The sequence below is a fragment of the Citrobacter youngae genome, from assembly GCF_003818115.1.
GTDB classification, from domain to species: Bacteria; Pseudomonadota; Gammaproteobacteria; order Enterobacterales; family Enterobacteriaceae; genus Citrobacter; species Citrobacter youngae.
In genome coordinates this window covers 1-115,343 of sequence record NZ_RPOI01000007.1, presented here as the reverse complement: position 1 = coordinate 115,343, position 115,343 = coordinate 1, and the positions used below count along the sequence as shown (strand labels likewise).

Sequence of the window (115,343 nt, the reverse complement as noted above, 5' to 3'; positions counted from 1 at the left end):
TTGGTCTATACGATATGACCAGTGACAGGAGTGAGAATTTCCGGTGATGTGAATGTTGATCGCCCGGTGGCGCTACGCTTACCGGGTATCCGGCAAGAACCGTCATGCGAACAAAATATAAACAAAAAATGTAGATCTCTGTCACATTTTTGCGTTATACAGGAACCTCGCCACTGAGTAAGAGGTGCTGTTATGACGTCGCTATCTCGTCCCCGCGTGGAGTTTATCTCCACCATCTTGCAGACCGTGCTGAATCTGGGGCTGCTGAGTCTGGGCCTGATCCTGGTCGTATTCCTCGGGAAAGAAACGCTGCATCTGGCAGATGTGCTGTTCGCGCCGGAACAAACCAGCAAATATGAGCTGGTGGAAGGACTGGTGGTTTACTTTCTGTATTTTGAATTTATCGCACTGATTGTGAAGTACTTTCAGTCAGGGTTTCACTTTCCGCTGCGCTATTTTATCTATATCGGGATCACCGCGATTGTGCGGTTGATCATTGTCGATCATAAAGCACCTATGGATGTGCTTACCTATTCCGCGGCGATCCTGCTGCTGGTGATCACCCTGTGGCTGTGCAACTCGAAGCGGTTGAAGCGAGAGTAAAAAAACAACACGCCGTTGGGGCGGCGTGTTGCATGTCAGGCTTATTGTGCAGAGACGGGCTTGGCTTTCTCTGCTGTGGGTTCCCACAGTTCTTCAAGTTCTTCCAGTGTTTTGCCTTTGGTTTCCGGCACGAACTTCCACATGAACAGCGCCGCCAGGATGCCCATACAACCGTAGATCCAGTAGGAGAAACCGTTGTGGAAATGGGAAACCAGCCACGAATTTTTGTCCATCATTGGGAAGGTCCAGGAGACGAAGTAGTTCGCCAGCCACTGGGCCGCAACTGCAATGGCGAGCGCTTTACCGCGAATCGCATTCGGGAAGATTTCTGCCAGCAACACCCAACAAACCGGTCCCCAGGACATGGCGAATGCCGCGACATAAAATAGCATCGACAGCAGCGCCACCAGGCCGGAAGCCTGCGTATAAAATGCAGTGCCGAGGCTGAACATCCCAATTGCCATGCCGAGTGCGCCAATGATCTGCAGCGGTTTGCGACCAAATTTGTCCACCGTCATGATAGCCAGCACGGTGAAGCTCAGGTTGATTACGCCGACAATAATGGTCTGCAATAACGCCACATCGGTGCTGGCTCCAAGCGTTTTGAAGACTTCCGGTGCGTAGTACAGCACGACGTTAATACCGACAAACTGCTGGAAGATGGATAGCATCACGCCGATAACGATCACGCCCGCACCAAACATCAACAGACGACCACCGGTTTTGCGTCCATGCTCGAGTGACTGATTAATCTCCTGCATGGCCTGAGTGGCGAGAGTGCTACCCATAATCTTGCGCAGAATACCTTCTGCCTGTTCATGTCTGCCGCGCGCCATCAGCCAACGTGGGCTTTCTGGTACGGTATACAGCAGCAGTAAAAACAGCAGGGCGGGGATACTTTCGGAGGCAAACATATATCGCCAGCCATCGGTATTCAGCCAGTTGGCGTCGCCTGAACGGGCAATAAAATAGTTAACGCAATACACCAGTAACTGGCCAAAAATAATCGCGAATTGGTTAAAGGAAACCAGTTTCCCACGAATATGTGCCGGAGCCAGCTCAGCAATATACATAGGTGAGAGCATTGAGGCTAAACCTACGCCAATACCACCGATGATGCGATAAATAACGAATTCGGGGACGTATCCTGCTAAATAAACAGGCACAGCATTATCGGGGTTAATGGTGGTAAAACCTAATTCTGGCCATGCGGATCCGATGCCGGAAATAAAAAATAACAGCGCAGCGATTTTCAGCGAATCCCGGCGACCAAAGCGGTTACTACAATACCCGCCCAGCGCACCGCCGATGATGCAGCCAATCAACGCACTGGCGACGCAAAAACCCAACAATGAGTTGGCGGCGGATTCACTTAAGTGTTGTGGAGCGACAAATACGGTATTTAAGGATTCTACCGTTCCGGATATGACCGCAGTGTCGTAACCGAATAATAGTCCTCCTAAAGTTGCGACTAATGTAATCGAAAAAATATAACTGGAATTATATTGAGTGTTCATTCAGACCTGCCTTAGAGGGTACAGCTCTTTTGATCAGTGCCGTGATGGTGAATTTAACAGGCAGGGAAGACAATTATCATTTTTTACATTGCAATTACGTTTTGTCTTTTCTGTGATCTTAATTCCGTTTAATTAGTTTATTTCCAGACGAAAAATAGAATTGCAGTGATGGAGAGCACGAAAGGAAATAATCATAACGGTAATGCAAAATAACATAAAAAAAGGGCGCTCCGTAGAGCGCCGAATAACAGTCACAGGTTGGGATAACATAAGTTGAGGGTTGCAGTGGCATTGCCCGTTGCCGGGCGGGGTAACACAACTACTTTGATGAAACTTAACCTTTCACACCACCCGCGGTCAGGCCGTTGACCAGCCAACGCTGCGCCAGCAGGAATACCAGCGTGATCGGAATGGCGGAAAGTACAGCTGCGGCGGCAAAGTCGCCCCACAAATAGTTCTGTGGATTGAGGTACTGCTGCATACCTACCGCGAGGGTATAGCTGTTCACATCACGCAGCAGCAGTGACGCGACCGGGACTTCGGTAATAGCGGCAATGAACGACAGAATAAATACCACCGCCAGAATCGGAACGGAAAGCGGTAGCAGCACCAGGCGGAATGCCTGCCACGGCGTTGCGCCATCCAGCGCGGCCGCTTCTTCCAGCGAACCGTCGATGGTTTCGAAATAACCCTTAATCGTCCATACATGCAGTGCAATACCGCCAAGATAGGCGAAGATCACGCCGCCGTGCGTGTTCAGGCCGATAAACGGAATGTACTGGCCCAGGCGGTCAAACAACGCGTACAGGGCGACCAGAGACAGTACTGCCGGGAACATCTGGAAAATCAGCATCCCTTTCAGCAGGGTTGCTTTACCCGGGAAACGCATACGGGCAAAGGCGTAAGCACAGGTGGTGGAAAGCGTCACGATACCAATCGCGGTAATGGTGGCCACCTTCACTGAGTTCCACAGCCACAGCAGTACCGGGAACGGCGGCGGCGTCACACGGCCATCTGCGTGCTCAACGCTAAAGCCCAGCGCCAGTTTCCAGTGTTCCCAGGAGATGTTTTCCGGGATCAGGCTACCGGTGGCGAAGTTACCTTCGCGCAGCGAAATAGCAATGACCATCAGCAGCGGGAACATGATCGCCGCGATGAAAATCAGTAGCAGAAGGTGCGTGGTCAATAAACGTAGCTTCTGAGATTTGGGTTGGACCATAGCCATATTCCGTGCCCTCCTTAGTCGAATTTCATTCGTGTGGCTTTCAGGTTAACAATCGCCAGCGCACCCACCAGCAGGAAGATCAGCGTGGCAATCGCCGCTGCCAGACCGAAGTCCTGTCCGCCGCCGCCTTCGAAGGCGATACGGTAGGTGTAGCTCACGAGCAGGTCGGTATAGCCGGCTGGCGTGGTGGTGCCAAGTCGGTCCGGGCCACCGTTGGTCAACAGCTGAATCAGCACGAAGTTGTTAAAGTTAAAGGCGAAGCTGGCGATCATCAGCGGCGTTAGCGGCTTAATCAGCAGCGGTAGCGTTATCTTAAAGAAGTTCTGGAACGGGCCTGCGCCATCCATCGCCGAGGCTTCATACAGATCGTCAGGAATTGCTTTCAGCAGACCCATGCACAGGATCATCATGTACGGATAACCGAGCCAGGTGTTGACGATAATAATCATCGAACGTGCGGTGGTTGGGTCGCTGAACCAGGCCGGTTTGATACCAAACAGTGCGCTCAGCATCATGTTGATTTCACCAAAGCTCTGGTTGAATAAGCCCTTGAAAATCAGAATCGAGATAAACGACGGTACGGCATACGGAAGAATCAGCAGGACACGGTAAATCGCTTTGCCTTTGAGAGACTCCCACTGTACGAGACAGGCCAGCACCATCCCCACAGCAACGGTGAGGATCACTGTCAGAACGGAGAAGACCACCGTCCAGACAAAGATGGCGAAAAACGGTTTCTGGATGCCTTCGTCGGTAAACACGCGAGTGAAGTTATCCCAGCCGATGGCAACGGTATAGCCTGGACTGAGTTTTTCGCTACCCCAGCTACCGTCAGCGTTAATCGCCTGGTAATAACCAATGTCGCTGTTCGACGGTATTTTACGCCGCTCTGGTTATTGGTGAGCGTGCCGTCGTCAGCGAGGGTATAGAGCGGTTGCGTGCCGGAAAACTGGCGCAGTGAACTCATGATCACTTTGCTTTCATCCGGCAGAATAGCGGTCAGTTGGTTCAGCGCCTGGCGATTCTGGGTGATGATGCGCAGCGTCCCACGTTCGCTTGCTGGTAAGGCATCCGTTTCTTTTAGTTGCAGTTTCTGTTCGCCGCCAAATTTGAAGGCATCGGAAACATAATTTTTGCCGGTTTCACCGTCGGTGAGCGCCAGTTGCCACTCCGTACCCGCCGGATACAGACCGAAGTTGTAGGTTTTACCAGCCTGATACGAACGATCCATCAGGACTTCCTGAGCACGTTCAAAGGTCAGCTGGTTGGTGCTGCTGTAGTTGGTAAAGGCAATTGCGATGGTGCAAACCAATGGAAACAGAACAAACAGCCCCATACCAGCGACGCCAGGATAAACATAACGCCAGGCATAGGTTTTACGGTTAGCGAAAATATACAGGCCAGCAGAGCTTAAAATCAGCGTCATGATGGCAAACAGGTACTCCCCCTGAGCGTACATCAAAACAACAAGGTAACCGACCAGCAGCCCAAGCAGACCTATCACTGACCATTTAAGCCGGTCGCTTTGCCACCAGTGTTTCTTTTTAATGACATCCATGGGGATCTTCCTCTTTACGCTTTATCCTTCGCACTACCTCTTTGTTGGCTGCGGAAGCGCACCCCAGTCACTTACTTATGTAAGCTCCTGGGGATTTGCCTCCTTGCCGCCTCGATGTAGCGCGAATGATTTCGCGTAACAACGTATTCAATAAACCTGATTCCCTAAGAAATAAGGGAAACCGTATTACTTGGTGATACGACCTTGTGCATCTTTCAGCGCGGCATCGACGGTCTGACGGCCGCTGGCTGCGTTGATCACTGCGGTACGAACGGCATACCAGAATGCGGACATCTGCGGGATGTTCGGCATGATTTCGCCTTTCTGGGCGTTATCCATGGTGGCGGCGATGCGTGGATCTTTTGCTAATTGATCCTGGAAGGATTTCAGCGCCACGGCGCCCAGCGGTTTGTCCTTGTTCACTTCATCCAGACCCTGGTCGGTCAGCAGGTAGTTTTCGAGGAACTCTTTCGCCAGTTCTTTGTTCGGGCTGGCGGCGTTAATACCGGCGCTCAGTACCCCAACAAACGGTTTAGACGCTTTGCCTTTGAAGGTTGGCAGCAGCGTGACGCCGTAGTTAATTTTGCTCTTGTCGATGTTCGACCACGCCCACGGACCGTTGATGGTCATCGCCGTTTCGCCCTTGTTGAAGGCCGCTTCTGCGATGGAGTAGTCGGTATCCGCGTTCATGTGTTTGTTCTTGATAAGGTCAACCAGGAAGGTCAGACCCGCTTTCGCGCCAGCGTTGTCCACGCCCACGTCTTTCACGTCATATTTGCCGTTTTCAAACTTGAACGCGTAACCGCCGTCGGCAGCAATCAGCGGCCAGGTGAAGTACGGTTCTTGCAGGTTGAACATCAGCGCAGATTTACCTTTCGCCTTCAGCTCTTTGTCCAGCGCAGGAATTTCTTCCCAGGTTTTCGGTGGATTTGGCACGAGGTCTTTGTTGTAAATCAGCGACAGCGCTTCAACCGCGATTGGGTAAGCAATCAGCTTGCCGTTATAGCGTACGGCATCCCAGGTGAACGGATAGAGTTTGTCCTGGAACGCTTTGTCAGGCGTGATTTCAGCCAGCAGGCCAGACTGCGCGTAGCCGCCAAAGCGGTCATGTGCCCAGAAGATGATGTCCGGGCCATCACCGGTCGCGGCAACCTGCGGGAATTTTTCTTCTAGTTTGTCCGGGTGCTCAATGGTGACTTTGATACCCGTGTCTTTCTCGAATTTTTTGCCTACTTCAGCGAGGCCGTTGTAGCCTTTATCGCCGTTAATCCAGATAACCAGCTTACCTTCTTCAATCTTGGCGAGAGCCGAGGCGGAGAACATCATCGTCGTCAATGCGGACAATGCGAGGATGCGTGCGCCAGTTTTGATTTTCATAGTTCCCATCCTGTTTGGTGATATTGCAGAGGTGGCTTAACGGTGACTAGTTTCTTTATACGACAACCTCTTTCCATCCTCCTTACCCCTACGCCCCACCCATTCTTTATGTGATCTGTGTTACATAAATGTGAGTAATGCGTACTGGCGCACATAAAAACCCACTGATTTTTGCAAGCGACATCACGAAATTCCTCCACGGCGTACAGCCAGGGTCTCAGACGCTGCTCTCTCATCCTCCCGCCTCCTCCCCCATAAAAAAGCTGGGGGGTGGAGGATTCACGCCGTTAAGGGATAACGCATATTCAATCCATCAATGAATGTTGCTGTCGATGACAGGTTGTAACGAAGGGAGAAGGGCATGGCGAGCGTACAGCTGCGAAATGTAACGAAAGCCTGGGGTGACGTGGTGGTATCGAAAGATATCAATCTCGACATTCACGAAGGGGAATTCGTGGTGTTTGTCGGACCGTCAGGCTGTGGTAAGTCGACCTTGCTGCGTATGATCGCCGGACTTGAAACCATCACCAGTGGTGATTTGTTTATCGGGGAGACCCGGATGAATGACATTCCACCCGCCGAACGTGGCGTGGGGATGGTCTTCCAGTCCTATGCGCTGTATCCCCATTTGTCCGTCGCCGAAAACATGTCGTTCGGCCTCAAGCTGGCAGGCGCCAAAAAAGAGGTGATGAACCAGCGTGTTAATCAGGTCGCAGAAGTACTGCAACTGGCCCATCTGCTGGAGCGCAAACCCAAAGCGCTCTCTGGTGGACAACGTCAGCGTGTGGCGATTGGCCGTACGTTGGTTGCAGAGCCGCGAGTCTTTCTGTTGGACGAACCGCTGTCAAACCTCGATGCCGCACTGCGCGTCCAGATGCGCATTGAAATCTCCCGCCTGCATAAGCGTCTTGGCCGCACGATGATTTACGTCACCCACGATCAGGTCGAAGCGATGACCCTGGCCGACAAAATTGTGGTGCTGGATGCCGGCCGCGTCGCGCAGGTAGGTAAACCCCTGGAGCTGTACCACTACCCGGCTGACCGCTTTGTTGCCGGGTTTATTGGTTCGCCAAAGATGAACTTCCTGCCGGTGAAAGTGACGGCAACGGCGATCGATCAGGTTCAGGTTGAGCTGCCTAACCGCCAGCAAATATGGCTACCAGTGGAAAGCCGCGCGGTGCAGGTCGGCGCCAATATGTCTTTAGGTATCCGCCCGGAACATCTGCTGCCCAGCGATATTGCTGATGTCACCCTCGAAGGTGAAGTACAGGTAGTCGAGCAGCTTGGTCACGAAACACAAATCCATATCCAGATCCCCGCCATCCGTCAGAACCTGGTTTACCGCCAGAACGACGTGGTGTTGGTAGAAGAGGGTGCCACATTCGCTATCGGCCTGCCGCCAGAGCGTTGCCATCTGTTCCGTGAGGATGGCACTGCATGTCGTCGGTTGCATCAAGAGCCGGGCGTTTAAGGTATCCCATTAAAAAAAAACGCAAAACCGTCAAGGTGAAGCGTTTAAAGAAAAGCAATGATCTCAGGAGATAGAACGATGATTACTCTGCGCAAACTTCCTCTGGCGGTTGCTGTGGCAGCAGGCATTATGTCTGTTCAGGCAATGGCTGTCGATTTCCATGGTTATGCTCGTTCCGGTATCGGCTGGACGGGTAGTGGCGGCGAACAACAATGTTTCCAGGCAACCGGTGCCCAAAGTAAATACCGTCTCGGTAACGAATGTGAAACCTATGCCGAAATTAAGCTGGGCCAGGAAGTGTGGAAAGAAGGCGATAAGAGCTTCTACTTCGACACTAACGTTGCCTACTCTGTTGCACAGCAGAATGACTGGGAAGCGACCGATCCTGCTTTCCGCGAAGCCAACGTGCAGGGTAAAAACCTGATTGAATGGCTGCCGGGTTCCACCATCTGGGCCGGTAAACGTTTCTATCAGCGTCATGACGTCCATATGATCGACTTCTACTACTGGGATATTTCAGGTCCTGGTGCCGGTATTGAAAACATCGATCTGGGCTTTGGTAAGCTGTCTCTGGCCGCAACCCGTTCTCAGGAAGCGGGTGGTTCTTACACCTTCAGTAGCCAGAATATCTACGACACATCCAAAGATACCGCGAACGACGTATTCGACATGCGTTTAGCGCAGATGGCCATTAACCCGGACGGCATGCTGGAGCTGGGTGTTGACTACGGTCGTGCGAATAAAACTGACGGTTATAGCTACGCGGATAGCGCTTCTAAAGATGGCTGGATGTTCACTGCAGAACATACTCAGAGCATGCTGAAGGGCTATAACAAGTTTGTGGTTCAGTATGCAACTGACGCGATGACCACGCAGGGTAAAGGTGGCTCGCAGGGTACTTACGGTTCAACCTTCGATACCCAGGCAACACCAAATGATCCCGTTATCCATCATGTAAACAACAACATCAATAACAACGGTAGCCTGGTACGCGTACTTGACCACGGTGCTATCTCTCTGGGCGACAAGTGGGACCTGATGTACGTCGGTATGTATCAGAATATCGACATGGATAACGACCTGGGTACTGAATGGTACACCGTGGGTATTCGTCCGATGTACAAATGGACGCCAATCATGAGCACCCTGATGGAAGTCGGCTACGACAACGTCAAATCTCAACAGACTGGCGATCGCAACAGCCAATACAAAATCACCCTGGCGCAACAGTGGCAGGCAGGCGACAGCATCTGGTCTCGTCCGGCAATCCGCGTCTTTGCAACCTATGCCAAATGGGATGAAGAATGGGGCTACGTGAAAAACGGAGATAAGGTCTCTAAATATGCTGCTGCAACCAACTCCGGTATCAGCACAACCAGCCGTGGCGATAGCGACGAGTGGTCCTTCGGTGCCCAGATGGAAATCTGGTGGTAATCCAGCATTAACCTGACGTAATGACCTAAAGAGGGGCGTAAGCCCCTCTTACTTACGGTTTAGCGCGCTATTGCCTGGCCACCGCTGAACCCATGCTATCTGAGGTGATAACAATGAAAATGAAGAAAAGTCTCGTTGCCCTTTGTTTATCGGCAGGGTTATTTGCCAGCGTTCCCGGAATCAGCCTGGCCGATGTGAATATCGTTCCGCAGGACACCGCAGCTGCACCGTCGATTCCGACGGCTGCGTTGCAACAACTGGCCTGGACGCCCGTCGACCAATCGAAAACCCAGTCAACCCCGTTGGCGACAGCGGGACAGCGTCTGGACATTGCCGGTATTAGCGGCCCGGTTGCCGCCTATAGCGTACCGGCCAATATTGGTGAACTGACCCTGACGCTGAGCAGTGAAGTTAACCAACAAACCAGCGTATTTGCGCCAAACGTTTTAATTCTTGATCAGAACATGACGCCATCTGCGTTCTTCCCCAGCAGCTACTTTACCTACCAGGCACCGGGTGTGATGAGTGCGGATCGCCTGGAAGGGGTGATGCGTCTGACGCCAGCGCTGGGACAGCAGAAGCTTTATGTTCTGGTCTTTACTACTGATAAAGATCTCCAACAGACCACCACGCTGCTTGACCCGGCGAAAGCGTATGCCAAGGGCGTGGGCAATGCTGTTCCGGATATTCCGGACCCGATTGCCCGCCATACTACCGATGGTCTGGTGAAACTGCAGGTGAAAACTAACAGCACCTCCAGCGTGCTGGTTGGGCCGCTGTTTGGCTCCTCTGGCCCGGGTCCGGTGACGGTGGGTAATACCGCTGCACCTGCGGTGGCCTATGCAGCCCCGGCTGCCGCGGTAGCCGCACCGGCACCGCAACCGGTGAAGAAAAGCGAGCCGATGCTGAATGACACTGAGAACTATTTTAACCAGGCGATTAAGGATGCCGTGGCGAAAGGTGATGTTGATAAAGCGCTGAAGCTGCTTGATGAAGCTGAACGTCTGGGATCCAAATCTGCCCGTTCCACCTTTATCAGCAGTGTAAAAGGCAAGGGGTAACCATCTCCCCACATTGTTGATTTTGCAACAACTGGTGCGTCTCCTGGCGCACCTTTTTTTATCCTTCGATGCTACTTGTTACACTTATGTTGCCCTACCGATCACTTAATCGTGTTTGCTCACCCCGCAAAGCCTTTTCTGCGATACAATGCCTTCAGGTTATGAATCGGAGAGTAAGGCATGCCACACCCCGCGTTAACGCAACTGCGTGCTCTGCGTTATTTTGATGCGATCCCGTCGCTTGACCCTCAATTGCTCGACTGGTTGTTACTGGAAGATTCGATGACCAAACGTTTTGAGCAGCAGGGAAAACAGGTCACCGTAACATTGATACGAGAAGGATTCGTTGGGCAAAATGAAGTCGCTGAAGAGTTGACGCTGCTGCCGGCAGAATCCCGCTATTGGTTGCGGGAAATCCTGTTATGCGCGGATGGTGAGCCATGGCTTGCCGGGCGGACCGTGGTGCCTGAATCCACCTTGTGCGGCCCCGAACTGGCTTTACAAAATCTGGGGAAAACCCCGCTCGGGCGCTATCTGTTTACATCATCGACATTGACCCGCGATTTTATTGAGATTGGCCGCGATGCAGCGCTGTGGGGGCGTCGTTCCCGACTGCGACTGAGCGGTAAGCCGCTGATGCTTACCGAGCTTTTTTTGCCTGCATCGCCGTTGTACTGAGAGGAAGATAAAGATGGAGTGGAGTCTGACGCAGAGTAAGCTGCTGGCGTTTCACCGCTTGATGCGTACGGATAAGCCAATTGGCGCCTTACTGCTGCTCTGGCCGACGCTGTGGGCGCTGTGGGTAGCGACCCCTGGTGTACCGCAATTATGGATACTGGCGGTGTTTGTCGCCGGTGTGTGGCTGATGCGCGCTGCCGGATGCGTGGTGAATGATTATGCCGACAGGAAATTTGACGGACACGTCAAACGGACCGCAAACCGGCCGCTGCCGAGCGGTGCAGTCACGGAGAAAGAGGCCCGAACACTGTTTGTTGTGCTGGTGTTGCTCGCCTTCCTGTTGGTTCTGACTCTTAACACGATGACGATTTTGTTGTCCGTTGCCGCGTTAGCACTGGCGTGGGTTTATCCCTTCATGAAACGCTATACGCACCTGCCGCAGGTGGTGCTGGGGGCGGCGTTTGGCTGGTCTATTCCCATGGCGTTCGCCGCCGTGAGCGAGTCCGTACCGCTGAGCTGCTGGCTGATGTTCCTCGCCAACATTCTCTGGGCGGTGGCGTATGACACGCAGTATGCGATGGTTGATCGTGATGACGATCTGAAGATTGGCATTAAATCGACCGCCATTCTGTTCGGCCAGAACGACAAGCTGATTATTGGCATTCTGCAGGTCGGTGTGCTGGCGCTGATGGCGATGGTGGGGTGGTTAAACGGGTTGGGGCTGGGCTATTACTGGTCACTGCTGGTGGCGGGCGCACTGTTTGTGTATCAGCAGAAACTGATTGTCGATCGTGAACGGGATGCCTGCTTTAAAGCGTTTATGAACAATAACTATGTGGGGCTGGTACTGTTCTTAGGGCTGGCGATGAGCTACTGGCACCTTTGAGTTTGGCTTAGCCTGCAAAATAAAAACCGGTCATTTCGACCGGTTTTTTTATGCTTACTCGCCCTGCGTTGCGCTTTCGATGGTCAGACGCACATCGGACGTGACCAGCTCGGCCAGCATCTGATAGATCTTCATCGTCTCTTCCGGTTCGGCATCACCGGTATCGCTGATGTAGCCCTCGTCACGCAGCGTCAGCACCAGGGAGCTGAACACGGCTTTATCGAAGAACTCAGGCGCGTTGATACCGTGCAGCACGGAAAGACGTTGTGCCACGGTGCGGCTCTCTTTCTCCAGGGTACTGCGGTTGATGGACGGGTTCGCACTCAGCAGCCAGAAGGTAATGGCATAGCGCTGTAGCGTTTCACGCGCGCCCGCAGCCAACAGCTGCAGCGTGCGAGAATGAACCGGGTTGATATGCAGCTCATCGTTCTGCAGGGTTATCAGACCCTGACGTTGCATTTCGTTGGCCAGCTCGTCAATTACCCCGGCAAGCTCATCACGCTCCCAACGCAGGAACAACTCGGCTTTCAGCATCGGGTACAGCGCTTCAATATGCTGCTGCAATGCGGCGCGTGAAATCCGGCGGTGCTGAGTCACAATCGCGGCCATCAACGAAGGCAGAACCAGCATGTGGGCAATATTGTTGCGGTAGTAGGTCATCAGTACCGCCTGCTCGCGCGGCAGAATGATGATGTCACCGATGGTGTCTTTCTCAACCTCAAACTTGTTCATCTGCAAGGCGTGGTCGATCAGTTCACTGGCGCTTTGCGCGGGAACGGTTGAGTCCGTCGCGTACGGCACGTTGCGCAGCAGGCTCAGGTAGCAGTCGAGCTGCTCGGTTAACTGTTCACGGGTCAAAGAGCGCTGGCGGGAAGCCAACAGCGCGGTACAACACAGGTTCATGGCGTTGGCCGCGCCTGCGTTGTTAATGCGCACCATCAGATCGGCAGCAATGTTATTCACCGTCGGCGTCAGCCAGGCCGGACGGATAGACTCGATAGGATCGATAGATTCACGCCACTCCGGCACATGCTGGTTGAGGTAAGTCATCAGCGGCATTGGTTCGCCAAAGTTAACGTAGCCCTGACCCAGATTACGCAGCTTGCTTAAGCCACGCAGCATTTGCGGCAGGCTCTCTTTTTCTTTCGTCGCGCCACGCAGCTCTTTGGCGTAGGTGCCCACTTCCATTACGTGCTCGTAGCCGATGTAGATCGGTACGAGGGTAATCGGACGCGTACCGCCGCGCAGCATCGCCTGAATGGTCATCGACAGCGTGCCGGTTTTCGGGTCGAGCAGACGGCCGGTACGCGACCGCCCACCTTCGACAAAGTACTCAACCGAATAGCCGCGGCTGAACAACTCGCCCAGGTATTCGCGGAATACGGTGGAATAGAGCTTATTGCCTTTAAACGTACGACGAATAAAGAATGCGCCCAGACGGCGGAAAATCGGACCTGCCGGCCAGAAATTCAGGTTGATACCGGCCGCGATATGCGGTGGAACCAGTCCCTGATGGTACAGAACGTACGACAGCAGCATGTAGTCCATATGGCTGCGGTGGCACGGCACATAGACGATTTCATGTCCGTCGTGCGCCAGTTGGCGTACGCGCTCCGCATTATGAACGTTAATCCCCTGATACAGACGGTTCCAGGTAAAGCCCAGAATACGGTCCGTCAGGCGGATCATTTCGTAGGAGAAGTTGGCGGCAATCTCTTCCATCAATGCGATAGCGTTTTGCTGCGCTTTTTCATGGGAGATTTTTTTGCTGCGTGCTTCATCTTCCACCGCGCGTGCGATGGCTTTTGAGGCCAGCAGTTTATTAAACAGATCCTGGCGGGCAGGAAGGCGAGGGCCAACCGCCGCTAAGCGCTGGCGGGCAAAGTGCATACGCGCCACGCGTGCCAGTTTCTGCGCGATGGTTTTATCTGTGCCGTGTTCGTCTGCCATGCGGCGCAGGGAGACGGAAGGTGAGAAGCGGACAAAGCTGTCGCGGCCCAGCCAGGACACAGCAAAGAATTTCTGTACGCCATTCAGCATGCGCAGTGGTGGATTGACTTCGCCTTTCTCGCGTCCAGGAGCACGGCCAAACATCACAGACACCGGCACCATCTGAACATCCAGATCGGGGTTGCTGCGATGTAAGTCGAGATAGTTATGGAACAACTTGATGGACTCTTCTTTTGGCGTGTAATAGGTGAATACACGCGGGCCGCCGTGTATAAACACGTAGCGCGGCAGCAAAGTCCCGTCTATCTCCAGCGGTTCCAGGGGATCAGGGAGGTCGTGCACCAGGCATTGGGCACGCAGCGTCAGCAAGTCAGCTTTTGAGTTGTACGGTAAGACGTACATAATGGGACGAGAGGTATCGAGTCCCAATTCCGGGGCGGGTTCCGCCGGGATAGACTTGCTTTTTACCAGGATGCTTAATGGTAAATTCAGTAATTTGTAGTAAATTCGTGGCCAGCCGGACATAAACGATGTAAAGCCTCTGGTTAATAATGCAAATGCGCTGCAAGGATATCAGAAAGTTTAGTGAATTTCTGTGGTATCCCGTCATACTTCGCGCAGCTTTGCTTATGCCCTGAAACAAACAGGGTAACGATGCAATAATACTCACGCTAATAATGTAAAAAGGTTCTTTTGATGGCCAATAATACCACTGGATTCACTCGGATTATCAAAGCAGCAGGCTATTCCTGGCAAGGTTTCCGCGCAGCATGGATCAATGAGGCGGCATTTCGTCAGGAAAGCGTTGCCGTACTGTTGGGGGTAGCAATTGCCTGCTGGCTGGACGTTGACGCGATTACCCGCGTACTGCTGATTGGTTCGGTGATGCTGGTGATGATCGTTGAAATTCTGAATAGCGCCATTGAGGCGGTTGTCGACCGAATTGGTTCTGAGTATCACGAGCTTTCTGGTCGGGCGAAAGATATGGGATCGGCTGCGGTATTGCTTTCTATTTTTGTCGCTGTGATCACCTGGGGCATCCTGTTGTGGTCGCATTTGCGATAAAGATTCCACAACTTCATAAATCTCCTGTTTTTTGTGCAGTTTGCGGTTCCAAATTCGCCTTTAGCTGTATATACTCACAGCATAACTGTATATACACCCAGGGGGCGGAATGAAAGCGTTAACGGCCAGGCAGCAAGAGGTGTTTGATCTCATTAGAGATCACATCAGCCAGACAGGTATGCCACCGACGCGTGCGGAGATCGCGCAGCGTTTGGGGTTCCGTTCCCCAAACGCGGCTGAAGAACACCTGAAAGCACTGGCGCGTAAAGGTGTGCTGGAAATCGTTTCTGGCGCATCGCGTGGTATTCGCCTGCTGCAGGAAGAAGAGGAAGGCTTACCGCTTATCGGTCGTGTGGCGGCCGGTGAGCCACTTCTGGCACAGCAGCACATCGAAGGCCATTACCAGGTTGACCCATCACTGTTCAAACCGAACGCCGACTTTCTGCTGCGCGTCAGCGGTATGTCGATGAAAGATATCGGGATTATGGATGGCGATTTACTGGCTGTGCATAAAACGCAGGACGTGCGTAACGGCCAGGTTGTTGTTGCCCGTATTGATGATGAAGTCACGGTTAAGCGCCTGAAAAAGCAGGGTAACAAGGTTGAACTTCTGCCGGAAAACAGTGAATTTAAACCTATCGTTGTCGATCTGCGCGAGCAAAACTTCACCATTGAAGGGTTGGCTGTCGGCGTAATTCGTAACGGTGAATGGCTGTAATGATCTGCTGATTTCCTGTCGGCCGGAAAGGGCGTTTACGCTGCTCTCCGGCAAATTGCCCGATGATGCTACGCTTATCGGGCCTACAAAAACGCGTTAATTTCTTTTCAGGCTCTTTTCCATGCCTTTCTTTACCTCCTCTGATAAAGCACTCTGGCACCTTGCCTTACCGATGATTTTCTCCAACATCACTGTTCCACTGCTGGGGCTGGTGGATACCGCAGTGATTGGTCATTTGGATAGCCCGGTCTACCTGGGTGGCGTTGCTGTCGGCGCAACAGCGACCAGTTTTCTCTTTATGCTGCTGCTGTTTTTACGCATGAGTACCACCGGCCTGACGGCCCAGGCGTTCGGTGCGAAAAATCCTCAGGCGCTGGCGCGCGCGCTGGTACAACCGCTGATACTGGCGCTGGGAGCGGGGCTGTTTATCGCGCTGTTTCGCACGCCGATTATCGATTTAGCGCTGCATATTGTCGGGGGTAGTGAAGCGGTACTGGAACAAGCCCGGCGTTTCCTGGAAATCCGCTGGCTAAGCGCGCCCGCCTCACTGGCCAATCTGGTGCTGCTCGGCTGGTTGCTTGGCGTACAATATGCGCGTGCGCCGGTTATCCTGCTGATTGTCGGCAATATTCTCAACATTGCGCTCGATTTATGGCTGGTGATGGGCCTGCATATGAACGTGCAGGGTGCAGCACTGGCGACGGTGATTGCCGAATATGCCACGCTGCTTATCGGTCTGATGATGGTACGCAAAGTCCTGCATTTGCGCGGAGTTTCGCTGGCAATGCTGAAGCAGGCGTGGCGTGGCAACTTCCGCCGTTTGCTGGCGCTCAACCGTGACATCATGCTGCGTTCGCTGCTGTTGCAACTCTGCTTTGGTGCTATCACGGTACTCGGGGCTCGCCTCGGTAGCGATGTCATTGCGGTCAATGCCGTTCTGATGACCCTGCTGACGTTCACTGCCTATGCGCTGGACGGGTTTGCCTATGCCGTGGAAGCGCACTCTGGCCAGGCCTATGGGGCACGCGATGGTAGCCAGTTGCTGGATGTCTGGCGGGCGGCCTGCCGGCAGTCGGGTATTGTGGCCGTCCTGTTTTCGATGGTTTATGCCCTGTTCGGCGAGCAGATTGTGGCGCTGCTGACCTCGCTGCCGCAAATCCAACACCTGGCCGATCGCTATCTTTTCTGGCAGGTGGTTTTGCCGCTGGTGGGTGTGTGGTGTTATCTGCTGGACGGCATGTTTATTGGCGCAACGCGTGCCGCTGAAATGCGCAACAGTATGGCCGTTGCCGCAGTGGGATTCGCCTTAACGCTCCTGACTTTACCGCTGCTGGGAAACCACGGCTTGTGGCTGGCGTTAACCGTTTTTCTCGCGCTGCGCGGGCTTTCACTGGCCTTCATCTGGCGACGTCACTGGCGTAATGGCACCTGGTTTGCCTGATGCCTATGGTTAAAAATTCCGAATAGTAAATAAAACCCAGAATCCCTGACTACACTTACTATCACGTCCAGCAAAAACAGCATGTATTCGGGCGCGGCACTCTCGCTATTCACAACCTAACGATGAGGACTTGATGATGAATAAAGACGAAGTCAGTGGTAACTGGAAACAGTTCAAAGGTAAAGTGAAAGAGCAATGGGGCAAACTGACCGATGATGATATGACGGTCATTGAAGGTAAACGCGACCAGCTGGTTGGTAAAGTCCAGGAACGATATGGGTACGCGAAAGATCAGGCGGAGAAAGAAGTTAAAGATTGGGAAAAACGCAACGATTACCGCTGGTAATTAACCCCTCCCTCCTGAGAGTACAAGGACGTACGCTCTTTTATTTACCGCCCGACTTTCTTTTTCACCTGAATGGTATGGTCATGCTGGCATTCGCCAGGATGGCGGCATGATTCAACTTCCACACATGCCGGACACAGGCCGTGGGCTTCAATCACATTATGGCGCAGAGCAAATCCCATTTTAGCTGCCAGCGTATGCATAATATCTTCCACGCCTTCCGCACACTCTTCTTTTACCACGCCACAGCGGTCGCAGATGAACATTGCGGAGCTGTGGGTTGGCTGATCGAACAGATGGCAAAGCACATAGCTGTTGGTTGACTCCACTTTGTGCACAAAACCTTGTTCAAGCAGAAAATCGAGCGCACGATAGACGGTAGGCGGCTTAGCCTGTGGTTCGGTTTCCCTTAACAGATCAAGCAGATCGTAAGCGCTGATTGCCCCTTCCTGCAGGCTCATCAGGCGCAGCACTTCGAGGCGTTGTGGCGTGAGCCGCACGTTACGTTGCGCACAGAGTTTTTCAGCTTGAGCCAATAACTCCTGCGTGGTGGTTTTGTCCATTTGGCGCCTCGATTTGCGTGGAAGGTTAATCCCTTACTTTATCATGTTCTGCTTAAAACGCCGAGATCCACCGCTGTGTGCTATACCTGACGCATCGCAACACTGGAAAATTAACATGAAAAGACCCGATTGTATTCGCCACTGGCGTGAAGTTGAGGGGCCTGATGACTCCACCTATCCAGGCAGCGATGAGCTTTTTTCTATTGGCGCGCCGCTGGCCCGCAGGTTGGGGTTAGGGCGATTAGGCATCCATCACGAACGTCTGCCGCCGGGTCGGCGTACTTCTTATCCACACGCTGAAAGTGATGAAGAAGAGTTCATCTACGTACTGGAAGGGTACCCGGAAGCCTGGATAAATGGTTACTTATGGAAGCTGGAACCCGGCGACAGCGTTGGTTTTCCGGCAGGAACCGGTGTGTGCCACACTTTTATCAACAACACCAGTGACGAGGTGCGGCTGCTGGTCGTCGGTGAGGCGAACAAGAAGCATAACCGCATCTACTATCCACTCAATCCGGTCTATGCAGTCACGCGTGAAGATCGCTGGGTTGATCATCCTCCACAGTTTTTTGGTCCACACGACGGAAAACCTGGGCGGAAATGACAATCCACGCGAACGAAGGGCGCTATCCACGATGATGTGGCTCACTATCGCAACGGTCTATGCTATAGTAGCGCCACTTTTTTAACCGGATGCTTGAATATTCGCCATGCTGCCTGAATCTCAGTCTACCGCTTTTCCCGCTCATCGTTTTTCTATCGCGCCGATGCTCGACTGGACGGACAGACACTGCCGCTACTTTTTGCGCCTGCTGTCCCGCCAGACGTTGCTCTATACGGAGATGGTAACCACCGGCGCGATCATTCATGGTAAAGGCGATTATCTGGCGTATAGCGAAGAAGAGCATCCGGTCGCATTGCAACTGGGCGGGAGCGATCCTGCGGCGCTGGCGCAGTGCGCAAAGCTCGCTGAACAGCGGGGTTATGACGAAATCAATCTCAACGTGGGTTGTCCTTCCGACCGCGTGCAGAATGGCATGTTTGGCGCTTGCCTGATGGGGAATGCGCAACTGGTCGCCGATTGCGTGAAGGCGATGCGCGACGCGGTGTCGATTCCGGTAACGGTGAAAACCCGTATCGGCATTGATGATCAGGACAGCTACGAATTCCTGTGTGACTTCATCAACACGGTCTCGGGTAACGGCGAATGTGAGATGTTTATCATCCACGCCCGCAAGGCCTGGCTGTCGGGGTTAAGCCCGAAAGAAAACCGCGAAATCCCACCGCTGGATTATGACCGTGTTTATCAGTTGAAGCGTGATTTCCCGCAGTTGACGATGTCGATTAACGGCGGAATTAAATCACTGGAAGAAGCAAAAACGCATCTGCAATATATGGACGGCGTAATGGTGGGCCGGGAAGCCTATCAAAACCCGGGGATTCTGGCGTCGGTCGACCGTGAAATTTTTGCTGCGACCACGCCGGATGCAGACCCTGTCGCCGTGGTGCGTGCCATGTATCCCTATATTGAGCGGGAGCTGAGTAAAGGTACGTATCTGGGGCATGTGACCCGCCACATGCTGGGGTTGTTCCAGGGAATTCCAGGCGCACGCCAATGGCGTCGTTATCTGAGTGAAAATGCGCATAAAGCCGGGGCCGATATTAACGTTTTGGAACACGCGCTGAAACTGGTGGCAGACAAGCGTTAAGTTTTCACCAAAAGTTAGTTAATTTCACCACGCCCTGCGCTTTGTCGCGGGGCGTTTTCTTTATAAATCAATACATTATTTTTGGCATGTTTCTTGTAAAGCAATGGAGAGAATTTCATTTCGGGAGAGAGCCATGCTGGAACTACTTTTTGTGATTGGGTTTTTTATCATGCTGATGGTCACCGGCGTATCTTTGCTGGGCGTTCTGGCCGCATTGGTCGTAGCCACCGCAGTGATGTTTCTGGGTGGACTATTTGCCTTGATGATTAAACTGTTGCCCTGGCTGCTACTGGCTGTTGCCGTGGTGTGGGTTATCAAGGCGATAAAAGCGCCAAAAGTCCCACAGTATCAGCGCAATAACCGTCGATTTTACTAAGGTATTGAGCGGTGCGTCACAACCTGCAACATTGCCTTTAGAACCAAATAGGAATTGATTATCAAATCTGTCACTATTGCGTGGTTAACGAATTCATCGAGCTGTACCCTACATACAGCCGAACTAAAAAAAGAAAGGGCTTCCCATGGGAAGCCCTAATTCTTTACTTCCCCGTCATAATTCAAACCGCAGGTGTGTTGGCTGCTTTCATTCACCCCAGTCACTTACTCCAGTAAGCTCCTAGGGATTCATTCAATTGCCGCCTTCCTGCAATTTGAATTATTTAGGGGAGGTCGAAGCATTATGGGATCAGCAAACTCGATCCCTGCGTGGCCCGGCTTTCCAGTGCTTCATGGGCCCGTTGCGCGTCACTTAACGCAAATTTCTGACCCGGCGCGACATCCACTTTGATCACCCCGCTGGCAATCAGCGAGAACAGTTCATTGCTGGCTTCGGTTAATTCATGATGGTTGGTGATGTAACCCTGGAGTGAAGGACGGGTCACGTACAGCGAACCTTTTTGGTTCAGAATACCTAAGTTCACGCCAGTCACCGGCCCGGAGGCGTTGCCAAAGCTGACCATCAATCCCCGGCGTTGCAGGCAATCCAGCGAGGCTTCCCAGGTATCTTTCCCCACCGAGTCATACACCACCCGTACTTTTTTTCCGCCGGTTATCTCCTTAACCCGTTCGACGATACTTTCTTCACGGTAGTTAATGACCTGCCATGCGCCGGCCTGCTGCGCTATTTGTGCCTTCTGCGCATTGCCGACAGTACCAATCAGCTTCGCGCCCAATGCTTTTGCCCACTGGCAGGCAATCATCCCGACGCCGCCCGCAGCCGCATGGAACAAAAACGGCTCATCAGGCTGAATTTCATAGGTTTTACGCAGCAGATAAAAAACGGTTAACCCTTTCAGGAATGAGGCTGCGGCTTGTTCAAATGAGATAGCGTTGGGTAGGATGGCGGCTTTATCGGCCGGAACGTTATGCACTGAGCTGTAAGCGCCAAGCGCTGACTGCGCATACACCACGCGATCGCCAGCTTTAATGTGCGTCACTTTGCTCCCCACTTTGCTGACTACGCCGGCGGCTTCGGTTCCCAGACCGCTGGGCAGAGAAGGCGGTGGATAAAGACCACTGCGGATGTAAGTGTCGATATAGTTGATGCCAATCGCTTTGTTCTCGACCTGGATTTCGTTCTCTGCCGGATCTGCAGGCGTAAACTCGACGACCTGAAGCACTTCAGGACCACCATGCTTGTGAAATTCAATACGCGTTGCCATGCTTCCTCCAAAAGAAATGTGGTAATCTTTCGACCCAATCATTATCTCGGTAACTCCATTCACTATGGCAGGAAATAAACCCTTCAACAAACAACAGACTGATGCTCGTGAGCGCGATCCCCAGGTCGCCGGGCTGAAAGTACCGCCGCACTCGATTGAAGCGGAACAGTCGGTGTTGGGCGGTTTAATGCTGGATAACGAACGCTGGGACGATGTGGCCGAGCGCGTGGTGGCGGAAGATTTCTATACCCGACCGCACCGGCACATCTTCACGGAAATGCATCGACTGCAGGAGATGGGAAAACCTATCGACCTGATCACGCTCGCAGAATCGCTGGAGGTTCAGGGACAACTGGACAGCGTCGGCGGCTTTGCTTACCTGGCTGAGTTATCTAAAAACACGCCAAGTGCGGCGAACATTAGTGCTTATGCGGATATCGTCCGCGAACGCGCCGTTGTTCGTGACATGATTTCGGTGGCCCATGAAATTGCGGAAGCTGGTTTCGATCCGCAAGGGCGCTCCAGTGAAGACCTGCTGGATCTTGCGGAATCCCGCGTCTTTAAAATCGCTGAAAGCCGTGCCAACAAAGACGAAGGCCCGAAAAACATCACCGATGTGCTCGACGCAACCGTCGCGCGTATCGAGCAGTTGTTCCAGCAGCCGCACGACGGCGTCACCGGCGTAAACACCGGTTATGACGACCTCAACAAAAAGACCGCGGGTCTACAGCCGTCGGACTTGATTATCGTCGCCGCGCGTCCGTCGATGGGTAAAACGACATTTGCAATGAACCTCGTCGAAAATGCGGCGATGTTGCAGGATAAGCCAGTTCTTATCTTCAGTCTTGAAATGCCCTCAGAACAAATCATGATGCGTTCTTTGGCCTCGCTTTCGCGCGTGGACCAGACCAAAATCCGTACCGGTCAACTGGATGATGAAGACTGGGCGCGAATTTCCGGAACAATGGGTATTTTGCTGGAGAAACGAAACATCTATATTGATGATTCTTCCGGCCTGACGCCAACGGAAGTGCGCTCGCGTGCCCGTCGTATCGCCCGTGAACACGGCGGTATCGGCCTTATCATGATCGACTACCTGCAACTGATGCGTGTACCGTCGCTCTCCGATAACCGTACGCTGGAAATTGCTGAAATTTCCCGCTCGCTGAAGGCGTTAGCAAAAGAACTGCATGTGCCGGTGGTAGCGCTATCGCAGCTTAACCGCTCTCTGGAACAACGCGCCGACAAGCGCCCGGTTAACTCGGATCTGCGTGAATCCGGCTCCATCGAACAGGATGCCGACTTAATCATGTTTATCTATCGTGATGAGGTTTATCACGAAAACAGTGACTTAAAAGGCATCGCCGAAATTATTATTGGTAAGCAGCGTAACGGTCCGATCGGTACGGTGCGCCTGACGTTTAACGGACAGTGGTCCCGCTTCGACAACTATGCCGGTCCTCAATATGATGATGAGTAATTTCTAAGGAATACAAATGCAAGCGGCAACTGTAGTCATTAACCGCCGCGCTCTGCGACACAACCTGCAACGTCTGCGTGAACTGGCTCCTGCCAGCAAACTGGTTGCGGTCGTGAAAGCGAACGCTTACGGCCACGGTCTGTTAGAGACTGCGCGAACGCTCCCCGATGCGGACGCTTTTGGTGTCGCTCGTCTTGAAGAAGCCCTGCGGTTGCGAGCGGGTGGGATCACGCAGCCCATCCTGCTGCTGGAGGGATTTTTTGATGCCTCCGATCTGCCGACTATTTCCGCGCAGCGTCTGCATACAGCCGTCCACAACCTGGAGCAGCTTGAAGCCCTGGAAGCCGCAGAACTGGCTGAACCGGTCACCGTCTGGATGAAGCTCGACACGGGGATGCACCGCCTGGGCGTGCGCCCTGAGCAGGCCGAAGCGTTTTATCAGCGTTTAACGCAATGTGACAACGTGCGCCAGCCGGTTAATATCGTCAGCCACTTTGCGCGCGCGGATGAACCTGAATGCGGCGCGACGGAAAAACAGCTCGATATCTTTAATGGCTTTTGCGAGGGAAAACCTGGACAGCGTTCAATTGCTGCGTCGGGCGGTATTTTGCTGTGGCCCCAGTCCCACTTCGACTGGGCGCGTCCGGGGCTGATTCTGTACGGCGTATCGCCGCTGGAAAACCACTCTATCGGTGCCGATTTTGGCTGTCAGCCGGTGATGTCGCTGACCTCCAGCCTGATTGCGGTGCGTGAGCACAAAGCGGGCGAGCCGGTTGGCTATGGTGGTACCTGGTTGAGCGAGCGCGACACGCGTCTGGGCGTGGTGGCAATGGGCTATGGTGATGGTTATCCGCGCGCGGCGCCGTCCGGGACGCCGGTGCTGGTTAATGGCCGTGAAGTGCCGATCGTCGGTCGCGTTGCGATGGATATGATCTGCGTCGATTTAGGCCCCGAGGCGCAGGATAAAGCCGGCGATTCGGTGATTCTGTGGGGTGAGGGACTGCCCGTTGAACGCATTGCTGAAATGACGAAAGTAAGTGCTTACGAACTTATTACGCGCCTGACCTCAAGGGTGGCGATGAAGTATATCGATTAGCAGAATGATGTGCTGGACAGGCGGTTACGCCGCCTTCCGGCAATATTGCCCTCAACATCCTCTCGATCTTCTCCCGCTTCCGGTTTATTGTGTTCTTAACCCTTGCCTGTAAACCTGGAGAACCACACGTGTTTCAAAAAGTTGACGCCTACGCCGGCGACCCGATTTTATCGCTCATGGAGCGCTTCAAAGAAGATTCACGTAGCGACAAAGTGAACCTCAGCATAGGCCTGTATTACAACGAAGACGGAATTATTCCTCAGCTTAAAGCGGTGGCGGAAGCGGAAGCTCGACTTAATGCCAAACCGCATGGTGCTTCGCTGTATCTGCCGATGGAAGGTCTGAACACGTATCGTCATACTATTGCGCCGCTGCTGTTTGGCGCAGATCATCCGGTTCTCCAGCAGCAGCGCGTGGCAACCATTCAGACGCTGGGCGGCTCCGGCGCGCTAAAGGTTGGCGCAGACTTCCTGAAGCGCTATTTCCCTGATTCTGGCGTGTGGGTCAGCGATCCGACCTGGGAAAACCACATCGCGATTTTTGAAGGGGCGGGATTCGAAGTAAGTACTTACCCATGGTATGACAACGCGACTAATGGCGTGCGTTTCAACGATCTGCTGGCAGCGCTGAATACCTTACCGGCGCGTAGCATTGTGCTGCTGCATCCGTGCTGCCATAACCCCACGGGTGCGGATTTAACACCAGCACAGTGGGATGCGGTGATTGAGATCCTGAAAGCGCGCGACCTGATCCCGTTCCTCGACATTGCCTACCAGGGTTTTGGTGGCGGAATGGAAGATGATGCGTACGCCATCCGTGCGATTGCGAGTGCTGGTTTACCAACTCTGGTTAGCAACTCATTCTCCAAAATTTTCTCATTGTATGGCGAACGTGTTGGCGGGCTTTCTGTGGTGTGTGAAGACGCCGATGCTGCCAGCCGCGTTCTGGGGCAGCTAAAAGCGACGGTGCGCCGGAACTACTCCAGTCCGCCAAACTTTGGTGCGCAGGTGGTTGCCGCGGTACTGGGGGATGAAGAGCTGAAAGCGAGCTGGCTGGCGGAAGTTGAGGCAATGCGTACCCGCATTCTGGTGATGCGTCAGGAACTGGTTAACGTATTGAATGCGGAGATCCCGGGCCGTAACTTTGATTACCTGCTGCAACAGCGCGGTATGTTCAGCTATACCGGGCTCAGCGCCGCTCAGGTCGATCGCCTGCGCGATGAGTTTGGTGTTTACCTGATAGCCAGCGGACGTATGTGCGTGGCCGGGTTGAATCACGGTAATGTGCAGCGCGTGGCGAAGGCATTTGCCGCCGTCATGTAATCGGCTTTGTGTGATGCCGGATGGCGCGTAAACGCCTTATCTGTCCTACAAGGATACATGGATTTTAGTTTGTAGGCCTGATAAGCGGAGCGCCATCAGGCGTACTTTCCTGTGTGATCATGCTCCTTTTCCTGGACAAAACCAGAGAAAATCCTTCCTTTCCCTTCCCCCAGGGGGTAAGGTCAGATAGTTTTTTGACCAGTTGTTAAATAAAAAATCATAACTAACTGACTACTTAGGGAAAAATATGCGCAAGTTTACCCTGGCACTGAGTGCCGTTTGTTTATTGTTCACGTTAAATCAGCCCGCTCAGGCGTTAGTTTCCTCTCCTTCTCAGCTTAATCCGGGCACCAACGTTGCAAAACTCGCTGAGCAGGCCCCCATTCACTGGGTCTCCGTGGCACAAATCGAAAACAGCCTGACCGGACGCCCGCCGATGGCCGTTGGCTTTGATATCGATGATACGGTTCTCTTTTCCAGCCCGGGCTTCTGGCGCGGTAAAAAAACGTATTCCCCGGACAGTGAGGATTACCTGAAGAATCCGGCCTTCTGGGAAAAAATGAACAATGGCTGGGATGAATTCAGTATTCCGAAAGAAGTGGCGCGTCAGTTGATTGATATGCATGTGCGTCGTGGCGACAGCATCTTTTTCGTGACCGGGCGTAGTCAGACGAAGACCGAAACGGTATCGAAAACGCTGGCCGATAACTTTCACATTCCGGCCGGCAATATGAATCCGGTCATTTTTGCCGGTGATAAACCCGGTCAGAACACCAAAACGCAGTGGTTGCAGGATAAAAGCATCCGCATGTTCTACGGTGACTCCGACAATGACATCACCGCCGCTCGCGACGTAGGAATCCGCGGTATCCGTATTTTACGCGCCTCTAACTCTACCTATAAACCGCTGCCGCAGGCTGGCGCGTTTGGTGAAGAGGTGATCGTCAACTCGGAGTATTGAGAATACGAAATGCTGCTTTTTTAAACAAATTTACGCTGCTGGCTTTTACCTTTTGCGGACTTGCTGCACACTGAATAAAAGATGTTCTCATTAGGCAATATGCTGGTAAGGGGAATAAAGATGACGAATTCGGAGTTGCTGCAATACTGCATGGCAAAAACGGGTGCGGAGCAGAGCGTGCATAGTGACTGGAAAGCCACGCAAATCAAAGTTGAAGATGTACTTTTTGCCATGGTCAAAGAGGTCGAAGGTCGCCCGGCGGTCTCTCTGAAAACCAGCCCTGAACTGGCAGAATTGCTGCGTCAGCAACATAAAGACGTGCGACCCAGCCGCCATCTCAATAAAGCGCACTGGAGCACGGTGTATCTTGACGGCTCGCTGCCAGGTTCACAGATTTATTATCTGGTGGACGCGTCTTACCAGCAGGCCATAAACACCTTGCCGGAAGATAAACGCAGGTTGCTGGTGCAGCCTTGATCCGTTTTGCCGGATGGCGTCGCTAGCGACTTATCCGGCCTACAGGGTATGTGCCCGTAGGCCTGATAAGGGCAGGATTACAACAGCGGCTTGAGGAAACGTGCCGTGTGTGAGACTTCACATTCAGCGACCGTCTCCGGTGTGCCGGAGACTAAAATTTCCCCGCCGCCGCTGCCGCCTTCCGGACCGAGATCGACAATCCAGTCTGCGGTTTTAATCACGTCCAGATTGTGCTCAATCACCACGATGGTGTTGCCCTGATTCCGGAGCTGATGCAGCACGTCCAGCAGTTGCTGAATATCCGCAAAATGCAGACCGGTGGTCGGCTCATCGAGAATATACAGCGTTTGCCCGGTACCGCGTTTTGACAACTCACGCGCCAGCTTCACGCGCTGCGCCTCACCGCCAGAGAGGGTCGTTGCGGACTGACCCAGTCGGATGTACGTCAGGCCAACGTCCATCAGCGTTTGCAGCTTACGCGCCAGCGCCGGAACGGCATCGAAGAACTCACGGGCTTCTTCAATCGTCATATCCAGCACTTCGTGGATAGTCTTGCCCTTGTACTTAATCTCCAGCGTTTCGCAGTTATAGCGCTTACCTTTGCACTGATCGCACGGCACGTAGATATCCGGCAGGAAGTGCATTTCGACTTTGATCACGCCGTCGCCCTGACAGGCTTCACAGCGTCCACCACGGACGTTAAAGCTGAAACGGCCTGGCGTGTAACCGCGCGCACGTGACTCCGGCACGCCGGCAAACAGTTCGCGCACTGGCGTAAACACGCCGGTGTAGGTTGCCGGGTTAGAGCGCGGTGTACGGCCAATCGGGCTTTGGTCAATATCGATGACTTTGTCGAAATGTTCCAGACCCTGAACATCGCGATACGGCGCAGGTTCCGCCAGCGTCGCACCGTTCAGCGCCGTCTGCGCAATTGGGAACAGCGTATCGTTAATCAGCGTCGATTTACCTGAGCCGGAAACCCCGGTAATGCAGGTAAATAAACCAACCGGCAGCGTCAGAGTGACATCTTTCAGGTTGTTACCGCGTGCGCCGGTGAGCTTCAGCACTTTTTCCGGGTCAGCCGCCACGCGCTGTTTCGGTACTTCAATTTTGCGCTTACCGCTCATGTACTGGCCGGTTAGCGACTCAGGCACCGCCATGATATCTTTTAGCGTTCCTTCAGCAACCACCTGGCCGCCGTGAACGCCCGCGCCGGGGCCGATGTCGATAACGTGGTCAGCGGCGCGAATCGCATCTTCATCGTGCTCGACCACAATCACGGTATTACCCAGGTTACGCAGGTGGATAAGCGTACCCAGCAGACGTTCGTTATCGCGCTGATGCAGACCGATAGACGGTTCATCCAGCACGTACATTACACCGACCAGACCCGCGCCGATCTGGCTTGCCAGGCGAATACGCTGAGCTTCGCCGCCGGAGAGCGTTTCCGCTGAACGCGACAGCGTCAGGTAGTTGAGGCCGACGTTGACCAGGAACTTCAGACGATCGCCAATCTCTTTAAGGATTTTCTCGGCAATCTTCGCCCGCTGACCTGCAAGCTTCAGGTTGTTGAAGAAATCCATCGCATGACCGATGCTCATGTCGGAAATCGCGGGCAGTGGCGTATTTTCGACAAATACGTGGCGGGCTTCCCGGCGTAAACGCGTCCCTTCACAGCTGGCGCACGGTCGGTTACTGATGAATTTGGCTAATTCTTCGCGTACCGCACTGGATTCCGTCTCTTTATAACGGCGCTCCATATTGTGCAGCACACCTTCAAACGGGTGACGACGTACGGACGTATCGCCGCGATCGTTCATGTATTTGAATTCGATATTTTCTTTACCCGAACCGTACAGCACCACTTTATGCACAGTAGGGTTCAGGCTGGCCCACGGGGCTTCGACATCGAACTTATAGTGTTCCGCCAGCGACTTAAGCATCTGGAAATAATAGAAGTTACGGCGATCCCAACCGCGGATGGCGCCACCGGCCAGCGACAGTTCCGGGTTTTGAATCACCCGGTCAGGATCGAAATACTGCTGCACGCCGAGACCATCACAGGTTGGGCATGCGCCTGCCGGGTTGTTAAACGAGAACAGGCGGGGTTCCAGTTCGCGCATGCTGTAGCCGCAAATCGGGCAGGCGAAGTTGGCGGAGAACAGCAGCTCTTCCGCTTTCGGGTCGTCCATATCGGCGACCACCGCCGTACCGCCGGACAGTTCCAGCGCGGTTTCAAAGGATTCAGCCAGTCGCTGGGTGAGGTCGTCACGGACTTTAAAGCGGTCAATCACCACTTCAATAGTGTGTTTCTTTTGCAGCTCAAGTTTGGGCGGATCGGAAAGGTCACACACTTCACCGTCGATACGGGCGCGGATATAGCCCTGTCCCGCCAGGTTTTCCAGCGTTTTGGTGTGCTCGCCTTTACGCTCTTTAATTACCGGTGCCAGTAGCATCAGACGCTTGCCTTCCGGCTGCGACAGCACGTTGTCCACCATCTGGCTAACGGTCTGCGCCGCCAGGGGAACGTCGTGATCCGGGCAGCGCGGCTCGCCAACGCGGGCAAACAGCAGGCGCAGATAGTCGTGAATTTCGGTAATCGTACCTACCGTGGATCGCGGGTTATGAGACGTCGATTTTTGTTCAATTGAGATGGCAGGAGACAGCCCCTCAATGTGGTCGACATCTGGTTTTTCCATCAGTGACAGAAACTGACGCGCGTACGCGGAAAGGGATTCAACGTAACGACGTTGCCCTTCGGCATACAGGGTGTCGAAAGCAAGCGAAGATTTGCCTGAGCCCGAAAGCCCGGTGACGACAATCAGCTTGTCGCGCGGGATGACGAGGTTGATGTTTTTGAGATTATGGGTGCGGGCGCCCCGAACTTCGATCTTATCCATTCATCTTTCCCGGATTAAACGCTTTTTTGCCTGGCTGCATGGTGCTACCGGCGATCACAAACGGTTAATTATGACACAACCTGACCTGAATGGATATACAGTATTGGAATGCAAAACGCATGTTCCTGTGCAACAATGTCTGGCGGAGGTTGTTTACTGGAATCAACTTCGCAACGTAGTAAAAGCGCTATTGGAAATGCTACAATCCCGCGCTTACACTTATTCAGTAACGTTTTTCAGGAGACACGATCATGGCCAGCAGAGGCGTAAACAAGGTGATTCTCGTCGGTAATCTGGGCCAGGACCCGGAAGTACGCTATATGCCGAATGGTGGCGCAGTTGCCAACATTACGCTGGCTACTTCCGAATCCTGGCGTGATAAAGCGACCGGTGAAATGAAAGAGCAGACTGAATGGCACCGCGTTGTGCTGTTTGGCAAACTGGCGGAAGTCGCCAGCGAATATCTGCGTAAAGGTTCTCAGGTCTATATTGAAGGCCAACTGCGTACCCGCAAATGGACCGATCAGTCCGGCGTAGAAAAGTACACCACTGAAGTTGTTGTTAACGTTGGCGGCACCATGCAAATGCTGGGCGGTCGTCAGGGCGGTGGTGCTCCGGCAGGTGGCGGCCAGCAGCAGGGTGGTTGGGGTCAGCCTCAGCAGCCGCAGGGCGGTAATCAGTTCAGCGGCGGCGCGCAGTCTCGCCCGCAGCAGTCCGCTCCGGCAGCGCCGTCTAACGAACCGCCGATGGATTTCGACGACGATATTCCGTTCTAAGATAGCGGAACGCATTAACGTTCGTACTGATGAAAACCCCGTTGCGACGGGGTTTTTTACATCTCTTGTTCAGAGTAAATTACTCGGTATTTTCTGGTTTATCATCGCTGCTTGATGATTCATTTAATACGAGCTGATTAGCGCTACTATTCGATAATATTTATTTATAACCATGGGAAATGAAAATAAATGTAGGCATTATCGAATAAAAACAGAGAATATGAAGGTAATAATTGGTGAATATGTATCATACATTCAATTTCTTCTGTTTGAGATAGTTTTCCGGAGAGTAATATTTAATTAATTTAATGGGAAAAATGTATTTTACGGCATGGTAAATATTGACAAATTGCTGCCCGGCTTTAAATAATACTTTTAGCTTATCAATTCTTCGTTAATGAAAATACATTTATTATTCGCTGCTTTTTTATTGGTGGGGTGTTGATAAATGCTTTGATAAACTATTTGTTATGGAGCTTACTATGTATCAAAGGAAGATAAACCCTAAAGCAATAATACCCTTTGCACTATCATTTACCGCAGCGCAGTTGGTTTGCGCTGGATTTGCGAGTGCAAAAAACTATGAACTGAATTATATAGATGTTAATGGTGGTCAGGAAGGGATCATCATTCGGGATACGATTGCTGATGATAAAAACTATGATATCACGGTAAATATTGATAACCCTGTGCGAGGTGAAGGTAATGGCCTTGAGGTGAAGATTGGCAGTATCACCAAAGACCAGGCGGGAGAGTATCAAATTGGTAATTACAACGTTAATATCAGCGGAACTACGCAACAGGAACACCGCGCCGGGCTGGCCTTTTTTGGCTTATCCGCCGAAGGTCAGGGCACCAACGTCAAAGTTGATAACTTTAGCCTGAAAAATACTTTCTTAATTGGCTCTAAGTATACCCATAATAATACTGCGTTGTATGCGGGAAGCGGTGCGGATATCACTGTAAACGGCAATGTGTATGTTCGTTCAGAGGTTGAACACACCAACGATGGAGAAGATGCTACGCTGGCAAATAATGGAATCTATGCACGTGGAGTAGGTTCAACTATTACGGCAAACGGTGGTAACATTTACATTAATACTTACGCCAGTAATTTCAGAGAACTGCTGGAAAACAACAGCGGTTATCCTGATGGTTCATCAAAAAGTGATGCGGTTAGTGCTAAAGATGGTGGCGTCGTTAATATTAATCAGTCAGGTGAGTATAAGGTCAATTTGTTGGGGAATATCGACTTTGGCGATAAAATATATGCTCATACCAGCCAGATGAATATTACGCTAAATGGTGCAGAATCATTTTGGCATGGGCACGAAGCGAATGTTCTGGACATCGACAGTAATAAATGGGCGGGAGATTTGAATCTGACGTTGATGAATAATGCCCACTGGATTCCAGATGGTAAAGACGCTCAGATCAGTGCTATCACCTTGCAAGACGGCGGGACGATAAACCTGCATGGTTTTAACCTGCATACCAATCAGAGCATCAACGAAACGGTGAAAATTCACGATCTGAAAGGCAACAACGGTATTTTCCTGATTGATGTAAATACAAATAAAACAGATGAGCAGCGGCGTAATGGTAGCGACTTTATCGAAGTCGTTAAGAGTAGCACGGGGGGAACTCATGCCATTGAGGCGTTAAATATTAATAAGCTCAGCAATCTACAAGAAGATATCTGGGTTGCCGATGCCGCCAGCAATGTGATGTTTGAAGCGTACGATAAAATCGATATCACTAACGAGTATGTATATGACTATAAACCGCTACTGCGCTCTGATATTCGGGAAGGCGATCCGGCAAGCCAGTATGGCACAAACTGGTATATTACGGGGATTTCAACGAAAGCCAGTGCGGGTAGCAACACCGCGATTGCCAATGCCGGGTTAAACTACGCGGCGGCCACCGCCCGTCTCGAAATCGACAGCCTGAATAAGCGTTTAGGGGAATTACGCCAGAACCAACAGCAAAATGGTCTGTGGATACGCTATAAAGGCGGTGAAATGGAAAGCGATAATGGCAGCTACTTCAAAAACCTGTATAGCTTCTGGCAACTTGGTTATGACAATAAGGTAGAGAGTGAACAATCAGTCTGGACGCGAGGCATTGCGGCGCATTACATGAGAGGTAACGCTGACTTTACTTATGGCACGGGCGATAACAAGAGCTACGGTGGTTCACTTTATGCTGCATGGAACCGTCCGGAGAAACAGGACTACCTGGATCTGGTTCTGAAATATAGCCGCCATGAGAGTGATTTTAACTACCGAAATGTGTACGGCAATATGGGGGGGGCGGATAGCAGCACGTGGTCAATTAGCGCCAGCGCAGAATACGGCCGTGAGTTTAGTCTGGGAGAATCCTCTTTCATCGAACCGCAAGCGCAACTCGTGTATACCCGATTGGATGAAGCGCGTTATACCACCAGCAGTGGGCTACGGGTACGTCAGAATGATATCGACAGCGTGATTGGTCGTGTCGGATTGCGGGGAGGTTATCGCTTTGAGGAACGCCCGGATAGCGACATTTATGTGAAGCTGGATCTGCTGCATGAGTTTGCCGGCGATCGTGATGTCACTGTGTGGGGTAAAGACGCGTCCATGACGGTCCGTGAGGGAGGTAGCGACTCGTGGATTAACTACGGTATTGGAACCAATATTCATCTTACTCAGAACAATAATTCCCGACTGTACGTTGACCTGGAAAGATCGGCTGGAGGCGACATTGATATGAACTGGCAGGTGAACGCAGGGTTCCGGATGGAGTGGTAAGCGGTTACCGGAACGTCAGTAAAATCGTTATCGCTTAAAACCGTGTCCGACCGGGTATAATCTGGTCGGACACACTGCTGTTATCAATTCAACACCATCGGCCAGTCTGGCGGAGTATGGCTCATCACGTCGAGCATCACAGATTCGATGTTATTCCAGATAGTGGATACATCTACCAGGGTGATACCGAGTAATCCGGTTGCAAACCAGCAGGCAAAAACAAGCCCTAAACCGCTGCTGATAACGGCCAGTCCAACATAATCTGATTTACGAAAACGAATATTGAGCGTACTGGCTAAAAACATCAGTACTGCGCTGAGCAGTTGCCACCGCAGAAGAACTACGCCAGTTGTTATTGTTGCCATGAAAAACGTCCTCAGAAAGTCTTGATGCCCAGGACAGCGCGGGGTTATTCACAGAGGGTGTGGTACTCTGGCTATCGACGGGCAATAACATGAATGAAACAATGTTTCTGTTACATTATTTCTGTGAACTATATCACATTTGCTCGTTTGTTCACCAGTATCTGACGTTATTTTTGCCGGTTTTTATCCATGTTAATTGTATGGTTATCTTGATTCATAAACGAATAATAAATTATGCGTTATGTAAGATGCATTCATGTTACTTGTTTTCTTTATCCGAAATTAATCGTTAAAAAAGTTAATGTGTTTTATGCGTGCCGCCAGTATAACGCGTGTAAAACATTACTCTTTCTTGATAATGATGTTGCAAAATAAGCGTAACTTTAAGTTTGCCTTACGGGAAAATAATATCATCATCCACTATTATCAGACTTTTACATAGAGACGTCTGTTGATAATGTTGATAGATTCATGCAACTTAACCAGTTGGTGTTTATAGCATCCTGCCTTGATGGGTACTGGCATATACGAAACAGGGAAATAGGGCTGACATGAATCTCAGTGCGCAAAGCAAGATGCTGAAGCTCCTCGGCACGCTCACGGTGGTATTGCTCCCCGTGGTGCTGGCGCTATGGTTTGCTCATATCCGGGCGACGTCCGAAACCCGCACTCAACTCCACTCATTTGCTCAACTGGTGTTAAATAAAACGGAACTGGTGATCCAGCAAGCTGATTTAGCGCGTGATATGGCTCAGCTGTATCAGGGTAAGATGTGTACCCCTGCCCATCAGAAAAGTATGCTGAATATTATTCGCGGGCGTTTATATATCAGCGAGCTAATTTATGCACAAGATGATCATTTTTTGTGCTCTACGTCGATGGCACCGTCAGTTCCCTATATTATGCCAACCGCTGACTATAAACGTACGCCGGACGTTTCGATCTATTACTATCGCGATACGCCTTTTTTCTCTGGCTACAACATGACGTATATGCAAAGAGGAAACTACGTCGTTGTCATTAACCCATTATCTTACAGCGAAGTCATGTCAGATGACCCTGGCCTATTGTGGGGCGTCTATGACACGATAACGGATACTTTCTTCTCCGCCAGCAATCAGGCGCATGTTAAGCAATTTCTGCCGCTGGTGCGCGGTAAAGCCTCTACCTTCCAACTGGACGATCGGTTCTATACCATCGTTCGTTCTGAGAAGCGCCCGATCGCGATTATTGTTTCGACGACCCGCGATCGCGTCCATCAAAATTTCTATCACGAAGCCGCACTCACGATCCCCTTTGGGGTGATCTGCAGCATTCTGATGCTGTTGATGTGGTGGCGTACGCGCCAGCAGTACCATTCCCCTCGTCGTTTGTTAAGGCGTGCGCTGGAAAAACGCCAGCTACGCCTGCATTACCAGCCGATCATCGATATCAAGAATGGTCAATGTGTGGGGGCCGAGGCGCTGATGCGTTGGCCAGGTTGCAAAGGCGAGGTCATGAGCCCGACGGAATTTATTCCGCTGGCTGAAAAAGAAGGCATGATTGAAAGGATCACGGATTACGTGGTCGAAGAAGTGTTCAATGATTTAGGGTATTTTCTTTCAGCGCATCCCCAGATTTATATCTCAATTAACCTCTCAGCTTCTGATTTCCATTCATCCCGACTGATTGCCCTGATCGCTGAGAAAGCGCGTGATTACTCAGTCGCTGCCCAGCAAATTAAAGTCGAAGTGACGGAGCGTGGATTTATTGATGTGCATAAAATGACCCCGGTAATCCAGGCATTCCGTCAGGCCGGTTATGAAGTGGCATTTGATGATTTTGGGACGGGATATTCCAATCTGCACAATCTGGCGGCACTGAACGTGGATATCCTGAAGATTGATAAATCTTTTATTAGTACGCTGGCGACCAACAGTACCAGCCACCTGATTGCCGAACATATCATCGAAATGGCGCAAAGCTTACATCTGAAGACAATTGCTGAAGGGGTGGAAACGGCAGATCAAATGGAATGGCTGCTTGAACGTGGCGTTCAGTATTGTCAGGGGTGGTATTTTGCGAAAGCGTTACCGCCGCAGGAGTTTATGCTCTGGCTACAGCGCTCGCCCGCCATACTGACGCAGAGCGGGCAATAATCCTACAGGCGATGACGGTAGTCGCTGGGTGTACGATCAAACTCGCGGCGGAACACGCGTGAGAACGTTTGTTGCGACACATAGCCGAGATCCATCGCAATATCGAAAATAGGTCGTTCGGTCGTCCGTAGTTCCACGGCGGCTAACAAAAGTCGGCGCTGGCGGATATAGTCACCCAACGTCTGACGCATCACCGTGCGGAACATCCTCTGTAAATACCACTTCGAGTAACCTGATTTTTTTGCCACCGCCTCAATGTTCAGCGGTTGATCGATATGTTCATCAATCCATTCAATAAGGGTCTGAATTATCTGCTGATGGGACATAGGGCTGCCTCTTTCTCAGTATTCGATTCGTCGTTTTGTCTGTGGGCGAGTATAATTCCTCAAGTTAACTTGAGGTAAAGCGATTTATGGAAAAGAAATTACCCCGGATAAAAGCGCTGCTCACGCCAGGTGAAGTCGCAAAACGTAGCGGTGTCGCGGTATCAACTCTGCACTTCTATGAAAGCAAAGGGTTAATCAGCAGCATGCGCAACAGCGGCAATCAGCGTCGATACAAACGTGATGTGTTGCGTTATGTCGCGATTATCAAGATTGCCCAGCGTATCGGTATACCACTGGCAACGATTGGCGACGCGCTGGGCGTATTACCTGAAGGACATTCACTTAGCGCTAAAGAGTGGAAGCAGCTCTCTTCGCAATGGCGTGAAGAACTGGACCGGCGTATTCATACCCTGGTGGCGTTGCGTGATGAACTGGATGGATGCATTGGTTGCGGTTGTTTGTCGCGTAGTGATTGCCCGTTGCGTAACCCAGGCGATCAGCTTGGTGAGCAGGGAACCGGGGCGCGTCTGCTGGAAGATGATTGATTGGTTTAAATATATGACGGATATATACCCTAAATAATTCGCGTTGTGGGAAGGCGGCAAGAGCACGAATCCCGATGAGCTTAGTAAACTAAGTGATTCGGGTGAGTAAACGCAGCCAACACACCTGCAACGTGAAGTATGACGGGTATAAAACTAAAGCGCCACAGAGGGCGCTTTAGTTTGGTTCCGGTCTTCGTCTTTCACTCTATCCCGCTGGTTCACGGGAGGGTTTCCCCCGACATCAACACCCCTCAGTCGAGCACATTAGGGGAGGTTCCGGCTTGTGTTGATAAGGTAAGTGTATGCCACCCCCGTCTATTTGCCAGTCGATTGATGGTTTTTTAGCCGAAAAATTTTCCGCATCTTCATTCGTTTTTTTGCGCGAATTAACGTGAAAGATTACCGCTGGGGTTGTAATAACTGCGCGAAATTTGTTGCCAGATTGCGCATTGACGATAACGTTTGCGCATCGACTGGCTATTTCTTGTGCGTTATAAGAAGAAATGAGTAAAAAGCGGCAAAGTTCAGTTGAAAACCAGTACATGATCGCTAGATAATCGTTTGCTTTTTTTTACCACCCGTTTTTATGCGCGGAGCTAAACGTTTGCTTTTTTGCGACACCCCTACTGACGCAAACCTGGCACAGGGAGAAAACGTTAAGCAGGCAGTGGATTGTCCAGCACGCATAATGACGAAAAATAAACTCTCAGGGGATGTTTTCTATGTCTACGCCTTCAGCGCGTACCGGCGGTTCACTCGACGCCTGGTTTAAAATTTCGCACCGTGGCAGTACCGTTCGACAGGAAGTCGTTGCCGGATTAACGACGTTTCTGGCGATGGTCTACTCTGTTATCGTGGTTCCAGGAATGCTGGGTAAAGCCGGTTTCCCGCCAGCCGCTGTATTTGTGGCAACCTGCCTGGTAGCCGGTGTCGGCTCTATTGTGATGGGCCTGTGGGCCAACCTACCGCTGGCGATTGGTTGCGCCATTTCTTTGACGGCGTTTACCGCATTCAGCCTGGTGCTGGGGCAGCATATTAGCGTGCCTGTTGCGTTGGGCGCGGTGTTTCTGATGGGTGTTCTGTTTACCATCATTTCCGCGACAGGTATTCGTAGCTGGATCCTGCGCAATCTGCCACAGGGCGTTGCGCACGGTACGGGTATTGGTATCGGCCTGTTCCTGCTGCTGATTGCGGCAAACGGTGTTGGTCTGGTCATTAAGAACCCGCTGGATGGCCTGCCGGTTGCGCTGGGTGACTTCGACACCTTCCCGGTCATTATGTCGCTGATTGGTCTGGCGGTGATTATCGGCCTCGAAAAACTGAAAGTACCGGGTGGCATCCTGCTGACCATTATTGGTATTTCCGTCGTTGGCCTGATTTTCGATCCGGCCGTGCATTTCTCCGGTATTTTTGCCATGCCGTCTCTGAGCGACGAAAACGGCAACTCGCTGATCGGCAGCCTGGACATTATGGGTGCACTGAACCCTGTCGTTCTGCCGAGCGTGCTGGCGCTGGTCATGACCGCCGTCTTCGATGCGACCGGAACCATCCGCGCGGTTGCGGGCCAGGCGAATCTGCTGGATAAAGACGGTCAGATTATCGATGGCGGCAAAGCGTTAACGACTGACTCCCTGAGCAGCGTGTTCTCTGGCCTGGTGGGCGCTGCTCCGGCGGCGGTTTACATTGAATCTGCAGCGGGTACCGCGGCAGGGGGTAAAACCGGTCTGACGGCGATCACCGTAGGTGTTCTGTTCCTGCTGATCCTGTTCCTTTCTCCGCTCTCTTACCTTGTTCCTGCTTACGCAACGGCACCGGCGCTGATGTATGTTGGTTTGCTGATGCTGAGCAACGTGGCGAAAATCGATTTTACCGACTTCGTCGACGCGATGGCGGGACTGATTACCGCTGTCTTTATCGTGCTGACCTGTAATATCGTGACCGGCATTATGATCGGTTTTGCCACTCTGGTTATTGGCCGTATTGTTTCCGGCGAATGGCGAAAACTGAATATCGGAACGGTGGTGATTGCCGTGGCGCTGGTTGCATTCTATGCAGGCGGTTGGGCTATTTAATTCCGATACGCTCTTGATCCTGAAAACGGGTGGCTTTTGCCGCCCGTTTTTATTTTCAGAACACACTCGTTGTCTTTTGCGTTACTCTCGAGTAGATAGAATTGAGGCACGACGCCTCTCACCACTAATCATAAGAAACATCGCAAACAGGGAACGCATGGAAATCTTTTTCACCATACTCATCATGACCCTTGTGGTCTCGCTGTCGGGGGTATTTACTCGCGTATTGCCCTTCCAACTCCCTTTACCCCTTATGCAGATCGCCATCGGCGCCTTGCTGGCGTGGCCGACGTTTGGTTTGCATGTGGAATTCGATCCTGAGCTGTTTTTGGTGCTGTTCATCCCGCCGCTGCTGTTTGCCGATGGCTGGAAGACGCCAACGCGTGAGTTTCTGGAGCACGGACGAGAGATCTTCGGTCTGGCACTGGCGCTCGTACTGGTTACGGTGGTCGGCATTGGTTTTATGATTTATTGGCTGGTCCCGGGGATTCCGCTGATCCCCGCTTTTGCGCTGGCCGCAGTGTTATCGCCAACCGATGCCGTTGCCCTTTCTGGCATTGTCGGCGAGGGGCGTATACCGAAGAAAATCATGGGCATCCTGCAGGGCGAAGCGTTGATGAACGATGCGTCTGGCCTGGTATCGCTGAAATTTGCTGTGGCCGTGGCAATGGGAACGATGGTGTTTACCGTTGGTGGTGCGACGGTTGAGTTCTTTAAGGTAGCGATTGGCGGCATCCTGGCGGGTTTTGTCGTCAGCTGGTTGTATGGACGCTCTCTGCGCTTTCTTAGCCGCTGGGGCGGCGATGAGCCGGCAACGCAAATTGTTCTGCTGTTCCTGCTGCCGTTTGCTTCTTACCTGATTGCCGAACACATTGGTGTTTCCGGGATCCTCGCGGCGGTCGCAGCCGGGATGACGATAACCCGTTCAGGCGTAATGCGTCGTGCGCCATTGGCGATGCGCTTACGTGCTAACAGCACCTGGGCAATGCTGGAGTTCGTCTTTAACGGCATGGTCTTCCTGCTGTTAGGGCTGCAATTACCGGGGATTTTGGAGTCTTCTCTGGTGGCGGCAGAAGCCGATCCGAACGTTGAAACCTGGATGCTGTTTACCGATATCGTGCTGATTTACGTAGCGCTGATGCTGGTGCGTTTTGGCTGGCTGTGGACGATGAAAAAATTCAGTCTGCGCTTCCTGAAGAAAAAGCCGATGGAGTTTGGCTCATGGACAACGCGTGAAATCCTGATCGCCTCCTTTGCGGGAGTTCGCGGGGCGATTACGCTTGCCGGTGTGCTCTCCATCCCGCTGCTGTTGCCGGATGGTAGCGGCTTCCCGGCGCGCTACGAGCTAGTATTCCTTGCCGCGGGCGTGATCCTGTTCTCGCTGTTTGTCGGTGTAGTGATGCTACCGATTCTGCTGCAACACCTGGAAGTGGCAGATCACTCGCAGCAACTGAAAGAAGAGCGGATAGCCCGCGCTGCGACGGCGGAAGTCGCGATTGTTGCTATCCAGAAAATGGAAGAGCGTCTGGCGGCGGACAGCGAAGAGAATATTGATAATCAACTGCTGACCGAAGTGAGCTCTCGTGTAATCGGTAACCTGCGCCGTCGCGTCGATGGACGTAACGATGTGGAAAGCTCATTACAGGAAGAGAACCTCGAGCGACGTTTCCGCCTGGCGGCATTGCGTTCAGAACGTGCAGAGCTTTATCACCTGCGCGCCACGCGCGAAATCAGCAATGAAACGCTGCAGAAACTGTTGCACGATCTGGACTTGCTGGAAGCGTTGCTGATCGAGAACCAATAAACGGTTGTGCCGGATGCGCTACGCTTATCAGGCCTACGGAATCGAATTGTAGGCCGGGTAAGGCGTTTACGCCGCATCCGGCACTTACGATTCTTGCGTTAACCAAAACCCTTCGCAGCATGTCAGCCACGCCTGAGCGCTGTGCGACAGATACACGCCTTCACGCCAAATCATGCCCAGTTGCCAGCGTAAATCGCTCTCCAGCGGGATCCAGCGCAGCGTCTGTTTATCCAGTCGTTGGCAAATTGGCTCCGGTAAAATAGCGATACCGACGCCGGCTTGCACCATGGCCGCCAGAAAATCCCACTGCCCGCTGCGTACCGCGATGCGCGGCTTGACGTTGTGCTGGCTAAACAGTTCAAGCAGCTGGCGACTCAAGGCGAAATCTTCGTTATAGATCAGCAGCGGGTGCTCCGCTAACGCTTCGGGGGAAATGGACTCACACGTTGTCCACTGACCGGAGCGGGGGACCAGCACGCAGAGCGGATGACTGAAAAGCGGTAAGGTTGCCAGTCCACTCTCTTCCTCGACCGGAAGGGCCGTCATGGCGACATCCAAATCTCCGCTCATGACTGCCTGTTGGACGGTTAAGCCACCAAACTCCGATATTTTAAGCTCAACGCCGGGATAACGCTGGCGAAACAGGCTGATGGGACCTGCCATCAACATACCGACCATTGGCGGGATACCAAGGCGCAATAGCCCTTTGTTCAGATGGTTAATGTCGCTAAGTTCGGCTTCAAGCTGGCGAAACTCGGCCAAAATTGCCAGACCGCGCTCAAAAACAACCTGTCCGGTATCGGTCAATAAAAGCCGCCGACCGTCGCGGATTAACAGCGTGCAGTTCAGCTCGTCTTCAAGGTTCTTCAACATTTTGCTGATGGTGGGTTGGGTGACAAAAAGCTTCTCCGCTGCGCGGGTAAAGCTCTGCTGACGCACCACCTCAACAAAATATCGCAGCGTTCTGATATCCATGATTATTCCTTAAGACTATGCCTGCAATGAGTTTAATTCATTTCAGTCCTGGACGGGGGCTCTCTATACTGGCGCTCTCTATTTTTTAAGGACATACCCTCATGGCTGTGGCGATAAGCCGCGTGACGCCTGCTGTCATTCAACGACTCCAGATCCCCGTTCAGGTTCTGTTGTACGCAGGTCTCTTTGTATTTGCTCAATATCTTGTCTCCTGGCTGCATCTACCGCTTCCCGCCAACCTGGTCGGGATGGTGCTGATGTTGGCATTAATTATCTGCCGGGTTATCCCGCTGAGCTGGATACGCGCCGGTGCCCGCTGGTTACTGGCTGAAATGCTGCTGTTTTTTGTTCCGGCAGTGGTGGCCGTCGTCAACTATACGCAGCTGTTGTTAGTCGATGGCTGGCGTATTTTTGCTGTCATTGCGATAAGCACGCTGATGGTGCTCGGTGCCACGGCGTGGGTGGTCGATAAAGTGTATCGCTATGAAATGAGCAGGTTAAACCGTGAGTAATTTCCAGCTAAGCGTGTTGTGTCTGGTGATTACGCTGGGTATCTACTTTGCTAATAAGCGTTTGTATCGCCGTTTTCGCAAATTACCGCTGATGCCGCTGGTCCTCACGCCAGCACTGTTGGTGCTGATGCTGGTGTTCGGGCATATTTCCTGGCAGAACTATATTGGCGAATCACACTGGCTGCTGTGGTTATTAGGTCCGGCGACCATCGCCTTTGCCGTTCCGGTGTATGACAACCTCGCGGTGATTAAGCGTCACTGGATGTCGCTGACGGCGGGCGTGGTAACGGCAACGCTGGTGGCCGTTACCAGTTCCGTGTGGCTGGCGCGCCTGTTTATGTTGCCTGATGAGATCCAACGTAGCCTGGCGGTACGTTCCGTCACCACGCCGTTTGCGCTGGCAGCGGCAGAACCCTTGGGCGGGCAGCCGGACCTGGTGGCCTTGTTCGTGGTGGTGACCGGTGTATTCGGTATGGCCGTCGGCGATGTGCTGTTTTTACGGCTTTCCATCCGTGAAGGAATGGCGAAAGGCGCAGGATTTGGCGCCGCATCGCATGGCGCAGGCACGGCGCGCTCTTATGAGCTTGGTCAGCAGGAGGGCGTGGTTGCCAGTCTGGTAATGATGCTTTCCGGTGTGGTGATGGTGCTGGTGGCACCGTTGGTGGCGAGGCTGATGTTCTGAGAAAAGATATAATCCTCCGGCCCGAAAGCCGGAGGAGAAGGGAGGTTAGTGTGCACGACCTTGTTCTACGCCGTACCCGGTTTGGGAACGGATGAACTGAGCACGGAACTGCTCGCGTTCGCGGTTGCCTTCTTCTGAGTTGTCGGTCGCAGAGAAGAACCAGATCCCGAGGAACGCTACGCTGATGGAGAACAGCGCCGGATATTCATACGGGAAAATGGCTTTTTCGTGACCGAGGATCTGGACCCAAATGGTTGGGCCGAGAATCATCAATACTACCGCTGTTAACAGACCTAACCAGCCACCCAGCATTGCGCCACGGGTGGTCAGACGCGACCAGTACATGGAAAGCAGGATGATCGGGAAGTTGCAGCTGGCCGCGATGGCGAACGCCAGACCCACCATGAAGGCGATGTTCTGATTTTCGAACAGCACGCCGAGCACGATGGCAATCACACCCAATATCAGTACGGTAATTTTCGAGACGCGCAGTTCTTCACGCTCGGTAGCGCCTTTGCGGAATACGTTGGCGTACAAGTCGTGAGAAACTGCCGAAGCGCCCGCCAGCGTCAGCCCGGCAACCACCGCCAGAATGGTGGCAAAGGCCACTGCAGAGATAAAGCCGAGGAACAGGTTGCCGCCCACCGCATTCGCCAGGTGAACCGCCGCCATGTTGTTACCACCGATCAGTGCGCCTGCAGCATCTTTGTACTCTGGGTTAGCACCTACCAGCATGATCGCGCCAAAGCCGATGATAAAGGTCAGGATGTAGAAATAACCCATAAAGCCGGTGGCATAGAATACGCTCTTACGCGCTTCGCGGGCATCGCTGACCGTGAAGAAACGCATCAGAATATGCGGCAAGCCTGCCGTACCGAACATCAATCCAAGACCTAACGACAGGGCGGATATCGGATCTTTTACCAGACCGCCCGGGCTCATAATCGCGGAGCCTTTCGGGTGTACCGCCATCGCTTCGGTGAACAGGTTGTTGAAGCTGAAGCCGACGTGCTTCATTACCATGAAGGCCATAAAGCTGGCGCCGAACAGCAGCAGAACGGCTTTAATGATCTGTACCCAGGTGGTTGCCAGCATGCCGCCAAACAGCACGTACATCATCATCAGTACGCCAACCAGCACCACGGCGATGTGATAGTTCAGACCAAACAGCAGCTCAATCAGCTTACCTGCGCCGACCATCTGGGCGATCAGATACAGCGCGACCACCACCAGGGAACCACAGGCCGACAGAATACGGATTGGCCCCTGCTTCAGACGATAAGACGCAACGTCTGCAAAGGTATAACGACCGAGGTTACGCAGGCGTTCCGCAATCAGGAACAGGATAATTGGCCAGCCGACCAGGAAGCCGAGCGAGTAAATCAGCCCGTCATAACCGGAGGTAAATACCAGCGCGGAAATTCCAAGGAACGATGCCGCCGACATATAGCCGCCCGCAATCGCCAGCCCGTTCTGGAAACCGGTGATGTTACCGCCGGCGGTGTAGTAGTCATTACGCGAACGTACGCGCTTAGACGCCCAGTAGGTAATACCGAGCGTAAAGATGACGAAAATCAGGAACATGATAATCGCCTGCCAGTTGGTTGGCTGGCGTTGAACTGCACCGCTAATAGCATCCGCCGCGTTTGCGGCGAAGGGCAGCGTGGCGGCAAGCGCCGTCAGGACTCTCTTCATGATGCTTTAACCTCGTGCAGAACCGCATTGTTCAGGCGATCAAATTCACCGTTGGCCCGCCAGATGTAGATCCCGGTCAGGATGAAGGAGATGAGGATCACGCCGACCCCAATCGGAATACCCCGGGTGACGCTGGTTCCCGCGTGTAGCGGCGTACCCAGCCAGCCAGGCGCAAAGGCAATCAGTAAAATAAAGCTGATATAAACTGCCAGCATGATGATGGACAGAATGGTGGCAAACCGTTGCCGTTTTTCTACTAACTCCCTGAAACGCGCACTGTCTTCTATCCGCTGATAAATATTGTCATTCATCACAGAGTCTCCAGAGGTCCCCCTGCGTCTTTCGTGCTACAGGTTCGTTGGCCGCACTCGCCTACCCCAGTCACATAGTGAACTATGTGACTGGGGATATGCTTGCTTGCCGCCTTCCTGTAACACGAAATCCTTTGGGGGAGGTTTTTATATTTCCTTCCCGGTCAGGGGAGGGGTAGGGATAGGATTTGTAGGCCCGATAAGCAGCGCGCCATCGGGCATTTCACGGTTATGGTTATGATGGCATCGCGATGGCCTGCTTCTCTTCGAGCAGTTTCTCTACCACGCCAGGATCGGCGAGGGTTGAGGTATCGCCCAGATTGCTGGTATCGCCCGCCGCGATTTTTCGCAGAATACGGCGCATGATTTTGCCGGAGCGGGTTTTCGGCAGTGAGTCGGTCCAGTGCAGCACGTCTGGCGTTGCTAACGGGCCAATTTCTTTTCGTACCCAGTTGCGCACCTCGGCGTACAACTCAGGTGACGGCTCTTCACCGTGATTCAGCGTGACGTAGGCGTAGATCGCCTGGCCTTTAATATTATGCGGAATCCCCACCACTGCGGCTTCGGCAATCTTCGGATGCGACACCAACGCCGATTCGATTTCAGCCGTTCCCAGACGGTGACCGGAGACGTTCAGCACATCGTCCACACGTCCGGTGATCCAGTAATAGCCATCTTCGTCACGGCGTGCGCCGTCGCCGCTGAAGTACATGTTCTTGAAGGTAGAGAAGTAGGTTTGCTCAAAGCGTTCGTGATCGCCAAACAGCGTTCTCGCCTGGCCCGGCCACGAGTCGGTAATTACCAGGTTGCCTTCGGTCGCGCCTTCCAGCGGATTACCTTCGTTATCGACAATCGCAGGCTGTACGCCAAAGAATGGACGGGTTGCAGAACCGGCTTTCAGCTCGGTAGCGCCCGGCAGTGGGGTGATCATGAATCCCCCGGTTTCGGTCTGCCACCAGGTATCAACGACCGGACATTTTTCGTTGCCAATTTTCTTCCAGTACCACTCCCATGCTTCCGGGTTAATCGGCTCGCCAACGGAACCCAAAATGCGTAGCGATGAACGGTTAGTGCCTTCAATCGCCTTATCACCTTCTGCCATCAGGGCGCGGATAGCCGTTGGCGCAGTATAGAGGATTGTGACCTGGTGCTTGTCCACGACCTGTGACATACGCGCCGGGGTCGGCCAGTTAGGTACACCTTCAAACATCAGCGTGGTGGCACCGCAGGCCAGCGGACCGTACAACAAATAGCTGTGGCCGGTAACCCAACCCACATCAGCAGTACACCAGTAGATATCGTCCTGATGGTAATCAAACACATACTTAAAGGTCGTTGCCGCGTAAACCAGATATCCCCCCGTGGTGTGCAGCACGCCTTTTGGCTTACCGGTTGAACCAGAGGTATACAGGATAAACAACGGATCTTCCGCGTTCATTTCTTCCGGCTGATGTTCAGGGCTGGCTTTTTCTATAAGATCGGACCACCACAGGTCACGGCCTTCCTGCCATTCCGTTTTTCCACCGGTTCGTTTGAGGACGACCACATGCTCCACGGTCTTCACGTTCGGGTTTTTCAGCGCATCATCGACGTTCTTTTTCAGCGGGATGCTGCGTCCGGCGCGCACGCCTTCATCAGCGGTGATCACCAGGCGTGAATTGGAGTCGATAATACGTCCGGCGACGGCCTCCGGTGAGAACCCACCGAAGATGACTGAATGCACCGCGCCAATGCGGGCGCAGGCCAGCATGGCGACCGCAGCTTCCGGCACCATCGGCATATAAATAGCTACCACATCGCCTTTTTTAATGCCTAAATTCAGCAATGTATTGGCGAAACGACAAACATCGCGATGCAGTTCGCGATAGGTAATGTTTTTACTTTGGCTGGCGTCATCGCCTTCCCAGATGATGGCGGTACGATCGCCGTTTTCCTGCAGATGGCGGTCAAGGCAGTTTGCCGCCAGGTTCAGCGTGCCGTCTTCGTACCATTTAATCGACACGTTGCCGGGTGCAAAAGAGGTGTTCTTTACCTGGCTGTATGGCGTGATCCAATCAAGAATTTTTCCCTGCTCGCCCCAAAATGTGTCGGGATCGGTAATGGACTGTTGGTATTTCGCTTCGTACTGCTCCGGGTTTATCAGGCAACGGTCCGCAATGTTTGCGGGAATAGCGTGTTTGTGTATTTGGCTCATGGCTTTTGTTCTCCTTGTAGGATGTTAATAATATGTCGCACAAACGTTAAATGTAGGGGCTTTGCGAGTTTTGTTTAGTATTTGGGCGACAGATCACGCAATAACCGAATTGTGCAAATTAGCGGCAAACTGAATTTTGAAGAGAACTAGCAAAAATTGATTAAACCTCGCGATAACATGCGGTTATATAGAGAGTTTTGAAAAGGTGATCTGTGTCGGATATAGACAAAAGAGTGAGGGATTAGAAGGGGTAAATAACTCTAAAGTGGTATTTTACATACACTTACAATTGATTAAAAACAACATTTCTTGTGGGGTTTCTTGTTACAAATAGGGTGGAGCAATGTCATGACAGTATTCGTGTGGTTGCTGTTATGGAAAACAATAAAAGAACCGCCATTGCAGATAATGGCGTCATCTGGATGAGACCCCTATGGCAAGGATAAAATCACGCGTACGCCGTTTCTTCAGCCTGTTAGTACCTTTATTATTTATCTCTGCAGTTTACGCTGAACAAACCCCCGTACCCGCAAAAACCGTCACCGTTGAAGCGAAGAATGAAGTCTTCGCCCCTCAGCATCCCGATCAATATCTCTCCTGGAAAGCCACGTCTGAGCAATCAGCCCGTGAAGATGCGCTGGCAGAAGATCCGCGTCTGGTGATCCTGTGGGCGGGATATCCCTTCTCGCGCGATTACAACAAACCGCGCGGGCACGCGTATGCCGTGACCGATGTCCGTGAAACCTTACGTACCGGTGCACCCAAAACGGCAGAAGATGGTCCGTTGCCGATGGCCTGCTGGAGCTGTAAAAGCCCGGACGTGGCGCGTCTGATCCAGAAAGACGGTGAAGATGGCTACTTCCACGGTAAATGGGCGCGCGGCGGTCCTGAAATTGTTAACAATCTTGGCTGCGGAGATTGCCATAACACCGCGTCACCAGACTTTGCCAAAGGCAAGCCAGAACTGACGCTGTCGCGCCCTTATGCTGAACGCGCGATGGAAACCATCGGCAAACCGTTTGAGAAAGCTGGTCGCTTCGATCAGCAATCCATGGTCTGCGGCCAGTGCCACGTGGAGTACTACTTCGACGGTAAAAACAAAGCCGTTAAGTTCCCGTGGGACGACGGCATGAAAGTCGAGAACATGGAGAAATACTACGACACCATCGCCTTCTCTGACTGGACCAACTCCCTGTCTAAAACCCCAATGCTGAAAGCGCAGCACCCGGAGTATGAAACCTGGAGCGCAGGCATTCACGGCAAGAACAACGTGACCTGTATCGACTGCCACATGCCGAAAGTGCAGAACGCGGAAGGCAAGATCTACACCGACCATAAGATTGGGAATCCGTTCGATAACTTCGCTCAGACCTGTGCGAACTGCCACACCCAGGACAAAGCGTCCCTGCAAAAAGTGGTCGCCGAGCGTAAACAGGCCATTCATGACCTGAAAATCAAGGTTGAAGATCAACTGGTACATGCCCATTTCGAAGCGAAAGCAGCATGGGATGCTGGTGCGACCGAAGCGGAAATGAAGCCGATTCTGGAAGATATCCGTCACGCGCAATGGCGTTGGGACCTGTCTATCGCCTCACACGGTATTCACATGCACGCGCCGGAAGAAGGCCTGCGGATGCTGGGTAGCGCAATGGATAAAGCCGCTGACGCACGTACCAAACTGGTCCGTCTGCTGGCGACCAAAGGCATCACGCATGAAATCCCGTTACCGGATATCTCTACCAAAGAGAAAGCCCAGGCGGCGATTGGTCTGAACATGCAGCAAATCAATGCTGAGAAACAGGACTTCATCAAAACGGTGATTCCGCAGTGGGAAGATCAGGCGCGTAAAAACGGTCTGTTAAGCCAATAACCCCATTTCGCCCCGCAAGGGGCGGATAACTCAACGGAGTGAATATGAGCGTATTACGTTCGTTATTAACTGCTGGGGTGCTGGCGTCAGGCTTGTTATGGAGCCTGAGTGGAATCACTGCCACGCCAACGCCGCAGGAGTCGGATCAACGCTGGACGGTTACCCAACAGCGTAATCCGGATGCCGCCTGTCTGGACTGTCACAAGCCGGATACCGAAGGCATGCATGGTAAGCATGCGGAAGCCATCAACCCGAATAACAAACTGCCTGTCACCTGCACCAATTGTCACGGCCAGCCGTCACCGAACCACCGCGAAGGGGTGAAAGATGTGATGCGCTTTAATGAGCCGATGTACAACGTGGAGCAGCAGAACAGCGTCTGTATGTCCTGTCACCTGCCTGAGCAGTTGCAAAAAGCGTTCTGGCCGCACGATGTCCACGTAACCAAAGTGGCGTGTGCCAGCTGTCACTCACTGCATCCGAAGCAAGACACGATGCAGACGCTAAGCGATAAAGGACGGATCAAGATTTGCGTCGATTGCCACAGCGATCAACGTAACAATCCGAACTTTAACCCGGCGTCGGTTCCGTTGCTTAAGGAGCATCCATGAGTTGCTCTCGTCGCCAGTTTATCACCGGCGTCGGCGCGCTGGTGGCAGTGAGCGGGACGGCGGGGCGCGTTGTGGCGAAGACGTTGAACATCAACGGCGTGCGTTACGGTATGGTTCATGATGAGTCTTTATGCATCGGCTGTACGGCTTGCATGGATGCTTGTCGGGAAGTTAACAACGTGCCGGAAGGCGTATCGCGTCTGACGATTATTCGCAGCGAGCCGCAAGGGACATTTCCTGATGTGAAGTATCGCTTCTTCCGTCACTCGTGCCAGCATTGCGACCACGCTCCCTGCGTTGACGTCTGCCCGACGGGGGCATCGTATCGCGATGCCGCCAGCGGCATTGTGGATGTGAACCCCGACCTTTGCGTTGGCTGCCAGTATTGCATCGCCGCGTGTCCCTATCGCGTACGCTTTATCCATCCGGTGAGCAAAACGGCGGATAAATGCGATTTCTGCCGGAAAACCAACCTGAAAGCGGGCAAACAGCCCGCCTGCGTTGAGTCATGCCCGACGAAGGCGCTGACGTTTGGTAATCTGGACGATCCCAACAGCGATATATCCCGTTTGTTGCAGCAGAAAACCACCTACCGTTACAAACTGGCGTTGGGTACAAAACCGAAGGTCTACCGCGTTCCCTTTAAATTTGGGGAGGTGAGCCAATGACATCCGCTTCTGCATTTCATTTTGAATCACTGGTGTGGGACTGGCCCATTGCCATCTATCTGTTCCTGATAGGTATCTCTGCCGGACTGGTCACGTTGGCGATTCTGCTGCGTCGCTTCCATCCGGAGGCGGGCGGTTCAGACAGCACGCTGCTGCGCACCACGCTGGTGTTAGGGCCGGGGGCAATTATCCTCGGTCTGTTAATTCTGGTGTTCCACCTGACGCGTCCATGGACTTTCTGGAAACTGATGTTCCACTACAGCTTCACCTCGGTGATGTCGATGGGGGTCATGCTGTTCCAGTTGTACATGGTGGTGTTAGTGCTGTGGCTGGCAAAAATCTTTGAAAAAGAGGTGATTGCCCTGCAACAGCGGTTCGTGCCGCGACTGACGATGGTGTCAAAACTCCTGACGCTCATCACGCCGTTCCATCGCGCGCTGGAGACGCTGATGCTGGTGCTGGCGGTCCTGCTCGGGGCGTATACCGGGTTCCTGCTGTCAGCGCTGAAATCCTACCCGTTCCTGAATAACCCGATCCTGCCGGTGCTGTTCCTGTTCTCCGGGATCTCCTCCGGTGCGGCGGTGGCGCTGATTGCTATGGCGTTACGTCATCGTAGTAATCCGCACAGTACGGAAGCGCATTTTGTGCATCGCATGGAAGTCCCGGTGGTATGGCTGGAGATCTTCCTGCTGGCGGCGTTCTTTGTTGGTCTGGCGCTGGGCGATGACGGCAAAATGCGTGCGCTGGCGGCGGCACTGGGCGGCGGATTCTGGACCTGGTGGTTCTGGCTGGGCGTGGCCGGGCTTGGGCTGATACTGCCGATGCTGCTAAAACCCTGGGCCAATCGCAGTTCGACGTTTCATGGCGTGCTGGCAGTGTGCGGCGCCAGCCTGACCGGCGTACTGCTGCTGCGCTTTTTTATCCTCTATGCGGGTCAGCTAACCGTTGCGTAAGGTGATATCTGGACGTTCTCCTTCCTGAAGCCGGTTTTCTGGCGCTGTTATTAAGCCTCGGGGTCAACGTGTTGACCCCGCTTGCCGTGTTTGTAGGTGTCCGCCAGCGTTGGCAGGGGGTGATGCGCCTGGCAAGCGTGGGCGTGTGGACGCAATTTGCCCTGCTGCTACTGGCCTTTACCATTCTGGTATTCTGCTTTTTGACCAGCGATTTTTCGGTGGTCTACGTTGCCCAGCACAGCTACAGCCTGCTGCCGTGGGGATTAAAACTGGCGGCGGAGTGGGGCGGTCATGAAGGATCGCTGCTGCTGTGGGTGCTGTTTCTTTCCGCCTGGAGCGCGCTGTTTGCTCTTCGCTATCGGCGTAATACCAACGCGCTGTTTCCGCTGACGCTCAGTGTCCTTTCAATGATAACGACCCTGCTGCTGCTGTTTGTGGTGGTATGGTCCGATCCGTTCGTGCGTATCTTTCCGCCAGCCATTGAAGGGCGCGACCTTAACCCGATGCTGCAACACCTTGGATTAATTCTCCACCCGCCGCTGCTGTACCTGGGTTACGGTGGTTTGATGGTGGCGGCAGGCGTGGCGCTGGCCTCGCTGCTACGTAGTGACTTTAATGCGCAGAGCGCCTGGGTGTGCTGGCGCTGGGCCTTGCCCGGCTGGTGCGCGCTGACACTGGGGATTATCCTCGGCTCCTGGTGGGCCTACTGCGAGCTGGGCTGGGGCGGCTGGTGGTTCTGGGACCCGGTAGAAAATGCTTCCTTATTACCCTGGCTTTCCGCCAGCGCGCTGCTACATAGCCTGTATATCACGCGCCAGCGCGGGATCTTCCGCCACTGGTCGCTGCTGCTGGCGATCGTCACGCTGATTTTATCGCTGCTGGGGACGCTGATTGTGCGTTCCGGCATTCTCGTTTCGGTGCATGCTTTCGCGCTGGATAACGTTCGTGCCGCGCCGCTGTTTGCGCTGTTTACCGTGTTGAGTCTGGCGTCGCTCGGGCTGTACGCCTGGCGGGGCCAGCAAGTCCGGCAGAATGCGCGTTTTGGCGGTTGGTCACGCGAGATGCTGATTCTGGTTGCGTTGCTGCTCTTTAGTGCGGTGCTGCTGATTGTGCTGATTGGCACGCTCTACCCGATGATTTACGGGCTGTTCGGCTGGGGGCGGCTTTCTGTGGGCGCACCGTACTTTAATCGCGCGACGCTGCCCTTTGGGCTGCTGATGCTACTGGTTATTGTGCTGGCTACGGTCAGAAGCCGCAAAGTGTCTTTCCGCATCCAACTTCCGGCACTGCTGGCGCATGCCGGGGTGCTGGTGTTTGCGGCAGGGATCGTCTTTTCCAGCGGGAGCCGTCAGGAGATAAGCCTGAACCTGAGCCCCGGGCAGCAGGTGGAACTGGCAGGCTACGTTTTCCGTTTTGAGCGTCTCGACCTGGAAGCCAAAGGTAACTACACCAGTGAAAAAGCGCAGATCACGCTGTGGCACAATGAGAAACGCATTGGCAGCCTGCAACCTGAAAGGCGCTTCTATGCCGCGCGTCGTCAACAGATGATGGAGCCGGGGATCCGCTGGAATCTGTTACATGACTGGTACGCGGTGATGGGCGAAAAAACCGGAGCGGACCGTTATGCCATGCGATTGTACGTGCAGACCGGCGTGCGTTGGATTTGGGGCGGCGGACTGTTAATGGTCTTTGGCGCGCTGCTGAGCGGATGGCGAGGAAGGAAGCGTGATGCGTAATATCTGCGGTTTTATCGTCCTGTTTTTTATCACTTTCGCCACGCATGCCCAGGTTGTGGACACATGGACGTTTGCCAACCCGCAACAGCAGGAGAAAGCGCTGTCTATTGCCAGCCAACTGCGCTGCCCGCAGTGCCAAAACCAAAACTTGCTGGAATCCAATGCGCCGGTAGCAGTCAGTATGCGCCATCAGGTTTACAGCATGGTGGCGGAAGGGAAAAGTGAAGCCGAGATAACCACGTGGATGACCGATCGTTACGGTGATTTCGTGCGCTACAACCCGCCGTTGAATGAGCAAACGCTGCTGCTGTGGGCGTTGCCGTGCCTGTTGTTGTTACTGGTCGGCGTGGTGGTCTGGCGGGTGAGAAAGCGTCAGCGCGCAGAGGAGGAGGTGCAATGAGTCAGTCCGAACATCCCACTGCGCCGTTACGACCAATGCCCGTGAAGCGGCTGACTGCTGCGGTGGTGCTGATGGTTGTGGCCTGCATCGGCGGTTATCTGTTGACGCCAAAATGGCAGGCGGTGCGGCAGGAACAGGCGCGGTTGGCGGACCCATTACATGCGTTCTCCGATGATAACATTCAGGAAAAACAGCTACTTTCTTTGCAGTCGCAGATTCGTGCCGCTCCACAGGACGGTGTGTTATGGGCGCAACTGGGGGAATATTATCTTTGGCAAAATGCGTATCACAATGCACTGCTGGCCTATGAGCAGGCGCTGCGTTTTCGGGGTGAAAACGCCGAAATCTATTCGGCGCTGGCGACGGTGTTGTACTATCAGGCCGGGCAACATATGACACCGCAAACGCGCGAAATGATAGATAAATCCCTGGCGCTGGACGGTAACGAAGTTACCGCGCTGATGCTGTTGGCTTCCGATGCGTTTATGCAGGCTGATTACGCACAAGCGATTTCAGTGTGGCAAAAAGTAATGGATTTAAACTCGCCGAGGGTGAATCGTGCGCAGTTGATCGACTCGATTAATATGGCGAAATTATTGCAGAATCGGCAAAAATAAATTTGTTTTTTTTGTGATTTGTATCATTTTACCTGTTTAAAAAACAGGCAATTGAACAAGTGGGCAAAAAAAACTCATGGAAGAACTTCTTCATTTTTTATCAAATAAAAATTCTTTTATAACAAAAAGTTATTCATGATTACCGATATAAACTCGCGTTTTTATGCATAATTTCAGCTAAACCCCCTGTTCTGAAAGGCTTGCGCGAGATAGCGTGCAAATGATAATGATAATAAGCGTTAAAAAACTCTATAAACGAACGCAACACAAATCATACCCTTTCAGTATGTACTGTTCTCGCATTTTTATATGCGGAATAGCGCTCCATCGAGGAAGTCCGTTGTTATGAAAAATTTGAAAGTCAGCCTGGCATGGCAGATCCTCATCGCCATGGTGCTGGGCATTTTGCTGGGGAGTTACCTGCATTACCATAGTGACAGTCGCGAATGGCTGGTGTTAAACCTGTTGCAACCGGCGGGTGATATCTTTATCCACCTGATTAAAATGATTGTCGTGCCGATTGTTATCTCCACGCTGGTTGTGGGTATTGCCGGGGTGGGTGATGCCAAACAGCTGGGCCGTATTGGCGCCAAAACCATTCTCTATTTCGAAGTGATCACCACCATCGCCATTATTCTCGGCATTACGCTGGCGAACGTGTTTCAACCGGGTTCCGGGATTGATATGTCGCAGCTGGCGACTGTGGATATTTCGAAATATCAAAATACAACCGCAGAAGTGCAAAGCCACGCGCATGGCCTGATGGGCACGATTTTGTCACTGGTGCCGACCAACATCGTCGCATCGATGGCGAAAGGCGACATGCTGCCGATTATCTTCTTTTCGGTGTTATTCGGTTTAGGCTTGTCTTCGCTGCCAGCTACTCACCGCGAGCCGCTGGTGACCGTGTTCCGCTCTATTTCCGAAACCATGTTTAAAGTGACGCACATGGTGATGCGCTACGCGCCGGTTGGCGTTTTCGCGCTGATTGCTGTGACCGTCGCGAACTTCGGTTTTGCCTCACTGTGGCCGCTGGCGAAGCTGGTACTGTTGGTGCATTTTGCCATCCTGTTCTTTGCGCTGGTGGTGCTGGGTATCGTGGCGCGTGTCTGTGGTCTGAGTATCTGGATCTTAATCCGTATCCTGAAAGATGAGCTGATTCTGGCGTATTCAACCGCCAGTTCTGAGAGCGTACTGCCGCGTATTATTGAGAAAATGGAAGCCTATGGCGCGCCAGCCTCAATTACCAGCTTTGTGGTGCCGACCGGCTACTCATTCAACCTTGATGGTTCAACGCTGTACCAGAGTATTGCCGCGATCTTTATTGCGCAGCTGTATGGTATCGACCTGTCGCTGTGGCAGGAAATCGTGCTGGTGTTGACGTTGATGGTGACCTCGAAAGGGATTGCGGGCGTGCCGGGCGTCTCCTTCGTGGTACTGCTGGCTACGCTTGGCAGCGTGGGGATCCCGCTGGAAGGCCTGGCGTTTATTGCCGGTGTTGACCGTATCCTCGACATGGCGCGTACCGCGCTGAACGTGGTGGGGAATGCACTGGCGGTGCTGGTAATCGCCAAGTGGGAACACAAGTTTGACCGCAAGAAAGCGCTGGCTTACGAGCGCGAGATGCTGGGTAAATTTGATAAGACCGCGCAGTAATTAGTGATGGGTGCCTGATGGCGACGCTCACGCGTCTTATCAGGCCTACAAAGGATGTGTAGGCCTGATAAGCGTAGCGCCATCCGGCAACCAGCATCAACCATTGGTCAGCTTTTCAAACTCTTCACAGCCGGTATCAAATCCTTCCATACAGCTCAGATTCAGCCAGTGCAGCGCCTTCTGTTTATTCTTCACGATAAACCCCTGCTCGCCGTTTAAGAACATCATTCCGGCCCAGTACTCGGAATAACCGGTGCGGGAGATGGCCGAGCTGCGCTTGAAATACCATGTGGCCTTTTCATCGTCAGCAGGAATACCCACGCCATTGGCGTAGATCAGTCCGAGCAGCATTTGTGCATCGACAGTGGAGTCATTTTCCAGATCTTCAGAGGCGTTTTGCAGCAATGTAATGGCTTTGGGGTAATCTGTGCGTCCAGCCTGCGTGTTCACCAGAATTCTCGCCAGCGTAATTTCCCCCGCCTTACTGCCTGCCTCGGTCGCTTTTTCGGCCAGCGTTTTGGCTTGTGGATAATCCAGACTGACCGGGTTGGTTATCTTAATTTGCGCCAGTAAGGCCCAGGCATCCGCATCGCCATTGTCGGCTGCTTTTTGCGCCCAGTATTCGGCTTTGCTCAAATCGCCTGAACTAAACCAGGTGTCGGCGAGAAAGTATTGTGCGCGTCGGTCTCCTGCCTCAGCGGCCTGTAAGTACTGGCTTCCTGGCTCAGTATCACTGGCATGGGCAAAGAATGTCATAAAGAACATCAATGCAATGAGTTGTTTCATTTTGAGTTTTATTTAGGGTACGGAATGAACAGTATAAAGAGATCGTATGGATAAAAAAACAGCCTCCGGGCGGAGGCTGTTGCAGAACAGGTACGAAAACGGACTAACCCATCGCGCTTTCGCGCAGGCTGGCTTTCAGCTTGGTGTACTCATCAATCACATACTGTTCGGCGGCGCGCTGATCGGCAATGCGTTCAACGTTAACGGCACAGTACTTGTACTCCGGCGTTTTGGTAATCGGGCTCAAGTTCTCGGTTACCAGCTCATTACAGGCCCCAATCCACCATTGGTAGGTCATGTAAATCGCGCCTTTGTTTGGACGATCGCTGACTGCCGCACGGGTAATGACCCGACCTTTACGCGAGTTCACCCACACCAGCTCTTCATCCTGGATGCCCAGGCGTTCTGCGTCGGCGGTGTTGATCTGGGCATAGCCCGGTTCATCCGCCAGCGCGGCCAACGCCGCACAGTTACCGGTCATCGAACGGCAAGAGTAGTGGCCGACTTCACGCACCGTTGATAGTACCATTGGGTACTCTGGGGTGAGTTTGTCGATTGGCGCTACCCAGTCACAAGTGAAGAACTGCGCCAGGCCGTTCGGGGTGTCGAACTTCTCTTTGAAGAGGTAAGACGTCCCCTGGTCGGCATCGGAGGTGTCGCGGCAAGGCCACTGGATATAACCCAGTTCGCCCATCTTCTCGTAAGTGGCACCGTAGAAATCCGGGCACAGATGACGCAACTCGTCCCAGATTTCCTGGGTGTTGTTGTAGTGCATCGGATAGCCCATACGGGTGGCGATTTCACTGATAATCTGCCAGTCCGTTTTCAGATCCCACTTCGGCTCAACGGCTTTAAAGAAGCGCTGGAAGCCACGGTCAGCCGCGGAGAATACGCCTTCATGCTCACCCCATGACGTAGACGGTAAAATAACGTCTGCGGCAGCGGCGGTTTTGGTCATGAAGATATCCTGTACGATGACCAGTTCCAGATCCTCAAAGCCTTTACGTACCGCGGAAAGCTCAGCGTCGGTCTGTAATGGATCTTCACCCATAATGTAGGCCGCACGAACTTCGCCATGGGCCGCACGGTGCGGCAGCTCGCTGATGCGATAGCCGGTATGTGCAGGCAGGCTTTCCACGCCCCAGGCTTTGGCGAATTTCTCGCGGTTCGCCGGATCTTTCACGTACTGATAGCCCGGATAGGTATCCGGCAACGCGCCCATATCGCATGCGCCCTGAACGTTGTTCTGGCCACGAACCGGGTTAACACCGACGCTTGGCTTACCGAGGTTACCAGTCAGCATTGCGAGGCTGGTCAGTGAACGCACGGTTTCCACGCCCTGATAGAACTGGGTAACGCCCATGCCCCACAGGATGGCCGCACTTTTCGCCGTGGCATACATACGGGCAGCCTGACGGATATCGTGCGCGCTAACGCCCGTGATATCTTCGACGGACTCCGGCGTGTAGCCTTCGACAATCTTGCTGTACTCTTCGAATCCTTCCGTACGCGAGGCGACGAACGCCTGGTCGTACAGTTTTTCTTCGATGATGACATGACCCATAGCGTTAAGCAGCGCGATATTCGAGCCGTTTCTCAACGCGATGTGCATGTCAGCAATACGCGCAGTTTCAATTTTGCGCGGATCGCAGACGATAATTTTCGCCCCGTTACGTTTAGCGTTAATCACGTGATTCGCCACGATAGGGTGGGAATCCGCCGGGTTATACCCGAAGATGAACACTAAATCGGTGTTATCAATTTCATTGATAGCATTACTCATTGCGCCGTTACCGACCGATTGGTGCAGACCTGCAACCGATGGGCCGTGTCAGACGCGAGCGCAGCAGTCAACGTTATTGGTACCAATAACGGCGCGCGCGAATTTTTGCATTACATAGTTGGTTTCGTTACCCGTACCGCGAGATGAACCGGTCGTCTGAATAGCGTCCGGGCCATACTTCGCTTTGATGGCGCTCAGACGAGTGGCGACGTAATCAAGCGCTTCATCCCAGGAAACAGATTCCAGTTTGCCGCCACGCTGGCGACGGATCATTGGGGTTTTCAGACGAGGGGTCAGGATCTGGGTATCGTTGATAAAATCCCAGCCATAGTAGCCCTTCAGACACAGAGTACCCTGGTTGGTTTTCCCCTGCGCCGCTTCAGCCCGGACGATTTTGCCGTTATCGACCACCAGGTTGATTTTGCAACCTGATGCGCAATATGGGCAAACCGTGACGACTTTTTTCATCGGTCTCGCTCCAGTTAATCAAATCGCGCATACGCGCTTGTCGCTGTGGTTATGCATCTTTTATGCCATGTTTTTATCAGGGGCATTCATCGATATTACGGGCGAATTTTGCGCAAAACCCTGACGAAAAACAGGCTGTCGTCATATTTGACGTGACGAATCTCCAATACGTGACGCCCCGGCAGTGTGACCGAGGTTATGTTTCCCACACATCCTTGTGCCTTATCGCTGTCACTCTGGGCAGAATCAATCACACTCATTTAAGTTGGCCAGAAATGGGGAAAAACAATGAAGCCAGCCATACTGGTTGTGGATGATGACGTGGCAGTCTGCTCGCTTTTACAGGATGTGCTGAACGAACACGTCTTTGCGGTGACCGCTTGTCACACCGGGCAGGAGGCGTTGCGCTGCATTGAGACTCAGCCGGAGATCGCGCTGGTATTGCTGGATATGATGTTGCCCGACATCAACGGTCTGATGGTGCTGCAGCAGGTGCAAAAGATGAGGCCCGGATTGCCGGTGGTGATGCTGACCGGGCTTGGTAGCGAGTCGGATGTGGTGGTCGGGCTGGAAATGGGCGCTGACGATTACATTGGTAAACCCTTCAATGCCCGGGTGCTGGTGGCGCGGGTGAAGGCGGTGCTCAGACGCGTGGGCGTGCTCACGGCTGAAAGCGGCAGTCCACAAACCACGGGTCTTTCTTTTAACGGCTGGCATCTTGATACCGCGGGTTGCCAGCTTCGCAATCCTCAGCAATTGAAGGTTGAACTGACGCAGGGTGAATACAGTCTCCTGTTGGCGCTGGCGCAAAATGCCCGTCGGGTGCTTAGCCGCGAACAATTGCTGGAACTGACGCGCAGCGACAGCGTTGAGGTGTTTGACCGCACCATTGATGTGTTAATCATGCGCTTGCGGCGAAAAATAGAGATCAACCCGCACCAACCGATGTTGATCAAAACCCTGCGCGGGCTGGGCTATGTATTCGCCGCCGATGTGCAGCATCACGACAAGGCGGCGTAAATGCCTTATCCGGCATCAGTCATTGTGGCTTTTAACTCTGCCAGCGTCTTCGCGCCGTCTATCGCATTGGCGCACAGCAAGCTTGCCCGCGCACAGGCGTGTGCCAGCCGGATGCTCTCTTCCAGCGACCAGCGCTCATGACAGCCATACAAAAATCCGGCGCAAAACGCATCACCCGCCCCGACGCTGCCAACGATCTCCTCCTGCGCCAGGTACTGTGACGGAACCCAAATGCCCGCCCGATCCGGCGCTTCACCCCAGGCACCTTCCGGACAGTGAATAACCACCCGCTGGCGTACGCCTGCACCCAATAATTCGCGCGCGGCGGTAGCGATATGCGGGATATGCAGCTCGCCGTTGGGCTGGCGGATCTCCAGCCCGCTAAATTCTCCGGCTTCCAGCTCGTTAATCACCAGATAATCGAGATGGCGCAGGGCGGGCATCACCAGTGGCTGGTAGCGCGGATCGCCCTTGCGTGAGACCAGATCCAGCGACGTTTCAAAGCCGTTGTCGCGCATTTGCGCCAGCAGCCGAGCGCTACGCGTGCCGTACTCTTCATCCGGCATGTCCAGGCTGTCGAGCAGCAGCAGATAGCCAAGATGGAAGATTTTCATCGAGGTATCCAGTTGCTCAAAAGCGGGCAGATCCAGCAGGCGATTTGCGCCGGGCGAATGAAAAAATGTGCGCTGACCGCTCGGGTCGGTCATCACCTGCGACATTGACGTAGGGGCTGATGTTGTGCGCTGAACATGCTGGCGATTAACGTGATACTGTTCCAGCATCGCCATGATGTAATCGCCATCGCTGTCCTTGCCAATTAAGCCCACCGCCTGCAGCGGCAATCCGGTGTGCATTTTTGCCAGTGTCAGCAGCACGTTCAGCGGCGCACCGCCCGTGGCGCGTTCGCTACGGGTGATTTCCGCCAGCCAGCCGCGCTCCGGCCACTGCACAATCTGATGTACATGATCGACCAGCATGTTGCCTGCGGCGATAATGCCTTTACGTTCCATCAGATTTGCCCCGCGCTGCCAAAAATACGCATCTGCTCTGAAACGGTATCAGTAATGGCCTCTTCAATGCTGAGCAGCAGTTCGGCGAATTCGTCGTACAAGGGCTGACGATTCGCCATCCGCGTCTCCACTGCTGACAGCGCCGCCTGCGACATGCCCGTATAAAAGTTGATTTTGTGAATGCCAAGCTCGATTGCCCGACGGAAATCGTCGTCGCTGATGCCGGAACCGCCGTGCAGTACCAGCGGGATCGCCGCTTGCTGGCGAATGGCGTCCAGACGCGGGAAGTCGAGCACCGGTTCGCCTTTATATTTGCCGTGGGCATTGCCAATGGCGACCGCCAGCGCGTCAATACCGGTTCTGTCGACGAAATCACGCGCCATCATCGGGTCGGTGAATAGCGACTCGTCGGCATGACCGTACAGCGCGCCGCCCTCATCACCGCCCACTGCGCCCAGTTCAGCTTCCACAGACACGCCGACAGCGTGGCACATCTTCACCACTTCGCGGGTTTGACGGATATTTTCTTCATATTCCAGCGTGGATCCATCGAACATCACTGAGCTGAAACCTAAGCGTAACGCTCGCACCACCGACTCAAAGTGCAGGCCGTGGTCAAGATTCAGCACTACCGGAATGTCATGTCTGGCGGCTTCGAACTTGACCGCTTCGACCAGAGAATCCAGCGAGATATATTTAAAATGCACTTCGGCGATATTGATGATAAACGGCGAACGTTCCTGCTTTGCCGCGGCAAAAAGCGCACGCAGGAAGTGTGAGTCCAGAACGTTAAATGCCCCTAAGGCATAGCGGTGCTCGCGGGCATGGGCAAGCCCATCGGCGAGAGATATCAACGGCATAATGCGCTCCTTGGTTAGCGGAACAGGCGATATTCGTTACACAGCACCAGCAGCGCCGGTTCGTCTTCTTCAATGTCGTTGTAGCGGGAAATCGGTTGCAGAAAATGGTTGTCGTGGTCGTCGTCATTAACAGAAGAGACCTCGCCAACCAGCACGTCGCCAAAACCTTTTTCCGCCCAGAAGCTGTGATACAGGCCCGGCGGCAGGCAGATGCTCTCACCCGGCGTCAGGCGTAGTTGGCTGCCCGCGGCATGGGTTTGTCGACAGCCGTCAATCACCACGCTAACGTCGCTGTCTTCCGTTTGCTCGCGGATCCCTGCATTCCACAGTTCGACAATCAGATTGCCGCCGCCGCGATTGATAATGTCTTCGCGTTTGCGCCAGTGAAAATGCATCGGCGTGACCTGCGCATCGCGAACATGCATGATTTTCTCGGCGTAGCATTTCTCGTAAGGCATGCCTTTCGGCGAACCATTACGCAGGGTGAACAGCGTTAATCCTTGGGCGGCGAAATTGTTGCCGCCGAACGCGGTGACATCCCAACCGAGCTTGAGGTCGAACACTTCGCTCCAGGCAGCGGCATCAAGCTTGCGCCATTGGGTCGGCGGGAAACTGGCAAAAGGGGGGAGATGCACGTCGTGCAGAGAGAAAAACTGGCGCGTGTGGCCAAGGATCTCGTTTATTGCGGAGCGTTTCATTGATTCTCCTGTGGCTGATAAGATGACCTTTATGCGGCCCTCTCGCAAAGGGAGAGGGAGAAAATCAAAAGCTTTCCCATGGATCAAATGGGATACCATCCGGTTACCTCTCCCTCACAGCAGAACAGGGAATCGTTATATTTTATTGTGTTTTTTTATGGGGTGGTGTGATTCATTCAATAAAATGATAAATGAAAAGAATATTTTTATAAATGTTATTGTAAATCATTGAGTTAATTTGTTCATTTTTTTAGTCACATCTCAGTTTTCTGGAACCATTTGGATGTGAATGCTGGATTGTTACCTCGCGATGAAAAAACGAATGCGGCGTTTTATAAATCTTTTTGTTAAAAAATTAATTTCATTGAATCTAAAATCGTGCCAGTTAATCGTTTATTTATATGTCAGGATTATATTACGTGTTTGATTAATAATAATTAATTCACTTTCCATATTTTTTTCAGTAAAAAATAACCTTTTTTAGTTATTATTGATATGCTGACTGGACTTTATTTCTTATGTATTACTTTCTTTTGGTAAGGGATGCGATAATGAAAAAAGGTTCAGGGTTCTATAATCTGGAAGGTATAGTTTCAGAGGAGAGTATAAATAAGTATTTATTCTCCGTAAGGGGCGAGGGTAAGTTAGGGGTGCTTGATGTTGAAACAATTGAAGGTTATGAAAACTTAAGTAAACCATACAGTTATAAAATTACATTCACATCAAAACTAAAAAGCATCCCTCCTGATTCACTTCTAAATATTGAAGGCTCGCTGAAAATCAGAGCACCTAATCATAACTGGAATAAATATATTCAGGGTTCTGAGATGTGGCTATATGAACGACAAATTGAAGGCGTCATTACGTCATTTTCGCTTATTAGCACATCAGCGGATGAATCACTGTACGAAATCAGGCTGGAGCATAAGCTTGCATTACTCTCTCAACGCAAGCGATCGGCTATTTACCTGAACATAAATGTGCCGAATTTGGTCACGCAGCTCCTCAAAGAACATGCTTTTGCCGATTATGAAATCGACTTTGATAATCTTGTTTGTATGTATCCTAACCGGGAAATGATCGTCCAGTGGGAGGAATCAGATTTAGCGTTTATCAGCCGCATCCTGTCAGAAGTTGGGATCTGGTTCAGAATTGAAAATCATCATGCCGTTCCGCACATTATGGTGCTTATCTTCAGTGATTCACAAAGCCGGTACATCTTCGATCAAAAGATTATGCATGCATCTCATGCGGGTCTGACAGCAAATGATTACGCGATCGATAAGCTGGTATCAAAGCACAACGTTGTTTCCGCAGCCGTTAAAGCAAAGAACTTTGACTACCGGCTTGCCAATTCGCTAGTACTCAATGCTGATGCCGAGGAAGCAGAACAGACGTCGACGACGTATGGAATGGATTATCGTTATGCGGATATTCATCACCAGCCGGGATCGAAATTTGCGGAGGAACAACCGGGCGAATCAAGCTGGTTCTACGCCAAACTGCATCACGAAATTATTCTTAATAATCAGTCCGTTTTAAGCGGCGTGACCACCAGTCCGTCGATCGTGCCAGGTATGGTGCTTAACATCGACGGTACCATTCCGCAGGCGTTCACTTCGGGCTTTGTGGTAACGGCAATGCGAGTGACGGGCAGGCGTGATGCAGCCCTGCAATCCCAACTGTTCGGTATTCCTTACAATGAGCGCGTTTGCTTTCGACCGCAGCCATTACCCCGGCCACGTATCGCCGGTACTGTTCCCGCAATCGTTTCATCACCAATAGACAATGACCAATATGCCCACATCGATCTGCAGGGGCGCTATTGGGTGAAGTTTGATTTTGACCTCGACCAGCATAGGCAAGGCTATGAAAGTATGCCCGTTCGTCTGGCGCGAGTTTATGCCGGCGATACTTATGGTCATCACTTTCCACTCATTCAGGGTGCGGAGGTCGCCATTGCGTTTGAAGGTGGCGATCCGGAAAGACCTTTCATTGCTCATGCCCTGCATCATGCACCAAAGCCGGACCCCGTCACCAGCCGCAACAATACCCGCAACGTCATCCGCACTGCGGGTTTCAATAAGCTGCGGATGGAAGACCGACGCGGGCAGGAACACGTCAAGCTGAGTACCGAGTACGCTAAAACCCAGCTAAACATGGGCCATCTTGTTGATGCGGGTGGTAAGCCGCGCGGTGAAGGCGCAGAACTGCGCACCGATGATCGGGCAGTTTTGAGGGCCGCAAAGGGAATATTGCTGACGACAGAGGCGCAGCCAAAAGCCCAGGGTCAGCAGCTCGACATGAACGCAGTCGTTCAACAGCTACAGGCTGCCCTTGTGCTGGCAACTTCTCTTCAGCAAAGCGCCCTGACGGCGCAGGCGTTAAACGTTGAAATGGAGCAACAGCAGCAGCTTAACGCTGCGCTTCAACAGCTCACCCGCTCGGGGCTGGTGGCCTATGCCGATAAAGGTATGGCTCTGCTCACACCGGAAACCATGGCGCTGTCGGCAAACAAAGATCTGTCGCTGAACGCGGCCAATAACGGCAGTTTTAACGTTTTTAAGAAACTCTCCATGGCCGTCGGGCAGGGTTTATCGCTTTTCAGCAGAGCGATCGGGATCAAAATTATCGCCGCAAAAGATGATATTTCCGTCCAGGCGCAGCGTGGCGAAATGGGCCTGCTTTCTGATAAGCATTTTCATATTCAAAGTATGAACGGCAATGTGACCATCAGCGCCAAAAAGAATATTCAGTTGCTGTGTGGAGGGGGCGGTATTCGAATAAATGAAGATGGCTCAGTAAAAATATTCTCTCCCGCCAAAGTGCAGCTCAAAGGCACCACCCTTGACTGGAGCGGGCCGGAATCCGTTAAAGATAAATCCCCCGTTTTTCAGGAAGACCAGTTTCACCGCCGCATTAAATTACATGGTTATGGAAATACGGACGATGTTCTGAAAAAGACAAAATTCAGACTGACTAAGGCCTCCGGTGAAATCATTGAAGGTGTTACCGACGATGAAGGCATGACGCCGTTACTGGATATGACGGAAATGGATGAAATGAAAATGGAGATTTTGCCAAATGAGTAACAGTCCCTTTAATCCGCGAGTGGTGGCGACAGGTGTACAAGGCGTGCCTAAATCCACCGGCGGAAAAATGGCCGTCTGCGAAGTGGCGGTTAAAAACCCTATGCCCTGCATTGTGATCCTTGTTCATGGCGTCAACGATGTTGGCGAGGCATATCAAAATCAGGAGCAGGGGATCATTGCCGGCCTGAATGAACGTATGGGCCGCACGGATATGTATCCGCATGAATGGCATCAGTACAAAATGGATATGGGGGATGGCGAGCAGCAGCAGGTGAAAATGCCCGGGCGCAGCCCGGTAATTCCATTTTATTGGGGGTATAAACCCGTCGATCATGCGACATATATAGAAGACCAGCGGCGTTATCGCGAAGAACGGGCTAAATCAGGAGACGCCGCAAAACTGCCTTACAACGCCTATCAGGAAGATGACAACGCAAAGCTGGAAAAGCTGGGGCATATTCCCCAAACCACGTTGAAATATCAGAATGATAATTTCGGTAATGTTCTCGATGACGTGTACGCCAAAGGCGGGGGTACCTTTGCCAATGCAACAACCACTATTCCGGATATGTTAGGGCCGGGCTCCGGCGGCCTGGCGAACGGTGCGGCAGGATTTGCATCACTGTATATGAATGGCGGGGATTTTACGCACCCAATTTATGATAACCCGCACCGAATTTATCAGTTTTTTGCCGCGCAGCGGCTGGCCGATTTAATCCTGCTGATTCGAAGTGAACCGGCAACGCAATTCGATCCCATTAATATCATTGCGCATTCCCAGGGAACGATTATTACCATGCTCGCGAATATGCTGGTCAAAGCAGCAGGTGCCGATCCCGCCGATTGTGTGATCCTTAACCATTCTCCCTACGCACTGGAAAAAACGGCTGCTGAAGGTATGACGCCCGGACATCACCAGACGGATCGTGCCCGACAGCAGACGTTTAAAAATTTCTGTCATTTGATGGCGACAAACGCCAGATATGGCAAGGGGGAATACCACACGCAGGCCGAGATTGATGAATTAGAAGGCGCAATTTGTCTGAGTAAAACCAATTCTCAATGGCGCAAGAATAAACATTATACCCGTAATAACTTTGGCAAGGTGTATAACTATTTTTGCCCCAATGACAGTGTGGTTTCATTACTTAACGTCCAGGGTTTGGGCTGGAGGGGAGTCCCTCATGACATTGCCAGCGGCATAGACAATCTGCGCCAGCGGGTTTTCTGCGAAAATGGCCCGGAAATAGGCGGCAGCCCACTGAGCATGCCTTTTGAAATGCCGGCGTTAAAAAAGGATTGTTTTGATCAGGATACGGGCGCGACCAGACAATATACGTTTGCGGATGTGGTTGTGAATGGTGAGCAGCTCCCCGTCACCTTCAGACACCAGTTACAGGGCGCGGGAAGTCAGTATAAATATTCGATAACACCGGGTTCACCCGATCAGGACATCTCATTTTCGGCAAAAGCCACGGTTACTGCGCGCACTGAGACAGATTTCAAAAATCTCAGCGGCGCAGGTTTCGATTATTTACAACCGGGCCAGGAATTAACGCCCGCTGAACTCGCGATGTTCGCCAAAAAATATGCTAAGCCTTATACCAAAGGCGTTGTCCTGGGCGGGGGATACAATAAGACCGTGCAGCTTATTTATGAGAAAACGCCGGATGAGCTGCAAAAAGAATGGCTGCAATCAGAACAGGTTGGTTACAGCCAGCATTCCTCTATTGTTATGTCGAAAGATGCCCCCGCGAAAGCGATGGCCTTCGATCTGGCGGTGGGAATATGCGGGGCATTTGATCACCGCTGCGGAGAATTCTGGACCGAGCTACTCCTGCGCGGGGACTGGCGTATGAAGCGTAACGGTCTTCAGGAAGCAGTTGAATATTATAAATCAGGAGAGCTAAACGACAGGAAAACAAAAATATATATGAATAAACCAGATGATATTTTACCGACAGGAACGTTTGGCGTGGTTAACGAATATTGCCATTCAACAACGGTTAAACCTGCCAGACATAATGAAATATATAATACCGAGACACCCAATCTGCAATGGGATATGCCCAAAATACTTAACGTTTAAGGATGAGTTATGATAATGGGAAATGTGGTAAGCGTAATCGTCGTAGCAATTTCACTATGTGTTATCTCTGGCTGTACAAAAAAAACACCCTCACAGGTTATTTATCGTTATGACGATAATCGTTATCTGGAGTTAAAAGGCTATTATTGTGAGGGAGCACTTTGGTATCACGATGGTAAAAAAAATATTCATAAAGAGATATATGATGGAGTATTTGCTTCCTTCAGGATATTCTCTGGGATATATATCCATCCATCGGATAAATACATCTTTATTCCTGAATGGGAACCCGGTGCATATACAATATCTAAAGACTATGGACAAACGTGGCAGGTCGCAACGTATATGTCCCCATCTCAGGGGCAAGAGAAAAATTCTGATGGGAATATGGTAGATAGACCTGAAGGAAAAGAAATAAAAAGAGTGGTGGTGGTTAATAATCAGGCATTTATTTCCACTGCACAAGGACATTTATATCTGAGCTCATACCCTTTTGACGACCCGCGCTTAAAGCCGGGTGGTCCGGGTATAGATTATCAATACTTTGATGACACGTATTATCTCTACAGACCAGGCAAGCATAAATCCAGTGGCGAGTATGTGAACGGCCATATGAGACCTGAATCGCCAGGGCGCGCCTGGGGAACGGTGGTGTTTATGAAAGCATCCTTAGCCCATTTAACGGAAGGTTATAAGGCCAACTATCAAAACCTGCCGGACAAAGAACCGGAAGTGGTGGGCTATAAGGGCTGGACCCGGATGCACTGCGATATGGATGCGGGGAAATAATCGGCAATGGGATATGCCCAAACCGCTTAACGTTTAAGGATAAATTATGAATAAGGGAAGTGCGTTAAAAATAATGATCGGAACTATTTCGCTATGTGCTATCGCTGCCTGTACAAAAAGAACACCCTCACAGATTATTTATCGCTATGATGATAACCGATATCTGGAATTAAAAGGCTATAATTGTGAGGGAGCGCTTTGGTATCATGATATCAGGCGGAATATACATAAAGAATTAGTAAATGGCGTTTATTCAACGTATCAGATCTTTTCCGGTGTATATATTCACCCATCAGATAAGTATATTCTGATACCACGATGGGAGCCAGATGCTTACAAGATATCTAAAGATTACGGACAAACGTGGCAGGTAGCAGACTATATGGCCTCTTCCCGGGCGCTGGAAAGAAACTCCGATGGGGTTATGCGTGACTATCCGGAAGGAAAAGAAATAAAAAGAGTGGTGGTGGTCAATAACCAGACGTTTATTACCACGGCGCAGAATCATTTATATATGAGTTCATACCCATTTGACGACCCGCGTTTAAAGCCGGGTGGTCCGGGTATTGATTATCAATACTTTGATGACACGTATTATCTCTACAGGCCAGGCAAACATAAATCCAGTGGCGAGTATGTGGACGGTCATACCAGTCCTGAGTTTCCAGAAGCTGCCTGGGGAACGGTGGTATTTATGAAAGCATCCTTAGCCCATTTAACGGAGGGTTATAAGGCTAACTATCAAAATCTGCCGGACAAAGAACCAGAAGTGGTGGGCTATAAGGGCTGGACGCGGATGCACTGCGACCTGAATGCGGGGAAATAATATGAAAGGTGTAATCAGACTAAATGACCCGCTGGAAAACGGTGGATATGTGAACAAAGCTTCTGGTAGCAAGTTTATGGGAATCCCTGTTGCTTTAATGGGGGATACTGTTTTTTGTATTGCGCATAAAGGGACCTTTCCCATACTTGATTTTGAACCAACCTGGACAATGGACGGTAGAGGCGTTGTTGTGGATGGGTGTAGGGCTGCTTGCGGTTGTGCAATAAAAACCACACTGCCAACGGCGGGGATAAGTAAATGAATAAATGGAAGAGACCAAACAAGAATCCGTATCAGGAGCCAGAACAATTCCCGCTTAATATTGTGCTGATCATTAGCTGTGCTATATTTCTGTTTTTTATAACGTACAATATATTCAGCTGGTTGCAGGACAAGAAGGTTCCTGATGATCTGATATGGAATGCAATAGGTATCCCGTCGCTAATAGTGTTAGCAATCTGGTGTGTGGTGGTAATCATTTACGGTGTTATATATTTTCCATGTTACTATGCGGGTTATCTTGAGCTGTATGGTATGAATAGGTGGAAAAACTGGGCAATACGAGCATTGCCTCTTTTAGACTATTCATCCATTCTCCCGGTACCTGAACTGGCATTAAAAATTCAGAAACTAGAGGGTGAAGCGCCAGCAGGTTCTGCAACGCCGTTACGAATTGATATTGAAGTTGACTCAATGGATGACACCAGAGTTGATAAAGTGCTAAGGCAGTTGATAGAGCCCCTCAAAGATTCTCTTGTCAGGGATTATCGGCCTTTTAATACCTGGATGTATGTTAAGGGAGCGGATGACACTATCGGTAATAGTTTTAAGGCGGTACTGGCAAGTCTGGGCATCCCCAACGATAAGGTCGGAAAAATTAATATCCTTTACGAATGTCCTGATTATTTTTTAATAAATGATTGGGTTGATTTAAATATGTCTGAAAATAGCCTTGTTATTGCAGTTGAATTGCATAATGAAAATAATTATGATTTCTTCGAAAGTGCTAATGCTTTTATTTTCACCAGTACGAAACTGCTTGAAGATAAAGACACACCTTTATATTTATTACGCATGATGGACAGTACCCCTTACTATCTTGATGAAATCGTAAGTACATATCTTTCTGCACAGCAAGTGGATGTTAGTAAGATTAAAAAACTATGGTTCAACTCACTGGATAAGCAGTCAAAATTCGTATTGTTTAGTGGAATAGAAAACGCAAAAACGAGTATTCTGGCCGATAGTCGATATGAACTGGAGGCCGTAACTGGGCAAAGCACAGAGGTTCAGCGCTGGGTTGTATTGGCGTTGGCTGCGGATGCTGCAAAATATGGTCAAGGCCATCAGTTATTCGCCAGTACATCTGCAGACACTATTCAATCTGGCATAATAGCTGCTAAATATCCAGGATCTTGTCCGGCACTTGATAAGCTGGATTTCGATGATTATTGGAGAATAATAAAATTGTGCGCCATTATTTTATGGTGTATAGGATTTGTAAGTCTCGTACCACTGGAACTGTTCCAAAGTCACCCCTGGTATACGTTTACACCTTTAGTTATTGGTATTCCGGTTATTTACACGGCGGTTATGATTTTTTCTTTTATACTGAGTCATAATATAGAGGAGAAAATGGATATTTATTACTCTCAGTATTTATGAGATAAGCGCCCTGACGGGCGCTCTTGCTTCTTTGACTCTCTTTGTGGCAGGAGAGCATCAGTCGGTTCAGGATTTATTTAACCGTCCAACCCTTATAACTGCCGACGTTGTTTTTATCGATCATCGTCACCGGGATCAGCACGGGTTCTTTCGGGGCGGGTTTCCCCTGCAATATGTCATAACCGATTTCGACCGCTTTGGCAGCCATCACCTGTGGATCTTGTGCTGGCGTCGCCACAAATAGTGAGTTTTCGCGCTTCAGTGCTTCTTCACCGTCTGGGGATCCATCTACGCCGACAATAAAGAATTCGCTACGCTGCGCCTGTTTTGCCGCCAGATCGGCGCCGATCGCCGTGGGATCGTTAATCGCAAACACGCCGTCGATCTTCGGATTCGCCGCCAGCAACGCGGTCATGATCTCCAGCCCGCCTTCGCGACTGCCTTTGGCGTTTTGGTTATGCGACAGCACCTTGATGTCCGGGTGGCGTTTAAATTCGGTCTGGCAGCCTTCCACACGGTTCTGGACGGCAGATACCGGCGGCCCGTTGATAATGACGACGTTGCCCTTGCCTTTCAGACGGTCGGTAATGTATTTACAGGCCATTTCACCTGCCTGAGTGTTATCGGAAGTAATGGTCGCGTCTGCGCCTTCCGCCGCCACGTCAACGGCAACCACCACGATCCCGGCGTCTTTCGCGCGTTTAACCGCCGGGCCGATGCCTTTGGAGTCGGCGGCGTTAAGGATAATCATGTCGACTTTGGCGGCAATAAAGTTGTCGATTTGCGACACCTGTTGCCCCAGATCGTAGCCGCTGGAAACCAACGTCACTTTGACGTTATCACCGGCCAGTTTGCGCGCTTCCAGCTCCGCGCCTTTGGTTATTTGCACGAAGAACGGGTTCGCCAGGTCGCCCACCGTAACGCCGATCGATTTCAGTTCTTTTGCCTGCACAAACGGAGCGCTAGCAAGCAGTGCGCCAGCACAGAGCGCGGTCACTAAGGGCTTCAATCTCATGCTGTATTCCTCGAAGTAAGATGTTGTTGTTATGCACTTTGATGGTGTCGGGTACGGTATTTGTCGATCAGCACCGCTATGATGATCACCGCCCCTTTGATCACCAATTGCCAAAAATAGGAGACGCCCATCAGCGTCATGCCGTTATTCAGCGTGGCGATGATCAACGCCCCCACCAGCGTGCCGGTGATGGTGCCGATCCCGCCAACAAAGCTGGTGCCGCCGAGGATCACCGCCGCGATGGCGTCCAGCTCATAACCCATGCCTAAGTTGCCGTTGGCGCTGTACAGCCGCGAGGCGCTCATCACTCCGCCAAGACCTGAGAGCAAACCGCTCATGCCGTAGACGAACAGCAGCACCAGCCACACTTTGATCCCGGTTAAGCGCGCGGCCTGCATATTGCCGCCAACCGCATAGATATGAACGCCGAGTGTGGTGCGCCTAAGAATGAACCAGCACACCACCACCACCGCCAGCGCAATGACCACCAGCCATGGAACCGGGCCGAGATAGTTGTTGCCGATCCACTCAAAGCTGATGTTGGAGTTAATCACCGTCGTGCCATCCGCCAGCAGATAGGCCGCGCCGCGCAGCGCCGTATAGGTTCCAAGCGTGACGATAAACGGCGGCAGGCCGGCAAAAGCGACCAGCGCACCGTTAAACAACCCCAGCACCATGCCGAGCAACAGTGCAGCAGGCACTGACAGCATGGCAAATTCCGGGATCAGCGAAACCACCATCGCCGCTACTGCGGTGGTGCCGAGAATCGAACCAACCGAAAGATCGATGCCGCCGGTTAAAATAATGAAGGTCATGCCAGCGGCCAGCACGATGTTGATCGACGCCTGGCGGGTAATATTCAGCAGGTTGCTTTCGGTAAAAAAGTTAGGCGCGATAAAGCCAAACACCGCCACTATCAGGATGAGAATCGGTAAGATACCGACCGTTTGCATCAGATCGCTCATCAGCATTTTTTTTGCGGAGGCGGATTTCACCACCTGCTGGGGAGTGGTTGGATTATTCATGGGGCACCGCCTGATGATGGGAGTCGTTCACGCCGGTTGCCAGCGTCATAATGTTTTCCTGGGTAATGCTTTTCCCGTCCAGCTCGCCGGCAATGCTGCCTTCGCGCATGACGTACACGCGATCGCTCATCCCGACCACTTCCGGCAGTTCGCTGGAGATCATTAGGATCGCCACGCCTTTGCGCGCCATATCGTTCATGATCCGGTAGATCTCGCTTTTGGCGCCGACGTCCACGCCGCGCGTCGGTTCATCGAGGATCAAGATGCGTGGGCCGATCGCCACCCAGCGTGAAATCAACAGCTTTTGTTGATTGCCGCCGGACAAGCCGCCTGCGCGGACCTGTGCATGCGGCACGCGGATGTTGAGCAATTTGATGGCGTCATCGGAAATCGCCTGCGCCTTTTTGCGATCGAGCATGCCCCAGGTGGCGTCGCGCTCCAGCGTCGCCATGGTGATGTTCTCTGCCGCTGCCAGCTCCAGAAACAGCCCCTGTTCTTTGCGGTTCTCCGTCAGAAAACCAATGCCGTGATCAATCGCCTCGCGCGGGGAGTGGACAACCACCGGTTCACCGTCCACTTCAATCATGCCGCCGATGGCTTTGCGCACGCCAAAAATCAACTGTGCCAGTTCGGAACGCCCGGCGCCGACTAAGCCCGCGAGGCCGACAATCTCCCCGGAGCGCACCAGTAAGCTGCACGGTTGGACTTTATTGCCGTCGGTCAGGTGGTGGACGTTAAGGCGCGCTTTACCCAAAGGAATATCGCGCTCTTTGTTGAACAGATCGCTTAACGGACGGCCCACCATCATGCGCACCAGCTCCGGGGCGTTGAGTTTGTCGCGAGTCAGGCTGCCGACGTATTGCCCGTCGCGCAGGACGCTGACGCGATCGGAGAGTTCGTACACTTCCGCCATGCGGTGGCTGATGTAGATAATCGCCATCCCCTCATCGCGCAGGCGCATGATCAGTTCAAACAGGCGGTGGGTTTCACGGGAGGAGAGGGCGGCGGTGGGTTCATCCATCACCAGAATGCGGCTGTTACGGTGCAGGGCGCGGGCGATTTCTACCTGCTGCTGTTCGGCGATGGTCAGCGTCATTACCCGGTCGCTGGCCTTAAACTGGGCGCCGAGTCGGTCGATAACCTTCTGTGACTGCATGATCATCTCTTTACGCTGGACCAGACCGCCGCGCGACAGCTCGCTGCCAAGAAAGATATTTTCCGCCACCGTCAGGTTTGGCGCGAGCTGCATCTCCTGGTAAATCAGCGTGATGCCTGCGCTCAGCGCATCCTTTGGCCCACGAATGTGAAACGGCTGACCGTCAATCAGGATCTCCCCGCTGGTGGCGGTATAGGCGCCCGCGAGGATCTTCATCAGGGTGCTTTTCCCCGCACCGTTCTCGCCCATCAGGGCATGAATCTCGCCCGGCCAGACCGTTAAATCGACCCCTTTCAGCGCGTAAAATTTGCCAAACGCTTTGGCAATGTTGCGCATCTCCAGAACCGGTGTCCTGCTCATGGCGGATCTCCTGTGGGGTGGCCGATATCAGCAGTCCATCACAGGAATGTAAATGCAAAATGTCAGAAGCCGTTCATATTTGTCATATTGCGATTTTTCTTCACGGAGCGTGATATGCCGCAACCGGGACGTCACTTTTTCGCCAGTGCGCGTGGACGATTACTGTTCTTTAATCTGCTGGTGGTGGCGGTCACGCTGATGGTGAGCGGTGTGGCGGTGCTGGGATTTCAGCATGCCAGCCAGATCCAGGAGCAGGTGCAGCAGCAAACCGTTGACGATATGACCGGCAGCATGAATCTGGCGCGTGATACGGCAAACGTCGCGACAGCGGCGGTGCGGCTGTCGCAGGTGGTTGGCGCACTGGAATACAAAGGTGAAGCGGAGCGGCTGCAGGAGACGCAAAGGGCGCTGAAGCAGTCGCTGGAACAACTGGCTACCGCACCGCTGGCGCAGCAGGAGCCGGTGCTGGTCGAGCGAATTATCCAGCGCAGCCAGGAGCTACAAAGCAGCGTGGAAGGTATGTTGCAGCGCGGTCAGCGGCGGCACCTGGAACGTAACGCGCTGCTCAGTTCGCTGTATCAGAATCAAAGTTATTTGCGTCACCTGCAAAAGCTGACCGGCGCGCAGGATGACGTGCTGCTGGGACAAATAGACCGCTTAATTGTGGCTGCCATTGAAACCCCCACGCCGCGTTCGGTGATCAAACAACTGGACGAGGTGATGCCCGCGCTACCTCTGCAAACCAGCAACCTCCTGATTAGCAACATCCTCAACGATTTCAACCAGGAGTTGCATAAGCTGGAGCCGCTTTCGTCGGCACTGGAACAAAGCGATCTGGCGATCAGCTGGTATATGTTCCACATCAAAGCGTTGGTGGCGATCCTCAACAGCGATATCAACCAGTATGCCTCGCAGGTGGCGATTATCTCCGAACAGCGGGTGGCGCAAAGTCATCGGGAACTGCAATCCGGCGCGTTGTTTATTTTGGCGTTTGCGCTGCTGGCGGTGGTGATCACCGGTTTTGCCGGGTGGTATATCTACCGCAATCTCGGTTCCAACCTGACAGCCATTTCGCGGGCGATGACCCGGCTGGCGCATGGGGAATCAGACGTCAGCGTCCCGGCCCTGCAACGGCGCGATGAGCTGGGCGAGCTGGCGCGTGCCTTTAGCGTCTTTGCCCGCAATACGGCGTCGCTCGAACACACCACCCGGCTGCTGAAAGAAAAAACCACGCAGATGGAAATCGACCGCACCGAGCGTCAGGGGCTGGAGGAAGCGCTGCTGCACAGTCAGAAACTGAAGGCGGTAGGACAGCTGACGGGCGGATTAGCGCATGATTTTAATAACCTGCTGGCGGTGATTATCGGCAGTCTGGATCTGGTGGATCCGGATTCTCCCGACGCGCCACGGGTCAATCGGGCGCTTAAAGCGGCTGAACGTGGTGCGCTGTTGACCCAGCGGCTGCTGGCTTTTTCGCGCAAACAGTCTTTGCATCCGCACGCGGTAGAGCTGAAAACGCTGCTGGAGAATCTGGGAGAGTTGATGCGTCATTCGCTACCCGCCACGCTGACGCTGGAAATTGAAGCCCAGTCTCCGGCCTGGCCCGCGTGGATTGACGTCAGCCAACTGGAAAACGCCATTATCAATCTGGTGATGAACGCCCGTGACGCCATGGACGGGCAGACGGGGACGATAAAAATCCGCACCTGGAATCAACGGGTTACGCGCAGCGATGGGCGTAAGCAGGACATGGTGATGCTGGAGGTAGCCGACCAGGGAAGTGGGATGTCGCAGGAAGTGAAAGCGCAGGTCTTCGAGCCATTTTTCACCACCAAACAGACCGGCAGCGGCAGCGGTCTGGGATTATCGATGGTGTACGGCTTTGTGCGTCAATCCGGTGGTCGGGTGGAGATTGAAAGCGCCCCCGGGCAGGGAACCACGGTTCGGTTACAGCTTCCCCGTGCCGTTGTGCCGGTACAGATTCAGGCAGAACCGATAGCGGAACATGCGGCGAACAGCGGTGAAAAGCTGGTACTGGTGCTCGAAGATGAGGCCGACGTGCGCCAGACGTTGTGTGAACAGTTGCATCTGCTGGGCTATCTGACGCTGGAGGCCGCCAACGGCGAGCAGGCGCTGCATATGCTGGCGGCTTCCTCCGAGATTGATATTTTTATCAGCGACTTAATGCTGCCTGGAGGGTTAAGTGGGGTGGATGTCGTCAACCATGCGCTGAAGCACTACCCCCAGCTCACCATTCTGCTGATTAGCGGCCAGGATTTACGTCCGGCGCATAACCCGGCGCTGCCGGATGTGGCGCTATTGCGTAAACCGTTTACCCGAGGAGAACTGGCGCAGGCGCTGCGACTCGCACGTAATTGAGATTCCTCCGCTACCCGCGCAAATACGCTTTGATTACCGTGGGGTGTGTTTCTTGATGAGGCGGGTTTGATGCAACGCTCCCTGACATTCTTTCTTTTCAGTCTGCTAATGGTGACCACCGTTTCGGCGCAGGCCGATATTATCGATGACGCCATTGGTAATATTCAGCAGGCGATAAACGACGCATACAAACCGGACAACGGGCGGGATTATGATGATTCCCGTGATGAAAGCTGGCAGCGCCAGATGAGTGACGATCGGCGCAGGCAGTATGATGACAGGCGACGCCAGTTTGAAGATCGACGTCGCCAACTGGATGACCGTCAGCGCCAACTTGATCAAGAACGGCGTCAGCTAGAAGACGAAGAACGCAGAATGGAAGAAGATTACGATCGTTAACTGTAACTATCTAAATGTAAGAATATTTTATCCCCTGTAAGGGATTTAGCTGTCAGCTCAACATCTCGCCATTTTATGTCAATGCATGCACTTGAGCACAGTGCATGTATGCATTATAATCTCTCTATGCTTATGGAAAAGGAGCCGGCAATGGAATGTCTAAATCATTAAATATCAGGAGCTTTCGGGATACATGGCTTGAAGATTTTTTTGAGCGGGCGACATCGCACAGAAAAATACCAGCGGATATTCATACTGCATTAGCCAGAAAGCTGGATATCATTAATGCGGCTGTTTCGCATCGGGATTTGCGCTCGCCACCCGGTAACAGATATGAAGAGTTAACCGGAAAATTACAGGAATATTCTTCAATCAGAGTAAACAAGCAGTACCGATTAATATTTAAATGGGTTAACGGTAAGGCCGAAGATGTGTACTTAGATCCACACATCTACTAGAACTAGAGAAAATCTAAGGTAACGATATGAAACAGGCAACCAGAAAACCAACGACTGTGGGTGATATCCTGCAATATGAATACCTGGAGCCGCTCGAACTGAAAATTAACGATCTGGCTGAAATACTGCATGTTCATCGCAATACGGTGAGCGCACTGGTCAACAATAACCGCAAATTAACAACGGATATGGCGTTTCGTTTGGCCAAAGCGTTCGATACCTCCGTTGATTTCTGGCGTAACTTACAGGCGGCGGTTGACCTGTGGGAAGTTGAAAATGACATGCGGGCGCAAGAAGAACTGAACCGCATTGTTTCGGTTAAAGATTTTATCGCTCAGCGAAATAGCGAGTCTAAAAAAGTCGCCTGACTGTCGTCTTGTCGGCCGGATAAGATGTTTTCATCGCATCCGGCAAATTTCCTTACTCCAGCATAATCTCCATTCCGTCATATCCTGCCTCAAACCCTGCGGGAAGCTGGTTTTCCATCATCCACAGGTCGAACTGATGGCTGATATGCGTCAGGATCACCCGTGGACAGCGGATAACGTCGTTCAACGCGATAACGGTATTTAAATCACTGTGATTGCGCGGTGGCTCGCTACGCGGGGCGTGGCTGCAGTCGATGATAATCACCTGCGGTTGGTTATTGTGCAGAAACTTCAGCGTCTTGTCGGGCAGTCCGGCGGTATCAGAGAGCCACGCCACGCGGCTGTGCGCGGTCTCCAGCAGATAGCCAAACGTCAGCTTAGAGTGGTTGAGCGGTAAAGGGGTCACCTGCAATCCCTGTAAATCGAACACCACAAACGGCGCGACGGTCTGGCTAAAATCAAGAATGCCGGGATGCTTAAACAGATCGTCGCAGCCCTGTTCATCCGGTGGGCCGTACACCGGGATAGTTTTTCCCACCCCCCAGCGCAGCGGAAACAGTCCCTGTACATGATCCATATGGTAATGAGTGAGCAGGAACTGCTGGAAACTGCCTGCCGGCCAGTCGTCCATCAGATGGGGGATCCCCGCGTCCAGCAGCGTCACAGCGTCGTTGAATTTGACCACGCCACTGCAGGGACGTCGGCGGAATTGCGTCTGTACACGCGCCCGTTGGCAGGCCGCACAGTCGCAGCCAAATGTCGGCACCAGCTGTGCGCCGCCCGTTCCCGTTAGCGTAATGGTCAGACTCATGGCTCCCCCTACAGCGGTTTGGTGAAGCGAAAATGGCTCATGGTATAGCCTTCGCGCTGGTAAAAACGGTGTGCGTCAAGGCGTTGGGTGCTGGTGGAAAGCTCGGTGACTTCTGCGCCCGCTTCGCGCGCAGTGGCTTCGGCCCAGGCCAGCAGCTGGCTGCCAACGCTTAGCCCTCGTGCCTGTGGCATCACTACCAGTTCCTGAATCTCACCAATCCAGTTAGCGTGGTGCAGATGAAACTGCAAATGTAGACCGATCAAGCCGATGACCTGTCCGTCGAGCAGCGCCAGCTGGTAGTGCATATTTGGATCCTGCAGATTGGCGGCGTAGCCAGCGCTAAAAGCCTGCAGGTCGAATTGACCCTGCTTCAACTCGCAGACCAGCGCGTAAACCGCATCGGTATCGTAGAGCGTGGCGCGGCGTAATTCACAGACAGACATGTTTCTTCTCCTTGCGTCCCATCAGTGTGAGTAGTGTAGCGACAGACTGTTGCAAACTTCCATCGTTGTTCAGGACGTGGCAGTCATACGGCGCATAGCGCGCTGCGCGTTCAAGGCGGGCGGCGATTTCCGTTTCGCTCTCCCGCCCACGAGCCTGCAGGCGCTGGCGTAAAATCTCCGGGGAAACCTGTAAGCAAATGGGGAGTAGAGAAGTGCCATAACGACTCTGCGCCTGCGGCAGATGGGCGCGTGAACCGTTGACCACCACATCAAACCCGGCGTGCAGCCAGAGGTCAATCTCCACGCCGACGCCATAGTACAAACCGTTGGCATGCCAGCTCAGCGCCAGCAGGTTCTGCCCGGCGCGGGTAAAAAACTCTGGTTCGCTCAGCGCAATATGATTTTCATTCCCGGCGTTGGCGGCGCGGGTGATGTAACGATGTGCCACCAGTAGTTGCGCCGGTTCCTGCTGGCGCAATTCTGCCAGCAGACTGTCCTTACCGGAGCCGGATGGTCCCATCAGCCAGATCAGTTTACCCATAGTCAGAATACCCTTTTGCCCTGACGCCAGACGTGGTCGATATGGATGTTGCCGCCTTTGCGGTGTGCCAGCACCAGATCCGCGCGTTTCCCTTCGGCAATAACGCCGCGATCGTCGAGATTTAAGGCCCGCGCTGGGTTGCGGGTCACCAGACGAATAGCCTGCGGCAGCGTAAAGCGGTTAGCGTCGTCATCCGCTACGCGAAATGCCGCATCGAGCAGGCTGGCGGGGTAGTAGTCGGAGGAGAGAATATCCAGCAGCCCCAGCTCAGCCAGCCTATGTGCAGCCACGTTGCCGGAGTGAGAACCGCCGCGCACGATGTTAGGTGCGCCCATCAGCACGTTCATTCCATGCTGGCGTGAGGCTTCGGCGGCTTCGAAAGTTGTGGGAAATTCGGCGATCACGCTGCCAAGTTGATGCGATTCAAGGACATGATCGTGGGTGGCGTCATCGTGGCTCGCCAGTGCAATCTGCCGTTCACGGCACATCTGGGCAATGGCCGAGCGGTTGGGCTGTGACCAGCGTGCCGCCAGGGTGAGTTGTTCTTCTTCATAGCGGGCCATTTGTTCGTCGGTCAGTGAATACTTGCCCTGATAGTACTCGCGGTACTTCTCACGATTGGCGAACTGACGCTGGCCTGGCGAGTGATCCATCAGCGACACCAGCGTCACCGGTTCGCGGCCGACCAGCTTTTCAAACAGCGGCAGGGTGGTGTGATGCGGCAATTCGCAGCGTAGATGCAGACGGTGCTCGGCGCGATTGACCCCGCGCTTTTGCGTCTCTTCTACCGCATTTATCATTTTCTCCAGGTTTTCCAGGCGGTCGCCGCCGTCGCGCACATCGCCAATCGCCACTGCGTCCAGCACGGTGGTAATGCCGCTGGCGATCATTAGCGCGTCGTGGCTGCTCATTGCCGAGTGGGCAGGCCAGTCTACCTTCGGGCGCGGGGTAAAAAATTTGTCGAGATTGTCGGTATGCAGCTCGATAAGCCCTGGCAGCAGCCAGCCGCCTTCGCCGTCCAGCGCCTCAGGTAGGCTGCTCGGACTTTCAGCAAAGGCGCGGATAATCCCGCCCTCGATTTCCAGCGATCCTTGCACCACGTCATCTTCCAGCACCAGCTTTACATTGTTGATAATCATGCTGTTGTTCCCATCAGGTGCAGGCGATCCGCTACGCGGTCGCGCACGGTTTGATCGTGAAAAATGCCGACAATTGCCGCGCCGCGGTCTTTCGCTTCTTCAATCAATGCGACGACTGCGGCGCTATTTTTGGCGTCCAGCGAGGCGGTGGGTTCATCGAGCAGCAAAATTGGGTAATCGACGATAAACCCGCGGGCGATGTTGACGCGCTGTTGTTCGCCACCGGAAAAGGTCGACGGTGCCAGGTGCCACAGCCGCTCCGGCACGTTCAGGCGGGTAAGCAGGTTAGCCGCTTTGGCTGCACACTCCTCACGGGAGACACCCAGATCCAGCAGCGGTTGCATCACCACATCCAGCGCGGAAATCCTCGGGATTACGCGCAGGAACTGGCTTACCCAGCCGATGGTTGAACGGCGAACTTCCAACACTTTGCGCGCCGGGGCCTGCACCAGATCGACCCACTCATCGCTGTGGCGAATGTGGATGTGTCCTTCATCCGGCAGATAGTTGGCGTACAGCGATCGCAGCAGCGTGGACTTGCCGCTACCCGAGTGACCGTGCAGCACCACGCATTCGCCATTTTTCACTTCCAGCGTGGCGTTTTGCAGCACCGGCAGACGCACGCCGTTTTGCTGATGCAGCACAAAAGTTTTACTGACGTTTTCAACGCGGATCATTTGAGCCTCTTAGTTCTGCAAAACGGACGACACCAGCAACTGGGTGTACGGATGGTGCGGGTCGTCGAGCACGCGGTCGGTTAACCCACTTTCCACCACCTGACCCTGTTTCATCACCAGCAAACGGTCTGCCAGCAGACGCGCCACACCCAGATCGTGGGTGACAATCACCACCGCCAGATCCAGTTCCACCACCAGGCCGCGCAGCAGGTCCAGCAGTTTGGCCTGTACCGAAACGTCCAGCCCGCCGGTGGGTTCGTCCATAAACACCAGTTTGGGATGGGTGACGAGGTTGCGGGCGATCTGCAGGCGCTGCTGCATACCGCCGGAAAAGGTGGTTGGCAGGTCGTCGATACGCGAGGCAGGGATCTCCACCTCCTCCAGCCAGCGCTGTGCGGTGGCGCGGATCTCGCCGTAATGACGCGCGCCGGTGGCCATCAGGCGTTCGCCGATATTGCCGCCGGCGGAAACCTGACGGCGCAGGCCATCCAGCGGATGCTGATGCACCACGCCCCATTCGGTGCGCAGCAGACGGCGACGGTCGGCCTCGTTCATGCCGTACAGCGAACGGTTCTGATATAAGATCTCACCGCTCTGCGGCGTCAGCCGTGAAGAGATCGATTTCAGCAGCGTGGTTTTGCCAGAACCGGACTCGCCGACGATACCCAGCACTTCGCCAGGCCACAGGTCAAAAGAGACATCGCTGAAGCCTTTGCCCGGCGCGTAGAGATGGGTCAGGTTATTGACTGAAAGCAGCGGTTGCGTCATTGGCTGAGGGCCTCGCTCTGTTGGCGGCAGTAGTCGGTGTCGGAGCAGACAAACATGCGTTTGCCGGTGTCATCAAGCACCACTTCATCGAGATAGCTGTGGGTTGAGCCGCAGATGGCACAAGGTTCATCCCAGCTCTGCACGGTAAACGGGTGATCGTCGAAATCGAGGCTTTCCACGCGGGTGTAAGGTGGCACGGCATAGATGCGCTTTTCGCGGCCTGCGCCAAACAGTTGCAGGGCCGGCATCATGTCCATCTTCGGATTGTCGAATTTCGGGATTGGCGACGGGTCCATGACGTAGCGGTCGTTGACCTTCACCGGGTAGGCGTAAGTGGTGGCGATATGACCGAAGCGGGCGATATCTTCATACAGTTTCACCTGCATGATGCCGTACTCTTCCAGCGCGTGCATGGTGCGGGTTTCCGTTTCGCGCGGTTCGATAAAGCGCAGCGGCTCGGGGATCGGCACCTGGAAGATGATTATCTGATCTTCTGTTAGCGGCGTTTCCGGAATGCGGTGGCGGGTCTGAATTAGCGTGGCGTCTTCCGTACGTTCGGTGGTGTTAACGCCAGTTACGCGCTTGAAAAAGTTGCGAATCGACACGGCGTTGGTGGTGTCGTCCGCGCCCTGGTCAATCACTTTCAGCACGTCCGGCTCGCCAATCACGCTGGCGGTAAGTTGAATGCCACCGGTTCCCCATCCGTAGGGCATCGGCATTTCGCGACCGCCAAATGGTACCTGGTAACCGGGGATCGCTACCGCTTTCAGAATTGCGCGGCGGATCATGCGTTTGGTCTGCTCATCAAGATAGGCAAAGTTGTAGCCGGAGAGGTTAGTGGTCACGAGTGGCCTCCTGTTGCAGGCGTTTGAGCAGTTCCAGTTCGGCCTGGAAATCGACGTAATGGGGAAGTTTGAGGTGCGAAACAAAACCCGCCGCCTCGACGTTATCCGCATGCGCCAGCACGAACTCTTCGTCCTGCGCCGGTCCTGTGACCGTTTCATCGTATTCGGCTGCCTGTAGGGCGCGGTCCACCAGCGCCATCGCCATCGCTTTACGTTCGCTCATACCAAACACCAGCCCGTAGCCGCGGGTAAAATGGGGGGATTCATTTTCTGGCGCGACAAAACCGTTGACCATTTCGCATTCAGTCATCAGCAGTTCGCCGACGTTCACCGCAAATCCCAGCTCTTCCGGGACGGTTTCCAGTGCCACATAGCCGCTGCGGATTTCGGCGGCAAACGGGTGGTTGCGCCCGTAGCCGCGCTGGGTGGAGTAGGCCAGCGCCAGCAAATATCCCTCGTCACCACGCATCAGCTGTTGCAGACGTGAAGCGCGTGAGCAGGGGTAAACCGGCGGCGTGCGGGTGATGTCGTCGGGTGTCGCGCCATCATCCTCTTCACGTTTTGCCAGGCCCTGGTTCGCGAGCAGGGAAAAGACGTGCGGGGAGGCATCCTGCGCGCCGTCTGCGCTGCGCAGCGGCGGGGTTTCGCCATTGGCCAGTAAGGTAAAATCCAGCAGGCGATGGGTATAGTCATAGGTTGGACCCAACAGCTGCCCGCCGGGAATATCCTTGTAGACCGCGGAGATTCTGCGCTCAAGGCGCATTTCTGCGCTGTTAACCGGTTCGCTGACAGCGACCTTTGCCAGCGTAGTGCGGTAAGCGCGGAGCAAAAAGATGGCTTCGACGTTATCGCCGCTGGATTGTTTTAGCGCCAGTGCCGCCAGTTCGCGATCGGCGATGCCGCCTTCGGTCATCACCCGATCAACGGCCAGGTTCATCTGCTGTTCGATTTGCGCCACGCTCAGTTCAGCAATGGTCTCATCGCCCCGGCGTCGGTTTTCCTGCAGGGCGTGGGCGTTGGCTATCGCCTTTTCGCCCCCTTTGACGGCGACGTACATCAGCACACCTCCACATGGGTGGTTCGCGGAATAGCCAGCAGCCGTTCGCCGCAGGTGAGGATCAGATCGACTCCCAGCGGGAACGGGTGCGGGCGCTCGGTAAGTTCGTGAATCAGGCATTCCGGCAGCTGTGGCGCGATCATGCGCTCTTCGGCGATGCCCGCGCCGGTCAGACGCAGCATGCGTCCACCGCTTAAGCCAGAAACTTGCACAATCAGCGTGGCGCTGGTTTCAGGTGCGACGGCGGAACCGGCTGAGAGGGCATTTAGCTGTTCGCTGCTAATGCGTTCGTCGGTGACGGCAAAGGCCGCCAGCTGCGGCTGATCCACCAGCGGCGCGTTGGTGTGAAAACGCAGGTTCTGCCGGGCGATATCGTTATCCATCGACGGCGCCAGCCAGACCGGCGTGTCGCCATCGACCAGGGTCAGCAGCACGCTGGTGGTCGCCAGACCCAGCGGCTGCCAGCCGTGTTTCAGTTGATGCAGGGCGACGATTACGCCCGGTTCGCTCATGGCTTTCAGCAGGCGACGAAAGCTCTGCTGAGCATCCTGAACGGGTAAATTAAATGCGGTCAGAAGTGCCGTAGATCGTGTCATGCGTTATCTCCGCGTACCAGCGTGAAGAAGTCGACCCGGCTGGCGTTGACTTCGGCACGGCGGGCGCTAATCAGCGCATCGCGTTCCGCTTCCAGCGGGGCAATTAAGGTTTCCATTAGGTTCTGGAAATGCGTTTGTTCCTGCAGTAGCGCGTCAATCACCGCGCACTGCTCGGCATGTTGTTTGTTGCGTCCCAGCAGGTAGCTGTAGCCCAGCGTGCCGCTTTTCAGGCGAATAACCGCGCGGGTAAGCGTGGTGTCGCCAGCAAAGAAGCGATTACCGGTGCCGCCCATACGGGCCTGGATCTGCATCAGTCCGCTTTCCGGGGCGCGGATAAGCTCATAGTCCGGCGTTAGTTTGAGCGCCTTGATACGCGCATTCAGGGCATCGGCATTGCTGTAAGCCAGCGCGCGCATCCAGCGCTGGCGGGTGGCGGTATCGAAATGCATTCAGTGCTCCATGGTGAATTCGATCATGTCGGCGCGGGTCAGGCTGACGGAATATTCCGCCGCCTGTTCTTCGCCTTCACGGTGGTTCAGAGTGCGCACGCACAGCAGCGGCGCCATGTTGGGGATTTCCAGCACCTTGCTCTCTTTGGCCTGCGCACGGCGGGCGCTGATGCGCGTTTGCGTGCGCAGCAGCGTCAGACCGGATTGTTCGCGCAGGTAGTCGTGCAGTGAGCCGCTGTTGAAGCCTTGCAGCAGCGGCCACAGCGAGAGGTCGGAAAAATAGTGGTCGATCTGGCACAGTGCGATCCCGTTAACCCGGCGCAGGGTGCGCAGGTGAATCACGTTATCGCCCTCGTTTATGCTGAGCGCATCGGCAATGTGGCTGGAGGCCGGACGCAGCACTGCCAGCAGTTTTTCACTGGTGGGGTGGCTGCCCTGGTCCAGCAGGTTCTGACTAAAGCGCGCCTGGGCATTCAGCGGGTAGTCGAACGGGCGCATCAGCACCAGAACCCCCACGCCCTGACGACGCTGCACCCAGCCGCGTTCAACCAACTGGTCAATGGCACGGCGCAGGGTGTGGCGGTTTACCTCGAAGCGCGCGGCAAGCTGATGCTCGGCGGGCAGATAGTCACCGCAGCGATAATGTTGACGTAGCTCCTGCTCAAGTCTCGCGGCAATTTCCTGATAACGCGTTGGATAACTGGTCGGATGTGTAGACAAGTGCATAGCAATCAATGCCTCGCTAATCAGATAAAGTGCTTACGCAAACGCTGGGAAAGGAAATCCAGCAGGCTGACGGTGACGATGATTAACACCATCAGGGCGCAGGTTTGCTGGAACTGAAAGCCGCGAATCGCCTCCCATAAGGTCACGCCGATACCACCGGCTCCCACCATCCCGACTACCGTGGCCGAGCGAACATTGGATTCAAAGCGATACAGCGAGTAGGAGATAAGCAGCGGCATGACCTGTGGCAGGACGCCGTACAGAATCTCTTCAATTTTGTTGGCTCCGGTGGCGCGAATACCTTCTACCGGACCCGGCTCAATGGCTTCTACCGCTTCGGAAAGCAGCTTGGAGAGTACCCCGGTGGTATGGATAAACAGCGCCATTACCCCGGCGAACGGACCCAAACCAACGGCGACCACGAACAGCATGGCGAAGACCATTTCGTTGATGGCGCGACAGGCATCCATCAGACGGCGCATCGGCTGGTAAATCCACCACGGCACGAGGTTATCGGCGCACATCAGACCGAAGGGAATCGACAACACCACGGCGAGGGCGGTACCCCAGACGGCGATTTGCAGCGTGACGGCCATTTCACCGAGATAGTCCTGCCACTGACTGAAGTCAGGTGGAAAGAAGTCGGCAGCGAAGGTTGCCATATTGCCGGAATCCTGGATCAGCGTGAGCGGGGCCATTTCGGCGCCTTTCCACGAGACCACCAGCACGGCGAGAAGAATGGCCCAGCTCAGCAGCGAGAACCAGCTACGCTTGGGCGGGGCAACGGTGATGGTTTGCATGTTTGGCTCCGTGCATCGGTTATTGCCGGATGGCGGCGCAGGCGCCTTATCCGGCCTACAAAACATCGTAGGCCCGGTAAGCGAAGCGCCACCGGGCATCAGGGTTATTGCACAGCTTTGGTGACGCTGGTCATGGCGCCCAGGGCGGCGGTCAGGCGGTCGAGATCATCAAGCTGTGCTTTCAGCGCCGAGGTTTTGCTGGTTTTCTCTTCCTCGTTCAGCCCTTTGTTGTCCTTTACGCCCTGCATCTCTTTAAACAGCGCCAGTTGGCGAATCGGCACCAGTTGCAGATCGCTGGAGGCACGGAACGGCGCCCAACCCAGGCGTTCCAGGACGGTTTTCTGCTCCGGCGTTTTGCCGTAGTTCATGAAGAAGTCGTACACCTTGTCCTTGGTGGCTTCAGAGAGGTTCTTACGCCAGACGATCGGATCGCCTGGGATCAGCGGTGACTTCCAGATAACCTTCAACTCTTTCAGCTTGTCCGGTGCGGACGTTTTCAGCTTGTCGAGGTTTTCGGTGTTGTTGGTAGCCACATCCACCTGTTTGTTGGCGACGGCCAGGGCGTTAGTTTCATGCCCGGCGTTAACGGTGCGTTTGAAGTCGCTGGCGGAGATGTTGTTTTTGGCGAAGACGTAATAACCGGGGACGAGGAAACCTGACGTAGAGTTGGGATCGCCGTTGCCGAAGGTTAGATCCTTACGTTTGGCGATCAGATCGTTCAGGTTGTTGATCGGGCTGTCTTTGTTAACGATCAACACGCTCCAGTAACCCGGGGATCCGTCGGCGGCGACGGTCTGGGCAAACACTTGTCCGTTAGCGCGATCCACCGCTTCCATTGCTGAGAGGTTGCCGTACCAGGCGATATCCACTTTGTTAAAGCGCATGCCCTGGATGATCCCGGCGTAGTCCGGAGCGAAGAAGGCGTTTACTTTCACGCCCAGCGATTTTTCCATGTCCTTCAGGAACGGTTCCCACTGTGGCTTCAGGTTTTGCTGTGATTCGGTCGAAATAATGCCAAAGTTCAGCGCTTTTTCTTGCTCCTCGGCATGGGCCGGGCTTAACAAGGTACTGACGCTAAACATGCTGGTGAAAGCCAGCGCGGCAACTGTCTTATAGCTCATGTCGTTTCCTTAATTAGTCATTGTTCCAGGCTATTTCACTTGCCAGCCTGAATCCGGGCAGTGCTCAAAATCCTCACGTACTGCGTGTACGCTCCGGTTTTTCCGCGCTGGCCGTCTCCAGCCTGGCTGCGCCAATAACGCCTGGTTTTTTAGAACTATGCAGCCTGTGCGTTCTGTTCGACGCGGTTCATGCTGCGGTAGAGATGGTCAAAACGGTCGTTGTCAAAATGCTGGCTGCTGCCATCAAAGAAGACGTTGCCCTGGCGCAGCGCGACAATGCGTTCGCAGTAGCGCAGGGCGTAATCCACCTGATGCAGCGTGACGACCACGGTGATGCCGTCGGTCTGGTTGATGTCGCGCAGGGTGTCCATCACGATGCGCGCGGATTCCGGATCCAGCGAGGCAATCGGCTCGTCGGCAAGGATCACTTTGGCCTGCTGCATCAGCGCGCGGGCAATCGCGACGCGCTGCTGCTGCCCGCCGGAGAGCGTGGAAACACGTTGATATGCAAAGTGCGCCATGCCGACGCGGGTCAGCGCCTGTAACGCGCGTTGTTTCTGCTCAGCGGTAAACCAGCTAAAACAGGTGCGCCAGAACGGCGTGCTGCCGAGCGCGCCAATCAGGACGTTCTCCAGCACCGTCAGGCGGTTCACCAGATTGAACTGCTGGAAGATATAGCCGGTGTGGGCGCGGCTTTTGCGGATATCGCGCGCCAGGCGGCCTTCATGTTGAACGGTGCGGCCCAGCAGCTCGATGTGGCTACCAGGCGATTTATCACCGACGATCAAACCGCTTAAATGACGTAAAAGGGTGGATTTGCCGGAGCCGGACGGCCCAAGCAGAGCCACCATCTCACCGGCACAGATATTCAGATCAACCGCATTAAGCGCCTGATGTTGATTGAAGGATTTGGAGAGTTTCTCGACGCGAATAACCGTTTGCATGATGCGGCCTCCCTAAAAAAGTGGCCCCATCGTGGCGGATTAATGTGACGTTTTCGTTAAAGGAAGGTTACTTGGCGATGAAGAGTTGAGCGATATTTGATGACAGTACGGGAGGGCTGGCCTCCCGTTGGATTACTCTGTAGGGGGTTGCTGTTGTTTGACGACGTTGATCATCCACGGCACGCCATACTGGTCGCTCACTTTACCGAAACCGTGGGCCCAGAAGGTTTCCTGCCAGTCCATTTCGATTTTTCCGTTTACTGCCAGGTTATCAAACCAGCGTTTACCTTCGTCGACGTTTTGTGTGTCGAGCACCAGCGTAAAGCCAGAGTAGTGCGCGTTTCCGTCGGGGGCGCTATCGCTCATCATGATATCGCTGCCCGCAACGCGCAGGTTGGCGTGGGCAATAGCGGTATCGGGGAATTTCATGCCAGAAGGGCAACCTTCTTCACTGTCCTGCGCCGATTTGGGCATTTCACCGAAGTTGATTTTGTAGAGCAGCTCAGCGCCTAACGTTTTTTGGTAGAAGGCGATAGCGTCAGCGCAGTTGCCTGCAAAGGAGATATAGGGACTTAACGGCATAATCTTTACCTCAGAGTAAGAGAAGCCAGTTAAGTGTAGTTATCGTCTGTATAAATAAACCAGGCGGGAAGTATGGGCTTCCCGCCTGGCAGATGAGCTGGTGTAGACCTGATGAGCGTAGCGCCGTCAGGCAATTTGCATCAGTTCTTTTTCACAAACTCAGATTTCAGCTTCATTGGGCCAAAGCCATCGATTTTGCAATCGATGTTGTGGTCGCCTTCAACCAGGCGGATATTCTTCACTTTGGTACCGATCTTCAGCATGGAAGAGCTACCTTTTACCTTCAGATCTTTTACTACGGTAACGCTGTCGCCATCGGCGAGCAGGTTGCCATTAGCATCTTTAACGATCAGTTCGTCGCTGTCCTGAGCGGGTTCAGCGTCGTTCCATTCGTGAGCGCATTCCGGGCAGATGAACATGCCGTTATCTTCGTAAGTGTATTCGGAGTTGCATTGTGGGCAGTGTGGTAATGACATGTGGATTTCCTCAAAAGTCAGCAGGGGCAAAAGCGCCCAAAATTGGCAGATTGCCGAAAAAGGCCGCAATTATACATAAAATCCCTGCTTTTGTCGGGGCTACAGGCCAATTATGCCCAACTATCTGTTGTGGCGTCAGGTTGCTTTCACGTCTATGAAAACCAGACGGAATATTTTTTAAGGGAAATTGCTACGTTTAGCTATTTAAGATAAGGTGAGGCGAAACACCCGATATTCATAGGTAGCATGGCTTACAGACTAGCTAAGTCATTGTGAGTGAATACTTTGTGACCCCCTTAAATTTGGTAGGGGAATTAAGCTGGCATTTTTTAAAACTGAACTACTCTGTTTATCTTTCTTACTTAATATAGTAAGTGAGAGGCATCAGGCCAGCAGTCATACGATAAATTTTATTTTAATAATATCAGCTGGTTGTTTTAATTTTAATTATTTCCACACGTAATTATAAAAGCCGAAAATCTATAAATAAAACGATTTGGCTAAATAAAAGTAATGCTATTTGCGTTAAGGAAAGATTTTCCATGTACACACAGACAATTTATGAATTAAGTCAGGAAGCTGAACGCTTACTGATGCTCTCTCTTGAACATCTCAGGCAATTGCAGAAATTGCCAATGACCTCGGCGAATGATGTCATGCTGAAAAAAGGAGAGCATAGTGGACAGGTTGTTCAGCCCCTGCATTTCAGCGCGCGTGGCATGGATGTCCAGCAGGCAACGCTCAACAATGAACTGCGAAAGATTACCCGTCTGGAAATGGTTCTGGCGATCGTCGGTACGATGAAGGCGGGAAAGTCGACGACGATTAACGCGATTGTCGGAACTGAGGTTTTACCTAATCGTAATCGCCCGATGACGGCGTTACCGACCCTTATCCGCCATACACCGGGACAGAAAGAGCCGGTGCTGCATTTTTCGCATGTCGCGCCAATTGACGCCTTAATGAAAGTATTACAGCAGCGCGTGCGGGAATGCGATCGTCAGCGTCTGGCTCAGACGCTGGAAATAGATAAGGATATGAATGCCCTGCTTCAACATATTGAAAACGGCGTGGCATTTGAACGGTATTACCTTGGCGCACAGCCTATTTTCCATTTTCTCAAGAGCCTGAACGATCTGGTGCGTTTGTCTAAAGCGCTGGAGGTGGAGTTTCCGTTTGCCGCCTATGCTGCAATTGAGCATATTCCGGTTATTGAGGTTGAGTTCGTGCATCTGGCCGGGCTGGCAAGTTATCCGGGACAATTGACGCTGCTGGATACTCCCGGGCCGAATGAGGCCGGGCAGCCACACTTACAACAAATGCTCAATGAACAGCTGGCGCGGGCTTCAGCGGTACTGGCGGTGATGGATTATACCCAACTGAAGTCGATTTCGGATGAGGAAGTCCGTCAGGCCATTATGGCGGTTGGAAAGTCAGTACCGCTGTATGCGCTGGTTAACAAATTCGATCAGAAAGACCGCAACAGTGATGATGAAGAGCAGGTGCGGGCGTTAATTTCCGGCACGTTGATGAAAGGTGGTATTACGCCTGAACGTATTTATCCGGTCTCCTCAATGTGGGGATATCTGGCCAACAGGGCACGTCATGAACTCATGAATAATGGGCGCTTGCCGGATCATCAGGAGCAGCGCTGGGTCCAGGACTTTGCCGAAGCGGCACTCGGCAGACGCTGGCGTACCACCGATCTTGAGGATAAAGAACATATTCGCCATGCCGCCGATCTGCTGTGGGAGGATTCGTTGTTTGAGCAGCCGATCCAGAAAGTCATTCACGCCGCTCACGCCAATGCTTCGCTGTATGCGCTTCGCTCGGCATCGCACAAGTTATTGAACTATTCGCAAAGCGCACACGAATACCTGGAGTTTCGCGCCCACGGCTTAACCGTAGCCTATGAGCAGTTGCAGATGAACATCGCGCATATTGAAGATGATATGCAACAGTTGCAGAGAAGCCAGGCGCGGGTGGGCGACGAGGTCAGTCACGAGGTTGAGCTGGCGCTGGAGGCTGCTGCGGCCTATCTTAGTGAGCAACAGACCGAGATTCTGTGCGGCATCAACACGTTCTTTGTTAAAGAAAACGTGCTGATGATGTCACAACATGGCATGGGAGCTGCCATTGCAACGGCGGAAATGGCCGGTGATATGCTGGTGTTGCATGACGAGGGGCAAGCGAAAATTGTGTTAGATAAAATTCGCTCCTCCTGTGAGGTTGTCCTGCTGGCGGCGCAGGAGAGTATCAGCCGGAACCTGGCGCTGCGTTTTGAGGCGCTTGAATCGACGTTATCCCGGGCGCTGAATGACGCTATGCGGCCTATTGAGCAGCGGGTGAAAGAGGAACTGAACCACGCCGGTTTTCGTGCTCGGATCCGTTTTCCAGCCTTTCATGCGGCGATGTTTAATTTCAATACCCGCCAGTTGTTTAACGAGGCTATTGAACAGGATATCCCTGCTGATAATACCCCGTCCACCGGTGGTGTTGTGCGTGACACGTTCTCACGTTGGTTGAATCAGCCCAACTGGGGATGGAATGATTATGTCGAAACAAAAACGCGTTACCTCATTGATATGGGCGCGTTGCACAAGAATCTTGTCCATTATGTCACTCAGTTTTGCCAACAAATTCGTAAAGCTTTAGTTGCTCAGGTCGATATTTCCGTTACGGCAGGCATGGCCACGTTTTTTGCTGATTTTTCACTGTGTCTGACGCAATTGCAGGCGAGCCTGCGCGAGAGTCTGACCCTGCGCCAGCAAAATGAATCGGCGGTGAATGCAATGAATGAACAATTGCAGCATCGTATTACGACGGCGGCATGGATTTATGAAGATTCCCGCTTGCTGCGTGACGATATCCACACCCTTTTTGCAACCGAGCATACATGACTAACGTGTTACTGGAAGGCCCTGGGCGGACGCTGGAGTGCGTCTACCCGAAGTTTATGGTCGATCTGGTTCAGGGAGATGAAACCAAACGTTCCGGCGGTTTTCTGCAGCAGCAGCAGCGGTTGCGTGCGCGCCTGACGCAGGAAGTGTTATCCCAGACGCAACTGCGGGCGTGGGTGATGGCGGGGGTTTCCAGCGAACACCTGGTGATGCGCCTTAAGCTGGTGGAAAAACTGGCGGGTACTATCGATCCTGGTCACCTGGCGCTGGTACGTATTGCCGAGCGACTGGTGTTCTTACAACAAACTGAACAGCCACGCGGACAATCAACTCCCGGCGTGATGCAGCAATTAATTTCACTGGCTGACGGGTTTGCCCAACGTAGCGCATATAAAGAGAAAGCGTTGACGCAACGTGGGCTGACCGTGCAGGCAGGCGAACACAGTGAACAGATTTTTACTCGCTGGCGGGCTGGCGCGTATGACGGCTGGTCATTACCCGGACGCTGCTTTGTTGCGCTGGAGGAACTGCGCTGGGGCGCCTTTGGTGATGCCTGTCGGCTGGCGAATGCCGATGTAGTGTCGATGCTAAAAGACAATTTACGCACGATGGCTGCCCAGACGCTGGCGCATAGCGTGAATGCGGCACCAACTACGCGCCATTATTATCATCAATGGCTGAACTCACCTGCAGTTGGGGGTTCGAGCGAACATAACGATCTGCTGAGTTGGCTGGGTGACTGGTGCGATGCGCAGCGTCATCCGGTGAGCTGGTCGGTGACGCAGCGTTGGCAGAATGTGGCGTTAGGGATGCCGAGACTGTGTTCGGCAAAGCGACTGGTTGATGCGATGGTTGAGGAGATTTTCGCACCCCCCCAGCTCATCAGTTGAGCTGGGGGGGCGTGAGGCAAAGGCAGGCTTAGTGGTGCAGTGAGTCTGCCGGGGTCGCCACTGTCTCGTTGGCGACCTGATTTTTATTAAAACGTTTGGCATACAACGCGGTGATAATCGGCACCAGAATGGCGGTGACAATCACGCTGGCAGCGACCAGAGCAGTTGCCGAAGCGGCAACCGGTTCAAATGCCGGGTTAATCTGGGCGATGATGACTGGGTTAGCCACCGCGGCACCAGCTGCAGAAGAGGCTGCTACGCCCGCCGTACCATTCCCGCCACCAATGACGCGGTCAGCAATAATCAGCGGGATACCGGTGATAACGATGACGGCCACACCCAGCAGGATACCCAGCAGACCGGTATCAACGATGACGCTCAGGTTAATGGTGTTACCCAGTGCGAAGCCGAAGAACGGAATCAGTACCGGTGTCGCTTTGCTAAAGAAGGCACGCAGGTCGTGATCCAGGTTGCCCAGTGTAAAGCCGATCAGGAACGGCAGGACCGCGCCGATGAAATGGTGCGGCTCGAAAGAGGCCAGACCGGCAGAGCCCAGAATGACCATGGTCATTAACGGACCGGATTCCAGAGACATTAACACAAATGCGCCAGACTCTTCTTTCGTACCGTACTGGTTCATCAGGCTGGCGTACAAACCCCCGTTGGTCATGTCCATTGCTGAGACAATTGCCAGTACGGAAAGACCTGCAAAGAACCCGGTTTGAATGCCTGTATCAGGAATAAATGAAGCGGCAATCATTGCCACTGCCCAGGCTACGGCTATTTTGGTTAATACCAATGTACCTGACTTGCGTAATACCGTACCGGTTGCTCGTAAATCAATTGATGCACCGATACAAAAAAACCATACTGCCAGAATCGGAACTGTCCCGCTGATCATACCTTTGGTAAATGAACCGAAATACGCGCCCGTATCGGGAGCTAACGTATTTAACACTGCGCCTAATAACAGAGGAATCAACATCATTCCGCCGGGGATGCGTTCAATCGTGGCTTTAATTTTCATAAACGTCCTCATGTCTTGTCGCAGGTTATAAACGCGCAAGAAAGTAAAAAATCATTTAAATTCAAAATGTTACTTGTGTTTTTTAACAAAGAAAACGGCTATCTCTTTGTTTTATAAAATCTAACGCGGCATACGTTGAGCATGTTTCTGCTCCCAGGGATATTGCGTCTGGAATTAGTTTGCATTCACAGGAACATTGATTCAATCAAAATAAAACGATGTTTTAGTTATCTTCATCACATATTCCGAGCAAAGATCACTACAGGTTCCGATTATTAAAAAACCTGTGATCTTTTTGTGAAGGGATTAGGTGGTTTTTTTGCTAGCAGAATAATAGTGACTGCTGTGATTGTTGATGGAGCCAGGTGATTTATTCTTGTATTTAATTGTCAGTAAATCGCAAGCGTGCCATGTAAAAAAGCTGACTCAGAATGACCTTATTTACGCAGGTTGACGAAATGAAAAACTATGTGTGAAGTTGATCACACATTTAAACACTGTTAGGGTAAAGAGGTCATTAACCGCCCAATCAGGCGTCAACAGGTTCGGTTGTACTGCTCATTTTCAGTCAGTGTAAGTAAACCTGCTACGCTTGTTACAGGGATTGCGCCTGTGCAATCCCCGCTCGGCGATGACCTTAGCGCATACGGCGTTGGGAGACTCGAACTGTAGCGCGACAGGGCTAAGTCTATGAGGACTGGTATGCTAAAAAGGAAAAAAATAAAGCCAATTACGCTTCGCGACGTCACCATTATTGATGACGGAAAACTGCGAAAAGCTATTACCGCCGCGTCACTCGGTAATGCAATGGAGTGGTTTGATTTTGGTGTTTATGGGTTTGTTGCTTACGCATTAGGTAAAGTGTTCTTCCCGGGGGCTGACCCCAGCGTGCAGATGGTTGCTGCACTCGCTACCTTCTCCGTTCCCTTTCTGATTCGACCGCTTGGCGGATTGTTCTTCGGTATGCTTGGCGATAAATACGGTCGCCAAAAGATCCTGGCTATCACGATTGTGATTATGTCGATCAGTACCTTCTGTATTGGGTTGATCCCTTCGTATGCGTCTATTGGTATCTGGGCACCGATCCTGCTGTTGCTGTGTAAGATGGCACAGGGCTTTTCGGTCGGCGGCGAGTATACCGGCGCGTCGATTTTTGTCGCAGAGTATTCCCCGGACCGTAAGCGTGGATTTATGGGCAGTTGGCTGGACTTCGGCTCGATTGCCGGGTTTGTGCTGGGTGCGGGCGTGGTGGTCCTGATCTCAACTGTCGTCGGCGAAGACAACTTCCTTGAGTGGGGTTGGCGTATTCCGTTCTTCCTGGCGCTACCGTTAGGGCTGATTGGCCTGTATCTGCGTCATGCTCTGGAAGAAACACCTGCATTTCAGCAGCATGTCGACAAGCTGGAGCAGGGCGATCGTCAGGGTCTGCAGGAAGGACCGAAGATTTCGTTTAAAGAAATTGCGACTAAACACTGGCGTAGCCTGCTGGCGTGCATCGGTCTGGTGATTGCGACCAACGTCACCTACTACATGCTGCTCACCTATATGCCGAGCTACCTGTCGCATAACCTGCACTACTCTGAAGATCACGGTGTGCTGATTATTATCGCCATTATGATTGGTATGCTGTTTGTGCAGCCGATTATGGGGCTGCTGAGTGACCGCTTCGGACGCCGTCCGTTTGTGATTATGGGCAGTATTGCGCTGTTTGTGCTGGCCATTCCGGCATTTATCCTGATTAACAGTAACGTTATCGGCCTGATTTTCGCCGGGTTGCTGATGCTGGCGGTGATCCTTAACTGCTTCACCGGGGTGATGGCATCAACGTTACCGGCGATGTTCCCGACACATATTCGCTACAGTGCGCTGGCCGCCGCGTTTAATATCTCGGTCCTGGTAGCTGGTCTGACCCCGACGCTGGCCGCCTGGCTGGTGGAAAGCTCGCAGAACCTGATGATGCCAGCTTATTATCTGATGGTGATTGCGGTGATAGGTTTAATTACCGGCGTGACCATGAAAGAAACCGCCAATCAGCCGCTGAAAGGGGCGACACCTGCCGCTTCGGATATTCAGGAAGCGAAAGAGATCCTCGGCGAGCACTACGACAATATTGAGCAGAAAATCGAAGACATCGATCAGGAAATTGCAGAGCTGCAGCTTAAGCGTTCGCGCCTGGTGCAGCAGCATCCGCGTATTGATGAGTAATCGTGTCATTGCCTGATGGCGCGAGCTTTTAGGCCTACGGGTAGCATTGTACTTTGTAGGCCGGATAAGGCGTCAGCCGCCATCCGGCGCGTGGCCTTAAGGTTGGCTTAATATCCTTCAGGCAAACTCTCCTCCATAGTATCGGAGGAGAGTGTCATGAAAACCCGTATTTATGAAAGTTTGACCACCGTTTGCAGCGTACTGATTGTGAGCAGTTTTTTGTACGTGTGGGTGAGCTCTTACTGATCTTTCTCCAGCACCACCCAGGCGCGAGTGCCACTGGCTCCTGGGCGGTTTTGCAAAAAGAACTGCCCGTGATGTAACTGGGTAATTCGACTGACAATGCTCAGCCCCAGCCCAATCCCGCCAAAACGGCTATCCATACGCACAAACGCTTTGCTCAGTTCCCCACATTTACTTTCATCAATGCCTGGCCCTTCATCTTCGACGGCCATGACGGCATCATGCTCTGTATTCAGGCTAATCGTAATATGGGTGCCTTCCGGGCTGTAGCGATGGGCGTTCTCCACCAGATTTCTCAGCAGCATCCGCAATAGCGTGGCGTCGCCGCGTACGATGACATCCTCTGCGCTCGCCGGTAGGAGCAACGTTTGCTGGCGCTGGTCCAGCATCGTGCTGAGTTCATCGTAAGAGGGCAGAATCACGTCCTCCAGTAGTTTGACGTGCTGGTAGCTTCCGGCCGAAAACGACTGACCCACACGGGCGAGTTGCAACAGCTGCGACACGCTGTCCATCATTTGGTCGAGACGGGTGATGAGCGGCGTAACGTCAACATTGTGGGTTTTTGACAGCAATTCCAGATGCAGACGAACGCCGGATAGTGGCGTTCGTAGCTCATGGGCAACGTCGGCAGTAAACAGACGCTCGTTGTCGATAGTGGTTGTTAGCCGCGTAACCAACTGATTGAGCGCCGTCACCACCGCCTGTATCTCAATGGTGGAGCTACGGATATTAATGGGAGCCAGATTATCCGCTGTGCGAGTTTCTAACTCCTGTTGGAGATCGGCAAGAGGACGGGTAATGCGCCGTACCGCCTGATAGCAAATAATGAGCGTCAGGCTGACCATAAAAATGCCGGGGACGATCAGGCTGGCGATAGCCTCGCGGATCTCATGCATGATATGGCGATCGTTGTTACGGTTTTCGCGTAACGCCTGTTCGAACAGCTGTATTTGCTCGGTGCTTTCGTGCCACAACCAGAAGGTGCTAATCAGCTGGAAGACCAGCAGAATCAGGCCGATCGTCAGCATTAAACGCTGGCGAAGCGGGAGCGGTTGTTTTAGAAAACGCATCAAATTCACTTAGCTTTCCTCAGTAGCGGCCAGCATGTAGCCAAAACCTCGAACCGTGCGAATGCGTGATTTTCCCACTTTATCGCGCAGGTTGTGGATGTGGACTTCCAGCGTATTGGTTGATGGCTCGTTGTCCCAGCTGTAGATGTCGTTATACAGAATCTCCCGGTGTACCGGGCTTCCCGCTTTGAGCATCAGCCGCGACAATAGCGCGTACTCTTTTGGCGTTAAGACAATTTCTTGTCCATCCATCCACACCTGGCGGCGGCCGATATTCAATGTCAGGTTGCCAATGATAATCTCACTTTCACCCTGATTGTTATGCCGACGTAACAGCGCCCGAATGCGGGCATGCAGTTCTTCCAGCGCGAACGGTTTGACCAGATAGTCATCAGCGCCGACATCCAGTCCGGTGATGCGGTCTTTCACGGTGTCGCGGGCGGTCAGGATGAGTACCGGCACGGTGTATTTTTTCTGCCTGATGCGGGTCAGAAAATGCAGGCCATCCTCATCCGGTAAACCTAAATCCAGAACGACAAGGCTGTAATGCCCCGTTTCCAGGCAATGCTCGGCGGCACGGGCCGTGGATACGCCATCGCAGGCGTAGCCTTCCGTTTGTGCGGCAAGTATCAGCCCCTGTAGTAACAGCGTATCGTCTTCAACAATCAGAATTTTCATTCGGTTAGCCTCCCCGGCAGGGTTGCAGAATATCATCTGCCGCTTGGTATTTCTGTGTTTGCACGCCCGTTAATCCCAGCAGGGTTGAGAACAGATTATCCTGTGAGAAATCTTCTGAGCTGGCCCGTTTTTGTAAACATGTCTGAGAGACCTGATAGCGTTGCTGATAATCTTCTGAGAGCCACAACAGCATCGGTACATGTTTTTGTGTGTCAGGTGCAATCGAATACGGCAGACCGTGCAAGTAGACGCCGTTTTCTCCTAAGGATTCACCGTGATCGGAAAGATAAACCAGGCTGGTGGTGAAATTGTCCTGATGCGCTTTCAGTATATTGATCGCTTTATCAACAATATAGTCAATGTACAGGATGGTATTGTCGTAGGTATTCACCAGTTGCTGCTGCGAACAGGTTTGAATTTCGTTGGTATCGCAGGTTGGGGTAAATTTCTTAAACTGTGGCGGATAACGGTTGTAATAGGTTGGACCATGGCTGCCGATGGTGTGCAGCACGATCACGCCGTCGCCCTTCAGGTTATTAATGTACTCTTCCAGCCCGTGGAACAGGACTTCATCGTAGCATTCACCGTTAATACACTGTCCTGGTAAGTTCAGCGCAGTCATATCCTGATGTGGTACGCGGTCACAGGCACCTTTACAGCCGCCGTCGTTATCATTCCACAGAACGTTAATTCCCGCCCGTTGGATGATATCGAGTACGCCTTCCTGGTGGTGAGCCAGCTCTTCATCGTAATGCGCTCGTGGCATGTCGGAGAACATGCAGGGAACGGAAACGGCTGTCGCCGTACCGCAGGACGTTGTATGTGGGAAATAAACGACATCATCTTTTTCCAGCAACGGATTGGTCTGACGTGAATAACCTGACAGAGAGAAGTTGTCGCCGCGTGACGTTTCACCGAGCACCACAATAGTGAGGTTCTTACGTTTTCCTTTCACCATTTCTGGATTACGGTGTGCATCTTCGCCAATACGCACCAGCGGCAGGTTGGCCAGCCTCTGGTGTGAATACCAGGATGACGTTGCCACGATGCTGTTGGACGGGCTGAGGGACTTAACCAGCTCTTTGTTATTACGAAACAGCGATGCGTAATCTTTATAGAAGAAGGCGGCGACCAGCACGATAAGCAGTGCCGATATCAGGATATTCGCAGCGCGATACAACACGCTGCGCAGCACTGGCGTAATGGTTTTGATTCTTATCCAGCAGGCAACGATGGCAGCCAGAATGCCGCTCAGCCCCAGCGTCAGGAGCATTTGCGGCGTCATGAGGGCGAAGGTTTCAGCCGGTGTGGTATCCATCATGTTGGCGATCATCGAGCGGTCGATGATGATGCCGTAGGTCATGATGAAATACTGGGCGGATGCTCCGACCAAAATGAAAATGCACGCGACCAGGCGGTTAAGCCACAGGAAAGAGGCCAGCGTGAGCACGATATTCATGACGCTGAACGCGACAACCGGCATCGATAAGAACACCAGGATATTGCGCAGGGAATCCAGCGGAAGGTCTTGCAGTACCTGTTTGTAGAACGCGATGTTCAGGAAGGTCGCAAGATAAAATGAGATCAGCAATAGCCAGCTGATTTGCCCGAGAGTCGGTCTTTTAAACAGGAGCTTTAACATTAAGGGGGTTCCATCGACTAAGTGGAGCGGATCCTCTCAAAGTAAAATTAAGCCAACATTAAGTTCTTAATGTTAGCAGGTACTGGTGGGGTGTGTGATGCGTAGGCCCGATGCGCTTATGTCATCGGGCAACGACGCTTACAGGCATTAATTATTGTTGGTCGGGGCATCCAGAGGATACGGGTTTTTATGGATCCGGTTGTAATTGAGCGCATACAGTGCGGTGATTACCATCAACATCACGAACGACCACATCACTTCTTTGGCGCCAGAACCCACCACCGCCCAGATGCAGTAGACAAATGCCACAAAGGTCACCAGTAAGTACATCGGACGCGCTTTACCAAAGTGACCGTGGCCCAGCAGCAGCAATGCCGCGCAGGTGTACAGATATGGCACCAGGGTGAAGATAACGGAGACCGAAGAGACCAGACCAAATTCTTTTGCGGCGTTTGGCGACATGCTGCTGAACTGGAAGAGGGTCATCAGGATCCCGACGATGATTAGCCCGGCAACCGGTGTTCCCGCCTTGTTGACGCGAGCGAAAATCGGTGGGAACAGGCCGTCATCGGCTGCCGCTTTTGCGGTCTGGCCGGCCAACAGTGTCCAACCACCCAGTGAGCCAAGGCACCCAGCCGCTGCACAGAAGGAGACAATGGCCCCAGCGGTATCACCCAGTGCCATGCGTGCAGCATCACCAAACGGTGAGGCTGACACCCGCAGCGCAGCGTTAGGGATCATACCCATAATCGCCGTAGTTGAGAGAACGTAGCAGACGGCGGCAATCAGTACCCCGCCAATGGTGGCGATAGGGACGTTACGTTTCGGGTTTTTAACCACACCGGCGGCAACGGAGGCGCTTTCAACCCCAATGAACGACCATAAGGTTACGTTTAAGGTGCTTTGGATGGCGCCGAAGGTATTCATGCCGCTGACGTTCCAGGCCGCCATATAGGTTTCACCGCGGAACCAGAACCAGCCGAAGACGGCAATACCGACAATGGGCACCAGTGCCAGTACTGTCGCAACGGCCTGCACGCGAGTGATCATTTTTGGACCGACAATATTCAGCAAGACGAAAACCCACAGTACAACGACACAGGTGAGCGTCAGAACCAACGGATCTTTTAAGATAGGGAAGAAGTAGCTCAGGTAACCGACGCCAATAACGACCATGGCGATGTTACCAATCCAGCAGGCCAACCAGTACAGCACGTTGGTCTGGTAGCCTAAAAAAGGACCGAAACAGCGGCGGGCATAAGCGTAAGAACCACCGGGACTGGAGTCTAAGGACGACATTTTGGCGTACACCATCGACAGTGCCAGCGCACCGATAATAGTGACCAACCATCCGTAGATTGCAATCCCGCCAGTTGACGCCAGGTTTGCGGGTAGCAGGAATACACCGGAACCCATAATATTCCCCGACACCATAAGGGTGACGGGGATTAAGCCCACTTTGTGAGCATCAGCATCCGTCGACATATTTTTTAACTCCTGATAAGGATAAATGACGTCACATCATACCTCTTCAGAAGACTATTTTATGATGGCGGAACAGGGGTATCGCCAATGCTGATATTATTATGGCTCATCGCTAAATGATCAAAAATCAGGCAGCGGAGGGTTCCCGATGTTGACTGACATAATGCAGTGGCGTCATTCCATAGAACTCTTTGAAGACGGAGATAAAGTATGAAGTACTGTTATATCCGCACAGCTGAGATACCTGTGAAATGTTTTTCCCGTCCATCATTAATTGATTGACGGCATAACGCATACGACACGTGGTTATTATTTGACTGTAACTTGTATTTTCATTTTTTAGCTTTTTCTTTAACAAACTGGGACTCAGGCATAAGCAACTGGCGACCATGCTTAAATTCCAGTCTTTATGAATATCGCTCTCAATGATGTGGTAAACGCTGTCGCTGATGCGATTGCGTAACATATGCATAAGTAGGGAGATAAACTTTTTGCTGTCGAGAAAACGCGATAATACGGTGAACAGTAGCGAACGGGTACGCTCATTTTCGCCTTCGTTTTGCGTTTCCATCACGCTGTGTTGAGCGGCAACCCGAAAGACATCCGGCGTCAGGCATACGGCGGTCATCACCGGATTGGCGCTACGTTGCCAGAGAGGGAACTGTGAAAGATCTTTATTTAAAAATCGTAGATAGTCTTTAATGACATCGCGACTGATATGTACGACCAGTGCGTTATTAAGTGAAGAAAAATCGATAATATTATTATCACACGCCACCAGAGCCATGTGGTTAGCTTTTAAACTGATGGCTTCTTTACCGTTAATCCTTAACCAAACATCTTTCTCCGTTAATACAACAACACAAGCTTCTTTGCTGCAAAGCCTCATACCCAAACTCCCGGAATATGAACATCAAATACCGTAACTCAGCACCTGCTGAGTAATCGCGGCTAAAAAAAAATTGTATGATGAATCAAGACAAGCGATAAAATAGCGTGATTTTTAGTAATTACAATATCTGTAGGGATTCTTGGCATGTACATAATTTTTTACGCAAGTGGCAACGTACTATTTGCGTATAAAAAAAGCGCGGGGTGGTCCCGCGCAAAAGGTATGACAATGTTATTGTTTTGCAGCAATACTCAGGAATTACTCAACTATCACACGTCAACCTTATAAAAAATAGACTATCTAAAAAACGACATTAGGCTTTCACGCACATGACGTGATACACACCGTCAATAATTTCCGTTCCTTCGGTTTCATGTTCAAAGCCAGGAAAATGATGATCCCAGGATTGCAACGAACGTAGATAACTAATCTGCGGGCTGTTGGCATCGCCAAAGTTTTCCCCGGACAGCAGCATTGGAATTCCCGGTGGGTAAGGAATGACGGAGTTGGCTGCGATACGACCCGGCAGATTTTCAATCGCCACCATCTCAACGTTATCGCTGACTATCGCGTTATAGGCTTCACGCGGGGTCATTTCAGCAACAGGCAGGCCAGAGTAGGCCGCATTGAGTCGGCTACCTGGGTTATTTTCTTTCAGCCAGGCGAACATGGTGTCGCCCAGATCGTGAATACCCATGTTTGCGTAAGTGTCAGGATGTTCCTCTACCAGTTCCGGCATCACCTGTGAGAGCGGAGTATTGGCATCATAGTGGTGTTTGAAAGAGCACAGTGTGTTTATCAGCGTGCCCCATTTACCACGGGTGATCCCCATTGAGAACAAGAACATAATCTGGAAATCGGTGGTACGGGTCGGTACGATGCCGTGGCGGCTAAGCCAGGCGGTAACCAGCGCCGCCGGAACACCGGTCTGTTCCAGTTCACCATCATCACCCATACCTGGCGCCAGAATACTGACTTTAATGGGGTCCAGCATGCTCCAGTTATCTGGCAGGTCTTTAAACCCATGCCAGGATTCACCGGGGCGCATTACCCAGCAGTTCTGGTCGGTCGTCAGGAGTTGGGTTGGCGCATCGGCAAAGTCATAGGTTTTGCCGGTCTGCGGATCGGTAACCACCTCTTTGTTCCACGGTTTGAAGAACCAGTCGCCCTCAGCCGTGAATTCTTTGTACAACCGTGCCATCGCCTGACGGAAATCGACGGCTTCATCGATCACTTCCTGGGTGAGCGACAGGCCACTGTTACCGTCCATCATGGAAACTGCCACGTCGTTTGATGCACAGATGGCATACAGCGGAGACGTGGTGGCGTGCATCATGTACGCCTGGTTAAAGCGGGAGAAATTAACCGCGCCACGGCCTTCACGGACGTGAATGTAAGATGCCTGAGAGAGCGCATTCAGCAACTTATGGGTCGAGTGGGTGGCAAAAACGGTGGGGCCGTTATGGTCGCCAGGTGCACCACGCATAGCGTAGTGATCGGCATAAATCGGGTTGAAACGCGCATAGCCGTACCAGGCTTCATCGAAATGAATGCGATCGCTGGTCTGGGCTAGCAGGTCTTGCGCCTCTTTTGCGTTGTAGCAGACGCCGTCATAGGTGCAGTTGGTTACAACGCTATATGACGGTTTCTGTCCGGTTTTGTCTTTTGTCAGTGGGCTTTCGCTGATTTTTCTCTGCAATGTTTCGGGCTGCATTTCCTGCGGGTAGATAGGCCCGATAATGCCGTAGCGGTTGCGGCTTGGTACCATGTACACCGGTTTTGCCCCGGTAAGAATGAGCCCTTGTTCAATGGATTTATGGCAGTTACGGTCCAGCACTACCACATCGTTATCAGTCATGCATGCCTGCATGATGGTGCGGTTAGAGCCAGAAGTACCGACCACCACGGACCATGAGTGGTCAGCGCCGAAGACACGTGCGGCATATTTTTCGCTTTCACCAAACGCGCCAGTATGGTCAAGCAGTGAACCCAGTGATGCGCGTTCAATACCCATGTCGCTACGGAATAGGTTTTCACCGTAGTAGTCATGATAGAAACGACCGGCCGGCGTTTTAGTAAATCCCACGCCGCCCTGGTGACCAGGGGCTGCCCAGGAATATTCGTGAATGTCACTGTATTTCATCAGCGCGCTGAACAGCGGTGGTAACAGCTGTTGGCGGTAACGGGTCATCGCAGCAACGGCGCGCCCGGCGATAAAGTCAGCGGTATCTTCAAGAATCCAGGCGAATTCATCGACAAGCTCCAGCAGATCGCGATCCAGCGATGCGGTGGCTTTTTCCCGATCGCCCAGCAGGAAAACGGGGACGTTTTGCTGGCGTTCATGGAGCTTGCCGATCAATTGCCTGACATTCAGGTGTTCATCTTGTTGTTCCATTTGATAGCTGAACATCAGGCAATCAATGGCTTCATTTGCCGCGAGGATGGCATAACCATCGTCGAATGAGGTGGATTTAATGACGGTAACATTTTGGCGACTTAAGGCATCTGCCAGACGCTCAACAGCGCTACCAACCCAGGTGTCCTGATGCAGAAACTCACTTTCAACAATTAATACTTTCATCATCTTTTACCCGGTAGTGGAGAGGTTGCAATTTATGGATTGCAGACACACCGTATGAATGTGACGCAGGCAAGTATTATCCTGACAAATTGGGCTGTAAAGTGGCTGATAAATGAGCGTATTTTGTTTTTATTCCTTTATAAACAAATAATTAATATTCATCGAAGGCAATTTTTCAGCATTGTTTATCGACAGGGGAATTATTTTTTTGGCTGATACTGATATTGCCGAATGGGGTGTGCTGTCAGTGGGCATGTGTTTGCGCCATCCGACGCTTATCCGGCTATCGATTGTCGATGTTGCTGGCTCAGTTTGCGGTACTGCTGTGGTGACATGCCGACAAATTTGCTGAAAGTATCGTAAAAACGACTGCTGGAGCGAAATCCGGCGGTAAGGGCGACGTCCAGAATGGTTTTATCAGTGTCGCTCAGCAATGCGCGAACGTGGTTGATACGCATCGCGGTAATGTACTGCTTCATGGTGAGTTGCATCACACGCTGGAAAATCCCCATTGCATAGTTGGGGTTGAGCTTCACGTGCTCCGCAACATCGTTGATGGTGAGCGCCTGATCGTAGTTGTCGGCAATAAAACTGAGCATTTGACTCACGTAAAACTGCGCGTGACGTGAAACGCTGTTTTTGTGCGTGCCCGCGGTTTTATTGACCAGGACGGGCTGCCAGCCGGAGAGGCTAAACCGCTTGAGCATCAGGCTAATTTCATCGATGGCAAGCTGGCGAATCTGTTCGTTCGGGCTGCTTAGCTCCTGTTGCCAGCGCTGAACTTCAAAGGTGCTCAACTGCTGAGAGGCCTGTGATTTGATGACCATGCCATGAGTGACGTGGTTGATCAGCTCACGGTCCAGCGGCCAGGAGAGAAACAGGTGCATGGGTAAATTAAAGATAGCCATGTTCTGGCAGGCGCCAGGTCGTATTAACTGGTGCGGCGTACAGGCCCAAAACAGGGTGATATGGCCCTGTTTTATCTGCACCACTTCGTTATTGATCAGGTATTCCACATCGCCGTCGAACGGTACGTTAATCTCCACCTGTCCATGCCAGTGGCTGGTGGTCATGGCGTGCGGTGCGCGTAGTTCGATATCGAGACGTTGATATTCCGAGTACAGCGACAGTGGGCTACGGGTTTGTTTCTCATCGCTGTTACACATGTGCGGATCGGGGGGAAGCGCTGAGATTGGCGGCGTGGTCATGGTAACTCCAGTTCCTGATTGTTCAGAATCATGCCATTTTTCAGCGGATAAGACTGCGAATCGGCGCGCAAATCAGGTCACCATTACCGGGTAGTGTGCTTTTTTGAACCCGTATACTCTGCTTTTCGGCAAAAATTATCCCAGAAACTCAGTTTTCGGCCGAACGAAAAGGCGAACTGAGTTTCTGGGAGTACTCGGTACAGAAGCCGGACGTTTTTCTTGCGTCCTCATGCCACCATGGCGTCATCACCCCACGTTCTGGAGAGTCATGATGTCTGCACCCAAAATTACTTTTATCGGCGCGGGATCGACGATTTTCGTGAAGAATATTCTCGGAGATGTCTTTCACCGCGATGCGCTGAAATCCGCACATATTGCTTTAATGGATATCGATGCAGCCCGCCTGGAAGAGTCGCATATTGTGGTGCGTAAGCTGATGGACTCGTCTGGCGCTTGCAGCCAGATCACTTGCTATACCGATCAAAAAACGGCATTGCAGGATGCCGATTTTGTAATAGTCGCTTTCCAGATTGGCGGTTACGAGCCGTGTACCGTGACCGATTTTTCCGTGTGCAAACGCCACGGTCTGGAACAAACGATAGCCGACACATTGGGGCCTGGTGGCATTATGCGCGCGCTGCGTACGATTCCGCATTTATGGCAGATTTGCGAGGATATGACCGACGTCTGCCCGCATGCCACCCTGCTTAATTATGTTAATCCCATGGCGATGAACACCTGGGCAATGTATGCACGCTATCCGCATATTAAACAGGTTGGGTTATGTCATTCGGTGCAGGGAACGGCGGAAGAGTTGGCGCGGGATCTGGATATTGATCCTGCTTCTTTGCGTTATCGCAGCGCCGGGATCAACCATATGGCGTTTTATCTGCAACTGGAGCGTAAAACGGCTGATGGGACCTATGTCGATCTCTATCCGGAACTGCTGGCAGCTTATGCAACAGGCCAGGTGCCGAAACCGAATATCCACGGCAATACTCGCTGCCAGAACATTGTGCGTTATGAAATGTTCAAAAAATTGGGGTATTTCGTCACCGAGTCGTCGGAACACTTTGCTGAATACACGCCGTGGTTTATCAAACCGGGTCGTGAAGATCTGATTGAGCGCTATAAGATTCCGCTGGATGAATATCCGAAGCGCTGTGTAGAGCAACTGGCGAACTGGCATAAAGAGCTGGAAGAGTACAAAACGATGGCGCGCATTGATATCAAACCGTCAAGGGAATATGCCAGCACAATCATGAACGCTATCTGGACCGGAGAACCCAGCGTGGTGTATGGCAATGTTCGTAACGACAACCTGATCGATAACCTGCCGCAGGGTTGTTGTGTCGAGGTGGCTTGTTTGGTTGATGCCAATGGTATTCAGCCGATAAAAGTGGGGGCTCTCCCGTCTCATTTGGCGGCGATGATGCAAACGAATATCAATGTTCAAACCCTGCTGACGGAAGCTATTCTGACGGAGAATCGCGATCGTATTTATCACGCGGCGATGATGGATCCGCATACCGCTGCGGTATTAGGGATTGAAGAGATTTATGCGTTGGTGGATGATCTGATTGACGCGCACGGTGAGTGGTTGCCGGCCTGGTTGCATCAATAAGGTCCATCTTGCGTCTGCCGGATGAACGTTATCGACATCCGGCAGTATGTATATTTAGTTGGCGATTACCAGTCCGTAGCGACGCAGCTGTGCACAGTGAACTCGCGCCAGTACAAGCACTGTCGTTAGCGCGCCGAGCAGGGCGCAGAACATATCCGACTGGGTATCCCATGGATCGCCCTGCGTACCCAGGAAGTCATCTGCGCCTTGCCCCATCGCCAGTGCCGCCCACCATTCAATGAGCTCATAGGTGGCGCTGATTGCCAGTGCTACGCAGCAGACTAAAAACGCTAACATCTTGCGGCCGCGGACAATATTGCCGCGGACTAAAATCTCTCTTGCCGTCAGCGCTGGCACCAGTCCCTGGAAAAAATGACCCAGTTTGTCATAGGGGTTGCGACTGAGATCCAACCACGCCTGCACTTCAAAACCAATGGGGACTTTGGCATAGGTATACATGCCGCCAACCATCAAAATGATGGCATGAAAGAAGATAAGCGTGTAGAGCATGGGAGTCAGCGGGTAGCGCTTCATGGTGGCGAGCAGCAATGGCACAACAATAATGACCGGCGTCACTTCCATCAGCCAGGTCAATTTTTCGGTGGCACAGAAGCCAGTGTAGATAAGGATCAGCGCCAGCACTATAGCGCCAGTGTTCAGTATTACAGGATTCAGTGTGCGGAGCATGGCGAATTCACAAGTAATGGAAAATATTACTATTCACTGTGAACGGCAAAAATTCAACGCCAGTTAATGGGGGGATAAAGTTGGCCCGGGGGGATCACTGGGCTGGCCCCAAAAATTTGGTGTCAGTCCAGTGCCGGGCCGAATAGGTTACTTCGCGCAGTTAGCGCATTGTTTGCTCACGATTTGCTGGAAGAAATCGTTGCCTTTGTCATCGACCAGGATGAAAGCAGGGAAATCTTCAACTTCGATTTTCCAGATAGCTTCCATTCCCAGCTCTGGGTATTCCACGCATTCCAGATGCTTAATGCTCTGTTGCGCCAGTACAGCTGCCGGACCACCGATGCTACCTAAGTAGAAGCCGCCGTGTTTATGGCAGGCGTCGGTCACTTGTTGGCTGCGGTTACCTTTCGCCAGCATGATCATGCTGCCGCCATGGGACTGCAGCAGGTCAACATAGGAGTCCATACGACCCGCAGTGGTTGGACCCAAAGAACCGGACGGGTAACCTGCCGGCGTTTTCGCCGGACCCGCGTAGTAGATCGGGTGATCTTTCACGTACTGCGGCAGACCTTCGCCGGACTCGATACGTTCTTTCAGCTTCGCGTGGGCGATGTCGCGACCCACAATGATTGTACCGCTCAGCGACAGACGGGTGGATACCGGGTACTGAGAAAGCTGGGCAAGGATCTCTTTCATCGGACGGTTAAGGTCGACTTTAACCACTTCTCCTTCGCCGGCCTGGCGCAGAGATTCCGGGATGTACTGGCCTGGATTATGTTCCAGTTTTTCGATCCAGATACCTTCGCGGTTAATCTTGGCCTTAATATTACGGTCTGCGGAGCAGGAAACGCCCATGCCTACCGGGCAGGATGCGCCGTGGCGAGGCAGTCGAATCACGCGGATGTCGTGAGCGAAATATTTCCCGCCAAACTGGGCGCCGAGGCCGAGTTTCTGGGCTTCTTCCAGCAGTTCTTGTTCCAGTTGCAGATCGCGGAATGCCTGACCGTGAGCGTTACCTTCAGTCGGCAGCGCATCATAGTAGTGTGTGCTGGCCAGTTTCACCGTTTTGAGGGTGCTTTCTGCTGACGTACCACCAATTACAAATGCGATATGGTACGGCGGGCAAGCTGCAGTCCCCAGCGTACGCATTTTCTCAACCAGGAAGTTTTTCAGTTTGCCGGGAGTCAGCAGTGCTTTCGTTTCCTGATACAGATAGGTTTTGTTGGCAGAACCGCCGCCTTTTGCCACGCACAGGAATTTATATTCGTCGCCGTCCACGCTGTACAGGTCGATTTGCGCAGGCAGGTTAGTGCCGGTATTCACTTCTTTGTACATATCCAGCGCCGCGTTTTGCGAGTAGCGCAGGTTATCTTCAATATAGGTATTAAATACGCCTCTGGAGAGCGCCGCTTCGTCACCGCCGCCGGTCCAGACACGTTGACCTTTTTTACCCATGATAATGGCCGTGCCGGTATCCTGACAGGTTGGCAATATGCCTTTGGCGGCAATCTCGGAGTTTCTCAGGAATTGCAGCGCAACATACTTATCGTTTTCGCTGGCTTCAGGATCATGGAGTATGGAGGCGACTTGCTGTTGGTGTTCAGGGCGAAGCATGAAGGAGGCATCGTGGAAGGCTTGCTGGGCCAGTAGCGTAAGTGCTTCAGGCGCTACTTTCAGGATTGACTCGCCTTCAAACTCGCCGACGCTGACGTGATTGGATGTCAGCAGGTAGTACTCAGTTTTGTCTTCCCCCAGTGGGAAAGCCGCCTGGTAAGTGAATTCAACTTTTGACATTTGCTTCCAGCCTTTTCATTTTTATCAGGAATTTAAAAATTCTCTGCGTCTTAACGGTGGCGTGCCGCACCATAGCGGACGGCACGCGAAGTGTGATTACAGGAAACCGTACATTGCGGCGAAGACCCAACCAAAGACACAGGATACGCTTACGCCGATCAAACCAGGCAGAATGAAGCTGTGGTTGATAACGAAACGGCCAATGTGGGTGGTACCTGAACGGTCAAACTGAATAGCAGCCAGATCGCTCGGGTAGGTCGGCAGAATGTAGTAACCGTAACAAGCCGGAGCAGAAGCAACGATGTACGCTGGATCAACCCCGATAGCCAGTGCGACTGGAACGATAGCGGCCAGCGCTGCAGCCTGAGAGTTTACAAACTTGGAGACTAACAGCAGGACGATCGCATAGGCCCACGGATGTTCTTTCACCATCTCGCCCAGTACGCCCTGAATTTCAGACATATGCGCACCGAACATGGTTTCGGCCATCCAGGCAATACCGTACACCGCAACAATCGCGATCATACCTGAACGGAAGACTTCATTTTTTGAGATAGATGCGGGATTCGTTTTGGTTAAGATGATAATCAATGCGCCAGTCAGCAGCATGAACATCTGGATAACCAGGACCATTGACAGCGGTTTGCCACCAAAAGAAGGGCGCAGTTCAGATACTGCACCGAGCACGGCAACAACGGCGATGGCAGCGAGGAAGATCCACATTGCCAGCCAGTTACTTTTCGGCAGTTTTTTGTCTAACAGTGTTGCCGTGTCGCCATACACATAGTGATGGTTTTCAGGTACGGAAATAAACTTCTGGAACTCTTCGTCTTTATCCAGATCTTTACCACGGAACCAGCTGAAAATACCGATAGCCAGGATACCCAGCAGGGTAGACGGAATGGTGATGCCAAGCAGGTCGAGGAATTCGAGGTGCTTGCCTTCAAATGTCACGTTACCCAGCATCGCAACCAGCGAGACAACGGCTACAGAAACCGGACTGGCGATAATCCCCATCTGTGCACCGATAGAACTCGCCGCCATTGGGCGTTCCGGGCGAATATTGTTCTTAATGGCGACGTCATAAATGATCGGCAGAATGGTGTACACCACGTGGCCGGTACCGCACAGGATAGTCAGGGTACAGGTAACAAATGGTGCTACGATAGAAACGTATTTTGGGTTACGACGCAGCAGCTTTTCAGCAATTTGCAGCATAACGTCAAGACCGCCGGAGGCTTGCAAAGTTGCAGAAGCGGCCACCACGGCAATAATAACCAGCATTACATCAACAGGGGGTTTACCCGGCTGGAGATGGAACACGAAAACCAGAATAACCAGGCCGATACCGCCTAACAAACCCAGCGCGATACCGCCCTTTCTGGCACCATAAAACAAACATATTAATATTATGAGAAGTTGTATACTAAATAACATTTTATTTACCCTCGCGAAAAACCCAGTCAATTTTTTGAAAAATGGATCTGTGGCACATTCTTTTTTGCCGGAATAAGCATCAAAAAATGGTCAGTATTCGATATGTCCGTATTTGCGATTAATGTTTAAATGTCTGGCTAGAATGTATTTATAACTTTTTGGAAATATTTAGCTTTTTTCTATGGCATTGATCAGAGGAGAGAATCCTCAGGCGATGGGAAGTAGGGCTGGTTATGAAGCGCTGCGGCTGACGCTGTAGTTGGGCTGGCTTACACCGGTTTTCCGGGGGCTGACCGTTGGTTCTACATTGTCCGCTATTACGTAAAACACCGGTATACCAGGTGAGTGTATTCTTTATGTGATCGCGGTCACGCCATGTCATGTGGTAATGAGTCTGGCGTACGGATACGTTTATTTGCTCACAAAAATGTACGGTGTCCATAGTACGTAGCATGGTCTCCATTGCTACCAGTCTAGATTTTTATGTCTGATGAAATTCAGACTAATCCTTTAGGAGTAAAAATACACACTCTGTGAGTTAGTTAATACTTAATTAACTTTTGTTAGCGATTTTGAAATTAAAAACAGTGTGATGTTTATCAATAACAAAATAATGAATTTAACATGTTTGATACAAATATATTTGATCTAACGCAAATTAACTATTTATCTGTTTTAGCGGGATGAAAAGGGATTTTTCATTATTTTAATAATTGTTACTTTTATATAACGAATAATCCCTGGGGGAGCGTTTTATTGGCAGTATTGTTTAAGTAATGAGTAATGCTCAGCCTGAACGCGGTAGCGGTAAACCGGTCGGCCAGTAACACCATAATGGATACTGGTAAATAAGATATGACAATTGACGAGCCAGATAAGGTATTTACGGCATGAGACCCGGGAGATATTGACCTCGTTCGCCAGTTCATCCGTGGAGAATTCCTGGTCCTGGTGCTCATCAATCCACTGGCACAGCGTACGTAACGTTTGTGGTGTCAGCCCCTTGGGTAAGCGCCGCGTTTCCTGCTCGCTGGAAGAGCTACCATGAATCAGTTGGTCAAGCTCTGACTGTTCATAGTACTGATGCTTCTCCATATCCGTTTTCTTCTGCAGCCAGTTGGTTAAGGCTTCTTCAAAGCGTGAGGCCTGAAATGGTTTGATCAGATAATCAACGACACCGTAGTGGAGTGAGTCTTTAATGGTTGTCGCATCGGCGGCGGAGGAGATGACGATGACATCACATTTACAGCCTTCGCTGTGCAGAATGGGTAACAGGTCCAGACCGTTTTCTTTCTGCATATAAATATCCAGTAGAATCAGGTCAATACGATGTTCGCCATGAAAGATGATCTCTTTGGCTTTTTCGAGAGTAGAGGCCGTTCCGCAGCAATGAAAACCAGACAGCTGCGCGACATAACGGCGGTTTAACTCCGCTACCATTGCATCGTCATCGACAATTAAGACATTGATCATCTGCTGGCCCTCTCACCATTCCACGGTAACTGTACAAAAAATTGGGTGAAGACCCCAGGTTCGGATTCGACGGAAATATTGCCGCCAACGTTTTCAACCTGCTGTTTCACAAGTGCTAAACCGACGCCTCGTTCGGTTCCTTTTGACGAGACGCCCTTCTCAAAGATGTGGTCAATGCGTTCGGGGGCGATCCCCGGACCATCGTCATTCACTTCGCAATGCAACCAGCCGTGTCGATAATGTAAGGATACGCTGATCTCACCCCCCGGTTCTTGACCTAGCGCCTCCAGGGCGTTTTCAATCAAATTACCCAGCACGGTGATCAACACCGCCACCTGATCTTCATTACTATTTTCCGGCAACTGGCTTTCATTACTAATGATCAGGCTATGGCCTAAATCAGATGTGCGATTAATCTTACTGAGTAAAAAGCCCGCGATCACCGGTGATTTTATTTTGCCTAACAGTGAGCCAATCTCTTCCTGATAATTGTTGGCCGTCTTAATGATATAATTTTCCAACTGCTTATAACTTTTCAGGTGCAATAATCCCAGAATCACGTGTAACTTGTTCATGAATTCGTGGGATCGTTCACGAAGTGCATCGGCATAGTTAACCATACCGTCCAGACGTTGCATGAGTTTTCGGACTTCAGTCTTGTCTCTGAACGTTGAAATTGCCCCGATGATTCTGCCATTGCTGAGTACTGGAACGGTGTTGATTAAAAGCAGCCGGTCCTTCACCGTGATCTCCTCATCACGGCGTGGTGTTCCATCACGTAGCACCTGCGAAAGATCAACTACCTGAGACCATGCATGGCTGAGTGTGGAGAGTTGGGCATCATCCTGCGACTTTCGGTAATCCAATAGCTCCTGGGCGGCCTGGTTTATTAGCGTGACCTCACCACTATCATCAACGGCAATGACCCCCTCCTTTATAGAGTGCAGCATCGCCTGGCGCTGTTCGAACAGGTTGGATATTTCATAAGGCTCCAGACCAAACAGAATGCGTTTGAGAACCTTCACCAATACCCAGGTACCTAGTAACCCAACCAGAACACCAAATAAGATAGACCAAAAGATACTGCCGCGGCTGTTATTGATCTGTTCGGTGACCCTGCTTAACTCGAGACCGATCGACACAACCCCAATCTGCTGGTGATGATCGTCATAAATAGGGGTGAAAACGCGTAGCGCTTTAGCCAGAAAGCCGCGATTAATGGCAACGTTCTCTTTGCCCTGTAACGCCAACAGGATATCGTCGCCTTTAAACGGTTGGCCGATACGTTGTGCTTCAGGGTGCGAATAACGAATGCTTTTCATATCCGTGACAACGATGAATAAAAAATCGTTGCGCTTATTTACCGCTTGAGCAATTGCCTGGATGCCGCTGTCCTCAGGCTTTTTCTTGAGCCCCTCGCGGATTTCAGGAGAGTTTGCCAACGTTCGCGCGACCGCAAGCGCTTTGTCTGCTAAGGCATCACGTGTCGTGTTGCTGATTTGCGAGAAGTAAATCAAATGAACGACGAGCAGCACAGAGAAGAGGACCGCGCTGACCATGAGGATCACGGTTGTGCCGAGTTTCATCGGGCGTTTGCGTATAGCCGTTCGTTGCAGAGGGTGTCTCATCGCCGTCCTGGAATCACTGTTTGTGCGGGTATTATCGCCCGATGAGGTACGTAATTCAAAGGTAGTAGGGGGATTCGGGCATTCCCGCCGCCATCCCTTCTTATATATGTAGTAGAAAATGGGCATCCGTTATTTTCTTTCTATATAGAAAAGAGGATTCAATGTTGGTTTCTTCTTTTTCCGGGATGTGATGCAGGAAATATTGACGGCTTTGTGGATAACTCTGTGTGTAAATGGGTATAAGGCGGGGTTCTGCTGGGGATTGCAGCAGTCAGTCATTTTTCTGTCATTTAAGGGTTGCGGGCTGAGGGAAACTCCCTATAATGCGCCTCCATCGACACGGCGGATGTGAATCACTTCACACAAACAGCCGGGCCGGTTGAAGAGAAAAACCTGAAAATGAGGGTTGACTCTGAAAGAGGAAAGCGTAATATACGCCACCTCGCGACAGAGCGCTAAAG

100 protein-coding genes and 2 pseudogenes (1 of these 102 running past the window's edge) are annotated in these 115,343 nt (G+C 52.4%); 51 read left to right on the top strand and 51 right to left on the bottom strand.

What is annotated here, in order from left to right; translation table 11 throughout:
* Together EHN13_RS06600 and psiE are read left to right on the top strand one after the other, a co-directional pair.
* On the top strand, positions 1–47 hold the end of the coding sequence (locus EHN13_RS06600; protein ID WP_124021079.1) for a YjbH domain-containing protein. Its footprint begins 2,050 nt before the window's first position; 47 of the gene's 2,097 nt are visible here — the last part of the coding sequence; its start codon lies beyond the left edge, outside the window; its stop codon occupies positions 45–47.
* A 145-nt stretch (positions 48–192) separates the two neighbouring features.
* Entirely contained in the window at positions 193–603 is a 411-nt protein-coding gene (gene psiE / locus EHN13_RS06595) for a phosphate-starvation-inducible protein PsiE (RefSeq protein ID WP_048213940.1), read from the top strand.
* A gap of 41 nt (positions 604–644) precedes the next feature.
* Here the strand turns inward: psiE and xylE are convergent, their stop codons facing one another.
* The 4 genes and pseudogenes from xylE to malE form a co-directional block, all read right to left on the bottom strand.
* Positions 645–2,120, bottom strand: coding sequence for a D-xylose transporter XylE (gene xylE, locus EHN13_RS06590; RefSeq protein ID WP_048213939.1), 1,476 nt, complete (start codon positions 2,118–2,120; stop codon positions 645–647).
* A gap of 334 nt (positions 2,121–2,454) precedes the next feature.
* The gene (malG, locus tag EHN13_RS06585; RefSeq protein WP_016155340.1) at positions 2,455–3,345 is read right to left on the bottom strand and encodes a maltose ABC transporter permease MalG; all 891 of its coding nucleotides are present in this window, start codon (positions 3,343–3,345) and stop codon (positions 2,455–2,457) included.
* A 14-nt stretch (positions 3,346–3,359) separates the two neighbouring features.
* Positions 3,360–4,903: pseudogene (gene malF / locus EHN13_RS06580) on the bottom strand (maltose ABC transporter permease MalF).
* Positions 4,904–5,089: 186 nt separating this feature from the next.
* Positions 5,090–6,280, bottom strand: a complete 1,191-nt coding sequence (malE, locus tag EHN13_RS06575; RefSeq protein WP_061067017.1) for a maltose/maltodextrin ABC transporter substrate-binding protein MalE — start codon at positions 6,278–6,280, stop codon at positions 5,090–5,092.
* A 361-nt stretch (positions 6,281–6,641) separates the two neighbouring features.
* Here malE and malK point away from each other — a divergent pair, with 361 nt between their 5' ends.
* The 5 genes from malK (at position 6,642) to ubiA (ending at position 11,810) form a co-directional block, all read left to right on the top strand.
* Positions 6,642–7,751 carry a maltose/maltodextrin ABC transporter ATP-binding protein MalK gene (malK, locus tag EHN13_RS06565; RefSeq protein WP_005132674.1) on the top strand — a complete coding sequence of 370 codons (1,110 nt, stop codon included), beginning with the start codon at positions 6,642–6,644 and terminating at the stop codon, positions 7,749–7,751.
* Between the two features lie 78 nt (positions 7,752–7,829).
* Entirely contained in the window at positions 7,830–9,185 is a 1,356-nt protein-coding gene (locus EHN13_RS06560; RefSeq protein ID WP_048213936.1) for a maltoporin, read from the top strand.
* Between the two features lie 113 nt (positions 9,186–9,298).
* A complete protein-coding gene (malM, locus tag EHN13_RS06555; RefSeq protein WP_061067019.1) occupies positions 9,299–10,246 on the top strand; it encodes a maltose operon protein MalM in 948 nt (315 codons plus the stop codon).
* 180 nt (positions 10,247–10,426) lie between these two features.
* A complete protein-coding gene (gene ubiC / locus EHN13_RS06550) occupies positions 10,427–10,924 on the top strand; it encodes a chorismate lyase (protein ID WP_048213934.1) in 498 nt (165 codons plus the stop codon).
* 13 nt (positions 10,925–10,937) lie between these two features.
* Entirely contained in the window at positions 10,938–11,810 is an 873-nt protein-coding gene (gene ubiA, locus EHN13_RS06545) for a 4-hydroxybenzoate octaprenyltransferase (protein ID WP_048213933.1), read from the top strand.
* A 54-nt stretch (positions 11,811–11,864) separates the two neighbouring features.
* Here the strand turns inward: ubiA and plsB are convergent, their stop codons facing one another.
* Positions 11,865–14,285 (bottom strand): glycerol-3-phosphate 1-O-acyltransferase PlsB, encoded by a 2,421-nt coding sequence (gene plsB / locus EHN13_RS06540; RefSeq protein WP_048213932.1) that lies wholly within the window; start codon positions 14,283–14,285, stop codon positions 11,865–11,867.
* 171 nt (positions 14,286–14,456) lie between these two features.
* Here plsB and EHN13_RS06535 point away from each other — a divergent pair, with 171 nt between their 5' ends.
* From EHN13_RS06535 to EHN13_RS06520, 4 genes are all read left to right on the top strand, one after another.
* Positions 14,457–14,825, top strand: coding sequence for a diacylglycerol kinase (locus EHN13_RS06535; RefSeq protein WP_048213931.1), 369 nt, complete (start codon positions 14,457–14,459; stop codon positions 14,823–14,825).
* A 109-nt stretch (positions 14,826–14,934) separates the two neighbouring features.
* The gene (gene lexA, locus EHN13_RS06530) at positions 14,935–15,543 is read left to right on the top strand and encodes a transcriptional repressor LexA (protein WP_124021077.1); all 609 of its coding nucleotides are present in this window, start codon (positions 14,935–14,937) and stop codon (positions 15,541–15,543) included.
* A 121-nt stretch (positions 15,544–15,664) separates the two neighbouring features.
* Positions 15,665–16,984 (top strand): MATE family efflux transporter DinF, encoded by a 1,320-nt coding sequence (gene dinF / locus EHN13_RS06525; protein WP_124021076.1) that lies wholly within the window; start codon positions 15,665–15,667, stop codon positions 16,982–16,984.
* Positions 16,985–17,120: 136 nt separating this feature from the next.
* Positions 17,121–17,330 (top strand): CsbD family protein, encoded by a 210-nt coding sequence (locus tag EHN13_RS06520; RefSeq protein WP_005132658.1) that lies wholly within the window; start codon positions 17,121–17,123, stop codon positions 17,328–17,330.
* 44 nt (positions 17,331–17,374) lie between these two features.
* Here EHN13_RS06520 and zur read toward each other — a convergent pair whose 3' ends face one another.
* Positions 17,375–17,893, bottom strand: coding sequence for a zinc uptake transcriptional repressor Zur (gene zur, locus EHN13_RS06515; protein ID WP_003031709.1), 519 nt, complete (start codon positions 17,891–17,893; stop codon positions 17,375–17,377).
* Between the two features lie 115 nt (positions 17,894–18,008).
* Between zur and EHN13_RS06510 the strand changes: the two genes are divergently transcribed.
* The 3 genes from EHN13_RS06510 to pspG all read left to right on the top strand — a co-directional run bounded on the left by EHN13_RS06510 (position 18,009) and on the right by pspG (position 19,978).
* The gene (locus EHN13_RS06510) at positions 18,009–18,497 is read left to right on the top strand and encodes a cupin domain-containing protein (protein WP_048213928.1); all 489 of its coding nucleotides are present in this window, start codon (positions 18,009–18,011) and stop codon (positions 18,495–18,497) included.
* Between the two features lie 106 nt (positions 18,498–18,603).
* Positions 18,604–19,602: a tRNA dihydrouridine(20/20a) synthase DusA gene (dusA, locus tag EHN13_RS06505; RefSeq protein ID WP_115644062.1), complete on the top strand. Its 999-nt coding sequence runs from the start codon at positions 18,604–18,606 to the stop codon at positions 19,600–19,602.
* 133 nt (positions 19,603–19,735) lie between these two features.
* Positions 19,736–19,978 carry an envelope stress response protein PspG gene (pspG, locus tag EHN13_RS06500; RefSeq protein WP_003031713.1) on the top strand — a complete coding sequence of 81 codons (243 nt, stop codon included), beginning with the start codon at positions 19,736–19,738 and terminating at the stop codon, positions 19,976–19,978.
* A gap of 301 nt (positions 19,979–20,279) precedes the next feature.
* On the opposite strand, the gene EHN13_RS06495 is transcribed toward pspG, so the two are convergent.
* Positions 20,280–21,263 (bottom strand): quinone oxidoreductase, encoded by a 984-nt coding sequence (locus EHN13_RS06495; protein ID WP_061068789.1) that lies wholly within the window; start codon positions 21,261–21,263, stop codon positions 20,280–20,282.
* Positions 21,264–21,327: 64 nt separating this feature from the next.
* Here EHN13_RS06495 and dnaB point away from each other — a divergent pair, with 64 nt between their 5' ends.
* The 5 genes from dnaB (at position 21,328) to EHN13_RS06470 (ending at position 26,599) form a co-directional block, all read left to right on the top strand.
* Positions 21,328–22,743: a replicative DNA helicase gene (gene dnaB, locus EHN13_RS06490; RefSeq protein ID WP_061067020.1), complete on the top strand. Its 1,416-nt coding sequence runs from the start codon at positions 21,328–21,330 to the stop codon at positions 22,741–22,743.
* Between the two features lie 16 nt (positions 22,744–22,759).
* Entirely contained in the window at positions 22,760–23,839 is a 1,080-nt protein-coding gene (alr, locus tag EHN13_RS06485; protein WP_124021075.1) for an alanine racemase, read from the top strand.
* A 128-nt stretch (positions 23,840–23,967) separates the two neighbouring features.
* On the top strand, positions 23,968–25,161 hold the full coding sequence (tyrB, locus tag EHN13_RS06480; RefSeq protein ID WP_124021074.1) for an aromatic amino acid transaminase: 1,194 nt from the start codon (positions 23,968–23,970) through the stop codon (positions 25,159–25,161).
* Positions 25,162–25,408: 247 nt separating this feature from the next.
* Complete coding sequence (gene aphA, locus EHN13_RS06475) at positions 25,409–26,122, top strand: acid phosphatase AphA (protein ID WP_048213924.1); 714 nt, start codon at positions 25,409–25,411, stop codon at positions 26,120–26,122.
* Between the two features lie 120 nt (positions 26,123–26,242).
* Positions 26,243–26,599: an MmcQ/YjbR family DNA-binding protein gene (locus EHN13_RS06470; protein ID WP_048213923.1), complete on the top strand. Its 357-nt coding sequence runs from the start codon at positions 26,243–26,245 to the stop codon at positions 26,597–26,599.
* Between the two features lie 77 nt (positions 26,600–26,676).
* On the opposite strand, the gene uvrA is transcribed toward EHN13_RS06470, so the two are convergent.
* Complete coding sequence (uvrA, locus tag EHN13_RS06465) at positions 26,677–29,499, bottom strand: excinuclease ABC subunit UvrA (protein WP_124021073.1); 2,823 nt, start codon at positions 29,497–29,499, stop codon at positions 26,677–26,679.
* A gap of 251 nt (positions 29,500–29,750) precedes the next feature.
* Here uvrA and ssb1 point away from each other — a divergent pair, with 251 nt between their 5' ends.
* Positions 29,751–30,275 (top strand): single-stranded DNA-binding protein SSB1, encoded by a 525-nt coding sequence (gene ssb1 / locus EHN13_RS06455; protein WP_003826621.1) that lies wholly within the window; start codon positions 29,751–29,753, stop codon positions 30,273–30,275.
* Positions 30,276–30,757: 482 nt separating this feature from the next.
* A complete protein-coding gene (locus EHN13_RS06450) occupies positions 30,758–33,067 on the top strand; it encodes an autotransporter family protein (RefSeq protein ID WP_124021072.1) in 2,310 nt (769 codons plus the stop codon).
* Between the two features lie 83 nt (positions 33,068–33,150).
* Here EHN13_RS06450 and EHN13_RS06445 read toward each other — a convergent pair whose 3' ends face one another.
* Positions 33,151–33,432, bottom strand: coding sequence for a YjcB family protein (locus EHN13_RS06445; protein WP_048213921.1), 282 nt, complete (start codon positions 33,430–33,432; stop codon positions 33,151–33,153).
* Positions 33,433–33,983: 551 nt separating this feature from the next.
* Here EHN13_RS06445 and EHN13_RS06440 point away from each other — a divergent pair.
* A complete protein-coding gene (locus EHN13_RS06440; RefSeq protein WP_124021071.1) occupies positions 33,984–35,570 on the top strand; it encodes an EAL domain-containing protein in 1,587 nt (528 codons plus the stop codon).
* Between the two features lie 2 nt (positions 35,571–35,572).
* Here the strand turns inward: EHN13_RS06440 and soxS are convergent, their stop codons facing one another.
* Complete coding sequence (soxS, locus tag EHN13_RS06435; protein WP_005132611.1) at positions 35,573–35,896, bottom strand: superoxide response transcriptional regulator SoxS; 324 nt, start codon at positions 35,894–35,896, stop codon at positions 35,573–35,575.
* Positions 35,897–35,982: 86 nt separating this feature from the next.
* Between soxS and soxR the strand changes: the two genes are divergently transcribed.
* The 3 genes from soxR (at position 35,983) to EHN13_RS06415 (ending at position 40,317) form a co-directional block, all read left to right on the top strand.
* Positions 35,983–36,441, top strand: a complete 459-nt coding sequence (gene soxR / locus EHN13_RS06430) for a redox-sensitive transcriptional activator SoxR (protein WP_003826630.1) — start codon at positions 35,983–35,985, stop codon at positions 36,439–36,441.
* Positions 36,442–37,163: 722 nt separating this feature from the next.
* Complete coding sequence (gene ghxP, locus EHN13_RS06425) at positions 37,164–38,513, top strand: guanine/hypoxanthine transporter GhxP (RefSeq protein WP_005132609.1); 1,350 nt, start codon at positions 37,164–37,166, stop codon at positions 38,511–38,513.
* A 157-nt stretch (positions 38,514–38,670) separates the two neighbouring features.
* Positions 38,671–40,317, top strand: coding sequence for a Na+/H+ antiporter (locus tag EHN13_RS06415; protein WP_040229801.1), 1,647 nt, complete (start codon positions 38,671–38,673; stop codon positions 40,315–40,317).
* An 84-nt stretch (positions 40,318–40,401) separates the two neighbouring features.
* Here the strand turns inward: EHN13_RS06415 and EHN13_RS06410 are convergent, their stop codons facing one another.
* A complete protein-coding gene (locus EHN13_RS06410) occupies positions 40,402–41,292 on the bottom strand; it encodes a LysR family transcriptional regulator (protein ID WP_040229800.1) in 891 nt (296 codons plus the stop codon).
* Positions 41,293–41,393: 101 nt separating this feature from the next.
* On the opposite strand from EHN13_RS06410, the gene EHN13_RS06405 reads away from it, so the two are divergent.
* Positions 41,394–41,804: a CidA/LrgA family protein gene (locus tag EHN13_RS06405; protein WP_048213917.1), complete on the top strand. Its 411-nt coding sequence runs from the start codon at positions 41,394–41,396 to the stop codon at positions 41,802–41,804.
* Entirely contained in the window at positions 41,797–42,486 is a 690-nt protein-coding gene (locus tag EHN13_RS06400; protein ID WP_003031745.1) for an LrgB family protein, read from the top strand. The genes EHN13_RS06405 and EHN13_RS06400 overlap by 8 nt, the downstream gene beginning before the upstream one ends.
* A 45-nt stretch (positions 42,487–42,531) precedes the next feature.
* Here the strand turns inward: EHN13_RS06400 and actP are convergent, their stop codons facing one another.
* The 3 genes from actP to acs all read right to left on the bottom strand — a co-directional run bounded on the left by actP (position 42,532) and on the right by acs (position 46,686).
* A complete protein-coding gene (gene actP / locus EHN13_RS06395; RefSeq protein ID WP_124021070.1) occupies positions 42,532–44,181 on the bottom strand; it encodes a cation/acetate symporter ActP in 1,650 nt (549 codons plus the stop codon).
* A complete protein-coding gene (locus EHN13_RS06390; RefSeq protein ID WP_006688274.1) occupies positions 44,178–44,492 on the bottom strand; it encodes a DUF485 domain-containing protein in 315 nt (104 codons plus the stop codon). Before EHN13_RS06390 ends, actP begins: the two co-directional genes overlap by 4 nt.
* A 235-nt stretch (positions 44,493–44,727) precedes the next feature.
* On the bottom strand, positions 44,728–46,686 hold the full coding sequence (gene acs, locus EHN13_RS06385; protein WP_124021069.1) for an acetate--CoA ligase: 1,959 nt from the start codon (positions 46,684–46,686) through the stop codon (positions 44,728–44,730).
* A gap of 433 nt (positions 46,687–47,119) precedes the next feature.
* On the opposite strand from acs, the gene nrfA reads away from it, so the two are divergent.
* From nrfA to gltP, 8 genes and pseudogenes are all read left to right on the top strand, one after another.
* Positions 47,120–48,556 (top strand): ammonia-forming nitrite reductase cytochrome c552 subunit, encoded by a 1,437-nt coding sequence (gene nrfA, locus EHN13_RS06380; protein ID WP_124021068.1) that lies wholly within the window; start codon positions 47,120–47,122, stop codon positions 48,554–48,556.
* A 44-nt stretch (positions 48,557–48,600) separates the two neighbouring features.
* Positions 48,601–49,167 (top strand): cytochrome c nitrite reductase pentaheme subunit, encoded by a 567-nt coding sequence (gene nrfB, locus EHN13_RS06375; protein ID WP_003031758.1) that lies wholly within the window; start codon positions 48,601–48,603, stop codon positions 49,165–49,167.
* Positions 49,164–49,835, top strand: coding sequence for a cytochrome c nitrite reductase Fe-S protein (gene nrfC / locus EHN13_RS06370; RefSeq protein WP_003031761.1), 672 nt, complete (start codon positions 49,164–49,166; stop codon positions 49,833–49,835). The genes nrfB and nrfC overlap by 4 nt, the downstream gene beginning before the upstream one ends.
* Complete coding sequence (nrfD, locus tag EHN13_RS06365; RefSeq protein WP_124021067.1) at positions 49,832–50,788, top strand: cytochrome c nitrite reductase subunit NrfD; 957 nt, start codon at positions 49,832–49,834, stop codon at positions 50,786–50,788. Before nrfC ends, nrfD begins: the two co-directional genes overlap by 4 nt.
* A gap of 8 nt (positions 50,789–50,796) precedes the next feature.
* Complete coding sequence (locus tag EHN13_RS06360; protein WP_167470007.1) at positions 50,797–52,524, top strand: heme lyase CcmF/NrfE family subunit; 1,728 nt, start codon at positions 50,797–50,799, stop codon at positions 52,522–52,524.
* Positions 52,525–52,549: 25 nt separating this feature from the next.
* Positions 52,550–52,924 (top strand): annotated as a pseudogene (gene nrfF, locus EHN13_RS24540) (heme lyase NrfEFG subunit NrfF); the annotation flags it as partial.
* Complete coding sequence (nrfG, locus tag EHN13_RS06355; protein WP_061067032.1) at positions 52,921–53,541, top strand: heme lyase NrfEFG subunit NrfG; 621 nt, start codon at positions 52,921–52,923, stop codon at positions 53,539–53,541. The pseudogene nrfF and the gene nrfG, both read left to right, overlap by 4 nt.
* A gap of 345 nt (positions 53,542–53,886) precedes the next feature.
* On the top strand, positions 53,887–55,197 hold the full coding sequence (gene gltP / locus EHN13_RS06350) for a glutamate/aspartate:proton symporter GltP (RefSeq protein WP_048213908.1): 1,311 nt from the start codon (positions 53,887–53,889) through the stop codon (positions 55,195–55,197).
* A gap of 96 nt (positions 55,198–55,293) precedes the next feature.
* Here gltP and yjcO read toward each other — a convergent pair whose 3' ends face one another.
* A complete protein-coding gene (yjcO, locus tag EHN13_RS06345; RefSeq protein ID WP_124021066.1) occupies positions 55,294–55,983 on the bottom strand; it encodes a Sel1 family TPR-like repeat protein YjcO in 690 nt (229 codons plus the stop codon).
* Between the two features lie 103 nt (positions 55,984–56,086).
* A complete protein-coding gene (gene fdhF / locus EHN13_RS06340) occupies positions 56,087–58,234 on the bottom strand; it encodes a formate dehydrogenase subunit alpha (protein WP_082759560.1) in 2,148 nt (715 codons plus the stop codon).
* A gap of 288 nt (positions 58,235–58,522) precedes the next feature.
* Between fdhF and EHN13_RS06330 the strand changes: the two genes are divergently transcribed.
* Complete coding sequence (locus EHN13_RS06330) at positions 58,523–59,254, top strand: response regulator (RefSeq protein WP_032948333.1); 732 nt, start codon at positions 58,523–58,525, stop codon at positions 59,252–59,254.
* 5 nt (positions 59,255–59,259) lie between these two features.
* Here the strand turns inward: EHN13_RS06330 and EHN13_RS06325 are convergent, their stop codons facing one another.
* The 3 genes from EHN13_RS06325 to EHN13_RS06315 are packed head-to-tail and all read right to left on the bottom strand — an operon-like array spanning position 59,260 to position 61,822.
* Positions 59,260–60,267, bottom strand: a complete 1,008-nt coding sequence (locus EHN13_RS06325; protein ID WP_124021065.1) for a carbohydrate kinase family protein — start codon at positions 60,265–60,267, stop codon at positions 59,260–59,262.
* On the bottom strand, positions 60,264–61,124 hold the full coding sequence (locus EHN13_RS06320; RefSeq protein WP_048213903.1) for a ketose 1,6-bisphosphate aldolase: 861 nt from the start codon (positions 61,122–61,124) through the stop codon (positions 60,264–60,266). Before EHN13_RS06320 ends, EHN13_RS06325 begins: the two co-directional genes overlap by 4 nt.
* Before the next feature lie 14 nt (positions 61,125–61,138).
* On the bottom strand, positions 61,139–61,822 hold the full coding sequence (locus tag EHN13_RS06315; RefSeq protein WP_124021064.1) for a D-lyxose/D-mannose isomerase: 684 nt from the start codon (positions 61,820–61,822) through the stop codon (positions 61,139–61,141).
* 551 nt (positions 61,823–62,373) lie between these two features.
* Between EHN13_RS06315 and EHN13_RS06310 the strand changes: the two genes are divergently transcribed.
* The 6 genes from EHN13_RS06310 to EHN13_RS06285 are packed head-to-tail and all read left to right on the top strand — an operon-like array spanning position 62,374 to position 70,283.
* Positions 62,374–64,914 (top strand): type VI secretion system Vgr family protein, encoded by a 2,541-nt coding sequence (locus EHN13_RS06310; RefSeq protein ID WP_124021063.1) that lies wholly within the window; start codon positions 62,374–62,376, stop codon positions 64,912–64,914.
* A complete protein-coding gene (locus EHN13_RS06305) occupies positions 64,907–67,003 on the top strand; it encodes a T6SS effector phospholipase Tle3 domain-containing protein (RefSeq protein WP_124021062.1) in 2,097 nt (698 codons plus the stop codon). The genes EHN13_RS06310 and EHN13_RS06305 overlap by 8 nt, the downstream gene beginning before the upstream one ends.
* A 9-nt stretch (positions 67,004–67,012) precedes the next feature.
* Positions 67,013–67,792 (top strand): T6SS immunity protein Tli3 family protein, encoded by a 780-nt coding sequence (locus tag EHN13_RS06300; protein ID WP_124021061.1) that lies wholly within the window; start codon positions 67,013–67,015, stop codon positions 67,790–67,792.
* 46 nt (positions 67,793–67,838) lie between these two features.
* A complete protein-coding gene (locus tag EHN13_RS06295; protein WP_124021060.1) occupies positions 67,839–68,618 on the top strand; it encodes a T6SS immunity protein Tli3 family protein in 780 nt (259 codons plus the stop codon).
* A gap of 1 nt (position 68,619) precedes the next feature.
* Positions 68,620–68,880: a PAAR domain-containing protein gene (locus EHN13_RS06290; RefSeq protein WP_115644036.1), complete on the top strand. Its 261-nt coding sequence runs from the start codon at positions 68,620–68,622 to the stop codon at positions 68,878–68,880.
* Positions 68,877–70,283, top strand: coding sequence for a hypothetical protein (locus tag EHN13_RS06285; protein ID WP_124021059.1), 1,407 nt, complete (start codon positions 68,877–68,879; stop codon positions 70,281–70,283). Before EHN13_RS06290 ends, EHN13_RS06285 begins: the two co-directional genes overlap by 4 nt.
* A 73-nt stretch (positions 70,284–70,356) precedes the next feature.
* Here EHN13_RS06285 and EHN13_RS06280 read toward each other — a convergent pair whose 3' ends face one another.
* Genes EHN13_RS06280 through EHN13_RS06270 form a run of 3 tightly spaced genes read right to left on the bottom strand, consistent with a single transcriptional unit; the run spans position 70,357 to position 73,839 of the window.
* Entirely contained in the window at positions 70,357–71,298 is a 942-nt protein-coding gene (locus tag EHN13_RS06280) for an ABC transporter substrate-binding protein (protein WP_048219905.1), read from the bottom strand.
* A gap of 29 nt (positions 71,299–71,327) precedes the next feature.
* On the bottom strand, positions 71,328–72,323 hold the full coding sequence (locus EHN13_RS06275; RefSeq protein ID WP_124021058.1) for an ABC transporter permease subunit: 996 nt from the start codon (positions 72,321–72,323) through the stop codon (positions 71,328–71,330).
* Positions 72,316–73,839: a sugar ABC transporter ATP-binding protein gene (locus EHN13_RS06270; RefSeq protein WP_124021057.1), complete on the bottom strand. Its 1,524-nt coding sequence runs from the start codon at positions 73,837–73,839 to the stop codon at positions 72,316–72,318. Before EHN13_RS06270 ends, EHN13_RS06275 begins: the two co-directional genes overlap by 8 nt.
* 114 nt (positions 73,840–73,953) lie before the next feature.
* On the opposite strand from EHN13_RS06270, the gene EHN13_RS06260 reads away from it, so the two are divergent.
* The 4 genes from EHN13_RS06260 (at position 73,954) to EHN13_RS06245 (ending at position 77,443) form a co-directional block, all read left to right on the top strand.
* Complete coding sequence (locus EHN13_RS06260) at positions 73,954–76,218, top strand: hybrid sensor histidine kinase/response regulator (protein WP_124021056.1); 2,265 nt, start codon at positions 73,954–73,956, stop codon at positions 76,216–76,218.
* Between the two features lie 69 nt (positions 76,219–76,287).
* Positions 76,288–76,617 (top strand): DDRRRQL repeat protein YjdP, encoded by a 330-nt coding sequence (gene yjdP, locus EHN13_RS06255; protein ID WP_124021055.1) that lies wholly within the window; start codon positions 76,288–76,290, stop codon positions 76,615–76,617.
* Positions 76,618–76,772: 155 nt separating this feature from the next.
* Positions 76,773–77,075, top strand: a complete 303-nt coding sequence (locus tag EHN13_RS06250) for a type II toxin-antitoxin system RelE/ParE family toxin (RefSeq protein WP_046671374.1) — start codon at positions 76,773–76,775, stop codon at positions 77,073–77,075.
* 26 nt (positions 77,076–77,101) lie between these two features.
* Positions 77,102–77,443 (top strand): HigA family addiction module antitoxin, encoded by a 342-nt coding sequence (locus EHN13_RS06245; RefSeq protein WP_048213890.1) that lies wholly within the window; start codon positions 77,102–77,104, stop codon positions 77,441–77,443.
* Positions 77,444–77,495: 52 nt separating this feature from the next.
* Here the strand turns inward: EHN13_RS06245 and phnP are convergent, their stop codons facing one another.
* The 16 genes from phnP to EHN13_RS06165 form a co-directional block, all read right to left on the bottom strand.
* Positions 77,496–78,254 carry a phosphonate metabolism protein PhnP gene (phnP, locus tag EHN13_RS06240; protein ID WP_124021054.1) on the bottom strand — a complete coding sequence of 253 codons (759 nt, stop codon included), beginning with the start codon at positions 78,252–78,254 and terminating at the stop codon, positions 77,496–77,498.
* A gap of 8 nt (positions 78,255–78,262) precedes the next feature.
* Positions 78,263–78,697: an aminoalkylphosphonate N-acetyltransferase gene (gene phnO / locus EHN13_RS06235; protein ID WP_124021053.1), complete on the bottom strand. Its 435-nt coding sequence runs from the start codon at positions 78,695–78,697 to the stop codon at positions 78,263–78,265.
* Positions 78,684–79,238: a ribose 1,5-bisphosphokinase gene (phnN, locus tag EHN13_RS06230; RefSeq protein WP_124021052.1), complete on the bottom strand. Its 555-nt coding sequence runs from the start codon at positions 79,236–79,238 to the stop codon at positions 78,684–78,686. The genes phnO and phnN overlap by 14 nt, the downstream gene beginning before the upstream one ends.
* A 2-nt stretch (positions 79,239–79,240) precedes the next feature.
* Positions 79,241–80,377, bottom strand: coding sequence for an alpha-D-ribose 1-methylphosphonate 5-triphosphate diphosphatase (gene phnM / locus EHN13_RS06225; RefSeq protein WP_124021051.1), 1,137 nt, complete (start codon positions 80,375–80,377; stop codon positions 79,241–79,243).
* Entirely contained in the window at positions 80,374–81,054 is a 681-nt protein-coding gene (phnL, locus tag EHN13_RS06220; RefSeq protein ID WP_124021050.1) for a phosphonate C-P lyase system protein PhnL, read from the bottom strand. The genes phnM and phnL overlap by 4 nt, the downstream gene beginning before the upstream one ends.
* Positions 81,055–81,063: 9 nt before the next feature.
* A complete protein-coding gene (gene phnK, locus EHN13_RS06215; protein ID WP_048213884.1) occupies positions 81,064–81,822 on the bottom strand; it encodes a phosphonate C-P lyase system protein PhnK in 759 nt (252 codons plus the stop codon).
* Positions 81,819–82,610 carry an alpha-D-ribose 1-methylphosphonate 5-phosphate C-P-lyase PhnJ gene (gene phnJ, locus EHN13_RS06210; protein WP_232034721.1) on the bottom strand — a complete coding sequence of 264 codons (792 nt, stop codon included), beginning with the start codon at positions 82,608–82,610 and terminating at the stop codon, positions 81,819–81,821. The genes phnK and phnJ overlap by 4 nt, the downstream gene beginning before the upstream one ends.
* A 46-nt stretch (positions 82,611–82,656) precedes the next feature.
* Complete coding sequence (locus EHN13_RS06205) at positions 82,657–83,724, bottom strand: carbon-phosphorus lyase complex subunit (protein WP_124021049.1); 1,068 nt, start codon at positions 83,722–83,724, stop codon at positions 82,657–82,659.
* Positions 83,724–84,320, bottom strand: coding sequence for a phosphonate C-P lyase system protein PhnH (gene phnH, locus EHN13_RS06200; RefSeq protein WP_124021048.1), 597 nt, complete (start codon positions 84,318–84,320; stop codon positions 83,724–83,726). Before phnH ends, EHN13_RS06205 begins: the two co-directional genes overlap by 1 nt.
* A complete protein-coding gene (gene phnG / locus EHN13_RS06195; protein ID WP_124021047.1) occupies positions 84,317–84,769 on the bottom strand; it encodes a phosphonate C-P lyase system protein PhnG in 453 nt (150 codons plus the stop codon). Before phnG ends, phnH begins: the two co-directional genes overlap by 4 nt.
* Positions 84,770–85,495, bottom strand: a complete 726-nt coding sequence (gene phnF / locus EHN13_RS06190; protein ID WP_101742861.1) for a phosphonate metabolism transcriptional regulator PhnF — start codon at positions 85,493–85,495, stop codon at positions 84,770–84,772.
* Between the two features lie 20 nt (positions 85,496–85,515).
* Positions 85,516–86,295 carry a phosphonate ABC transporter, permease protein PhnE gene (gene phnE, locus EHN13_RS06185; RefSeq protein ID WP_016155398.1) on the bottom strand — a complete coding sequence of 260 codons (780 nt, stop codon included), beginning with the start codon at positions 86,293–86,295 and terminating at the stop codon, positions 85,516–85,518.
* Positions 86,296–86,399: 104 nt separating this feature from the next.
* Positions 86,400–87,416: a phosphonate ABC transporter substrate-binding protein gene (gene phnD / locus EHN13_RS06180; protein WP_048213878.1), complete on the bottom strand. Its 1,017-nt coding sequence runs from the start codon at positions 87,414–87,416 to the stop codon at positions 86,400–86,402.
* Positions 87,417–87,571: 155 nt separating this feature from the next.
* Complete coding sequence (phnC, locus tag EHN13_RS06175) at positions 87,572–88,360, bottom strand: phosphonate ABC transporter ATP-binding protein (RefSeq protein ID WP_048213877.1); 789 nt, start codon at positions 88,358–88,360, stop codon at positions 87,572–87,574.
* Between the two features lie 132 nt (positions 88,361–88,492).
* Entirely contained in the window at positions 88,493–88,942 is a 450-nt protein-coding gene (yjdN, locus tag EHN13_RS06170) for a VOC family metalloprotein YjdN (protein ID WP_061067053.1), read from the bottom strand.
* A gap of 140 nt (positions 88,943–89,082) precedes the next feature.
* Entirely contained in the window at positions 89,083–89,418 is a 336-nt protein-coding gene (locus EHN13_RS06165) for a zinc ribbon domain-containing protein YjdM (RefSeq protein ID WP_003031835.1), read from the bottom strand.
* A 542-nt stretch (positions 89,419–89,960) separates the two neighbouring features.
* Between EHN13_RS06165 and crfC the strand changes: the two genes are divergently transcribed.
* Together crfC and EHN13_RS06155 are read left to right on the top strand one after the other, a co-directional pair.
* Positions 89,961–92,318, top strand: a complete 2,358-nt coding sequence (crfC, locus tag EHN13_RS06160) for a clamp-binding protein CrfC (protein ID WP_124021046.1) — start codon at positions 89,961–89,963, stop codon at positions 92,316–92,318.
* The gene (locus EHN13_RS06155) at positions 92,315–93,208 is read left to right on the top strand and encodes a diguanylate cyclase regulator RdcB family protein (RefSeq protein ID WP_048213874.1); all 894 of its coding nucleotides are present in this window, start codon (positions 92,315–92,317) and stop codon (positions 93,206–93,208) included. Before crfC ends, EHN13_RS06155 begins: the two co-directional genes overlap by 4 nt.
* A 28-nt stretch (positions 93,209–93,236) precedes the next feature.
* Here the strand turns inward: EHN13_RS06155 and kdgT are convergent, their stop codons facing one another.
* On the bottom strand, positions 93,237–94,235 hold the full coding sequence (gene kdgT / locus EHN13_RS06150; protein ID WP_048213873.1) for a 2-keto-3-deoxygluconate transporter: 999 nt from the start codon (positions 94,233–94,235) through the stop codon (positions 93,237–93,239).
* Between the two features lie 702 nt (positions 94,236–94,937).
* Here kdgT and proP point away from each other — a divergent pair.
* Positions 94,938–96,440: a glycine betaine/L-proline transporter ProP gene (gene proP, locus EHN13_RS06145; RefSeq protein WP_048213872.1), complete on the top strand. Its 1,503-nt coding sequence runs from the start codon at positions 94,938–94,940 to the stop codon at positions 96,438–96,440.
* Positions 96,441–96,596: 156 nt separating this feature from the next.
* Positions 96,597–96,686 carry an LpxT activity modulator PmrR gene (gene pmrR, locus EHN13_RS06140; RefSeq protein WP_003826741.1) on the top strand — a complete coding sequence of 30 codons (90 nt, stop codon included), beginning with the start codon at positions 96,597–96,599 and terminating at the stop codon, positions 96,684–96,686.
* Here pmrR and pmrB read toward each other — a convergent pair.
* From pmrB to melR, 7 genes are all read right to left on the bottom strand, one after another.
* Complete coding sequence (pmrB, locus tag EHN13_RS06135; protein WP_086523823.1) at positions 96,680–97,753, bottom strand: two-component system sensor histidine kinase PmrB; 1,074 nt, start codon at positions 97,751–97,753, stop codon at positions 96,680–96,682. The two genes, pmrR and pmrB, sit on opposite strands and share 7 nt — an antisense overlap.
* Before the next feature lie 9 nt (positions 97,754–97,762).
* Positions 97,763–98,431, bottom strand: coding sequence for a two-component system response regulator PmrA (pmrA, locus tag EHN13_RS06130; RefSeq protein WP_048213870.1), 669 nt, complete (start codon positions 98,429–98,431; stop codon positions 97,763–97,765).
* A gap of 4 nt (positions 98,432–98,435) precedes the next feature.
* Entirely contained in the window at positions 98,436–100,073 is a 1,638-nt protein-coding gene (eptA, locus tag EHN13_RS06125; RefSeq protein WP_101742866.1) for a phosphoethanolamine transferase EptA, read from the bottom strand.
* 147 nt (positions 100,074–100,220) lie between these two features.
* A complete protein-coding gene (gene adiC, locus EHN13_RS06120; RefSeq protein ID WP_048213868.1) occupies positions 100,221–101,558 on the bottom strand; it encodes an arginine/agmatine antiporter in 1,338 nt (445 codons plus the stop codon).
* Between the two features lie 127 nt (positions 101,559–101,685).
* Positions 101,686–102,447: an AraC family transcriptional regulator gene (locus EHN13_RS06115; RefSeq protein ID WP_048213867.1), complete on the bottom strand. Its 762-nt coding sequence runs from the start codon at positions 102,445–102,447 to the stop codon at positions 101,686–101,688.
* Between the two features lie 316 nt (positions 102,448–102,763).
* Positions 102,764–105,031: an arginine decarboxylase gene (gene adiA / locus EHN13_RS06110; protein ID WP_101742870.1), complete on the bottom strand. Its 2,268-nt coding sequence runs from the start codon at positions 105,029–105,031 to the stop codon at positions 102,764–102,766.
* A gap of 275 nt (positions 105,032–105,306) precedes the next feature.
* Positions 105,307–106,239, bottom strand: coding sequence for a transcriptional regulator MelR (gene melR, locus EHN13_RS06105; protein WP_061067057.1), 933 nt, complete (start codon positions 106,237–106,239; stop codon positions 105,307–105,309).
* A 268-nt stretch (positions 106,240–106,507) separates the two neighbouring features.
* On the opposite strand from melR, the gene melA reads away from it, so the two are divergent.
* Positions 106,508–107,863 (top strand): alpha-glucosidase/alpha-galactosidase, encoded by a 1,356-nt coding sequence (melA, locus tag EHN13_RS06100; RefSeq protein ID WP_124021045.1) that lies wholly within the window; start codon positions 106,508–106,510, stop codon positions 107,861–107,863.
* A gap of 54 nt (positions 107,864–107,917) precedes the next feature.
* On the opposite strand, the gene EHN13_RS06095 is transcribed toward melA, so the two are convergent.
* The 5 genes from EHN13_RS06095 to EHN13_RS06075 all read right to left on the bottom strand — a co-directional run bounded on the left by EHN13_RS06095 (position 107,918) and on the right by EHN13_RS06075 (position 114,882).
* Positions 107,918–108,550, bottom strand: coding sequence for a DUF2238 domain-containing protein (locus EHN13_RS06095; RefSeq protein WP_048213863.1), 633 nt, complete (start codon positions 108,548–108,550; stop codon positions 107,918–107,920).
* 147 nt (positions 108,551–108,697) lie between these two features.
* Positions 108,698–110,344, bottom strand: coding sequence for a class I fumarate hydratase FumA (fumA, locus tag EHN13_RS06090; RefSeq protein WP_124021044.1), 1,647 nt, complete (start codon positions 110,342–110,344; stop codon positions 108,698–108,700).
* Positions 110,345–110,440: 96 nt separating this feature from the next.
* Positions 110,441–111,781 carry an anaerobic C4-dicarboxylate transporter DcuB gene (gene dcuB / locus EHN13_RS06085; protein ID WP_048213861.1) on the bottom strand — a complete coding sequence of 447 codons (1,341 nt, stop codon included), beginning with the start codon at positions 111,779–111,781 and terminating at the stop codon, positions 110,441–110,443.
* A 753-nt stretch (positions 111,782–112,534) separates the two neighbouring features.
* The gene (gene dcuR, locus EHN13_RS06080) at positions 112,535–113,254 is read right to left on the bottom strand and encodes a two-component system response regulator DcuR (protein ID WP_048213860.1); all 720 of its coding nucleotides are present in this window, start codon (positions 113,252–113,254) and stop codon (positions 112,535–112,537) included.
* Positions 113,251–114,882, bottom strand: coding sequence for a sensor histidine kinase (locus EHN13_RS06075; protein WP_048213859.1), 1,632 nt, complete (start codon positions 114,880–114,882; stop codon positions 113,251–113,253). The genes dcuR and EHN13_RS06075 overlap by 4 nt, the downstream gene beginning before the upstream one ends.
* Positions 114,883–115,343: the final 461 nt, after the last annotated feature.

Coding starts and splice junctions, on each gene's coding strand:
- psiE (WP_048213940.1), top strand. CDS start 193: ATGACGTCGCTATCTCGTCCCCGCGTGGAGTTTATCTCCACCATCTTG.
- xylE (WP_048213939.1), bottom strand. CDS start 2,120: ATGAACACTCAATATAATTCCAGTTATATTTTTTCGATTACATTAGTC.
- malG (WP_016155340.1), bottom strand. CDS start 3,345: ATGGCTATGGTCCAACCCAAATCTCAGAAGCTACGTTTATTGACCACG.
- malE (WP_061067017.1), bottom strand. CDS start 6,280: ATGAAAATCAAAACTGGCGCACGCATCCTCGCATTGTCCGCATTGACG.
- malK (WP_005132674.1), top strand. CDS start 6,642: ATGGCGAGCGTACAGCTGCGAAATGTAACGAAAGCCTGGGGTGACGTG.
- EHN13_RS06560 (WP_048213936.1), top strand. CDS start 7,830: ATGATTACTCTGCGCAAACTTCCTCTGGCGGTTGCTGTGGCAGCAGGC.
- malM (WP_061067019.1), top strand. CDS start 9,299: ATGAAAATGAAGAAAAGTCTCGTTGCCCTTTGTTTATCGGCAGGGTTA.
- ubiC (WP_048213934.1), top strand. CDS start 10,427: ATGCCACACCCCGCGTTAACGCAACTGCGTGCTCTGCGTTATTTTGAT.
- ubiA (WP_048213933.1), top strand. CDS start 10,938: ATGGAGTGGAGTCTGACGCAGAGTAAGCTGCTGGCGTTTCACCGCTTG.
- plsB (WP_048213932.1), bottom strand. CDS start 14,285: ATGTCCGGCTGGCCACGAATTTACTACAAATTACTGAATTTACCATTA.
- EHN13_RS06535 (WP_048213931.1), top strand. CDS start 14,457: ATGGCCAATAATACCACTGGATTCACTCGGATTATCAAAGCAGCAGGC.
- lexA (WP_124021077.1), top strand. CDS start 14,935: ATGAAAGCGTTAACGGCCAGGCAGCAAGAGGTGTTTGATCTCATTAGA.
- dinF (WP_124021076.1), top strand. CDS start 15,665: ATGCCTTTCTTTACCTCCTCTGATAAAGCACTCTGGCACCTTGCCTTA.
- EHN13_RS06520 (WP_005132658.1), top strand. CDS start 17,121: ATGAATAAAGACGAAGTCAGTGGTAACTGGAAACAGTTCAAAGGTAAA.
- zur (WP_003031709.1), bottom strand. CDS start 17,893: ATGGACAAAACCACCACGCAGGAGTTATTGGCTCAAGCTGAAAAACTC.
- EHN13_RS06510 (WP_048213928.1), top strand. CDS start 18,009: ATGAAAAGACCCGATTGTATTCGCCACTGGCGTGAAGTTGAGGGGCCT.
- dusA (WP_115644062.1), top strand. CDS start 18,604: ATGCTGCCTGAATCTCAGTCTACCGCTTTTCCCGCTCATCGTTTTTCT.
- pspG (WP_003031713.1), top strand. CDS start 19,736: ATGCTGGAACTACTTTTTGTGATTGGGTTTTTTATCATGCTGATGGTC.
- EHN13_RS06495 (WP_061068789.1), bottom strand. CDS start 21,263: ATGGCAACGCGTATTGAATTTCACAAGCATGGTGGTCCTGAAGTGCTT.
- dnaB (WP_061067020.1), top strand. CDS start 21,328: ATGGCAGGAAATAAACCCTTCAACAAACAACAGACTGATGCTCGTGAG.
- alr (WP_124021075.1), top strand. CDS start 22,760: ATGCAAGCGGCAACTGTAGTCATTAACCGCCGCGCTCTGCGACACAAC.
- aphA (WP_048213924.1), top strand. CDS start 25,409: ATGCGCAAGTTTACCCTGGCACTGAGTGCCGTTTGTTTATTGTTCACG.
- EHN13_RS06470 (WP_048213923.1), top strand. CDS start 26,243: ATGACGAATTCGGAGTTGCTGCAATACTGCATGGCAAAAACGGGTGCG.
- uvrA (WP_124021073.1), bottom strand. CDS start 29,499: ATGGATAAGATCGAAGTTCGGGGCGCCCGCACCCATAATCTCAAAAAC.
- ssb1 (WP_003826621.1), top strand. CDS start 29,751: ATGGCCAGCAGAGGCGTAAACAAGGTGATTCTCGTCGGTAATCTGGGC.
- EHN13_RS06450 (WP_124021072.1), top strand. CDS start 30,758: ATGTATCAAAGGAAGATAAACCCTAAAGCAATAATACCCTTTGCACTA.
- EHN13_RS06445 (WP_048213921.1), bottom strand. CDS start 33,432: ATGGCAACAATAACAACTGGCGTAGTTCTTCTGCGGTGGCAACTGCTC.
- EHN13_RS06440 (WP_124021071.1), top strand. CDS start 33,984: ATGAATCTCAGTGCGCAAAGCAAGATGCTGAAGCTCCTCGGCACGCTC.
- soxS (WP_005132611.1), bottom strand. CDS start 35,896: ATGTCCCATCAGCAGATAATTCAGACCCTTATTGAATGGATTGATGAA.
- soxR (WP_003826630.1), top strand. CDS start 35,983: ATGGAAAAGAAATTACCCCGGATAAAAGCGCTGCTCACGCCAGGTGAA.
- ghxP (WP_005132609.1), top strand. CDS start 37,164: ATGTCTACGCCTTCAGCGCGTACCGGCGGTTCACTCGACGCCTGGTTT.
- EHN13_RS06415 (WP_040229801.1), top strand. CDS start 38,671: ATGGAAATCTTTTTCACCATACTCATCATGACCCTTGTGGTCTCGCTG.
- EHN13_RS06410 (WP_040229800.1), bottom strand. CDS start 41,292: ATGGATATCAGAACGCTGCGATATTTTGTTGAGGTGGTGCGTCAGCAG.
- EHN13_RS06405 (WP_048213917.1), top strand. CDS start 41,394: ATGGCTGTGGCGATAAGCCGCGTGACGCCTGCTGTCATTCAACGACTC.
- actP (WP_124021070.1), bottom strand. CDS start 44,181: ATGAAGAGAGTCCTGACGGCGCTTGCCGCCACGCTGCCCTTCGCCGCA.
- EHN13_RS06390 (WP_006688274.1), bottom strand. CDS start 44,492: ATGAATGACAATATTTATCAGCGGATAGAAGACAGTGCGCGTTTCAGG.
- acs (WP_124021069.1), bottom strand. CDS start 46,686: ATGAGCCAAATACACAAACACGCTATTCCCGCAAACATTGCGGACCGT.
- nrfA (WP_124021068.1), top strand. CDS start 47,120: ATGGCAAGGATAAAATCACGCGTACGCCGTTTCTTCAGCCTGTTAGTA.
- nrfB (WP_003031758.1), top strand. CDS start 48,601: ATGAGCGTATTACGTTCGTTATTAACTGCTGGGGTGCTGGCGTCAGGC.
- nrfC (WP_003031761.1), top strand. CDS start 49,164: ATGAGTTGCTCTCGTCGCCAGTTTATCACCGGCGTCGGCGCGCTGGTG.
- nrfD (WP_124021067.1), top strand. CDS start 49,832: ATGACATCCGCTTCTGCATTTCATTTTGAATCACTGGTGTGGGACTGG.
- nrfG (WP_061067032.1), top strand. CDS start 52,921: ATGAGTCAGTCCGAACATCCCACTGCGCCGTTACGACCAATGCCCGTG.
- gltP (WP_048213908.1), top strand. CDS start 53,887: ATGAAAAATTTGAAAGTCAGCCTGGCATGGCAGATCCTCATCGCCATG.
- yjcO (WP_124021066.1), bottom strand. CDS start 55,983: ATGAAACAACTCATTGCATTGATGTTCTTTATGACATTCTTTGCCCAT.
- EHN13_RS06330 (WP_032948333.1), top strand. CDS start 58,523: ATGAAGCCAGCCATACTGGTTGTGGATGATGACGTGGCAGTCTGCTCG.
- EHN13_RS06320 (WP_048213903.1), bottom strand. CDS start 61,124: ATGCCGTTGATATCTCTCGCCGATGGGCTTGCCCATGCCCGCGAGCAC.
- EHN13_RS06315 (WP_124021064.1), bottom strand. CDS start 61,822: ATGAAACGCTCCGCAATAAACGAGATCCTTGGCCACACGCGCCAGTTT.
- EHN13_RS06310 (WP_124021063.1), top strand. CDS start 62,374: ATGAAAAAAGGTTCAGGGTTCTATAATCTGGAAGGTATAGTTTCAGAG.
- EHN13_RS06305 (WP_124021062.1), top strand. CDS start 64,907: ATGAGTAACAGTCCCTTTAATCCGCGAGTGGTGGCGACAGGTGTACAA.
- EHN13_RS06300 (WP_124021061.1), top strand. CDS start 67,013: ATGATAATGGGAAATGTGGTAAGCGTAATCGTCGTAGCAATTTCACTA.
- EHN13_RS06295 (WP_124021060.1), top strand. CDS start 67,839: ATGAATAAGGGAAGTGCGTTAAAAATAATGATCGGAACTATTTCGCTA.
- EHN13_RS06290 (WP_115644036.1), top strand. CDS start 68,620: ATGAAAGGTGTAATCAGACTAAATGACCCGCTGGAAAACGGTGGATAT.
- EHN13_RS06285 (WP_124021059.1), top strand. CDS start 68,877: ATGAATAAATGGAAGAGACCAAACAAGAATCCGTATCAGGAGCCAGAA.
- EHN13_RS06280 (WP_048219905.1), bottom strand. CDS start 71,298: ATGAGATTGAAGCCCTTAGTGACCGCGCTCTGTGCTGGCGCACTGCTT.
- EHN13_RS06275 (WP_124021058.1), bottom strand. CDS start 72,323: ATGAATAATCCAACCACTCCCCAGCAGGTGGTGAAATCCGCCTCCGCA.
- EHN13_RS06270 (WP_124021057.1), bottom strand. CDS start 73,839: ATGAGCAGGACACCGGTTCTGGAGATGCGCAACATTGCCAAAGCGTTT.
- EHN13_RS06260 (WP_124021056.1), top strand. CDS start 73,954: ATGCCGCAACCGGGACGTCACTTTTTCGCCAGTGCGCGTGGACGATTA.
- yjdP (WP_124021055.1), top strand. CDS start 76,288: ATGCAACGCTCCCTGACATTCTTTCTTTTCAGTCTGCTAATGGTGACC.
- EHN13_RS06250 (WP_046671374.1), top strand. CDS start 76,773: ATGTCTAAATCATTAAATATCAGGAGCTTTCGGGATACATGGCTTGAA.
- EHN13_RS06245 (WP_048213890.1), top strand. CDS start 77,102: ATGAAACAGGCAACCAGAAAACCAACGACTGTGGGTGATATCCTGCAA.
- phnP (WP_124021054.1), bottom strand. CDS start 78,254: ATGAGTCTGACCATTACGCTAACGGGAACGGGCGGCGCACAGCTGGTG.
- phnO (WP_124021053.1), bottom strand. CDS start 78,697: ATGTCTGTCTGTGAATTACGCCGCGCCACGCTCTACGATACCGATGCG.
- phnN (WP_124021052.1), bottom strand. CDS start 79,238: ATGGGTAAACTGATCTGGCTGATGGGACCATCCGGCTCCGGTAAGGAC.
- phnM (WP_124021051.1), bottom strand. CDS start 80,377: ATGATTATCAACAATGTAAAGCTGGTGCTGGAAGATGACGTGGTGCAA.
- phnL (WP_124021050.1), bottom strand. CDS start 81,054: ATGATCCGCGTTGAAAACGTCAGTAAAACTTTTGTGCTGCATCAGCAA.
- phnK (WP_048213884.1), bottom strand. CDS start 81,822: ATGACGCAACCGCTGCTTTCAGTCAATAACCTGACCCATCTCTACGCG.
- phnJ (WP_232034721.1), bottom strand. CDS start 82,610: ATGATCCGCCGCGCAATTCTGAAAGCGGTAGCGATCCCCGGTTACCAG.
- EHN13_RS06205 (WP_124021049.1), bottom strand. CDS start 83,724: ATGTACGTCGCCGTCAAAGGGGGCGAAAAGGCGATAGCCAACGCCCAC.
- phnH (WP_124021048.1), bottom strand. CDS start 84,320: ATGACACGATCTACGGCACTTCTGACCGCATTTAATTTACCCGTTCAG.
- phnG (WP_124021047.1), bottom strand. CDS start 84,769: ATGCATTTCGATACCGCCACCCGCCAGCGCTGGATGCGCGCGCTGGCT.
- phnF (WP_101742861.1), bottom strand. CDS start 85,495: ATGCACTTGTCTACACATCCGACCAGTTATCCAACGCGTTATCAGGAA.
- phnE (WP_016155398.1), bottom strand. CDS start 86,295: ATGCAAACCATCACCGTTGCCCCGCCCAAGCGTAGCTGGTTCTCGCTG.
- phnD (WP_048213878.1), bottom strand. CDS start 87,416: ATGAGCTATAAGACAGTTGCCGCGCTGGCTTTCACCAGCATGTTTAGC.
- phnC (WP_048213877.1), bottom strand. CDS start 88,360: ATGCAAACGGTTATTCGCGTCGAGAAACTCTCCAAATCCTTCAATCAA.
- yjdN (WP_061067053.1), bottom strand. CDS start 88,942: ATGCCGTTAAGTCCCTATATCTCCTTTGCAGGCAACTGCGCTGACGCT.
- EHN13_RS06165 (WP_003031835.1), bottom strand. CDS start 89,418: ATGTCATTACCACACTGCCCACAATGCAACTCCGAATACACTTACGAA.
- crfC (WP_124021046.1), top strand. CDS start 89,961: ATGTACACACAGACAATTTATGAATTAAGTCAGGAAGCTGAACGCTTA.
- EHN13_RS06155 (WP_048213874.1), top strand. CDS start 92,315: ATGACTAACGTGTTACTGGAAGGCCCTGGGCGGACGCTGGAGTGCGTC.
- kdgT (WP_048213873.1), bottom strand. CDS start 94,235: ATGAAAATTAAAGCCACGATTGAACGCATCCCCGGCGGAATGATGTTG.
- proP (WP_048213872.1), top strand. CDS start 94,938: ATGCTAAAAAGGAAAAAAATAAAGCCAATTACGCTTCGCGACGTCACC.
- pmrR (WP_003826741.1), top strand. CDS start 96,597: ATGAAAACCCGTATTTATGAAAGTTTGACCACCGTTTGCAGCGTACTG.
- pmrB (WP_086523823.1), bottom strand. CDS start 97,753: ATGCGTTTTCTAAAACAACCGCTCCCGCTTCGCCAGCGTTTAATGCTG.
- pmrA (WP_048213870.1), bottom strand. CDS start 98,431: ATGAAAATTCTGATTGTTGAAGACGATACGCTGTTACTACAGGGGCTG.
- eptA (WP_101742866.1), bottom strand. CDS start 100,073: ATGTTAAAGCTCCTGTTTAAAAGACCGACTCTCGGGCAAATCAGCTGG.
- adiC (WP_048213868.1), bottom strand. CDS start 101,558: ATGTCGACGGATGCTGATGCTCACAAAGTGGGCTTAATCCCCGTCACC.
- EHN13_RS06115 (WP_048213867.1), bottom strand. CDS start 102,447: ATGAGGCTTTGCAGCAAAGAAGCTTGTGTTGTTGTATTAACGGAGAAA.
- adiA (WP_101742870.1), bottom strand. CDS start 105,031: ATGAAAGTATTAATTGTTGAAAGTGAGTTTCTGCATCAGGACACCTGG.
- melR (WP_061067057.1), bottom strand. CDS start 106,239: ATGACCACGCCGCCAATCTCAGCGCTTCCCCCCGATCCGCACATGTGT.
- melA (WP_124021045.1), top strand. CDS start 106,508: ATGATGTCTGCACCCAAAATTACTTTTATCGGCGCGGGATCGACGATT.
- EHN13_RS06095 (WP_048213863.1), bottom strand. CDS start 108,550: ATGCTCCGCACACTGAATCCTGTAATACTGAACACTGGCGCTATAGTG.
- fumA (WP_124021044.1), bottom strand. CDS start 110,344: ATGTCAAAAGTTGAATTCACTTACCAGGCGGCTTTCCCACTGGGGGAA.
- dcuB (WP_048213861.1), bottom strand. CDS start 111,781: ATGTTATTTAGTATACAACTTCTCATAATATTAATATGTTTGTTTTAT.
- dcuR (WP_048213860.1), bottom strand. CDS start 113,254: ATGATCAATGTCTTAATTGTCGATGACGATGCAATGGTAGCGGAGTTA.
- EHN13_RS06075 (WP_048213859.1), bottom strand. CDS start 114,882: ATGAGACACCCTCTGCAACGAACGGCTATACGCAAACGCCCGATGAAA.